The sequence below is a fragment of the Lactobacillus amylolyticus genome (assembly GCF_003999355.1).
GTDB classification, from domain to species: Bacteria; Bacillota; Bacilli; order Lactobacillales; family Lactobacillaceae; genus Lactobacillus; species Lactobacillus amylolyticus.
On the sequence record NZ_CP031835.1, the window covers coordinates 57,672 to 173,014 of the forward strand.

At 40.0% G+C, this 115,343-nt stretch carries 97 protein-coding genes, 8 tRNA genes, 6 rRNA genes, 6 pseudogenes and 1 riboswitch (2 of these 118 cut by a window edge); of the genes and pseudogenes, 78 read left to right on the forward strand and 39 right to left on the reverse strand.

Features of this window, described 5'->3' with window-relative positions:
- Positions 1-132 carry the 3' end of a histidine phosphatase family protein gene (locus tag D0Z64_RS00300; protein ID WP_013436895.1) on the forward strand. Its footprint begins 474 nt before the window's first position, so the window shows 132 of its 606 coding nt (coding positions 475-606); the start codon falls outside the window, past its left edge; the stop codon is at positions 130-132.
- Between the two features lie 59 nt (positions 133-191).
- Here D0Z64_RS00300 and D0Z64_RS00305 read toward each other — a convergent pair whose 3' ends face one another.
- On the reverse strand, positions 192-1,205 hold the full coding sequence (locus D0Z64_RS00305; protein ID WP_080880998.1) for a D-2-hydroxyacid dehydrogenase: 1,014 nt from the start codon (positions 1,203-1,205) through the stop codon (positions 192-194).
- Positions 1,206-1,313: 108 nt separating this feature from the next.
- On the opposite strand from D0Z64_RS00305, the gene D0Z64_RS00310 reads away from it, so the two are divergent.
- The 4 genes from D0Z64_RS00310 to D0Z64_RS00325 all read left to right on the forward strand — a co-directional run bounded on the left by D0Z64_RS00310 (position 1,314) and on the right by D0Z64_RS00325 (position 7,777).
- A complete protein-coding gene (locus tag D0Z64_RS00310) occupies positions 1,314-2,156 on the forward strand; it encodes a fructosamine kinase family protein (RefSeq protein ID WP_080880999.1) in 843 nt (280 codons plus the stop codon).
- Between the two features lie 359 nt (positions 2,157-2,515).
- Entirely contained in the window at positions 2,516-3,343 is an 828-nt protein-coding gene (locus D0Z64_RS00315) for an exodeoxyribonuclease III (RefSeq protein WP_080881000.1), read from the forward strand.
- A gap of 97 nt (positions 3,344-3,440) precedes the next feature.
- Complete coding sequence (locus D0Z64_RS00320; RefSeq protein ID WP_080881001.1) at positions 3,441-4,874, forward strand: amino acid permease; 1,434 nt, start codon at positions 3,441-3,443, stop codon at positions 4,872-4,874.
- A gap of 68 nt (positions 4,875-4,942) precedes the next feature.
- A complete protein-coding gene (locus tag D0Z64_RS00325; protein ID WP_080881002.1) occupies positions 4,943-7,777 on the forward strand; it encodes a DUF3427 domain-containing protein in 2,835 nt (944 codons plus the stop codon).
- A gap of 26 nt (positions 7,778-7,803) precedes the next feature.
- Here D0Z64_RS00325 and D0Z64_RS00330 read toward each other — a convergent pair whose 3' ends face one another.
- Positions 7,804-8,940: a serine hydrolase domain-containing protein gene (locus D0Z64_RS00330; protein ID WP_080881003.1), complete on the reverse strand. Its 1,137-nt coding sequence runs from the start codon at positions 8,938-8,940 to the stop codon at positions 7,804-7,806.
- Between the two features lie 137 nt (positions 8,941-9,077).
- Positions 9,078-10,245 (reverse strand): annotated as a pseudogene (locus D0Z64_RS08705) (DUF2075 domain-containing protein).
- A 106-nt stretch (positions 10,246-10,351) separates the two neighbouring features.
- Here D0Z64_RS08705 and D0Z64_RS00340 point away from each other — a divergent pair.
- From D0Z64_RS00340 to D0Z64_RS08665, 14 genes and pseudogenes are all read left to right on the forward strand, one after another.
- Positions 10,352-10,765 (forward strand): peptide deformylase, encoded by a 414-nt coding sequence (locus D0Z64_RS00340; RefSeq protein WP_080881004.1) that lies wholly within the window; start codon positions 10,352-10,354, stop codon positions 10,763-10,765.
- A 273-nt stretch (positions 10,766-11,038) separates the two neighbouring features.
- Positions 11,039-12,602, forward strand: a 16S ribosomal RNA gene (locus D0Z64_RS00345).
- Between the two features lie 132 nt (positions 12,603-12,734).
- Positions 12,735-12,809 (forward strand) — tRNA-Ile (locus tag D0Z64_RS00350).
- Between the two features lie 56 nt (positions 12,810-12,865).
- A tRNA-Ala gene (locus tag D0Z64_RS00355) sits at positions 12,866-12,938 on the forward strand.
- A gap of 113 nt (positions 12,939-13,051) precedes the next feature.
- Positions 13,052-15,950 (forward strand): 23S ribosomal RNA (locus D0Z64_RS00360).
- A 59-nt stretch (positions 15,951-16,009) separates the two neighbouring features.
- A 5S ribosomal RNA gene (gene rrf, locus D0Z64_RS00365) occupies positions 16,010-16,126 on the forward strand.
- 13 nt (positions 16,127-16,139) lie between these two features.
- Positions 16,140-16,212: transfer RNA gene (locus D0Z64_RS00370), tRNA-Asn, on the forward strand.
- A gap of 1,128 nt (positions 16,213-17,340) precedes the next feature.
- Positions 17,341-18,904 (forward strand): 16S ribosomal RNA (locus D0Z64_RS00375).
- 132 nt (positions 18,905-19,036) lie between these two features.
- Positions 19,037-19,111: transfer RNA gene (locus tag D0Z64_RS00380), tRNA-Ile, on the forward strand.
- Between the two features lie 56 nt (positions 19,112-19,167).
- A tRNA-Ala gene (locus tag D0Z64_RS00385) sits at positions 19,168-19,240 on the forward strand.
- A 113-nt stretch (positions 19,241-19,353) separates the two neighbouring features.
- Positions 19,354-22,252, forward strand: a 23S ribosomal RNA gene (locus tag D0Z64_RS00390).
- 59 nt (positions 22,253-22,311) lie between these two features.
- Positions 22,312-22,428: ribosomal RNA gene (gene rrf, locus D0Z64_RS00395) — 5S ribosomal RNA — on the forward strand.
- Together the 16S, 23S and 5S rRNA genes with 6 tRNA genes alongside form the textbook arrangement of a ribosomal RNA operon.
- Before the next feature lie 13 nt (positions 22,429-22,441).
- Positions 22,442-22,514 (forward strand) — tRNA-Asn (locus tag D0Z64_RS00400).
- 124 nt (positions 22,515-22,638) lie between these two features.
- Positions 22,639-23,894, forward strand: a pseudogene (locus tag D0Z64_RS08665) (branched-chain amino acid transport system II carrier protein).
- A 12-nt stretch (positions 23,895-23,906) separates the two neighbouring features.
- On the opposite strand, the gene D0Z64_RS00410 reads toward D0Z64_RS08665, so the two are convergent.
- The 8 genes and pseudogenes from D0Z64_RS00410 to D0Z64_RS00445 all read right to left on the reverse strand — a co-directional run bounded on the left by D0Z64_RS00410 (position 23,907) and on the right by D0Z64_RS00445 (position 29,066).
- On the reverse strand, positions 23,907-24,791 hold the full coding sequence (locus D0Z64_RS00410) for a LysR family transcriptional regulator (RefSeq protein ID WP_080881005.1): 885 nt from the start codon (positions 24,789-24,791) through the stop codon (positions 23,907-23,909).
- 109 nt (positions 24,792-24,900) lie between these two features.
- Positions 24,901-25,767 (reverse strand): lysophospholipid acyltransferase family protein, encoded by an 867-nt coding sequence (locus D0Z64_RS00415; RefSeq protein ID WP_080881006.1) that lies wholly within the window; start codon positions 25,765-25,767, stop codon positions 24,901-24,903.
- Positions 25,764-26,711, reverse strand: coding sequence for a glycosyltransferase family 8 protein (locus D0Z64_RS00420; RefSeq protein ID WP_080881007.1), 948 nt, complete (start codon positions 26,709-26,711; stop codon positions 25,764-25,766). Before D0Z64_RS00420 ends, D0Z64_RS00415 begins: the two co-directional genes overlap by 4 nt.
- A 14-nt stretch (positions 26,712-26,725) precedes the next feature.
- A pseudogene (locus D0Z64_RS00425) lies at positions 26,726-27,551 on the reverse strand (glycosyltransferase).
- 11 nt (positions 27,552-27,562) lie between these two features.
- The gene (locus tag D0Z64_RS00430; RefSeq protein WP_080881009.1) at positions 27,563-28,321 is read right to left on the reverse strand and encodes a lysophospholipid acyltransferase family protein; all 759 of its coding nucleotides are present in this window, start codon (positions 28,319-28,321) and stop codon (positions 27,563-27,565) included.
- Between the two features lie 128 nt (positions 28,322-28,449).
- Positions 28,450-28,525, reverse strand: a tRNA-Lys gene (locus D0Z64_RS00435).
- Positions 28,526-28,631: 106 nt separating this feature from the next.
- The gene (locus D0Z64_RS00440; RefSeq protein WP_080881010.1) at positions 28,632-28,856 is read right to left on the reverse strand and encodes a hypothetical protein; all 225 of its coding nucleotides are present in this window, start codon (positions 28,854-28,856) and stop codon (positions 28,632-28,634) included.
- Between the two features lie 137 nt (positions 28,857-28,993).
- A tRNA-Lys gene (locus D0Z64_RS00445) sits at positions 28,994-29,066 on the reverse strand.
- Between the two features lie 131 nt (positions 29,067-29,197).
- Between D0Z64_RS00445 and yycF the strand changes: the two genes are divergently transcribed.
- The 10 genes and pseudogenes from yycF to D0Z64_RS08765 all read left to right on the forward strand — a co-directional run bounded on the left by yycF (position 29,198) and on the right by D0Z64_RS08765 (position 38,297).
- Positions 29,198-29,914 (forward strand): response regulator YycF, encoded by a 717-nt coding sequence (gene yycF, locus D0Z64_RS00450; RefSeq protein ID WP_080881011.1) that lies wholly within the window; start codon positions 29,198-29,200, stop codon positions 29,912-29,914.
- Positions 29,915-29,979: 65 nt separating this feature from the next.
- Entirely contained in the window at positions 29,980-31,836 is a 1,857-nt protein-coding gene (gene walK, locus D0Z64_RS00455; RefSeq protein ID WP_080881012.1) for a cell wall metabolism sensor histidine kinase WalK, read from the forward strand.
- Positions 31,826-33,169 carry a YycH family regulatory protein gene (locus tag D0Z64_RS00460; RefSeq protein WP_080881013.1) on the forward strand — a complete coding sequence of 448 codons (1,344 nt, stop codon included), beginning with the start codon at positions 31,826-31,828 and terminating at the stop codon, positions 33,167-33,169. Before walK ends, D0Z64_RS00460 begins: the two co-directional genes overlap by 11 nt.
- Before the next feature lie 2 nt (positions 33,170-33,171).
- Complete coding sequence (locus D0Z64_RS00465; RefSeq protein WP_080881014.1) at positions 33,172-33,987, forward strand: two-component system regulatory protein YycI; 816 nt, start codon at positions 33,172-33,174, stop codon at positions 33,985-33,987.
- Positions 33,988-34,049: 62 nt separating this feature from the next.
- Positions 34,050-34,521 (forward strand): annotated as a pseudogene (locus tag D0Z64_RS00470) (MBL fold metallo-hydrolase).
- An 85-nt stretch (positions 34,522-34,606) separates the two neighbouring features.
- Entirely contained in the window at positions 34,607-35,872 is a 1,266-nt protein-coding gene (locus D0Z64_RS00475) for a S1C family serine protease (RefSeq protein WP_080881015.1), read from the forward strand.
- A gap of 489 nt (positions 35,873-36,361) precedes the next feature.
- Positions 36,362-36,841 (forward strand): 23S rRNA (pseudouridine(1915)-N(3))-methyltransferase RlmH, encoded by a 480-nt coding sequence (rlmH, locus tag D0Z64_RS00480; RefSeq protein ID WP_080881016.1) that lies wholly within the window; start codon positions 36,362-36,364, stop codon positions 36,839-36,841.
- 33 nt (positions 36,842-36,874) lie between these two features.
- Positions 36,875-37,297, forward strand: a complete 423-nt coding sequence (locus tag D0Z64_RS00485; protein ID WP_080881017.1) for an Rgg family transcriptional regulator — start codon at positions 36,875-36,877, stop codon at positions 37,295-37,297.
- Positions 37,298-37,420: 123 nt separating this feature from the next.
- On the forward strand, positions 37,421-37,684 hold the full coding sequence (locus D0Z64_RS00490; protein ID WP_080881018.1) for a hypothetical protein: 264 nt from the start codon (positions 37,421-37,423) through the stop codon (positions 37,682-37,684).
- A 58-nt stretch (positions 37,685-37,742) separates the two neighbouring features.
- Positions 37,743-38,297, forward strand: a complete 555-nt coding sequence (locus tag D0Z64_RS08765; RefSeq protein WP_406565676.1) for an SLAP domain-containing protein — start codon at positions 37,743-37,745, stop codon at positions 38,295-38,297.
- A 54-nt stretch (positions 38,298-38,351) separates the two neighbouring features.
- Here the strand turns inward: D0Z64_RS08765 and pepI are convergent, their stop codons facing one another.
- From pepI to D0Z64_RS00510, 3 genes are read right to left on the reverse strand one after another with little or no spacing between them, the layout of a single operon-like run.
- Positions 38,352-39,236, reverse strand: coding sequence for a proline iminopeptidase (gene pepI, locus D0Z64_RS00500; RefSeq protein ID WP_320051446.1), 885 nt, complete (start codon positions 39,234-39,236; stop codon positions 38,352-38,354).
- A gap of 2 nt (positions 39,237-39,238) precedes the next feature.
- On the reverse strand, positions 39,239-39,892 hold the full coding sequence (locus D0Z64_RS00505) for an energy-coupling factor transporter transmembrane component T family protein (RefSeq protein ID WP_080881019.1): 654 nt from the start codon (positions 39,890-39,892) through the stop codon (positions 39,239-39,241).
- Positions 39,889-41,253 carry an ATP-binding cassette domain-containing protein gene (locus tag D0Z64_RS00510; protein WP_127345499.1) on the reverse strand — a complete coding sequence of 455 codons (1,365 nt, stop codon included), beginning with the start codon at positions 41,251-41,253 and terminating at the stop codon, positions 39,889-39,891. Before D0Z64_RS00510 ends, D0Z64_RS00505 begins: the two co-directional genes overlap by 4 nt.
- Before the next feature lie 114 nt (positions 41,254-41,367).
- Between D0Z64_RS00510 and D0Z64_RS00515 the strand changes: the two genes are divergently transcribed.
- Positions 41,368-42,309, forward strand: coding sequence for a helix-turn-helix domain-containing protein (locus D0Z64_RS00515; RefSeq protein ID WP_080881020.1), 942 nt, complete (start codon positions 41,368-41,370; stop codon positions 42,307-42,309).
- Between the two features lie 36 nt (positions 42,310-42,345).
- On the opposite strand, the gene htpX is transcribed toward D0Z64_RS00515, so the two are convergent.
- From htpX to D0Z64_RS00530, 3 genes are all read right to left on the reverse strand, one after another.
- Positions 42,346-43,233, reverse strand: coding sequence for a zinc metalloprotease HtpX (gene htpX, locus D0Z64_RS00520; protein ID WP_127345500.1), 888 nt, complete (start codon positions 43,231-43,233; stop codon positions 42,346-42,348).
- Positions 43,234-43,243: 10 nt separating this feature from the next.
- On the reverse strand, positions 43,244-43,804 hold the full coding sequence (locus tag D0Z64_RS00525; RefSeq protein WP_080881022.1) for a LemA family protein: 561 nt from the start codon (positions 43,802-43,804) through the stop codon (positions 43,244-43,246).
- A gap of 107 nt (positions 43,805-43,911) precedes the next feature.
- On the reverse strand, positions 43,912-45,018 hold the full coding sequence (locus tag D0Z64_RS00530; RefSeq protein ID WP_080881023.1) for an SLC13 family permease: 1,107 nt from the start codon (positions 45,016-45,018) through the stop codon (positions 43,912-43,914).
- 195 nt (positions 45,019-45,213) lie between these two features.
- Here D0Z64_RS00530 and D0Z64_RS00535 point away from each other — a divergent pair, with 195 nt between their 5' ends.
- The 5 genes from D0Z64_RS00535 to D0Z64_RS00555 all read left to right on the forward strand — a co-directional run bounded on the left by D0Z64_RS00535 (position 45,214) and on the right by D0Z64_RS00555 (position 49,400).
- The gene (locus D0Z64_RS00535) at positions 45,214-45,609 is read left to right on the forward strand and encodes an iron-sulfur cluster biosynthesis family protein (RefSeq protein WP_040457397.1); all 396 of its coding nucleotides are present in this window, start codon (positions 45,214-45,216) and stop codon (positions 45,607-45,609) included.
- Between the two features lie 77 nt (positions 45,610-45,686).
- The gene (locus D0Z64_RS00540) at positions 45,687-47,477 is read left to right on the forward strand and encodes a glycerophosphoryl diester phosphodiesterase membrane domain-containing protein (RefSeq protein ID WP_080881024.1); all 1,791 of its coding nucleotides are present in this window, start codon (positions 45,687-45,689) and stop codon (positions 47,475-47,477) included.
- 79 nt (positions 47,478-47,556) lie between these two features.
- Entirely contained in the window at positions 47,557-47,697 is a 141-nt protein-coding gene (locus D0Z64_RS00545) for a hypothetical protein (protein ID WP_006352615.1), read from the forward strand.
- Between the two features lie 140 nt (positions 47,698-47,837).
- Positions 47,838-48,479, forward strand: coding sequence for a YfbR-like 5'-deoxynucleotidase (locus D0Z64_RS00550; RefSeq protein ID WP_080881025.1), 642 nt, complete (start codon positions 47,838-47,840; stop codon positions 48,477-48,479).
- A gap of 3 nt (positions 48,480-48,482) precedes the next feature.
- Positions 48,483-49,400, forward strand: coding sequence for an HNH endonuclease (locus D0Z64_RS00555; protein ID WP_040457340.1), 918 nt, complete (start codon positions 48,483-48,485; stop codon positions 49,398-49,400).
- Positions 49,401-49,440: 40 nt separating this feature from the next.
- Here D0Z64_RS00555 and D0Z64_RS00560 read toward each other — a convergent pair whose 3' ends face one another.
- The 3 genes from D0Z64_RS00560 to D0Z64_RS00570 form a co-directional block, all read right to left on the reverse strand.
- Positions 49,441-50,379, reverse strand: a complete 939-nt coding sequence (locus D0Z64_RS00560) for a DUF805 domain-containing protein (protein ID WP_080881026.1) — start codon at positions 50,377-50,379, stop codon at positions 49,441-49,443.
- Between the two features lie 82 nt (positions 50,380-50,461).
- Positions 50,462-51,217 carry an amino acid ABC transporter ATP-binding protein gene (locus D0Z64_RS00565; protein ID WP_006352507.1) on the reverse strand — a complete coding sequence of 252 codons (756 nt, stop codon included), beginning with the start codon at positions 51,215-51,217 and terminating at the stop codon, positions 50,462-50,464.
- The gene (locus tag D0Z64_RS00570; protein WP_080881027.1) at positions 51,217-52,827 is read right to left on the reverse strand and encodes an ABC transporter substrate-binding protein/permease; all 1,611 of its coding nucleotides are present in this window, start codon (positions 52,825-52,827) and stop codon (positions 51,217-51,219) included. The genes D0Z64_RS00565 and D0Z64_RS00570 overlap by 1 nt, the downstream gene beginning before the upstream one ends.
- A gap of 108 nt (positions 52,828-52,935) precedes the next feature.
- A riboswitch (Lysine riboswitch) is annotated at positions 52,936-53,110 on the reverse strand.
- A gap of 121 nt (positions 53,111-53,231) precedes the next feature.
- On the opposite strand from D0Z64_RS00570, the gene D0Z64_RS00575 reads away from it, so the two are divergent.
- Together D0Z64_RS00575 and D0Z64_RS00580 are read left to right on the forward strand one after the other, a co-directional pair.
- On the forward strand, positions 53,232-53,870 hold the full coding sequence (locus tag D0Z64_RS00575; protein WP_080881028.1) for a DNA-3-methyladenine glycosylase: 639 nt from the start codon (positions 53,232-53,234) through the stop codon (positions 53,868-53,870).
- Between the two features lie 2 nt (positions 53,871-53,872).
- Positions 53,873-54,232 carry a DUF488 domain-containing protein gene (locus D0Z64_RS00580; RefSeq protein WP_006352504.1) on the forward strand — a complete coding sequence of 120 codons (360 nt, stop codon included), beginning with the start codon at positions 53,873-53,875 and terminating at the stop codon, positions 54,230-54,232.
- Here the strand turns inward: D0Z64_RS00580 and D0Z64_RS00585 are convergent.
- From D0Z64_RS00585 to D0Z64_RS00595, 3 genes are all read right to left on the reverse strand, one after another.
- Positions 54,227-55,024, reverse strand: coding sequence for a TerC family protein (locus tag D0Z64_RS00585; RefSeq protein WP_080881029.1), 798 nt, complete (start codon positions 55,022-55,024; stop codon positions 54,227-54,229). The genes D0Z64_RS00580 and D0Z64_RS00585 overlap by 6 nt on opposite strands.
- Positions 55,011-55,526, reverse strand: a complete 516-nt coding sequence (locus D0Z64_RS00590) for a methylated-DNA--[protein]-cysteine S-methyltransferase (protein ID WP_080881030.1) — start codon at positions 55,524-55,526, stop codon at positions 55,011-55,013. Before D0Z64_RS00590 ends, D0Z64_RS00585 begins: the two co-directional genes overlap by 14 nt.
- Before the next feature lie 76 nt (positions 55,527-55,602).
- Entirely contained in the window at positions 55,603-56,307 is a 705-nt protein-coding gene (locus D0Z64_RS00595; RefSeq protein WP_080881031.1) for an NAD-dependent protein deacylase, read from the reverse strand.
- A gap of 96 nt (positions 56,308-56,403) precedes the next feature.
- On the opposite strand from D0Z64_RS00595, the gene D0Z64_RS00600 reads away from it, so the two are divergent.
- Positions 56,404-56,889, forward strand: coding sequence for a hypothetical protein (locus D0Z64_RS00600; protein WP_164742114.1), 486 nt, complete (start codon positions 56,404-56,406; stop codon positions 56,887-56,889).
- Between the two features lie 43 nt (positions 56,890-56,932).
- Here D0Z64_RS00600 and cls read toward each other — a convergent pair whose 3' ends face one another.
- Both cls and D0Z64_RS00610 read right to left on the reverse strand, forming a co-directional pair.
- The gene (gene cls / locus D0Z64_RS00605; RefSeq protein ID WP_080881033.1) at positions 56,933-58,390 is read right to left on the reverse strand and encodes a cardiolipin synthase; all 1,458 of its coding nucleotides are present in this window, start codon (positions 58,388-58,390) and stop codon (positions 56,933-56,935) included.
- Positions 58,391-58,411: 21 nt separating this feature from the next.
- Positions 58,412-59,344, reverse strand: a complete 933-nt coding sequence (locus D0Z64_RS00610; protein ID WP_080881034.1) for an alpha/beta hydrolase — start codon at positions 59,342-59,344, stop codon at positions 58,412-58,414.
- Between the two features lie 78 nt (positions 59,345-59,422).
- Here D0Z64_RS00610 and D0Z64_RS00615 point away from each other — a divergent pair, with 78 nt between their 5' ends.
- A complete protein-coding gene (locus D0Z64_RS00615; protein WP_080881035.1) occupies positions 59,423-60,181 on the forward strand; it encodes a ribonuclease H family protein in 759 nt (252 codons plus the stop codon).
- Between the two features lie 47 nt (positions 60,182-60,228).
- Here the strand turns inward: D0Z64_RS00615 and D0Z64_RS00620 are convergent, their stop codons facing one another.
- Positions 60,229-61,191, reverse strand: a complete 963-nt coding sequence (locus tag D0Z64_RS00620; protein ID WP_080881036.1) for a DUF1002 domain-containing protein — start codon at positions 61,189-61,191, stop codon at positions 60,229-60,231.
- A 149-nt stretch (positions 61,192-61,340) separates the two neighbouring features.
- On the opposite strand from D0Z64_RS00620, the gene D0Z64_RS00625 reads away from it, so the two are divergent.
- The 9 genes and pseudogenes from D0Z64_RS00625 (at position 61,341) to D0Z64_RS00665 (ending at position 68,496) form a co-directional block, all read left to right on the forward strand.
- A complete protein-coding gene (locus D0Z64_RS00625) occupies positions 61,341-62,165 on the forward strand; it encodes a glycosyltransferase family 2 protein (RefSeq protein WP_080881037.1) in 825 nt (274 codons plus the stop codon).
- Positions 62,162-62,818 (forward strand): alpha/beta fold hydrolase, encoded by a 657-nt coding sequence (locus D0Z64_RS00630; RefSeq protein WP_080881038.1) that lies wholly within the window; start codon positions 62,162-62,164, stop codon positions 62,816-62,818. Before D0Z64_RS00625 ends, D0Z64_RS00630 begins: the two co-directional genes overlap by 4 nt.
- 75 nt (positions 62,819-62,893) lie before the next feature.
- The gene (locus tag D0Z64_RS00635) at positions 62,894-63,532 is read left to right on the forward strand and encodes an NAD(P)H-binding protein (protein ID WP_080881039.1); all 639 of its coding nucleotides are present in this window, start codon (positions 62,894-62,896) and stop codon (positions 63,530-63,532) included.
- A gap of 129 nt (positions 63,533-63,661) precedes the next feature.
- Complete coding sequence (locus tag D0Z64_RS00640; RefSeq protein WP_080881040.1) at positions 63,662-64,648, forward strand: ribose-phosphate diphosphokinase; 987 nt, start codon at positions 63,662-63,664, stop codon at positions 64,646-64,648.
- Between the two features lie 144 nt (positions 64,649-64,792).
- The gene (locus D0Z64_RS00645) at positions 64,793-65,476 is read left to right on the forward strand and encodes a TetR/AcrR family transcriptional regulator (RefSeq protein ID WP_080881041.1); all 684 of its coding nucleotides are present in this window, start codon (positions 64,793-64,795) and stop codon (positions 65,474-65,476) included.
- Positions 65,477-65,487: 11 nt separating this feature from the next.
- Positions 65,488-66,321 carry a hypothetical protein gene (locus D0Z64_RS00650; RefSeq protein WP_006352489.1) on the forward strand — a complete coding sequence of 278 codons (834 nt, stop codon included), beginning with the start codon at positions 65,488-65,490 and terminating at the stop codon, positions 66,319-66,321.
- A gap of 143 nt (positions 66,322-66,464) precedes the next feature.
- Positions 66,465-66,849 (forward strand): annotated as a pseudogene (locus D0Z64_RS00655) (ABC transporter permease); the annotation flags it as partial.
- A pseudogene (gene glnQ, locus D0Z64_RS08450) lies at positions 66,842-66,949 on the forward strand (glutamine ABC transporter ATP-binding protein GlnQ); the annotation flags it as partial. The pseudogenes D0Z64_RS00655 and glnQ, both read left to right, overlap by 8 nt.
- Before the next feature lie 185 nt (positions 66,950-67,134).
- Positions 67,135-68,496, forward strand: a complete 1,362-nt coding sequence (locus D0Z64_RS00665) for an IS4 family transposase (RefSeq protein WP_080881954.1) — start codon at positions 67,135-67,137, stop codon at positions 68,494-68,496.
- 153 nt (positions 68,497-68,649) lie between these two features.
- Here the strand turns inward: D0Z64_RS00665 and D0Z64_RS00670 are convergent, their stop codons facing one another.
- Positions 68,650-69,867, reverse strand: coding sequence for a CAP domain-containing protein (locus D0Z64_RS00670; RefSeq protein ID WP_080881043.1), 1,218 nt, complete (start codon positions 69,865-69,867; stop codon positions 68,650-68,652).
- A 149-nt stretch (positions 69,868-70,016) separates the two neighbouring features.
- Between D0Z64_RS00670 and D0Z64_RS00675 the strand changes: the two genes are divergently transcribed.
- From D0Z64_RS00675 to D0Z64_RS00695, 5 genes are all read left to right on the forward strand, one after another.
- Positions 70,017-71,099, forward strand: a complete 1,083-nt coding sequence (locus D0Z64_RS00675; protein ID WP_006352485.1) for a D-alanine--D-alanine ligase family protein — start codon at positions 70,017-70,019, stop codon at positions 71,097-71,099.
- Between the two features lie 30 nt (positions 71,100-71,129).
- The gene (locus D0Z64_RS00680) at positions 71,130-71,885 is read left to right on the forward strand and encodes a MerR family transcriptional regulator (RefSeq protein ID WP_080881044.1); all 756 of its coding nucleotides are present in this window, start codon (positions 71,130-71,132) and stop codon (positions 71,883-71,885) included.
- A gap of 73 nt (positions 71,886-71,958) precedes the next feature.
- Positions 71,959-73,056, forward strand: coding sequence for a YibE/F family protein (locus tag D0Z64_RS00685; RefSeq protein ID WP_080881045.1), 1,098 nt, complete (start codon positions 71,959-71,961; stop codon positions 73,054-73,056).
- The gene (locus tag D0Z64_RS00690; protein WP_080881046.1) at positions 73,053-73,838 is read left to right on the forward strand and encodes a YibE/F family protein; all 786 of its coding nucleotides are present in this window, start codon (positions 73,053-73,055) and stop codon (positions 73,836-73,838) included. Before D0Z64_RS00685 ends, D0Z64_RS00690 begins: the two co-directional genes overlap by 4 nt.
- Positions 73,810-74,628 (forward strand): alpha/beta hydrolase, encoded by an 819-nt coding sequence (locus tag D0Z64_RS00695; RefSeq protein ID WP_127345501.1) that lies wholly within the window; start codon positions 73,810-73,812, stop codon positions 74,626-74,628. Before D0Z64_RS00690 ends, D0Z64_RS00695 begins: the two co-directional genes overlap by 29 nt.
- A 73-nt stretch (positions 74,629-74,701) precedes the next feature.
- Here D0Z64_RS00695 and D0Z64_RS00700 read toward each other — a convergent pair whose 3' ends face one another.
- Positions 74,702-77,719: a TIM-barrel domain-containing protein gene (locus tag D0Z64_RS00700; protein WP_127345502.1), complete on the reverse strand. Its 3,018-nt coding sequence runs from the start codon at positions 77,717-77,719 to the stop codon at positions 74,702-74,704.
- A 174-nt stretch (positions 77,720-77,893) separates the two neighbouring features.
- Between D0Z64_RS00700 and nagA the strand changes: the two genes are divergently transcribed.
- Positions 77,894-79,048, forward strand: coding sequence for an N-acetylglucosamine-6-phosphate deacetylase (gene nagA / locus D0Z64_RS00705; protein WP_127345503.1), 1,155 nt, complete (start codon positions 77,894-77,896; stop codon positions 79,046-79,048).
- A 368-nt stretch (positions 79,049-79,416) separates the two neighbouring features.
- Here the strand turns inward: nagA and D0Z64_RS00710 are convergent, their stop codons facing one another.
- Positions 79,417-79,893, reverse strand: a complete 477-nt coding sequence (locus tag D0Z64_RS00710; RefSeq protein ID WP_080881050.1) for a nucleoside 2-deoxyribosyltransferase — start codon at positions 79,891-79,893, stop codon at positions 79,417-79,419.
- Positions 79,894-80,014: 121 nt separating this feature from the next.
- Here D0Z64_RS00710 and D0Z64_RS00715 point away from each other — a divergent pair, with 121 nt between their 5' ends.
- Positions 80,015-80,494 carry a PTS sugar transporter subunit IIA gene (locus D0Z64_RS00715; RefSeq protein WP_127345504.1) on the forward strand — a complete coding sequence of 160 codons (480 nt, stop codon included), beginning with the start codon at positions 80,015-80,017 and terminating at the stop codon, positions 80,492-80,494.
- A gap of 35 nt (positions 80,495-80,529) precedes the next feature.
- Here D0Z64_RS00715 and D0Z64_RS00720 read toward each other — a convergent pair whose 3' ends face one another.
- Positions 80,530-81,327 carry a tyrosine-protein phosphatase gene (locus D0Z64_RS00720; protein ID WP_127345505.1) on the reverse strand — a complete coding sequence of 266 codons (798 nt, stop codon included), beginning with the start codon at positions 81,325-81,327 and terminating at the stop codon, positions 80,530-80,532.
- 164 nt (positions 81,328-81,491) lie between these two features.
- Between D0Z64_RS00720 and D0Z64_RS00725 the strand changes: the two genes are divergently transcribed.
- The 6 genes from D0Z64_RS00725 (at position 81,492) to phnE (D0Z64_RS00745) (ending at position 85,654) form a co-directional block, all read left to right on the forward strand.
- Entirely contained in the window at positions 81,492-81,974 is a 483-nt protein-coding gene (locus D0Z64_RS00725) for a universal stress protein (protein ID WP_127345506.1), read from the forward strand.
- A 141-nt stretch (positions 81,975-82,115) separates the two neighbouring features.
- Positions 82,116-82,277, forward strand: coding sequence for a hypothetical protein (locus tag D0Z64_RS08280; protein WP_164742115.1), 162 nt, complete (start codon positions 82,116-82,118; stop codon positions 82,275-82,277).
- A gap of 32 nt (positions 82,278-82,309) precedes the next feature.
- Entirely contained in the window at positions 82,310-83,236 is a 927-nt protein-coding gene (locus tag D0Z64_RS00730) for a phosphate/phosphite/phosphonate ABC transporter substrate-binding protein (RefSeq protein WP_127345507.1), read from the forward strand.
- Between the two features lie 27 nt (positions 83,237-83,263).
- Complete coding sequence (gene phnC, locus D0Z64_RS00735; RefSeq protein WP_127345508.1) at positions 83,264-84,040, forward strand: phosphonate ABC transporter ATP-binding protein; 777 nt, start codon at positions 83,264-83,266, stop codon at positions 84,038-84,040.
- Between the two features lies 1 nt (position 84,041).
- Positions 84,042-84,842, forward strand: a complete 801-nt coding sequence (gene phnE, locus D0Z64_RS00740) for a phosphonate ABC transporter, permease protein PhnE (protein ID WP_127345509.1) — start codon at positions 84,042-84,044, stop codon at positions 84,840-84,842.
- On the forward strand, positions 84,842-85,654 hold the full coding sequence (gene phnE, locus D0Z64_RS00745; RefSeq protein ID WP_127345510.1) for a phosphonate ABC transporter, permease protein PhnE: 813 nt from the start codon (positions 84,842-84,844) through the stop codon (positions 85,652-85,654). The genes phnE (D0Z64_RS00740) and phnE (D0Z64_RS00745) overlap by 1 nt, the downstream gene beginning before the upstream one ends.
- Positions 85,655-85,701: 47 nt before the next feature.
- Here the strand turns inward: phnE (D0Z64_RS00745) and D0Z64_RS00750 are convergent, their stop codons facing one another.
- Entirely contained in the window at positions 85,702-86,280 is a 579-nt protein-coding gene (locus tag D0Z64_RS00750) for a DNA-3-methyladenine glycosylase I (protein ID WP_127345511.1), read from the reverse strand.
- A gap of 169 nt (positions 86,281-86,449) precedes the next feature.
- Between D0Z64_RS00750 and D0Z64_RS00755 the strand changes: the two genes are divergently transcribed.
- The 6 genes from D0Z64_RS00755 to D0Z64_RS00780 all read left to right on the forward strand — a co-directional run bounded on the left by D0Z64_RS00755 (position 86,450) and on the right by D0Z64_RS00780 (position 95,207).
- A complete protein-coding gene (locus D0Z64_RS00755) occupies positions 86,450-86,935 on the forward strand; it encodes a hypothetical protein (protein WP_127345512.1) in 486 nt (161 codons plus the stop codon).
- Positions 86,936-86,993: 58 nt separating this feature from the next.
- Entirely contained in the window at positions 86,994-88,391 is a 1,398-nt protein-coding gene (locus tag D0Z64_RS00760) for a metallophosphoesterase family protein (protein ID WP_127345513.1), read from the forward strand.
- 109 nt (positions 88,392-88,500) lie between these two features.
- Complete coding sequence (gene asnB / locus D0Z64_RS00765) at positions 88,501-90,450, forward strand: asparagine synthase (glutamine-hydrolyzing) (RefSeq protein ID WP_127345514.1); 1,950 nt, start codon at positions 88,501-88,503, stop codon at positions 90,448-90,450.
- 19 nt (positions 90,451-90,469) lie between these two features.
- Positions 90,470-91,762 carry a carboxylate--amine ligase gene (locus D0Z64_RS00770; protein WP_127345515.1) on the forward strand — a complete coding sequence of 431 codons (1,293 nt, stop codon included), beginning with the start codon at positions 90,470-90,472 and terminating at the stop codon, positions 91,760-91,762.
- A gap of 193 nt (positions 91,763-91,955) precedes the next feature.
- Positions 91,956-93,173, forward strand: a complete 1,218-nt coding sequence (locus D0Z64_RS00775; RefSeq protein WP_127345516.1) for an MDR family MFS transporter — start codon at positions 91,956-91,958, stop codon at positions 93,171-93,173.
- A gap of 84 nt (positions 93,174-93,257) precedes the next feature.
- On the forward strand, positions 93,258-95,207 hold the full coding sequence (locus tag D0Z64_RS00780; protein WP_127345517.1) for a M13 family metallopeptidase: 1,950 nt from the start codon (positions 93,258-93,260) through the stop codon (positions 95,205-95,207).
- Positions 95,208-95,443: 236 nt separating this feature from the next.
- On the opposite strand, the gene D0Z64_RS00785 is transcribed toward D0Z64_RS00780, so the two are convergent.
- Positions 95,444-96,805, reverse strand: coding sequence for an IS4 family transposase (locus D0Z64_RS00785; protein WP_127345518.1), 1,362 nt, complete (start codon positions 96,803-96,805; stop codon positions 95,444-95,446).
- Between the two features lie 351 nt (positions 96,806-97,156).
- Between D0Z64_RS00785 and tnpA the strand changes: the two genes are divergently transcribed.
- Entirely contained in the window at positions 97,157-97,567 is a 411-nt protein-coding gene (gene tnpA / locus D0Z64_RS00790) for an IS200/IS605 family transposase (protein WP_006352589.1), read from the forward strand.
- A gap of 23 nt (positions 97,568-97,590) precedes the next feature.
- Positions 97,591-98,877: an RNA-guided endonuclease InsQ/TnpB family protein gene (locus D0Z64_RS00795; protein WP_127345519.1), complete on the forward strand. Its 1,287-nt coding sequence runs from the start codon at positions 97,591-97,593 to the stop codon at positions 98,875-98,877.
- Positions 98,878-99,061: 184 nt separating this feature from the next.
- On the opposite strand, the gene D0Z64_RS00800 is transcribed toward D0Z64_RS00795, so the two are convergent.
- From D0Z64_RS00800 to D0Z64_RS00810, 3 genes are all read right to left on the reverse strand, one after another.
- Positions 99,062-101,077: a KUP/HAK/KT family potassium transporter gene (locus D0Z64_RS00800; RefSeq protein WP_127345520.1), complete on the reverse strand. Its 2,016-nt coding sequence runs from the start codon at positions 101,075-101,077 to the stop codon at positions 99,062-99,064.
- A gap of 160 nt (positions 101,078-101,237) precedes the next feature.
- A complete protein-coding gene (locus D0Z64_RS00805; protein ID WP_127345521.1) occupies positions 101,238-101,678 on the reverse strand; it encodes a hypothetical protein in 441 nt (146 codons plus the stop codon).
- Between the two features lie 95 nt (positions 101,679-101,773).
- Positions 101,774-102,235 carry a hypothetical protein gene (locus tag D0Z64_RS00810; RefSeq protein WP_127345522.1) on the reverse strand — a complete coding sequence of 154 codons (462 nt, stop codon included), beginning with the start codon at positions 102,233-102,235 and terminating at the stop codon, positions 101,774-101,776.
- Between the two features lie 204 nt (positions 102,236-102,439).
- On the opposite strand from D0Z64_RS00810, the gene D0Z64_RS00815 reads away from it, so the two are divergent.
- From D0Z64_RS00815 to D0Z64_RS00825, 3 genes are all read left to right on the forward strand, one after another.
- Positions 102,440-102,697, forward strand: a complete 258-nt coding sequence (locus D0Z64_RS00815) for a DUF2922 domain-containing protein (RefSeq protein WP_127345523.1) — start codon at positions 102,440-102,442, stop codon at positions 102,695-102,697.
- Positions 102,698-103,187: 490 nt separating this feature from the next.
- Complete coding sequence (locus D0Z64_RS00820) at positions 103,188-104,552, forward strand: SLAP domain-containing protein (RefSeq protein WP_127345524.1); 1,365 nt, start codon at positions 103,188-103,190, stop codon at positions 104,550-104,552.
- 329 nt (positions 104,553-104,881) lie between these two features.
- A complete protein-coding gene (locus D0Z64_RS00825) occupies positions 104,882-106,084 on the forward strand; it encodes an IS110 family transposase (protein ID WP_080881115.1) in 1,203 nt (400 codons plus the stop codon).
- Positions 106,085-106,224: 140 nt separating this feature from the next.
- Here D0Z64_RS00825 and D0Z64_RS00830 read toward each other — a convergent pair whose 3' ends face one another.
- The gene (locus D0Z64_RS00830; protein ID WP_127345525.1) at positions 106,225-107,502 is read right to left on the reverse strand and encodes an ISL3 family transposase; all 1,278 of its coding nucleotides are present in this window, start codon (positions 107,500-107,502) and stop codon (positions 106,225-106,227) included.
- A gap of 237 nt (positions 107,503-107,739) precedes the next feature.
- Here D0Z64_RS00830 and D0Z64_RS00835 point away from each other — a divergent pair, with 237 nt between their 5' ends.
- Positions 107,740-108,033, forward strand: a complete 294-nt coding sequence (locus D0Z64_RS00835; protein WP_127345526.1) for a hypothetical protein — start codon at positions 107,740-107,742, stop codon at positions 108,031-108,033.
- Positions 108,034-108,036: 3 nt separating this feature from the next.
- On the opposite strand, the gene D0Z64_RS00840 is transcribed toward D0Z64_RS00835, so the two are convergent.
- Positions 108,037-108,255 (reverse strand): hypothetical protein, encoded by a 219-nt coding sequence (locus D0Z64_RS00840; RefSeq protein WP_127345527.1) that lies wholly within the window; start codon positions 108,253-108,255, stop codon positions 108,037-108,039.
- Between the two features lie 240 nt (positions 108,256-108,495).
- Here D0Z64_RS00840 and D0Z64_RS00845 point away from each other — a divergent pair, with 240 nt between their 5' ends.
- The 4 genes from D0Z64_RS00845 to D0Z64_RS00855 all read left to right on the forward strand — a co-directional run bounded on the left by D0Z64_RS00845 (position 108,496) and on the right by D0Z64_RS00855 (position 112,846).
- Positions 108,496-109,713: an SLAP domain-containing protein gene (locus tag D0Z64_RS00845; RefSeq protein WP_127345528.1), complete on the forward strand. Its 1,218-nt coding sequence runs from the start codon at positions 108,496-108,498 to the stop codon at positions 109,711-109,713.
- Positions 109,714-109,757: 44 nt separating this feature from the next.
- Complete coding sequence (locus D0Z64_RS00850; RefSeq protein ID WP_406565677.1) at positions 109,758-110,696, forward strand: N-acetylmuramoyl-L-alanine amidase; 939 nt, start codon at positions 109,758-109,760, stop codon at positions 110,694-110,696.
- Positions 110,647-110,934, forward strand: a complete 288-nt coding sequence (locus tag D0Z64_RS08770; protein WP_406565678.1) for an SLAP domain-containing protein — start codon at positions 110,647-110,649, stop codon at positions 110,932-110,934. The genes D0Z64_RS00850 and D0Z64_RS08770 overlap by 50 nt, the downstream gene beginning before the upstream one ends.
- A 79-nt stretch (positions 110,935-111,013) precedes the next feature.
- Positions 111,014-112,846, forward strand: a complete 1,833-nt coding sequence (locus D0Z64_RS00855; RefSeq protein WP_127345828.1) for a monovalent cation:proton antiporter family protein — start codon at positions 111,014-111,016, stop codon at positions 112,844-112,846.
- Positions 112,847-112,895: 49 nt separating this feature from the next.
- On the opposite strand, the gene D0Z64_RS00860 is transcribed toward D0Z64_RS00855, so the two are convergent.
- Positions 112,896-113,708 (reverse strand): DUF6612 family protein, encoded by an 813-nt coding sequence (locus D0Z64_RS00860; RefSeq protein WP_127345529.1) that lies wholly within the window; start codon positions 113,706-113,708, stop codon positions 112,896-112,898.
- 48 nt (positions 113,709-113,756) lie between these two features.
- The gene (locus D0Z64_RS00865) at positions 113,757-114,521 is read right to left on the reverse strand and encodes a hypothetical protein (protein ID WP_127345530.1); all 765 of its coding nucleotides are present in this window, start codon (positions 114,519-114,521) and stop codon (positions 113,757-113,759) included.
- 177 nt (positions 114,522-114,698) lie between these two features.
- Between D0Z64_RS00865 and D0Z64_RS00870 the strand changes: the two genes are divergently transcribed.
- Positions 114,699-115,343 carry the 5' portion of a 2,3-diphosphoglycerate-dependent phosphoglycerate mutase gene (locus D0Z64_RS00870; protein WP_006352000.1) on the forward strand. 48 nt of this gene lie beyond the right edge of the window, so 645 of the gene's 693 nt are visible here — the first part of the coding sequence; it begins with the start codon at positions 114,699-114,701; the stop codon falls past the right edge of the window.

Genomic DNA, 115,343 nt, shown 5'->3' on the forward strand with positions numbered 1-115,343 from the left:
CATCCCCTAGGAAAACTGCATTATCACAATTGTGGCATCGTTGTTTTAAACTATGATGGTAAGAATTTCACTTTAAAGTCAGTAGCCAATCCTGCGGACGACGTGTCTGATAGCTATAACGATAATTTATAAACCAAACAAAAAATCTCAGCCCAATTGAGCTGAGATTTTTTATTAATTCTAATTTATTTTTAGAACTTGTTCTTGTCCAATGCAACTGGAGAATCTGGCTTTTCACCATTGATCATCTTCAAGTTGTTGTCAAATGCCTTAACAACCATGTTACGTACAGCGTGAGTGGTGTAGAAGGCGGTGTGTGGAGTTACCAAAACGTTTGGACGGTCAATTAAGTCAGCCAAACGGTCATCTGGGAACTTCTTACCTTCCCAATTCTTGTTGAAGATACCAACTTCGTTTTCGTAGGTATCCATAACGAAGCCGAAGATCTTGCCTGAGTCCAAACCACGGATTACAGCATCAGTGTCAACAAGTGGACCACGTGAGCAGTTTACAATTACAACGTCGTCTTTCATTTTCTTGATCGAATCGTCGTTGATCATGTGAACGTTAGCTGGAACATCTGGAACGTGAAGTGAAATTACATCAGCTTGCTTGTACAAGTCATCAAGTGAGTCAACGTAGTAACCCTTCTTTTCAAGTTCTGGGTTCTTGAAGATATCGTAAGCAATAACCTTTGCGCCGAAACCTTCCATAATACGCATAAATACTTGACCAATGTGACCAGTACCTACAACACCAACAACTTGGTCACGAACTTCACGACCAATAGTTGGAGCCCAGCGTAAGTCACGTTTAGCCATCTTTTCGTCCATGCGCTTGTCTTGACGTAATACACGTGCAGCTTGAATAGCAGCATGTTCAGCAATAGCATTTGGTGAGTAAACAGGAACGTTGGTAATTTCGAAGCCTAATTCCTTAGCCTTGTCCATATCAATGTTATCAACACCAACGTTACGTAATGACATCTTAGTTACGCCAGCATCTGCTAAAGCTTGAAGAGTATCAGCGGTGTAATCTAATTGTTGGTAAACAACAACACCATCGGCACCCTTAGCTAACTTAGCAGTTTCAGGAGTCAAAAGTTGATCAGTGAAATCAACGTCGATATCCTTGTGAGCTTCTTTCCATTCGTTCAAGAATGGTTCTTCGTCTTTACGAATAGCGTAAGCAAAAATCTTTGTCATAAAATTCTACCTCCGTAAAAATTAATAGTATGACCGTTTTCTATTATACACTTGAGTTTGTGTGACAAAACACAAAAGCGTTTCTTTTTTTAGAAAGGAAAAATAATTATGCAAATTAACCAAAATTGGCTGAAACAATTGCCGATAAAAAACATAATTTCCTGTCAATCTGTTCGTGGTGGTGACATCAATTTAGCTTATAAAATAGTGACACCACAGCAACAATATTTTATGAAAGTTCAGCCTAAACATTCGGCTAAGTATTTCGATCATGAAAAAAGAGGGCTAAAAGAAATTGCACAAGCTGGTGTTAATATATTAACGCCAATTCATAGTGGCCAAATTGAAGGTGATGCCTACTTGCTTTTAAATTGGTTAGATGCTGATGTGGGCAGCCAAAGAGATTTGGGATATGAAGTGGCGAAGCTTCACATGAAACATAATGATCAATTTGGTTTTGGCGATAAATATGAAACTAAGATTTTAAAAAAAGACAATCAATGGAATAGCAGCTGGGCAGATTTTTATCTTAATCAACGTGTGATGCCTGAGGTCAATTATGCTAAGAAAGTTGGTCGTTGGAATGATTTTAGAGAACATCATTTTCAAAATATGATGGAAAATTTTCTAGATTGTTACAGCAAAAATCAGGTCTTGCCGAGTCTGTGTCATGGTGATCTATGGTTTGGCAATGTCATGTTTGCAAATGGAAAACCATATTTGATTGATCCGGACGCTGTTTATGCCGATCGTGAATTTGATTTAGCCATGACCACTGTTTTTGGTGGTTTCAACCAAGACTTTTATCAGGCTTATAGTGAAATCTGTCCATTCAATCCAGGAATAGAAAAGCGGCTTCCATGGTATCGCTTCTACTATCTTTGCATGCATCTTGACCTGTTTGGTGAAAGTTATGGCGATGAGGTTGATGCAATTTTAGCGCAATTCTAAATTTTTTATTAAGGGATAAATTAGCTAGTGACGCAGTGTCACTTTGTTGATATTATATCGAAATAGCAGAAATTGTTAAGCCTGAAAACAAGAGAGGTGGTTCTATAGCTTAAAAAACTAAGAGTAAGAAATCTTAAATTCTTATACTTACATCTCAAATACGCAAGCTGTGTGATACAAACTAAATCATCCTAATCTCTACAGTATTACATGCATAAGCTTGCATCATTTATAGAGAAGACTTAACTTTCTCGTTATTCTCATTCAATATAACTCCCTTTAAAAATCTCAGTTTAGAAAAAATCTATGCTGAGCTTTTTTCGTTATAATAAATTTATAAAAGTAAGGGAGAATACACAATGAAATTAATTTCATGGAATATCGATTCACTTAATGCAGCATTAACAGGGCAGTCTACTCGTGCTCTAGAAACGCGTAAAATTCTAGAAAAACTTCATGATGAGGCACCTGATGTATTAGCTATTCAAGAAACAAAGTTGCCTGCTACAGGCCCTACGAAAAAGCATCAGACTATTTTGAAAGAAATGTTTCCTGAATATAAATATGTTTGGCGTTCATCGGAAGAACCTGCCCGAAAGGGTTATGCCGGTACAATGTATTTATATAAAAAAGGCCTAGAGTTAAAAGCTTCTTATCCTAAGATTGGAGCTCCAGAACCAATGGATTCAGAGGGCAGAATAATTACGTTAGAATTTCCAACATTTTTTGTGACTCAAGTTTATACTCCGAATTCTGGAAATGGCTTAAAGAGATTAGCCGATAGACAGGTCTGGGATCAAAGATATATTGAGTATTTGCAGCAATTGGATAAGCAAAAGCCAGTATTGGCCAGTGGTGATTTTAATTGTGCGCATACACCGATTGATTTAAAGCATCCAGAAAACAATCATCATTCAGCTGGATTTACTGATGAAGAAAGAAAAGATTTTACACAGCTTCTTGATGCCGGCTTTACTGATTCATTTAGAAAAATAAATGGCAACGTTGAAGGTGTTTATTCCTGGTGGGCACAGCGAGTAAGAACGGCAAAGGCAAATAACTCAGGCTGGAGAATTGATTATTGGCTAACTAGCAATCGAATCGCTGATAAAATAAGGCGGTCTGAAATGATAGACACGGGAAAAAGAGCAGATCATTGCCCGATTTTGCTTGATATAGACTTATAGCTAAAAATCTGAAAAGCATTCACAATGAATGCTTTTTATTATTGGTCTGATAGAGTAAAATAAATCTCCGCAAAGTTTGTTTAAGGAGGAGCAACCCGTGGGGGAAGAAAAAGAAAACTGGGCATTAGAGCAGGATCTTAAATACAATCGATTAACTGCGTTTAAGCTCTTCGCAATGACTAGTTCAATGGTTATTTCTGTTATTGAGTTGGCACCATTTGGGAAAACAGGCGCAACAGCATTATTTTATTTATTAATTGCTGGTGTTTGCTGGTTTATACCAATTACACAGATGGCCGGAGAAATGGCCTCGATTGATGGCTGGGAAAAAGGTGGTATTTTTACTTGGGTAAAAGGCAACTTAGGCGATCGTACCGGTTGGACAGCCATGTTTTTACAATGGATTAACATCACAGTAGCTATGGACACGATGATGTATGTCATTATCGGTGCGCTGTCAATTACGTTTAATACGCCTTGGTTTAATACGACACCGCCTGCTCGGTTTATCTTAATGATGATTATCCTTTGGGGTGCGACTGCGATTCAGGTAATTGGAGTTAGAAAAATTGGTCGTATCGCTGAATGGCTGTTTATTATAGGAATTGCAATTCCAGTAATTTGTATTATCATTGCCTTCTTTGTTTATCTTGCACAAGGGCATCCACTTCATATGCAAATTAATTGGCAAACAGTTGTGCCACATCATTTAAATAGCAGCACTTTGGTTGCATTTGTACCGTTCATGTTGGCATTCTGTGGTGGTGAAGCATCCGCACCACATGTTAAGAATTTGGAACATCCACGTTACTATTCACGTGTAATGCTGGGCTTAGCTTTAACTGCAATTTTATTTGATTTGCTTGGTTCGATGGCAATCGGAATGACAGTGCCTAAGAGTGAAATTCAAAATAGTACTGGCTTTGTTTATACTTACGGTGTATTGCTTAATTCAATTGGCTTGCCAGGTGATGTCTTAAACAAAATTGTGGGCGTTATGCTGGCTTGCGGAATTATCGGTGAGCTAGGTAATTGGCTTGCCGGACCAAATCAAGGAATGTATGAAGCTGCTAAAGAAGGTTATTTGCCAAAGTTTTTTGCAAAGGCAACCAAACACGGCGTTCCTTTACGCTTGATGGTTACGCAATCGTTAATTGTTACTATAACTGCAGTACTAATTACTTTTAGCAGTGGTAGCAATGCCGACTTTGCATTTAATGTTTCCTTAGCAGCTACTACCGCCCAGTATTTGATGGTTTACCTAATAATGCTGATTGCCTATATTGTTTTGAAATATAAGCATGAGGACTGGCATAGAGCTTATTACATGAATAAAAATGCAAAGATTAGTATTGCAATTTCATGCTTAGCGTTTTTAATTACAGTAGTTGCATTCTTTGTAACCTTTACACCGGCCGTAGGCACACTAGCCAAGATGCAGGGAATATACGTTACGAGTTTAATCGGCATGTGTGCAATTAGTGTGATTATTCCTTTAATTTTGTATCATTTTAAAGATCATTGGCAATAAGAAAAGAAGAGATCCAATTAGTTGGATCCCTTTTTTTAGTTGAGTAAAATTACAATTGAGGTGTTTTAATGAATAAAGCTTTGAAAGATGCAATTTTGAACGGTTTATATGATAGTCATTTCCCGGGACATGAATTATACGGCCCACGATTGCTCGAAAACGATAAAAACGATAATATTTGGCTCACCCTTAGACGTGAATTGCTGACTTGTCAAAGCTTTACTTGGGCTGTTGCTTTTATTACTCAGGACATGTTGGTCCCATTGAAAGTTGTTTTAGCAGATTTAGCTAAAAAGCATGTAACAGGTACCTTAATTACGGGTGATTATTTAGGCTTTAATGAACCAAATGTATTTGCAGAATTAACAAAAATACCAAATTTAAAGGTAAAAATAGCTGACCAAACGAATTTTCATGTAAAAGGATATCTGTTTAAACATGAAAATTATGAAACAGTTGTAATTGGAAGTGTAAATTTTACACGCTCGGCTTTGCTGGCAAACTGCGAATGGGCTTTAAAAGTTAGTTCTACCGAGAACGCAGCTTTAACTAAACAAATATGTCGGCAACTGCAAAAATTAGATCAAAAAAGTGCGCCTTTGACTTCAACTTGGATAATGAATTACCAGCGACAGTGGAAAAGACCTAATTTTCAAAAAATTACTGCGAAAAATATTACCCAGGAAATATCTCCAAATAAAATGCAAAAGCAAGCTCTGCAAAATTTGAATGAATTGGTTGCAGCGGGGCAGAAAAGAGGTTTAGTTGTTTCTGCTACTGGTACTGGAAAGACCTATCTTGGAGCGTTTGCTGTGAAGGATTTTGCACCTAAAAAATTTTTATATATTGTTCACCGCAGACAAATTGCACAAAAATCATTATCCAGTTTTCGAAAGGTTATTGCTGGCAAAAAGGCAGATTACGGGCTTTTATCAGGAAATGTGCACGAATCAAATTGTAAATATGTTTTTGCAACTGTCCAAACTTTGACTCAAAAAAACGTTTTGAATCAATTTGATCCTGCAGAATTCGATTATATTTTAATCGATGAGGCTCATCGCTCAGCTTCACCGAGCTATCAACGAATTTTACATTATTTTAAACCAAAGTTTTGGCTAGGTATGACTGCGACTCCTGAACGAATGGATAAGCAAAATGTATATCAGATTTTTGATTATAATTTAGCCTATGAAATTCGTTTGCAAGATGCTCTTGAAGAAAAAATGCTGACTCCATTTCATTATGTTGGCGTTCAGGACTATGAACAGGATGGTCAGGTAATTGATGAGACCACGAATTTACGCTATTTAATTGCAGATGAACGGGTGAAGTATATTCTCAAACAGATGAATTATTATGGCTATTGTGGTGCAAAAGCTTGTGGTTTGATTTTTTGCAGTCGTCAAATTGAAGCTAAAAAGCTTGCAGTCAAATTTATCCAAAAAGGTCATCCAGCCGTTGCATTGACTAACGAAGACAGTGAAGCAGATAGACAGAAAACAGTAAAACAGCTAAAAGAAGGTTCTTTAGAATATATTGTTACGGTTGACTTGTTTAATGAAGGTGTAGATATTCCAGAACTTAATCAAATTATCATGCTTCGTAATACTCAATCAAGTATTGTCTTTATTCAACAGCTTGGCCGTGGTTTGCGAAAATATCCGGGAAAAGAATTTGTAACTGTTTTAGATTTTATTGGTAATTATCGAAACAACTACTTAATTCCGATTGCGTTAAATGGCGATACGAGTCGTAGCCGCGATTTGGCACGCAGAGAAACAAAATTGCCTACTTTTGTTGGACTATCAACTATTAACTTTAGTCAGATTGCTGCTGCTAGGATTTTACAATCCTTGGATAAAGTAAAGCTTGATGGTTTGCGAGAATTGCGTCAGGCATATACTGAATTAAAGCAGAAAATAGGACGACCGCCACTGTTATTGGACTTCGCACATTACGGTTCAGTTTCACCGCTTGTTTTTGCAGAAAATCGTTCATTAAAACATTATGGCAACTTTTTGCAAAAAATGGGTGAGAAGCTTGTATTAACAAAGTATGAGTCTCAAGTATTGGCTTTTATCACCAAAGAATTAGTGAATGGAAAACGACCGCATGAACTCTTATTGCTGAAGTTGCTACTAACGAAAACTAGCATTTCTAACGAAGAATATTGTACAGAATTAGATCGGAATGGAGCTTATCATACTTCAGAACTATTACATTCAGTTGATGATATTTTGACTCTATCATTTTTTGATGTAAAATCCGGGAAAAGTACAAAAAAGGCAGAATACGGTAATTATCCACTAATTGAACACGATCTTTTAAATTATCGTCTTTCTTTAAAACTCACGGACGCTTTACAGGATAAAGACTTCCGAATGCTATTTTTAGATGCGATTAAGACAGGTTTGCTTTTGAGTAAAAAGTATCGATCTGATAAACAGTTTACTTTATATAAGCAATATGATCGGGAAGATGTCTGTCGTCTTTTGAATTGGCCTCAAGATGTGTCAGCTCCTATGTATGGCTATCGAGTGGAAAATAAAGAAACGCCGATTTTTATTACCTATAAGAAGGATTCAGATAAAAAGCGTAATGCCATTTATAATAATTCATTAGCAGACGGCTGCAGTTTACGTTGGTATACACGTAGTCCACGCCATATCGCTTCTCCAGAAGTACAAAAATTACTGCACAATAGTCAGATGAAAATTCATTTGTTTGTTAAGCAAAATGATGCAACGGGCAAAGAATTCTTTTATTTGGGACAGGCAAAAATTCAAAAAGATACTGTAAAAGAAGAAAAAATTGGGCCAAAAAAGAAGGCCGCGGTTGGCATGAACTTGCTTCTATCCACGCCATTATCGGCCTCAATGTATGATTTGTTGTTTACAGAATAAAAGCACTGCGTAACTGCAGCGCTTTTTTATTTACTAGTGAAAGTATTGGCTTTAATATGATTCAAAATTTGATATCCGACTGCTTTTACAGATGCTTCATTGTCATTGGTTTGATTTAGAAACATAATTAAACCATTTTGATTATCAGTAGTCATCTGGAACCAGTTGCCAAAGTGATTGCCAGCAATATTTCCATATGCCATTTTCAAATTATCATTGTTTTTAAGATAGATTCCACCAGAATAGTTGGAAGTTGCATTTTTACTGGTTAAATGAGTTAAATAATGAAAATCCGAACTGCTTAAAATTTGACCATTAGTTAAACCAACTTGAATTTTATAGTAGTCCATTGGAGTTGAAAACATGTCTCCCGATCCTGGCATTTGAGAAGCAAGCTGTTTTTTAACATAGGCAGCCTTCGTATAGTTCTTTCCACCATTTGAATAGTAAGAAATCGAATCAGTTTTGTTTGAAGGAATATCCTGATATAGGTAAGTATTCGTTAAACCAAGTTTTTTGACTATTCGTTGATTAAAATTAGCTTGATAAGATTTACCTGTGACTGCTCGGATGATACCAGCCAGTAAAATATAATTTATATTGTTGTAGTAATAAGTACCGACAGTACCCTCTGGGGAAGAATTAACGTTGTTTACTGCCCATTGAATCGCACTGGCTTCAGAATAAGTTTTGCCACGATAAATTTCAGTTCCCGTAGCTCTGATTCCAGAGGTATGAGTCAACAAATTTCCAACGGTAATTTTGTTAGCGTTAGTCATGTTAGGATACCAACGTGAAATTTTGGTGTTTTGAGTAAAACGTTGGCTTGTTTTCAAATTTTCATTAATTAATTGAACGATCATTGCAGCCGTTATGACTTTTTGCAATGAGCATACCGGATAGACTACTTTAGAATTTCCGTTGCCAATTCTTTTACCGTACCAGGCATATCCAAAACTAATTTGCTGAGGGACACCATTTTTTATAATTACCGCACTGCCACGAACATGATTTTGATTCATAGTATTGCGGACAAATTGCCGCATCTCAGCTTGATCTGATTGAGTAGTATTATTGCTTGCAGCTTTAATATAAGTAACAGGGGCTGCTATTGGACCGATTAATCCAATTGCAGTAGCTAAGGCTAAAAATTTTTTATTCAAATTGTTTTTCCTCCTCTTGCAGTAGCTAAGGCTAAAAAATTTTTATTCAAATTGTTTTTCGTCATCGAAAGGCCTGACTACATTATAGAACTTAAATAATACGAAAATATTTTATAATGATTAATTTTTAATGATACTTAATGATTGATTTGATCAAATAACGTGCAAAGGGTATGCCGAAGCAACGGATCATGAGCGTATAAATAGCAGCCATGAACGCCGCGCTTAAATAAAACATTTAATGAATTCATTACCATTTGCTTTTCTAATTGTTCAATTTCTACTGGATCTGTTAAATCAGTTCTCTTTTTAAACATTTCAGTATCTGTCATTTTATCAAGGTTAACCTGTAGACGATTTTGTCCTTGAACTTGGTTAATCGGTGGCCCGATTATGATACCGGCGTAGTTAAGATCGAATCCCTGACATGTATAGATCGAGCCAACCTCGTTGATCGTAGCAGGGATTTCTGCCCAAGGTGTTGCTGTGTAGTTGTATTGATCCCAAGGCATTTTAAAACTTCCTTCTTTTATATAGTGTTATATAGTGTTTGCCACCATCTAAAATGGAGGGATAGCCAGAGGTAGATAAAATACGAAATAATCCAACTTCTGCATTTCGCTTAACTATTTCTTGACGCATTTTTTCTGCATCATCATAAATACGAAAGTCATAATTTCTTCTCGCATCAGTAGGTAATTTAGTTAGCTTGCCAGTTGTAAAATCATTAAACCATTTGATTAGATCATCTGAAGCAGTCATTCTAAATTGATGCCGTAAAAAGTAATCTTGATGAGGATAGTGATGAGTAATTTTTTCTAAGCGTTGCAGAGTCCATAGACTTTTCATTCGCAAAACTTGATATTGATCAAAAACAAGTATAACTACACGGGCACGATTAATTATTTCCTGCAGATGATTTTGAAAATAAAAATTATTATAGTGATCCGGCTTGGATAACAAAAGATGAGCCTCATCAATAACTACAATATCTGCATGTTCTTTTTTCTTATCCATTTGATTAATGAAAGAAGTGGGACACATGTAGTCTTTTTTATAAAGTTCTTTAATTGAACCTGCGATTTGTTTGTAAACTTTTAAGATCTCTGGATGATTGACTAAAAAGTAATTCTTTGTGTTTGCTAATTTGCCAGATTGAATACGGCTCTCTTTTTGAATTTGATAGAATAATGAAGAGAGAACAACACTTTTGCCTGTGCCAGCATCACCATAAATAGTAAAAACTGCGGTTCTTTCATCATCTATGTGATTATTGATAAAATGTATTATTTTTTCGATGAGAATTTTTTGTTCATTAGTAAGTGCATTAAAAGAAAATAATTTTTTATAGCTTCATTAATCATCAAGATGCCTCAATTTTTATGAAAATAATTTATAGAAAGGAAAAACTATGGCAGCCCAAAATATTATTCATGATCAAATGTTTTTACAAAGAAAATCTCAGCCGGCCACCAAGGCAGATCTTAACATAGCAATCGATTTGCGTGACACATTAATTGCAAAAAGAAATTTGGCTTTAGGCTTGGCTGCAAATATGATTGGTAAAGATAAGAGAATTATTGCCTTTTATGCTGGACCATTGGCGATAGTAATGATCAATCCCAGAATAATTGATAAAGAAGAAAGGTATATCACAAAAGAGGGATGTTTATCTTTAAGCGGAGAAAGAAGTACGAAAAGGTACAAGAAAATCCGCGTAAGTTTTCAGACCATGAACTTTGAAAATCGAACTCAAGAGTTTGACGGGTTAACCTCAGAAGTAATTCAGCATGAGATAGATCACTGCGATGGAATATTGATTTAAAAAAGTTAATAAAATGATTGACTAAGACAGATAAAGAGGGTAATATATCTAACTGTCGTCAGGAGATAACGACAAAAACAAAATAAAAAAACGCTTGACAAAAAATCAAGTAGCGAGTATTATTAAATGCGTTGTCATGAAGGCAACGAGGTAGTACTTTGAAAACTGAACAAAGTTTCGCTAAAAGTGTGCGGGTGTAAAAACCCAAACAAAAAGCGAAGTCAATTCGCAAGCAATAAATTTTGAGACAAAGATCTTAAAAACGATTATTTAAAAAATGAGAGTTTGATCCTGGCTCAGGACGAACGCTGGCGGCGTGCCTAATACATGCAAGTCGAGCGAGCAGAACTAACAGATCTACTTCGGTAGTGACGTTTCGGAAGCGAGCGGCGGATGGGTGAGTAACACGTGGGTAACCTGCCCTTAAGTCTGGGATACCACTTGGAAACAGGTGCTAATACCGGATAACAACAAGTGCTGCATGGCACTTGCTTGAAAGGCGGCGCAAGCTGTCGCTAAAGGATGGACCCGCGGTGCATTAGCTAGTTGGTAAGGTAACGGCTTACCAAGGCAACGATGCATAGCCGAGTTGAGAGACTGATCGGCCACATTGGGACTGAGACACGGCCCAAACTCCTACGGGAGGCAGCAGTAGGGAATCTTCCACAATGGGCGAAAGCCTGATGGAGCAACGCCGCGTGAGTGAAGAAGGTTTTCGGATCGTAAAGCTCTGTTGTTGGTGAAGAAGGATAGAGGTAGTAACTGGCCTTTATTTGACGGTAATCAACCAGAAAGTCACGGCTAACTACGTGCCAGCAGCCGCGGTAATACGTAGGTGGCAAGCGTTGTCCGGATTTATTGGGCGTAAAGCGAGCGCAGGCGGAGAAATAAGTCTGATGTGAAAGCCCTCGGCTTAACCGGGGAATTGCATCGGAAACTGTTTTTCTTGAGTGCAGAAGAGGAGAGTGGAACTCCATGTGTAGCGGTGGAATGCGTAGATATATGGAGGAACACCAGTGGCGAAGGCGGCTCTCTGGTCTGTAACTGACGCTGAGGCTCGAAAGCATGGGTAGCGAACAGGATTAGATACCCTGGTAGTCCATGCCGTAAACGATGAGTGCTAAGTGTTGGGAGGTTTCCGCCTCTCAGTGCTGCAGCTAACGCATTAAGCACTCCGCCTGGGGAGTACGACCGCAAGGTTGAAACTCAAAGGAATTGACGGGGGCCCGCACAAGCGGTGGAGCATGTGGTTTAATTCGAAGCAACGCGAAGAACCTTACCAGGTCTTGACATCTAGCGCAATCCGTAGAGATACGGAGTTCCCTTCGGGGACGCTAAGACAGGTGGTGCATGGCTGTCGTCAGCTCGTGTCGTGAGATGTTGGGTTAAGTCCCGCAACGAGCGCAACCCTTGTCATTAGTTGCCAGCATTAAGTTGGGCACTCTAATGAGACTGCCGGTGACAAACCGGAGGAAGGTGGGGACGACGTCAAGTCATCATGCCCCTTATGACCTGGGCTACACACGTGCTACAATGGGCAGTACAACGAGAAGCAAGCCTGCGAAGGCAAGCGAATCTCTGAAAGCTGTTCTCAGTTCGGACTGCAGTCTGCAACTCGACTGCACGAAGCTGGAATCGCTAGTAATCGCGGATCAGCACGCCGCGGTGAATACGTTCCCGGGCCTTGTACACACCGCCCGTCACACCATGGGAGTCTGCAATGCCCGAAGCCGGTGGCCTAACCTTCGGGAAGGAGCCGTCTAAGGCAGGGCAGATGACTGGGGTGAAGTCGTAACAAGGTAGCCGTAGGAGAACCTGCGGCTGGATCACCTCCTTTCTAAGGAAGCAGCGGATATGGAGAGTAGAAATACTAAGAGAAGTATCCAAAGCAAGCGGAAGCACACTGAGAAACTTTGTTTAGTTTTGAGGGTATTACCTCAAAGATTTGAATAAACGCCAAGCGTTAGTCGGGCCTATAGCTCAGCTGGTTTAGAGCGCACGCCTGATAAGCGTGAGGTCGATGGTTCAAGTCCATTTAGGCCCATTGACATAACGAAAAATAAGAGTTATTGTTATGTCTGCCTATAAAAAATAATACTTGGGGGCTTAGCTCAGTTGGGAGAGCACCTGCTTTGCACGCAGGAGGTCATCGGTTCGAACCCGTTAGCCTCCATTGGACCGAGAGGTCCAGAGTTAGCACATTGAAAACTGAATACAATCCAAGCAAAAACCGAGACAATCAAAGAAGAGATTGAAGAGCGACCGAGAAGAGAGATTCTTGAGTAAGGTCAAGTAGAAAAGGGCGCACGGTGAATGCCTAGGCACTAGAAGCCGATGAAGGACGTAACGAACTGCGAAAAGCTTCGGGGAGCTGTAAGTAAGCTAAGATCCGGAGATGTCCGAATGGGGGAACCCGGTGCAGGAGATGCATCATTGCATGCTGTTAAGGCATGTAAGGGAAGACGCAGCGAACTGAAACATCTAAGTAGCTGCAGGAAGAGAAAGAAAAATCGATTTCCTTAGTAGCGGCGAGCGAAGAGGAAAGAGCCTAAACCCGTTGATTTATCAGCGGGGGTTGTAGGACTGCGCAAGGCAGCTCAAAGGATAGCAGAACTACCTGGGAAGGTAGGCCAGAGAGGGTGAGAGCCCCGTAAGCGAAATCCAGCGAGCGCCGGCAGGATCCTGAGTAGGGCGGAACACGAGGAATTCCGTTTGAATCCGCGAGGACCATCTCGCAAGGCTAAATACTAGCTAGTGACCGATAGTGAACCAGTACCGTGAGGGAAAGGTGAAAAGAACCCCGGAAGGGGAGTGAAAGAGAACCTGAAACCGTGTGCCTACAAGTAGTCAGAGCACATTAAAGTGTAATGGCGTGCCTTTTGTAGAATGAACCGGCGAGTTATGCTGTGCAGCGAGGTTAAGTCAGAAAAGACGGAGCCGGAGCGAAAGCGAGTCTGAAGAGGGCGAGAAGTTGTGCGGTGTAGACCCGAAACCAAGTGACCTACCCATGACCAGGTTGAAGGTGCGGTAAAACGCACTGGAGGACCGAACCCACGTAAGTTAAAAATTGCGGGGATGAGTTGTGGGTAGCGGTGAAATTCCAAACGAACTTGGAGATAGCTGGTTCTCTCCGAAATAGCTTTAGGGCTAGCCTCGTGGAGAGGATAATGGAGGTAGAGCTCTGTTTGGACAAGGGGCCCGTCAGGGGTTACTAAATCCAGATAAACTGCGAATTCCAGATATCCATACACGGGAGTCAGACTGCGAGTGATAAGATCCGTAGTCGAAAGGGAAACAGCCCAGATCACCAGTTAAGGTCCCCAAATCTATGCTAAGTGGAAAAGGATGTGGAGTTGCGTAGACAACTAGGACGTTGGCTCAGAAGCAGCCATCATTCAAAGAGTGCGTAATAGCTCACTAGTCGAGTGGCTCTGCGCCGAAAATTTACCGGGGCTAAGCATAGTACCGAAACTGTGGACGTGTTTTAAAGAGCACGTGGTAGGAGAGCGTTCTAAGAGCGGAGAAGTCTGATCGAGAGGACAGATGGAGCGCTTAGAAGTGAGAATGCCGGTATGAGTAGCGAAAGATAGGTAAGAATCCTATCCGCCGGAAGACTAAGGTTTCCTGGGGCAGGCTCGTCCGCCCAGGGTAAGTCGGGACCTAAGGCAAGGCCGAGAGGCGTAACCGATGGATAACAGGTAGAGATTCCTGTACTGCGTTTAATCGTTAAGAGCGAAGGAGGGACGCAGGAGGCGAAGCACGCATGGCGCTGGAATGCCATGTTCAAGCGATAAGCCTGGGAGCGAGTAAAATGCTTGCTTCTAAGGGCAAGTCGTGAGGAGGAGCGAAGTTAAAGTAGCGAAGGTGCAAGAGTCACACTGCCAAGAAAAGCTTCTAGCCAGAGAGAACGTACCCGTACCGCAAACCGACACAGGTAGTCAAGTGGAGAACACTAAGGTGAGCGAGAGAACTCTCGTTAAGGAACTCGGCAAAATGACCCCGTAACTTCGGGAGAAGGGGTGCTGATCGAGAGATCAGCCGCAGAGAATAGGCCCAAACAACTGTTTATCAAAAACACAGGTCTCTGCAAAGTCGTAAGACGACGTATAGGGGCTGACACCTGCCCGGTGCTGGAAGGTTAAGAGGAGTGCTTAGCTTCGGCGAAGGTACGAATTTAAGCCCCAGTAAACGGCGGCCGTAACTATAACGGTCCTAAGGTAGCGAAATTCCTTGTCGGGTAAGTTCCGACCTGCACGAAAGGTGTAATGATTTGGGCACTGTCTCAACGAGAGACTCGGTGAAATTATAATACCCGTGAAGATGCGGGTTACCCGCGACAGGACGGAAAGACCCCATGGAGCTTCACTGTAGCTTGATATTGAGTATCTGTTAAACATGTACAGGATAGGTAGGAGCCAGAGAAGGTAGGACGCTAGTCTTACTGGAGGCGATGTTGGGATACTACCCTTGTTTGATGGATGCTCTAACCTAGGCCCGTAAGCCGGGCCAGGGACAGTGTCAGGTAGGCAGTTTGACTGGGGCGGTCGCCTCCTAAAGTGTAACGGAGGCGCTCAAAGGTTCCCTCAGAATGGTTGGAAATCATTCGCAGAGTGTAAAGGTATAAGGGAGCTTGACTGCGAGAGAGACAGCTCGAGCAGGGACGAAAGTCGGACTTAGTGATCTGGTGGTACCGTATGGAAGGGCCATCACTCAACGGATAAAAGCTACCCTGGGGATAACAGGCTTATCTCCCCCAAGAGTTCACATCGACGGGGAGGTTTGGCACCTCGATGTCGGCTCGTCGCATCCTGGGGCTGAAGTTGGTCCCAAGGGTTGGGCTGTTCGCCCATTAAAGCGGCACGCGAGCTGGGTTCAGAACGTCGTGAGACAGTTCGGTCCCTATCCGTCGTGGGCGCAGGAAATTTGAGAGGAGCTGTCCTTAGTACGAGAGGACCGGGATGGACGCACCGCTGGTGTACCAGTTGTCTTGCCAAAGGCATCGCTGGGTAGCTATGTGCGGAAGGGATAAGCGCTGAAAGCATCTAAGTGCGAAGCCCCCCTCAAGATGAGATTTCCAATGCGAAAGCAGTAAGACACCTCAGAGACGATGAGGTAGATAGGCTGGGAGTGGAAGTTCTGCGAAGAATGGAGCGGACCAGTACTAATCAGTCGAGAACTTGACCAAAGCTCAGAGGTCGGAGCTTGGAATGTATTTAGTTTTGAGCGTGGAAGCTCAAGAAAGAGTACGGTGGCGATAGCAAGAAGGATACACCTGTTCCCATGCCGAACACAGAAGTTAAGCTTCTTAACGCCGAGAGTAGTTGGTGGGAAACTGCCTGCGAGGGTAGGCAGCTGCCGTGCTCTTTTTTAATATTCCGGCTTAGCTCAGTTGGTAGAGCGCTTGACTGTTAATCAAGATGTCGTCAGTTCGAGTCTGACAGCCGGAGCTAAGCGGAATAAGAAGGGAAGAGGGACGCGAGAGCGTCTCTTTTTTGTGCTCTTTTTTTACTAGGTAAAGCTAAGTCATATTAATGGTTTAGTCTATTTATTTTCTTTAATGTTGGTGCGAATTAACTCGTGTATCAATGTGTAGATTGAAACAATAATTGGTTTTAACTTTTTAATTCGATCATAACATCAAAGACATCAATGAATGGCTACTAACATTAACGCCATTATTATTTTTCTGGTACCTATAGACTATGAAGAGATTTAAAATGATCAACTCCGTTTTACTTATGATCTAAAACGTTTGGAAGAGAGAGGTTTTTGCTTTTAATTTAAATAAAAGCGCAAGATTAAATCCGTCGATTGATTCATAATGCAAAATTAGATTGGTATGTTTTTGTTTTTTACAGTAAATAAATCATTGAAAAGCTTATTTATAAAATGATAAAAGCATCTTTAACCTAAATAAAAAAGTTTTTTATGATAATTTAAAACAAAATAAGAACTGCATAAAGATGCTGAACAAATTATCGCGAAATATAAATTTCAAAAGAAAGTCATTTAGCATTCTACCTATCATGACGTACCCAAAATATTATTAAACGAAAGAATTTTAGTTTAGATCTTTTGCTTTTGATAATTAAGTAAATGAATAAGCATTATAGGAGAAATATAAATAATTGGATTTATTTGAAAATATTTTTTTGAAATTATTTTTTGAAATTATTTGATAAAAAAGGATAAAATGCGAACATTATAGTGAATATATATTAATTAATATGTGAAGCAAAAGAAAATAGCAATAAAAATATTTTTTGAAAATAACAACTTAACCGTGTGTATCATGTCTTAAGCGAACAAATAAGGAAATTTGACTAAGACAGATAAAGAGGGTAATATATCTAACTGTCGTCAGGAGATAACGACAAAAACAAAATAAAAAAACGCTTGACAAAAAATCAAGTAGCGAGTATTATTAAATGCGTTGTCATGAAGGCAACGAGGTAGTACTTTGAAAACTGAACAAAGTTTCGCTAAAAGTGTGCGGGTGTAAAAACCCAAACAAAAAGCGAAGTCAATTCGCAAGCAATAAATTTTGAGACAAAGATCTTAAAAACGATTATTTAAAAAATGAGAGTTTGATCCTGGCTCAGGACGAACGCTGGCGGCGTGCCTAATACATGCAAGTCGAGCGAGCAGAACTAACAGATCTACTTCGGTAGTGACGTTTCGGAAGCGAGCGGCGGATGGGTGAGTAACACGTGGGTAACCTGCCCTTAAGTCTGGGATACCACTTGGAAACAGGTGCTAATACCGGATAACAACAAGTGCTGCATGGCACTTGCTTGAAAGGCGGCGCAAGCTGTCGCTAAAGGATGGACCCGCGGTGCATTAGCTAGTTGGTAAGGTAACGGCTTACCAAGGCAACGATGCATAGCCGAGTTGAGAGACTGATCGGCCACATTGGGACTGAGACACGGCCCAAACTCCTACGGGAGGCAGCAGTAGGGAATCTTCCACAATGGGCGAAAGCCTGATGGAGCAACGCCGCGTGAGTGAAGAAGGTTTTCGGATCGTAAAGCTCTGTTGTTGGTGAAGAAGGATAGAGGTAGTAACTGGCCTTTATTTGACGGTAATCAACCAGAAAGTCACGGCTAACTACGTGCCAGCAGCCGCGGTAATACGTAGGTGGCAAGCGTTGTCCGGATTTATTGGGCGTAAAGCGAGCGCAGGCGGAGAAATAAGTCTGATGTGAAAGCCCTCGGCTTAACCGGGGAATTGCATCGGAAACTGTTTTTCTTGAGTGCAGAAGAGGAGAGTGGAACTCCATGTGTAGCGGTGGAATGCGTAGATATATGGAGGAACACCAGTGGCGAAGGCGGCTCTCTGGTCTGTAACTGACGCTGAGGCTCGAAAGCATGGGTAGCGAACAGGATTAGATACCCTGGTAGTCCATGCCGTAAACGATGAGTGCTAAGTGTTGGGAGGTTTCCGCCTCTCAGTGCTGCAGCTAACGCATTAAGCACTCCGCCTGGGGAGTACGACCGCAAGGTTGAAACTCAAAGGAATTGACGGGGGCCCGCACAAGCGGTGGAGCATGTGGTTTAATTCGAAGCAACGCGAAGAACCTTACCAGGTCTTGACATCTAGCGCAATCCGTAGAGATACGGAGTTCCCTTCGGGGACGCTAAGACAGGTGGTGCATGGCTGTCGTCAGCTCGTGTCGTGAGATGTTGGGTTAAGTCCCGCAACGAGCGCAACCCTTGTCATTAGTTGCCAGCATTAAGTTGGGCACTCTAATGAGACTGCCGGTGACAAACCGGAGGAAGGTGGGGACGACGTCAAGTCATCATGCCCCTTATGACCTGGGCTACACACGTGCTACAATGGGCAGTACAACGAGAAGCAAGCCTGCGAAGGCAAGCGAATCTCTGAAAGCTGTTCTCAGTTCGGACTGCAGTCTGCAACTCGACTGCACGAAGCTGGAATCGCTAGTAATCGCGGATCAGCACGCCGCGGTGAATACGTTCCCGGGCCTTGTACACACCGCCCGTCACACCATGGGAGTCTGCAATGCCCGAAGCCGGTGGCCTAACCTTCGGGAAGGAGCCGTCTAAGGCAGGGCAGATGACTGGGGTGAAGTCGTAACAAGGTAGCCGTAGGAGAACCTGCGGCTGGATCACCTCCTTTCTAAGGAAGCAGCGGATATGGAGAGTAGAAATACTAAGAGAAGTATCCAAAGCAAGCGGAAGCACACTGAGAAACTTTGTTTAGTTTTGAGGGTATTACCTCAAAGATTTGAATAAACGCCAAGCGTTAGTCGGGCCTATAGCTCAGCTGGTTTAGAGCGCACGCCTGATAAGCGTGAGGTCGATGGTTCAAGTCCATTTAGGCCCATTGACATAACGAAAAATAAGAGTTATTGTTATGTCTGCCTATAAAAAATAATACTTGGGGGCTTAGCTCAGTTGGGAGAGCACCTGCTTTGCACGCAGGAGGTCATCGGTTCGAACCCGTTAGCCTCCATTGGACCGAGAGGTCCAGAGTTAGCACATTGAAAACTGAATACAATCCAAGCAAAAACCGAGACAATCAAAGAAGAGATTGAAGAGCGACCGAGAAGAGAGATTCTTGAGTAAGGTCAAGTAGAAAAGGGCGCACGGTGAATGCCTAGGCACTAGAAGCCGATGAAGGACGTAACGAACTGCGAAAAGCTTCGGGGAGCTGTAAGTAAGCTAAGATCCGGAGATGTCCGAATGGGGGAACCCGGTGCAGGAGATGCATCATTGCATGCTGTTAAGGCATGTAAGGGAAGACGCAGCGAACTGAAACATCTAAGTAGCTGCAGGAAGAGAAAGAAAAATCGATTTCCTTAGTAGCGGCGAGCGAAGAGGAAAGAGCCTAAACCCGTTGATTTATCAGCGGGGGTTGTAGGACTGCGCAAGGCAGCTCAAAGGATAGCAGAACTACCTGGGAAGGTAGGCCAGAGAGGGTGAGAGCCCCGTAAGCGAAATCCAGCGAGCGCCGGCAGGATCCTGAGTAGGGCGGAACACGAGGAATTCCGTTTGAATCCGCGAGGACCATCTCGCAAGGCTAAATACTAGCTAGTGACCGATAGTGAACCAGTACCGTGAGGGAAAGGTGAAAAGAACCCCGGAAGGGGAGTGAAAGAGAACCTGAAACCGTGTGCCTACAAGTAGTCAGAGCACATTAAAGTGTAATGGCGTGCCTTTTGTAGAATGAACCGGCGAGTTATGCTGTGCAGCGAGGTTAAGTCAGAAAAGACGGAGCCGGAGCGAAAGCGAGTCTGAAGAGGGCGAGAAGTTGTGCGGTGTAGACCCGAAACCAAGTGACCTACCCATGACCAGGTTGAAGGTGCGGTAAAACGCACTGGAGGACCGAACCCACGTAAGTTAAAAATTGCGGGGATGAGTTGTGGGTAGCGGTGAAATTCCAAACGAACTTGGAGATAGCTGGTTCTCTCCGAAATAGCTTTAGGGCTAGCCTCGTGGAGAGGATAATGGAGGTAGAGCTCTGTTTGGACAAGGGGCCCGTCAGGGGTTACTAAATCCAGATAAACTGCGAATTCCAGATATCCATACACGGGAGTCAGACTGCGAGTGATAAGATCCGTAGTCGAAAGGGAAACAGCCCAGATCACCAGTTAAGGTCCCCAAATCTATGCTAAGTGGAAAAGGATGTGGAGTTGCGTAGACAACTAGGACGTTGGCTCAGAAGCAGCCATCATTCAAAGAGTGCGTAATAGCTCACTAGTCGAGTGGCTCTGCGCCGAAAATTTACCGGGGCTAAGCATAGTACCGAAACTGTGGACGTGTTTTAAAGAGCACGTGGTAGGAGAGCGTTCTAAGAGCGGAGAAGTCTGATCGAGAGGACAGATGGAGCGCTTAGAAGTGAGAATGCCGGTATGAGTAGCGAAAGATAGGTAAGAATCCTATCCGCCGGAAGACTAAGGTTTCCTGGGGCAGGCTCGTCCGCCCAGGGTAAGTCGGGACCTAAGGCAAGGCCGAGAGGCGTAACCGATGGATAACAGGTAGAGATTCCTGTACTGCGTTTAATCGTTAAGAGCGAAGGAGGGACGCAGGAGGCGAAGCACGCATGGCGCTGGAATGCCATGTTCAAGCGATAAGCCTGGGAGCGAGTAAAATGCTTGCTTCTAAGGGCAAGTCGTGAGGAGGAGCGAAGTTAAAGTAGCGAAGGTGCAAGAGTCACACTGCCAAGAAAAGCTTCTAGCCAGAGAGAACGTACCCGTACCGCAAACCGACACAGGTAGTCAAGTGGAGAACACTAAGGTGAGCGAGAGAACTCTCGTTAAGGAACTCGGCAAAATGACCCCGTAACTTCGGGAGAAGGGGTGCTGATCGAGAGATCAGCCGCAGAGAATAGGCCCAAACAACTGTTTATCAAAAACACAGGTCTCTGCAAAGTCGTAAGACGACGTATAGGGGCTGACACCTGCCCGGTGCTGGAAGGTTAAGAGGAGTGCTTAGCTTCGGCGAAGGTACGAATTTAAGCCCCAGTAAACGGCGGCCGTAACTATAACGGTCCTAAGGTAGCGAAATTCCTTGTCGGGTAAGTTCCGACCTGCACGAAAGGTGTAATGATTTGGGCACTGTCTCAACGAGAGACTCGGTGAAATTATAATACCCGTGAAGATGCGGGTTACCCGCGACAGGACGGAAAGACCCCATGGAGCTTCACTGTAGCTTGATATTGAGTATCTGTTAAACATGTACAGGATAGGTAGGAGCCAGAGAAGGTAGGACGCTAGTCTTACTGGAGGCGATGTTGGGATACTACCCTTGTTTGATGGATGCTCTAACCTAGGCCCGTAAGCCGGGCCAGGGACAGTGTCAGGTAGGCAGTTTGACTGGGGCGGTCGCCTCCTAAAGTGTAACGGAGGCGCTCAAAGGTTCCCTCAGAATGGTTGGAAATCATTCGCAGAGTGTAAAGGTATAAGGGAGCTTGACTGCGAGAGAGACAGCTCGAGCAGGGACGAAAGTCGGACTTAGTGATCTGGTGGTACCGTATGGAAGGGCCATCACTCAACGGATAAAAGCTACCCTGGGGATAACAGGCTTATCTCCCCCAAGAGTTCACATCGACGGGGAGGTTTGGCACCTCGATGTCGGCTCGTCGCATCCTGGGGCTGAAGTTGGTCCCAAGGGTTGGGCTGTTCGCCCATTAAAGCGGCACGCGAGCTGGGTTCAGAACGTCGTGAGACAGTTCGGTCCCTATCCGTCGTGGGCGCAGGAAATTTGAGAGGAGCTGTCCTTAGTACGAGAGGACCGGGATGGACGCACCGCTGGTGTACCAGTTGTCTTGCCAAAGGCATCGCTGGGTAGCTATGTGCGGAAGGGATAAGCGCTGAAAGCATCTAAGTGCGAAGCCCCCCTCAAGATGAGATTTCCAATGCGAAAGCAGTAAGACACCTCAGAGACGATGAGGTAGATAGGCTGGGAGTGGAAGTTCTGCGAAGAATGGAGCGGACCAGTACTAATCAGTCGAGAACTTGACCAAAGCTCAGAGGTCGGAGCTTGGAATGTATTTAGTTTTGAGCGTGGAAGCTCAAGAAAGAGTACGGTGGCGATAGCAAGAAGGATACACCTGTTCCCATGCCGAACACAGAAGTTAAGCTTCTTAACGCCGAGAGTAGTTGGTGGGAAACTGCCTGCGAGGGTAGGCAGCTGCCGTGCTCTTTTTTAATATTCCGGCTTAGCTCAGTTGGTAGAGCGCTTGACTGTTAATCAAGATGTCGTCAGTTCGAGTCTGACAGCCGGAGCTAAGCGGAATAAGAAGGGAAGAGGGACGCGAGAGCGTCTCTTTTTTGTGCTCTTTTTTAGGTTTTTGTAGATTTGCTGAGAAAAATATGGCAAAATTAATAACTAATTAAAGGAGTTGAAATAATGGAAGATTTAAAAACTTTAGAACGAGAACTAAAAAAAGATTACTTTGTAATCAGCTCGATGATTTTTGCTCTATTTTTTGGTGCTGAGAACTTGATTTTCCCACTTCATTTAGGATAAATTGCAGGACATAATTGGTTTTTAGCCGCACTTGGTTTTTTAATTACGGCCGTGCTGTTGCCTTTATTATCAATTTTGGCAATTGCCTTGATTCATGCAAATGGAGTATATGAAATTGGATTACCTTTTGGATCTACATTGCATTGATTTTTATGACCTTAATTCACTTAACTATTGGTCCATTATTTGGAACTCCGAGAACTGCGACTGTTTTTTATACAGTTGGAATAGCGCCGTTTATCCCTAGTAATTACCAAAAATTAGGGTTGTTGATATTTTCAACCTTATTTTTTATATTTACTTACCTTATTTCTTATAATCAAAGCAATATTTTGGATAATTTAGGAAAAATTCTCAATTCGATTTTTCTTGTGTTGCTATTCTTGGTATTCATAGTTGCTTTCCTTTTTCCAATGGAGAATCCTAATACTGTTAAAAGCACCACAGACTATTTAACATCGTCTGGAGCCGTTATGAATGGCTTTTTACAAGGCTATAACACAATGGATGCTCTAGCCGGGTTAGCGTTCGGTGTAACGATTATCACGGCCATTCGTCAAATGGGTAAAAGGGAAGATAAAAGCATTGCGATTGGTGCAATGTCTCTTGGCAGAGTTGCCTGGTTCAGCTGACGGAGGAACCGCATTTTCTCAAATTGTTCAAAGCTATGCCGGTAAAATTGGTCAAGCAATTCTCTAGTTGCTGCTTTTGCGCAAGACTTTCATAAACATTTTTCTAAAATTAGTTATCATGGTTGGTTGGCTATTACTAGCATCAGTGCCTTCTTATTCGCCAATGTTGGCCTTGAGACGATCATTTCCTGGTCACAGCCTGCATTTTAATGCTGCTGTATCCAATTTCCATCATTTTAATTATTTTGGTCGTATTTACTCATTTCTTTAAAAAGAATCGAACGGTTTATGGTAATCAGTGTTCTATTTACTTTGGTTCCGGCAATTATGGATATGATTGTTAATATGCCAGCCGTTGTAAGTAAAAGCAGTTTTGGGCTTGCGATCGCGCATGTTAGAAATATGCTGCCGCTAGCTAACGAAGGATTATCGTGGTTCATTCCAATGATTGTTGGTTTAATCACCGGTACGATCGTTTTCAAAATTCAAGAAAAAGCAAAGTAGTAAAAAAGGGATCTATTTAGATCCCTTTTTGTTTTTCAGATAATTAATTAGATTTTTAACTTCCTGGTTCTTTATATTTTGCTTATTATAAGCTAAGTAAACTTGTCTTGTATTACGTGGCAGATCCACTTGAATTTGTTTAAGATCAAAATGATCTAAGAAGACGCTTTTAACAATTAAAGCCTTAAGGTCATTTGCAATTACTGAACTGGCCAAGCTTAGCTCATCCTTAGCAAAATTATGAATTTTTATATTTTTGTTTTTAGCGGTAATTGCCGTAGTAATGTTCTTACCTAAAGTCGATTTAGTCGAATATGTGTAAATATCTTCATTATCTAAATCTTTCAAACTGACTTTGTCTTTTTGAGCTAATTCATTATTTTTCTTAGTGATTAAAACAAGCTCCTCATTGTAAAGCGGTAGAAAAGTTAAATCGGAATAATTTTCATCTTTTGAACAAATACCCAAGTCGTATTTACCTGAGCGAAGACCTTCGCAAATTTCAGGTGAAAGAGCATCATCAAAGAAAAATTTAGCTTGCGTACTGCTTTCTTTTTGATATTCCTTGATGGTGGACAGTAAAAAAGTATTAAAGGATGTTGGGATACTTGCAATTGCTACAATATTATTTTCGCGCAACTTTTGGCGTTCGATTTCGAGCTTAGCATCTTCAATAGAAGAAATAGATTCAATTGCGGTTTTATAAAAAATCTTGCCGTATTCTGTTAAAAATACCTTACCACCGCTACGGTTGACCAATTGGCAACCTAACTCCGTTTCTAGCGATTTTAAGGAATTAGATAAACTAGGCTGTGATATGTTTAAATTTCTTGCAGCTTTAAGGAATTGTTTTTGTTCGACTAATTCTTTAAAGTAGTACAATTGACGCAAATTCATGGTGGACACCCCCTCACAATATATTCATTCCAGCTCCATGTTAATTATAAAAGAAAATATATCTACTGCAAATAAAAAAAGATTGAATATATAATAAATTCAATCTTTTTTAAAGTTTACCGCGCCAACCCGCGATATCCCAGGCTGTGAAGTCATAGTCTAATTTTTTACCATATATTTTTTCATAGGCCGCAACTTTTTGCTGATAGTCTTGTTGCTTCATCTTTTCTGAACGAGCTTGTAAACTCAATTTTACGTCCGGATAAATTACTGGCAAAACGTGCACGATATATTTAGTTTGATAAAAATTAGGATCTTTCTTTTCCAATTTAGATAAAGGTTGAATTTCAACGAAAGTAGAGATAACTGGGACATTTTGCTTAGCTGCAAAATAATAGGCCCCTCGCTGGAGTTTTCTCGGCTTGCGGTAATTCCACCACATCTCTTGTTCAGGGTAAATAAGGACCCAATTATCTTGATCTAGGGCATGATGCAAATGCTTGATGAAGTCTTTGCCAATATAATTAGGACTGTTAACTAAAGGAATCGTTCCAACATAATTCATCAAATATCTGAGAATCCCAGGAAGCATCAAATTAGTATCTTCAATTACGATGGAAAGCTTATGATGTTCCTTACTAGCCAAAGTTTTAATAGTTAATGTATCGAGCTGATTGAAGTGATTAGAAGTGATGATTGCACCGCCACGAGGCAAGTCACGCAAATTTTCAGTTCCAACGACTTTGGTAGTGCTGGTAATGGTTTTGGCCAAAACATTGAGCATTAAATGTCCAATTCCGTTGTTTAGCTTGCTGTAAATAGTATTCTGATGTTGCCAAAAGTTATTAACTAGCTTCAAGCGTTCGTCCAAGCTCATTACCGGATCACCGATTTCAACCTTGGCTGTGAAATCTCGCTTATTAGCAGCGGTCTGAATATTCTTAATTACTTGTTCGCGATTATCTCCAATAATCATAATGCCACCGAACCTTGTTTCTTAATCTGAGCCCAATTGTGGGGATCACGGGCAGTTACATCGGCTTTTTCAAGCATATGGTTTAACTTATTGCGATCCTGCTCGCGCTCTTGGTCAGTATAATTATCTAATTCTTGCTTCAATTCAGAATAGAACTTTGTTTGTCGAGCGTTTTCCCAGAAATATTTCTCATATTGGACATTGGTAAAGTGCCAAGGCTTAAAGAATAAATTGTAGTGAATTAAACCTGGATCTTTTATTTCAGGTGTATTTTCATTCGGCATTGCGTCCCAACGAGGATCAAGGTGCAAAATACTGTTTTCGCCTAATTCATTTAAATAATCCTGGTCAGGTGCAATGCAGTCGAAATGGTACTTGGTCAATAAGTCCATGAAGTGATCGATGAAGTGCTTGTCGCGGAAGGACTTACAGTTCATTACCAACATGCCGGAATTAATGTATTTCTTAGGATCAAGATCCAAAACATATTTAATATAGAAAAGCATTTTTTCGACAAACTGAATTGATGAATCCGTGCAGGCACCGAATAAATTATTGCCTAAATCGGTTTGATAAAGCGTGGCAATATCATCATTTAGTACTGTATCGCTGTCAATATAGATCGCCTTGTCATATTGCGGGAATAATTCCGGAATAAAGAGACGGTAGAAGATGGACGGTGTGAAAAAGTCGGCCCGCAAAAAATTTTCTTTTCGGTTTTTAATTGGGGCAACGAGTTCATCATTGATGTGGAAAAACTTAACGTGCACATTTTCAGTTGCCATCGCCATTAGATCGCTTTTATGCTTATCAGACAAATCTTGGTTTAAAAAATAAACGGTATAGTCAGTGTTTGGATTTGCTTTTTTAATTAAGGAATAAAGTGAAACAGCGGCATATTTCGTAAAATCATCGCTGATGCTGTAAAAGACAGGAATTGTCATTAGAATCTCCTTTACTATGATAGCTTGTTTTTTAAATTTAAATATTGTTCTAACAGATCATCGTATTCGTGCAAATGTAATACGCTATGAACGCGTTCTACGTCCCAGGGCTTAACTGTTAACGTGTGGAAGTATGGTTTAAAGCGAAAACTGGTCGTAAAATGCTGAATCATGGTATCTGGCCGCAAATGGTACTGCTCATTATATTTGCGCGGTGCGATGCGTTTTCTGGACAGCCAGCTTATTGATTGCTGATTGGTCAGGCAGGAACATCTTTTTCACTTGCATCATGTGCCGAACTTTTGCAAATAGCTTCGTTTGCTTAATTTCAGGCATATTGAATAAAAGAACGCCGGAATTCATATAGTCAAAGACGCGCTTGCTTTTCCAATTGTGGAAAAAGAAGCGACCCCAATAATCTAGTATGCCAACTATTTCCATGTGTCCTAAATCTTGATGGTAAAAAGCAGAAATATCCTTGCGAATAATAATGTCATCATCCAAATATAAGACACGGTCCGGAATTTGAGGCAATTGGTCAGCGAACAATCTGAGCATTGCGTAAGGAGTAAAACGGGTTCCCATATTAGCTGTTGGGGGCTGTTTAACAAAAAGCCGAGAACAGTCGATTAGTTCTAACGTGTTGTTTTTATTTTTTTCGACCAATAAAGAGCGAATAAAATCAGCCGCATGCTTAGAAAAAGGTTGATATTGCTTGCCAGGCAGCTCCATTGTAAGAACATAGAGGTGCAGCTCTTCGTTTGTGTTTTTCAATAAAGAAAGAGTAGAGATGAGGACACCATCTTCGGCATGCTGATCTCCGCAAAAAAGAATGTTCATTGTTCTCCCATTTATTTTTTCTGATAGTGATAGTAGTTATAATTGCTTAGTTTAGCACGACTAACTAAGCTCTTCCAAATCTGCTCGTGAAGTTTAGCCTGGGCCTGTTTCTTGTTTAGATTCTTATCTGGGTAAAAGGGTCCGTCAATATAGACGGTAATTTTTGGTCGCTTAAAGAATTTAGATCGGGTATAAGTGCTTGTCCACGTAAAGCTAGGAGCATTTAAAGCAACTGGAAAATACATGCTGGTATCAGTGAAAGGGCGAATCCGAGTGTAATAAGGCCAAACGTGAGCTTCAGGATAAATGAGTACAACGCCATTCTTTTGCCTGATCACTTTTTTAACAGCCTTAAGCAGCTTAATCGATTGCTTGATATCCTTACCAACAGGCAGACCACCATAGCGAACCAAATATTTGCCGATGAAGGGGATGCCCCAGTTAGCTTGGTCAGCGATTGCGTACATTTTTTGACAAGAAACAACCGTCAAAGGCGTAAAAACATCACCCATTGGCTGCGTGTGATTGCCATAAACGAAATATCCCTGATCAGCAGCTTTTTTTAGCTTATCTTTGCCCACAATATGAGTATGCAAAAACAAGCGCGAATAAATAAAACCAAAGCCGCAGGCTAGCGCACGAACTATTTTATTCCAGATGCGACCAGATAAGGAAGTGGGAAAAATCGCATAATCATCTGGCAAAGAAAAATCTTGCTGAGCAGAATTAACTACATCATCAGTTGTTTTCTCATAATAGTAAGTTTTCATGCTCAAGCCTCCTTAAAAAATTATTTATCATAAAAACAGATAGAAAGAAAAAGGACAGAACACATTGTGTCCTGTCCTTAATTTAGGTATAAAAAAGCACCTACTACTTGCAGTGACATTTCCATATTTGGTGGGTGGTGAGGGGATCGAACCCTCGACCCACGGATTAAGAGTCCGTTGCTCTGCCAGCTGAGCTAACCACCCATGTCATTGCTGACAGTTAATAATATTAACAATGATTAATTCTTTTGGCAAGTCTTTTTTTTAGAAAAAAGCAAAAAAATAAAAGCCGCCGTTAAGCGACTATTATTTAAAGTTTGTCAGTAATTTTGTATGGCTCACCATGTTTTTCATCGCGGGCATTTTCGGCAAGGTAAATTGCGTAGGTACCGTTCTTGGCATTCTTAGCAATAATAATTTGTCCAGCGGTTGGTTTATCTGCCTTAATAATTTGAGCGCTGCGGCGAGCTTCCTTGTAATCGTGTGATGAAGAAATTGCATCGCCAGGGTTAAAAAATACGTTTTCGTTGTTCATAAGAACGCCTCCCTATTTAAATCTTAGCTATATTTTACCAAGATTCGGTTACTAAAAGCTATCAAAAAGACGAAAACTAAGAAAATTTAAAAAATAAACAACAAAAAAAGCACCGCCGAAGCGATGCTTTAAAATAGTGGGTGGTGAGGGGATCGAACCCTCGACCCACGGATTAAGAGTCCGTTGCTCTGCCAGCTGAGCTAACCACCCATGCCATAACTGACAACAATTATTATGCAATTTATTGTGAGCAAAATCAAGTGATTTTCAGAATTTTTTGTATATTTTTGGCTAAAAAAGCAAAAACCAGTATAATATATGAAGCAAAGGAGGCATTCTCGATGCCAAAGAAAATTCTCGTCGTCGATGATGAGAAGCCTATCTCTGATATTATCAAATTCAATTTAACCAAAGAAGGCTTCGACGTCGACACTGCCTATGATGGTGAAGAGGCTGTTCAAAAAGTTGAGGAATATGATCCAGATCTGATGATCTTGGACTTAATGTTACCTAAAAAAGATGGACTTGAAGTTGCACGTGAAGTACGGCAAACTCACGATATGCCCATAATCATGGTAACAGCTAAAGATACTGAAATTGATAAAGTTTTAGGACTTGAAATAGGTGCTGATGACTACGTAACCAAGCCTTTTTCTAACCGTGAATTAGTTGCACGGGTAAAGGCAAACTTGCGCCGTCGTGATATTGTTAAAAAAGCAGAAGCTGCAACCCAAGAGGAAGCCGATAAAAACATTAAGATCGGTAACTTGGTCATTATGCCAGATGCCTATATTGTTGAGAAGAATGGCAAAAAGATCGAACTTACTCACCGTGAGTTTGAACTGCTATATTATTTAGCTCAACATATGGGACAAGTTATGACTCGTGAGCATTTATTGCAAACAGTTTGGGGTTATGACTACTTTGGGGATGTTAGGACCGTTGACGTAACTGTTCACCGGTTGAGAGAAAAGATTGAAGACAATCCAATTCAACCACAAATTTTGATTACTCGTCGTGGTGTTGGATACTACGTAAAGCAGCCAACCGAAGAATAATTTAGAAAGCCACAGGACTGCGAAAGTGTGTGGCTTTCTTTTTATATTGTGAATTTTGGAAGAGAATGAAAAAAATAAGAAAAGTACTAAAGCATACTTTCAATTCGATCAATACCAAGCTGGCAGTAGTGTTTATGCTAATGCTGCTAGCTACAATTGAAGTAATTGGAGCGTACTTTACTAGACAACTTGAACAAAGCAGTATTAAAAGTTTTCAAGAGACAATTCAAATTCCACCGATCGTCACCAATCAATTGGCCAGCCAATTGGCACATTATGGCAAAAATACTGACGATCGTCTGAATCGAATTATCAATGATTACGACACCAATTCTGATATTAGTGAAATTATTGTTGTAGATAATAAGGATATTATTCGGGCTGTTTCCAACTTGAATGATAAAAGTCGGATTGGACAAAGAATCACCAATAATGATGTTAAGCAAGTTACTTCTACTGGTCGCCAGGTCACTAAAGTAATTGACGATAAGGGAAACTATATGGTGCAAATTTCACCATTGACCAGTGGCACTAGTTCAACCAACAGTGTTGGTGCGATTTATGTGCGGGCCAGCATGCAAGGAGTATTCGATGATTTGCGCAACACCTCATTGGCCTTCTTGGCTGCATCATTGATTGCGGCCCTTTTGGGAGCGATTTTATCACTGGTTATTTCGCGTGCGATTACGCGGCCGATTGAAGAAATGCAGCAGCAAGCATTGAATATTGCCAATGGTGATTATTCAAACCAGGTAAAGATCTATTCTGATGATGAATTGGGGCAATTAGGCAAGGCTTTTAACACTTTATCAATCAGAGTTGAACGATCACAGGAAGAGTCCGACAGTGAACGAAGACGGCTGGATAGCGTTCTGTCGCACATGACCGACGGAGTGCTTGCGGCTGACCGGCATGGCAATGTTAATGTTGTTAACCAAATGGCGTTGAGCTTTTTAAATGTTAAAGAAAAAGACGTCATTGGCGAACCGATTAACAAGGTATTGGGGTTGAATGAATCAGCCCAAGACCTGATTGCTAACCAAAAAGAAATTGTTGTCACTGTCAATAGTGGTACGCGGGATGAAATGATTTTGCACGCTAGCTTCTCGCTGATTAAGCGGGTAACCGGCTTTGTTTCAGGTAGCGTTTGCGTTTTGCACGATGTTACTGAGCAGCAAAAGAATGAAAACTCGCAAAAGCAGTTTGTTTCCAACGTTTCTCATGAGTTAAGAACGCCTTTGACTAGTTTGCGGGCCTATATTGAAGCCTTAAACGAAGGTGCATGGAAAGATCCAACGATTGCACCGCAATTCCTTCAGGTTACTCAAGAAGAAACTGAACGAATGATCCGTATGATTAATGACCTGTTGAGCTTGTCCAGAATGGATCGTGGCGTTTCTAAGATGGATCTAGAGTGGGTCAACTTGAACGATTTTGTATCGCATATTCTTAACCGTTTCGATATGATTGTTAAGACCGATAAGAATACTGATAAAAAGAAGAAATACACTATTAGGCGTGAACTTGGCAATCAAGCCTTATGGGTTGAAATTGACACTGATAAGATGATGCAAGTAATCGATAATATTATGAATAACGCGATTAAATATTCACCTGATGGTGGCGTAATTACCGTTCGCTTAGTTCAAAACCAAAACCACGTTATTTTGAGCATTTCCGACCAAGGCTTGGGTATTCCAAGAAAAGATCTGGGCAAAATCTTCGACCGTTTTTACCGTGTCGACAAGGCAAGATCACGGGCTCAAGGTGGTACCGGTTTAGGCTTGGCTATTGCTAAAGAAATTGTGGAAGCCCACCATGGTAAGATTTGGGCCGACAGTAGTGAAGGCAACGGCTCAACCTTCTATATTTCCTTACCATACGAACCAATGAGTGAGGAGGATGACTGGGATGAAGTTTAAATCAAAATTTACTGACTGGCTGCTATTGCTGGTAACAGCGGGAGCTATTATTCTGTCAATCGTACTTTGGATTTTTATCATGACTAACGATCAGCGTTTTAGTCAGATCAATCAAGCAGACAGTTCATCTAAGCAACAGCTCAAGACGCGCAGTACCAAGTCGCTGTATGATTTGTGCATTCCTACTAATTCTTATGGCTATCGGAATGGTCAATTATATCGGCTGTACGATTCTAAGAACAACCTTTCCTTTGAATTTTCAAAGGATTTGCAAAAACTCAAGGTGACAAGCATTAAGCTGATTTCTTCTTCTCAAAGTCAATATGAAAAAATGCTGGCTAACCAAGATTATTTGCAATTGACATACCCTGATAAGATTACTTTCAGTGTTTTTGCAACAGGAACTTCTAAAAAGGACAATCGGCAGTTAAATCGAATTTTTATTTCTACCACCGGCAACAATCGTGAAATCTATGTCGGCAATGATAAGAATTATCGAATTTACCGTGTAAAAATCAAGAAGGGCGATTTTACGCGTTTACGTAAATATGCTCAAAACGCGCAATACAAAACTCCGATTAAATTCGTTAAAACCAAGCTGGGCTATACCGCCTACTACACTAAAACTGAAAAGTGGCGGGTATACAGCTATCTGATTAATAAGCAAGCAGACTCATACTTTGTAGCTCGTTTGCTAGGAACTTCCGGAGTTTCAACGCGGACAAGCAAAAAGGGCTGGACAGCTTATTCATTGAATTATTCAACAAGATTGCGCGTGCCAAAAAGCAAGTCAAACAGCGACGATTATTTGTACACGCACTATGAAAAGAATCAGTATGTTACTAATACCAGCCGGTTATTAGATAGTATTTACTATGTTCACCTGATCGGGTTAACTGAACAGGACTTGCGTTTCTTTGACGCTGATGCAAGCAGTATTCGCTATACCAACTATGTTGAGGGTACGCCAGTCTTTTTAAACAAACATGAGGTGCAAGTTACCACGACATTTTCAACGGATTCAATTTCTGTTGCCTTTAACAGCATCAACCTGCAGATTCCAATTCCATTTGATGGGCAAACAACAACGCTTGCACCAACAAGTGAAGTGGTTGCTAAGTTGAAAGCACATGGCTTAGACGAATCAGAAATCGATGATATTGTCGTCGGTTCACAAGTTCAAAAAGACAGTACGCGCGATAATTTGGTAAATCTTGTCCCGACCTATTATGTGAAAGCCTATGGCGAATGGAAGTCGGTTGATGAATGGATGAAGCAGGATTTGACGGCATATCGCAGAACAATCAATCCCCAAAAAAGCGAGGTTAATTAAAAATGGATCATAAACGAATCGAATGGTTGTTTTTAATTGTTTTCTTGTTGATCGATATATATTTAGGCGTTGAAATTCTGCGGTCACCTGTTAGTTTGTCAGATTCTACTACTAGTTCAACTAATAATAGTATCCGTTCTGAGATGCGGGCAGATGGAATCGATTTGCCATCTAAGCTTTCGACAAGTCAGGCTTCAGGCTATTATTTGGCAGTTAAAAAGTCAGATTATTTGAGTAGCAAATTGACCTCTTTGACTCAGGTAAACGCCAGCTATTCAAAAACTGATAACAAATTAACGGCCACGCCTAAGAATATCGTCAGAATCAGCGGCAGCAAAAAGCAGATTTTGGCGGAACTGAATAAGTTTAAAAATGATTCGCGCAATGTTCCTTATGGCAAGCAATATCGCTATGAAGCAATCATGTCCGGCAGCAACAACTATACTTTCGTTCAAACGTCAGAATATGGTGACATTTATGATAGTGGGGCACAGCTAACGATCAATATTAAGTCCAAGACGATTGAAAACTATACTTTAAGCTACTTGGGTCCAGTAGTTGCAGTACGTGAACAGCAGTCTACTATTTCACCATGGCATGCGGTTCGTGCAATGTATACTGACCGTGAATTGGCAAATAACTCACGAGTTATGAAAGTTAGCCTGGGTTATTCTAAGTTAACCGAGGTGCGTGGCAGCACTATTTTGCTTCCAACTTGGCTGGTCTGGGTTGAAAACAAGGCGACCAAGAATGTAACTTTGAAGCGGGTAAACGCATTTACGGCACAAATGATTCAAACTAATACAACATATAACTAATGGAGACTGAGGGATAAGTGTAAGTTTCTGTTTTAGCCAGCGGCTCAACTGGTAATGTCAGCTTGCTGACGACCAGGCAGCATAAAATTTTGATGGATGCAGGTTTATTCTGGAAAAAAGATAAAGAATTTGCTGGTTGAAGTTGGCGTGGATATCAATGAAATCGACATGGCCTTTTTGAGTCACGATCATAGTGATCATAGCAGTGGATTAGGCGGCTTGATGCGGCGCTATCCTAAGATCGATGCTTTTGCCAATATCGGCACCTGGAATTATTTGCTGGATACCAATAAAATTGGCAAATTGCCGGTCGAACAGATCAATACTATTGAACCAGGGCAGGCACTGCTAGATGTGGTCACGCCGAAGACCAAGCATATCTTTTTAGCGCATCGCAGCCAGCATAATAATACTGAATATTTGGCGCATGATACTGCGGAAGAGATGCTGGTGCAGGGGGATGCCAGTTTGGATTCAGATGTAAAAATCATCGATACTGATCCGCAGAAGCCAACTAGTTTAGTAAAAATTTAGCCTTTTTGAAAGCAATATTCATATATTTTTCAAATTTGAGCAGTATATTTATATTAAAAGAAAAACAAGAAAGAGAGTAATGTGTATGGAAAATCAACAAAATAATAATCAAAACCCAAACCTAAACACTAACAGACCAAAAAAGAAAAACAATGTCTTAGTCAAAACAGCCATTGTTGGTGTCGTAGCCGGTTTAATCGGTGGTGGTGTTTCTTATACAGCACTTGATGCTATTAATAATGCACAAGTTGGCAACAGCAATACTGCTCAAACCAGCATTTCTTCAAGCAGTTCCAAGGTCTCTAAGACTAGTGCAAAAACTAGCGGAACAATGACCAGTGCTTACAATAAAGTTAAGGGCGCTGTTGTTTCAGTAATTAACTTAAAGCGGGAACCTTCATCTTCATCAAGCAGTTCCATCATTGAAAGCATTTTTGGTGGCAGCAGTGATAGCGACAGCTCTTCATCTGGCAGCGGCAAGCTTGAAACTTACAGTGAAGGTTCCGGTGTTGTTTATATGAAATCAAACGGTAAAGGCTACATCGTAACCAACAACCACGTTGTTTCTGGCGCTGATGCTGTTCAAGTAATGCTTGCTAATGGTAAAACCGTTAATGCCAAGATTGTTGGTAAAGATTCAACAACTGACTTGGCCGTTCTTTCAATCGACTCTAAGTATGTAACGCAAACTGCTTCATTTGGCGATTCTAAGAGCTTGCAAGCTTGTCAAACAGTAATTGCGATTGGTTCACCACTTGGTAGTGAATATGCTTCTACGGTAACGCAAGGGATTATTTCAGCTCCAAGCAGAACGATTACTACTTCTTCAGATTACCAACAAACTGTAATTCAAACCGATGCAGCCATTAACCCAGGTAACTCTGGTGGTCCATTGGTCAACTCTGCTGGTCAAGTAATCGGGATCAACTCAATGAAGCTGGCAGAATCAAGTGATGGTACTTCTGTTGAAGGGATGGGCTTCGCTATTCCATCTAATGAGGTTGTAACGATTGTTAACCAATTAGTGAAGAATGGTAAGATTACCCGTCCACAACTTGGAGTTAAGGTTATAGCTTTGAGTGGTATTCCTGAAAGTTACAGAAGCCGTTTGGGCATTCAATCAACTTTGAAGAGTGGTATCTATGTTGCATCTGTAACTAAGAATAGTTCAGCTTCAAAGGCTGGTATGAAGGCTAAGGATGTTATTACCAAAGTTGACGGTAAGACAGTAACTGATGTCGCATCGTTACACACCATTTTGTATAATCACAAAGTCGGTGATACTGTGACCGTAACCGTTAATAGAAATGGTAAGACACAAAACTTAAAAGTTACTCTTGAAAGTAATTAACAAGTAGAATATTCCATAATCAAAAATAAAAAAGGCGATGTAATGCGTGTTTCACGATTATATCGCCTTTTTTCTTAACTTTAAATTTGTGTAACAAGATAAAGTTCGGAAAATAAACTTGTCAAGTTTTCGAAAATTTTATAAGTTGTTGATAACTGTGGATAAAACTGTGAATTGTGGATAAGTAGGGTATAATGACTTGTTAATAACTGTGGATAAGTTGTGAATTGTGTGTAAGCATTAGTGAACAAAATATTGTTAAAACATCCGTTCATAGCATAATAATAGGCTTTTCACGCATAAAGTTTGTGAAAGAAGTTTTTCGCAGGGGCTGATGTGGGAAATTATTTTAAAAAAATTGAAGAAAGTTTTGAAACACAAGTTGTTGGAAAAAATAGATTAGGGACTACAAAATGTAGGTTATGCTTTTACACAGGTGTGGAAAACTACGGTGGAAACATTGTAGATTAGGGGATAAAATAAGATATTATGAATATCAAGATAGTTTGTGTTGGAAAATTAAAAGAAAAATACTTTAAAGATGCGATTGCTGAGTATGAAAAGCGCCTTAGCCATTTTGCCAAGGTGAAGATTGTGCAGGTGCCGGATGAAAAGGCTCCGGAGAAGCTTAGTGATGCACAAGATGAGCAAGTTAAGAAAATTGAAGGTCAGCGAATTCTTAGCAAGATTAAGGATAAGGAGTATGTTTATGTGACTGCGATTAAGGGAAAGCAGCGCAGCAGCGAGGAATTTGCGAAGGAGATTGCGGATTTAGGCACGTATGGTCATTCGGATATTACGTTTGTGATCGGCGGCAGTTTAGGTACGAGTGAAGCTGTGAATAAGCGTGGGGATGATTTGATTAGTTTTGGCAAGTTGACCATGCCGCATCAGCTTATGCGCATTGTGCTGATTGAGCAGATTTATCGGGCTTTTATGATTAATAGTGGCAGTCCGTATCATAAGTGAAAAAACCCCAGCATTCTCATTTCAGAACAATTTGTGGGTATTAAGCATTGGTTTAAGAAGGAAATAATTCTATTTGCTAATATACAATTATTACTTAATTCAGAAGAAGTTTATAAACTGTCCAGATCATTGATTAGTGAGGTACATAACCAGTATTTAGTTTCGGTTGTTACAAGTAATACTTTATTAAATGCTGCATTTGTTTTAGTAAAAGATAAGCAACCTGATAAAGCTAAAGTAATTTTGAATACAACAAGTAAGTTGAATTATTCTAAAAATGATCTTTTGACTAATGTAAGAATCAAATTTATGAATGCTTTATTAGCATATATTGATATTCATAAAGAGTATGTCATTAGTCAATTTTTAGATTCTTTAGAAGATAAAAATTTAAAAGAGAGCTATACATTTGCATTTCTTCAAATAAAACATATTTATAATTTTGGTAATAATTAATTACCGACATAAATTCGAACGTATCATTTCGTTTTGTTGTTAAAAAATCCCTAATTAGGGATTTTTTAACAATTTATTTTCAGGAATCATATATGATATAGGTGCTTTGGTAATAAGGCAAAATTGAGGTTTCTAATCAGCATAATTTCGACAATCGTTAGTGCTGCTGGTACCGCGCAAACAACAGACACAACCAATATTACTTTGACAAACGGGGACACAGTAAAAATTTCGGGTAAGGTATCAATCGTCTCAAATCCCGTTGATACTTCAAAGGCCGGTGAAAACTTCACCGTTCAATTATCTGGAGAAAATAATACAACCATTTCTTATCAAGTATACGTAAAACCTGCTACTTCAATTCAATTGTATCTTCCTGATAACTAAAACTATGTCAAAGGTTTAGGAGATACAGATACTTTCTATCAAGGCCGTACTTACTACGTTGGTAACCTTATTAGATACGAAAATGGAATTCTACACTGGTGTTTCAACAGTATCTGAAGCTTCCGCAAATGCAAATAATAATGCAACACTCTGGAATCAAACTAAATATTTAGCAACTAGCAAGGCCTCTACACCAAGCCTGGTTCAAAAGACTGTGACGCATGCAGCCCAAGGATATACAGCAGCTGGAACTAAGACTAAAAAGGTATTTTCAGCCTTTAGTACAGTCTATGTAAAAGCTAATCCAATTCATATCGATGGTGGTCAATATTATACAAGTGGTGATTTCTATCAAGTTTACAATGCTGATGGAACCTACACTAATTACTACATCAGTGTCTCCAACATCGATGGCACTAAGCGTACATTGACCAAAAATGCCTACATCTGCGCAACGAGCACTCGCCGCGCTACCAAGACAGTCCTCAAGAAGGGCACAACAATCACTAAATATGGTGGTTCTTACAAGTTTAAGAACGGTAAACTTTACTACAGAATTCAAGGTGCAACCGCCACAAACAAGCGCTACGTAAAGGTTGCAAACTTTAAATAATCTAGGCTCACATAAAAAAGTCACCATTCTATTTCACTTAGAATGGTGACTTTTTTAATCATTTTTATCTAACCATCTGCACAACAAATCAATATGTTCATCAGTCTTCTGCACAAATGGCATATGGCCGCAATATTCAAATAGTTGCCATTCACTGCCCTTAATTCTGTCATGCATCGACTTCGCAACATATGGCGTGCATAAATCGTCAGTCCCGCTAGTAATCAAAGTCGAGACCTTTATTCTATCTAATTTGTCTGTGTATTCATAATCGTGTAAATTGCCTTCCGGCGTGTATTCATTTGGTCCCCACGCAGTTTCATAAGCCAAGGTTCCGCTCTTTTTCTTCTGGCGCACGCATTCAGGCAAATCAGCACTCATCTTGATAACATGCTGACTCATGAAGTGGTCGTTAGCCTTCAAATAAGCAGAGCCAGTAAAACTTTTCTTGTCTTCAGCTGCTTTAATTGCTGCCTGTTCGTCATCCGGCAAATATTTGATCATCCGGTGGAGCTCTCTTGACCACAAACTAGCTGAAGCCAAAGTCGAGGAGAGGATCACACTTTTAATTCCTTCAGGTTGATAATCGCATAAATAAATGATTGCGAGTATGCCGCCCCAAGACTGACCCAACAGATGGATTTTCTTCAATCCCAGCTGCTCACGCAAATTCATCAATTCTTTTACCCAAGTTTCCTTAGTGTAAAGTTCTGGGTGATCGTCAGGGATGCTTGAATTGCCGCAGCCCAACTGGTCATACATGATAATTTGACGCTGATTCTTGGCAGCCAATTCATCCAAAACCTCAAAATAATTGTGGCTTGATCCAGGACCGCCATGAAGCAAAAACAACGGTGCCTTCGAACTTTTAGTACCTACAATTCGATAATAAGTTTCATAACCCATGAATGGGATTTTTCCTTCAGTAATTTGCATCATTTTCACCTAAAAATAAATAAACAAATATTGAACAAAAACAGAATCAATACAAAAATACACCAATCATTGCTGGTCAACGGGATCTTAATGATTGCCGACCGCTCTTTTCCTTCAACGTAGCCATGAGATTCCATTCCCTGAGCTAAATTCTCAGAGGAGGATAAAGCCACCAAAATTGCCTTGAAATACAAAATCGGTGACCAGAAGCTCAAATATACGCTCCGCATCATTGCCACTGTTCTGATTCGTTTCACCGCCATCTGCATGCGCGGAATAATATTCAAGGCTGCCAATACTCCATATGCGAATTTGCTCGGCAAATGCAGATTTTGTTCAAAAGAACGGGCCAACTGAGCAGCTATTGTTGTTTTAACGACACAGGCAATGCTCAAAACATAAGCATAAACACGGCTGGCCAATACCCATGCATAATAATGATCCGGCTTGGTTGAAAACCAGTACAAGGTCGCAAAAATAGTAAATGCCGCAATCAACGGAACTGTCAGCAATAAGCCCAAATCCTTAAGCGAGATCTTGTGCCACAGCAAATAAAGCAGTGCACAAACAATGACGATGCTATTCGTAGTCAAAGATGCCTTCAATGATATTTCCAGGGAAATAATAAAAACTAAAATGAATTTTAGACTGGGATTCATGCTTGCACCTCACTTACATATTTTAGCTTCTGTGCCTCAAAAACGAGGTGGTAGTCGCATAAATCTGCGAGCTCGTCTACTTGGTGGCTGATGATTAAAAAGCTCTTATGGAGTTTTTTTTGGCTCTCTTGCATTAAAGCAATTACCTGTTTGATCGATTCGTGATCTAATCCAGACAAAGGCTCGTCAATCAGCAAAACCTCATGCTGACCAAGCAGCATAAGCAGAATTTGCAGCTTCTTTTTCTGCCCACCAGATAAAGAATAAACGATTTGATCCAAATGAGAGTCCAACTGGAGTTTCTTAAGTGCGGCCGCAATTCGCTCATCAGTAAAAAATGAATTGCGCGTTTTCTTGCTTAATTCGATCTCTTCACGCACGGTCACTTTTAAAAATTGATCATCAGCTGCCTGAAAGATTTGTGCCACTTGGCGCAGATACTTCCGTGGCTTCAATTTGCTGATCTCATTTTGGTGAAAACAGAGGCTGCCGGAATAAGGAATCATTTGCGTTAATGCCTTAAAAAAAGAAGTTTTGCCGACACCATTAGGACCGGTAATCAAAACGTTTTTGCTACTTTCAAGCTGCAATTGCTCCTGAATCAGTAAAGTACGCCCTTGCTTTATTTCTGTTTTGTTCAATGAAAACAAAGACTGAGCTATCTTATTAGGCAATGCAAAGGAAACCTTTTTTAGCGGTTTAGCTGCAAATAGTGCATCTTTTTCCTCATCGTCCAGCAGCGTGATTGTTTTATTTTTCATTTCGTATACTCGGTCGCAAACAGCGGTATAATCCGTGAAAACATGATCGCTAATGACGATCGTCTTGCCTTGATCGCGCAACTGTCCTAATTTTTCGATTAAAAATTTCCGTGCTTCTGGATCACAACTGGCAAAAGGCTCATCTAACAAGAAAAGATCTACGTCCATTGCTACCAGCACCGCTAATGCTACCCGTTGCTTTTCGCCACCAGATAAAGTGCTGATCTTTTGATCGAGCATTCTGCTAATCTGTGTGAAGGTCACAGCCTTTTTCAGTCGGCCTTCATATTCAACCTGATTGAGTTGCAAATTTTCTAACGCAAAAATAATTTCATCGCGCGGGGTAGCCATTGTAAACTGTTCATCAGCGTTTTGAAACATCATCGCATGACTTAAAGAGGTAATGACTCGGCCCTTTGTATGACCAGCATATTTAGGATATAAGCCGGCCGTCAATTTTAATAAAGTCGACTTGCCACAGCCGGTAGGCCCGATTAATAATGAAAATCCATTAGGTATTGTTAGATTTAAATTTTTGACAATATAATCATCTTTTTTGTAACTAAAATACAGATGATCAAATTTAATTGATGCCATCATAAAATTTTTCCGTTAAATAAAACTAATATACTGTCTCTATTTTAACGAATGTCACCGCTTTTGGGATATAATGTTTCTATAGATGTATTGTTATACAAAAGGGAAGGTGGACCAATGGCAGCTGTTGCTATAGATCAATATCTGGCTAGTATTTTGCGTTCTAACAACGAAGATACCAATGAAATCAAGTTGAAAAACGGCAATCCGGATTTTGATCTTTTTTCAATCTACCTTGAAAATCATAATAAGGGTCTGCATTATTATTCTAACGATGTAGCGACCATTCTATATGTAGTTAGCGGCGAAGCAATTGTAAAAAGTGGCGAAAAGAGTTTAGCAATGAAGGCAGGAAATGTTCTTTTGCTAACTGAAAACGCCAAATATGGAGTTGAAAGTCAAACTCAAGATACGGTATTAGCGAAAATAAAATTCCAGCCCGGCTTCAACTATCGTAATTTCTTTAAAGATTTTGCTTATCAAGACAGCAGAGAAGAAAAAATTATTAAACAAATAGTCTCTAGCCTGACAAATGAACATGTTTTGTGGCTCAAGAATAATCAGATTACGCGTGCATCACAAGTGATGCAGCACATCATTAATGGCTATTTGAATAACGAATTGTTTGCCAGAGCTCTAATTGGGGCTGAATTGACAGTTATGATTATTTTATCGATTAGAACTCAGCGTTTGGTAACGCCAGCTAGTCTTGATAAGACGAAATTCGAAGGCAGCGTGCTCGATAATTACATTGATAATCACTTTACTGATATTACGTTAACTCAAGCAGCAAAGTACTTCGGCTTTAATCCAAACTACTTCTCAAATATGGTTAAGCAAAAGACAGGCAAAAGCTTTGTCAGTCATGTTGATGAACGCAGAATGCAGGAAGCACGAACCTTGCTAGCCCAACCAGATGTTTCGCTTAAAGAAATCATTGGCCGGGTTGGTTATTCAAGCAAGTCCTTCTTCTATAAGAAGTTCAATCAATATTATGGCGAAACGCCGGCAGTGATGCGTGAACGATTATTCCGGCAAGCAAATATTAATTTGAAATAAAAAACAGATCTCAAAAGAGATCTGTTTTTGTTTTGTCTACATTTTTTCTAGCCGAGCAATGCGGTCAGCTGTTGGCGGGTGAGTGTCGAATAGACTGCCACCGCGATGTCTAAATGGGTTTTCGATATACAGGCCGCTGCTTGAACGATCGGCTTGCTTCATTGGCTGGCTGCTCTCGATTTTTTGCAAAGCGGAAATTAAGCCATGCGGGTTACGGGTGAGCTCAACTGAGCTGGCATCAGCCAAATATTCACGATTGCGGGATAATGCCATTTGCGCTAGGGTTGCCGATAATGGTCCCAAAAATAGGACAAAGACAATCGCAACCACTTTAAAAATCATTTCAATAGCGTTACTGTCACGATCATCATCACGATCGCCGCTGCCAAACCATATAACGCGGCTTGCCACGCCAGAGAGAAATGAAATGACGCCGACTAATACAACTGCAATTGTCGATAAGCGGATATCATAATTGCGAATGTGTGATATTTCATGGCCCAATACGCCTTCAAGTTCTTCGCGATTCATCATGTCGAGCAACCCCTGAGTAACTGCGACGGCACTATGATCAGGATCACGACCTGTCGCAAAAGCATTGGGGCTTGGATCGTTAATAATGAAAACTCTTGGCATTGGAACTTGGCCGACCATCGCCATATCCTGAACGATGTGCCACAATTGTGGGTTGTCCTGCTCATGAATTTCTTGGGCATGATTAAGGCTCATGACCATATTTTCGGGATTGCGCATTACCAAGAAAAGATAGAGCAGACTAGCAACCAGAGCAATAATAATTCCGCTCCACGGCGAATTGCTGAAGAGATAGCCAAAGCCAGCACCAACTAAAGTTAAGATCACCACAAAAACAGTCATAACGACCACAGTTTTGTGCTTGTTACGGGCAATTTGCTGGTATAACATTTTTTAACCTCTAAAACTTAACCTTTGGAACTTCTTTTTCTGCAGCATCAGTCTGCAAGTAATCCACTTTAGTGAAGTGATGGATTTTCGCAATAATGTTGGATGGGAAAGTTAACAGCTTTTGATCATATTGAGCAGCAGTTGAATTGTAAAGCTGACGGGAATAAGCAATTTTGTTTTCAGTGTTAGTCAATTCTTCTTGCAGACTTAAGAAATTTTGGTTGGCCTTTAAATCAGGGTAGTTCTCTGATAAGGCAAAAATTGTCTTCAAGGAATCAGTTAATTGGTTAGAAACCTTTTGAATTTCCTCACGGTTGTCAGCAGGAATCTGCGTCAATTGGTTGCGCAATTGAACTACTTTTTCAAAAGTTTCGCTTTCGTGCTTAGCATAGCCTTTAACCGTTTCAACCAAGTTAGGAATTAAATCATTGCGCCGCTTAAGTTGAACGTCAATTTGACTCCAAGCCTCATCAGTATAAACCTTTGACTTTTGTAAGCCGTTATAAATAGCAATGTAGATTGCAATAAGCAAAACAATAATGATTAAAATAATCCACATTAATGGTGACATTGTAATTCCTCCATCTGTTAAATATTTAATATCTATTTTACCGAAAAAGCTTTTTTTTGGATACTAAAAAGACACCTTAATTGGCGTCTAAACTGAATTATTTAATTTTAAATTCTAAATATTAATAGCAAATAACCCACAATGGTTAGAATGATCAAACCAATGAATTGCATAATCGACCATTGCTTAAAGAACTTGCTCTTGCTGACGGTGGCGTGTTGGTTGAAAGTCTTCATAACCAGCATGTTGGCCATTGAACCAATTGCAGAACCAAAACCACCAATGTTGGAACCCAAGAAAAGGGCTTGAGCATAAGTAGTAAACTTACCAACTAAGATAGTTGAAGGAACGTTGCTCATTACCTGACTTGAGATAATTGAGGTCAAGTAGGTTGAAGTCTCTGAGTAAACCATCATGTGAATAACGTTGACGCTTGCCGGAATTTGCTGAATATCACTGATGAAAATAAAGAAGCCAGTGAAGGTTAACAGCAGAGCATAGTCGATCTTGAGCATGATTCGCGGGTTGATCATCAAAGCCAAAATAATTGAAGCAATCATTGGAATGATAATTGGCACTATCCGGAATACGCCGAAGAAGAAGAAAATGAAAACGGCAGTAGTAATTAAAGTCAGACGCCAGTTGATTTCAATGCTTTCAGTCTTTTGAACAGGAATCTTTTCTTTGGGGATAAAGAAAAAGACAATTCCTAAAATAACTAATGAAATTAACAAGTAGGGTACAGACCAGGAGAAGAACTGGAGTGCACTTACGTTGTAGCGACTAACTAAAAAGATATTATGCGGGTTGCCCCACGGAGTAAAGGCAGCTCCGATATTGGCGCCCATTCCGATCAAGGTAACTGGTAAAATCTGTGGTAATTTGTATTTTTTAGTAATATTTAAATATAGTGGGATTAACGTTAAAGCTGTAATATCGTTCCCTAAAAACATACCTGCAATTACAGACAACAGGGTAAATAGGATATTTAGCTTTCGCGTATTGTCAGCGATGCTTGTTAGCTTGTACGCTAAAACGTCCAGAACGTGTAAGTAAGCATAAATCTGGATCAGCGTTAACATTGCGGCAACAGAAAATAAAGTGTGTGTATTGATATCCTCTAAACGTGGCCTAGCAAAAAAAAGGCTGACTACCGTGACGAAGACGGTAATTTGCAAAATTCTATCTTTAGCAATATTCTTTAAGACGGTCATAAAAGGTCCCCCCTCATATTATAATCGTCTAAAAACCCTAGCTACCATTTTGAGCCTTTTTGTTCAGGTTCGCAATATTTAATTCTTAAAAAATAAAGATAGTGTACCATTTTCTAGGCAAATAATTTGAGAGAAAGGACTGTTTCTTGCTATACTTTAGCAAGTAAAGCAAAAAGAAAGGCAGAGTGGTTTAAGATGAAGATCTCAATGAAGATAAAGCCTGAAGCACTGGCAATTATTAAAAAGAAGATGGATGATGACCATCAAATCGTTCTTCTATCATTAAATGACGGTTCAAATAAATATTCTAAAAAAGGCGGAACATGTACGATTGGTGATAGTTTCCAATTCGTCATTTTAGATAAGCGCGATCCGGAATATGATATTAAAATCGCCAATGATGCTGGACTAGACCTTTATACAGCTAAGCCTGAAACTACTTTTTTAGAAAACGGCTTAGTTGTTAACGCGCGCAATTCAACTTTGAGCTTATCATCTGATAGCGGAATTATTGATGGTGGCGTGACTGTCACTAAATTTGAAGGTAATAAAATCAGTAAAGATGATTTGCTTAACGGCGGTCAATGTTAATCAAAATCAAGAGTCTGGAGAATTCCAGACTCTTTTTAGTTTAGAGTAGAAATCAGGTGGAGGAGACAGAGAGACAAATGAAAATATACAATGATTTGACAGGCTATTTTCGTGAATTTAAGCAGCATTGGCTAGGATATTTGATGTTGCTGTTAGGTCTGGACTTGTTTAATCAAATAATTGTCATTCCGTTATTTCGCTATGTGACGACATTTATTTTGCAGGCTAGTGCCATTCCATTTGTTTCTTATCAAAATATTGTCACGATTATTACGACTAATACCTTTGTCTTTATCATTCTGATCATAGAATTGTTGCTGCTGCTGATTGTCATTTATAGTCAGTTCGCGTTCATGTTGCTAGGAATAAGGGCGATTGCCAATAATGATTTTACTTTGAAAACTGTCTTTAAAAAGAGCTGGCAGTGCATCTTACGGATCAGACCTGGCTCACTCTTAGTCTTGCTGCTTTATTTCTTATTAGTTGTGCCTTTTGCTGACATTGTGTTCAGAACTCCGCTGCTTGCAAAAATTCAAATCCCTGAATTTATTATTGATTACATGACCAGAACTCCGCTTTTATTGACTATTCTGCTTGTTTTTTATGCGGTAGTTCTTGTTCTAGGAGTTCGACTATTATTAACGCTGCCATTGATGATTTTTAAGCAGAAGAAAACAATTCAAGCAATGAAAAGCAGCTGGCAGTTGACCAAACACAAAAAATGGTGGCCACTGATTCTGCGTCTGCTTGTTTTGGCAGTGGTTACAACACTTGCCATCGGCATTGCCTATGCTGCAATTTATGGCTTGCAGCTGCTGTGGGATCTATTGCCTGGGAAATATGCACCATTGACTTTTGCAATTATCAACCTTTCGCTGATTCAAATTATTAGTGAACTTGCCTTTGTTGCTTCAACGGTTATTGGTTTATCGATTATTTTTACACCATTAAAATTAGAAAAAAATGCTGCTGAAAAACAGAAAGGGTCATTTTCTAAACTGCTGATTAGCGCAACTTCTGTAGCAGCATTAATAATTATTGCCAGTGCCGGCGTTACTAATGCTATTTATTTAACCGGCGTGAATAGTAAAGCACCACTAATCATTTCTCACCGCGGCGTGAGTGATAAAAATGGCGTTCAAAATACAATTGCAGCTTTGAAAAAGACCGCTAAAGAAAAGCCGGATTTTGTAGAAATCGACCTGCATGAAACAAAAGACAAGGAATTCGTAGTTCTGCATGACGAAACCTTAGCCACTCTAACCGATGTTAATAAGATGCCAAGTCAATTAACCTTAAAGCAGATGACGAAGCTGACAGCTAAAGAAGACGGGCATACAGCTAAAATTGCCAGCTTTGACCAATATTTGAAAGAAGCACAAAAACTGCATCAAAAATTGCTGATTGAAGTTAAAACGACGCCGAAGGACTCAAAAAAGATTTTGCAGTGGTTTAATCGTAAATATGGTGCAACGATTCTAAAAAATGGTTATCAAGTTCAGTCGCTGGATTATCGGGTCATTGAAGGTCTGCATCAAATAAACCCTAAGTTGGAAGTGCTATATATCCAGCCTTACAACTTTACTTATCCCCACAGTGTTGCTGACGGGTATTCGATGGAATATTCAACTTTGAATTCTGACTTTATCTGGCAGACCCATCTGCAGCATCATCCTGTTTATGCTTGGACTATCAATGATAAAGACCTGATGAAAAAGATGATGTATGACCAGGTTGATGGAATTATTACCGATAATGTGAAGATGGCAAAGCAGGCAATTAAAGAGTTCCAGCATACTTCCAGCTATGCTAATCGCATTTTGAATTATATAATTGTTGTTCACATGCCAAATGATCTTGAGGTCTAATTATAAAGAAAACTTGATCTAATGCTGGTTGCATGTTAAACTAAACTAGATTTTCGAAAATCTGAAAGGAAGTATAGCTATGCGTAAAGGTGAAAATTACAACACTGGTTGTGAACCAAACCAAAGACCTAAGAACAAGAGAAACGCTAAGAAGCGTGTTGCTCACGTAGCAGCCGTAGTTTCATTCTTGAACAAGGCCGCAAAAGACGAAAACAAGTAGTCTTTTTATAAATATTGAAATTAAGGGCAATGAACTCAGTTCACTGCCCTTTTTCTCTTTCAAAAGAAAATTTGCATCATGTTTGATTCTTTGGTAACATAGTAAAAATTTTTAAGCAGTTGTACTAAGGAGGATAAAACATGGGATTAAATGCATATATTCAAGGTTTTAATAGTTTAGAGTCAATTGATCGTGCACCAGGCTACTTTAAGTACCATCACCACTCAGTTGCTGATCACTGTTTCAGAACAGCTGAATTAGCGCAAATGATGGGTGATATCGAAGAAGTAAAAGGCAAGCAAAAAATTAATTGGAAAGCTCTATATGAAAAGAGCCTGAACCATGATTATACTGAGCGTTTTATTGGTGATATCAAGACACCGGTTAAATACGCTACTCCACAATTGCGTAAAATGATTGGCGATGTTGAAGAAACCATGACGCATAAGTTTATCAAAGATGAGATTCCAAAAGAATTTCAAGAAATTTATAAAAAGCGGCTTGCTGAAGGCAAAGATGATACTTTGGAAGGCAAGATTTTATCAATTTGTGATAAGCTTGACTTGCTTTACGAAGCTTATGGCGAAATAGAATTGGGCAACCCTAATCCGGTTTATATGCAAATGTTTAAAGAAAGTTTGGAAACGATCAAACAATTTGATGATTTGGCTTGTGTTAAATACTTTATTAAGCATATTTTGCCTGATTTGTTTAAAGGAGATTTCGCCGGCAAGGATAAGATGCAAAGAATAGCTTTTAGCATCTTGCTAATGGGGGACTAAGACGTGAAATTTCAATGCAGCTCATGTGGACTTCGGATGGACTCGCTTCATTTTAAGCAGTCCGGTTTAATCAATCCGAAGTTGACTAGTATTTGCGATATTTGTTTGCAACGGGGAGAAAAGGCAGAGAATTTTGGCAATTCTACGATTGAGACCTTTGCTAAGACTTTGCTTTACTCCTTTGTTGGTAAAAAAACTAATGAAGAGCAAGAAAGTTTCTTTGTTAAAACCAAGCAAGATCGCAAAAGCTATGAAGCTTTTTTGCAGGATTATGATGGCAATGAGATCGCTGAGCAGCAGGTATCTAGAAAGAAATTTAATCAGGCAATAATTGATAGCGAAACAGGCAAAATTGATTACCTTCCTGATCAAGGCCGGGATTTTCAATATAATCTGGAACATCTAGGCTTGAAAGTTGATTTTCAGCTGAATGAGGTCGACTTTATCGATCGGGAGCGCATCAGAGCGAAGTACCATTATCGCTGCCAGTATTGTGGCCGCCGTGGTCACAGTGTTGATCATAAAGATCCAGTTTCCTTATCGCATAATAACGATATGGATAACTTGATTCTGTCTTGCAGCGAATGCAACCGCATCAAGTCGAATATGCCGTTTAAGCTGTTTAAAAAATTGAATGATCAAATTCCTGAAATCAACCAGAAATTAGTCAAATATGAAAATGCGCTGGGCACCTTGCAGGAAGAATTTGAACACCGGCGCAGAAAGTTAGCGGGTCAGGTTCACTTAAAAGGCGTGATCAATGATCCGGAACTAAACGCGATGAGAAAGCAAAATAAGAAATTGCAGGATGCAATTGACAGTCTGCAATCAGATTATGATGCTTTACGTAAAATTCGCGAAAATCACTTTAATACAGGTTGGAAGATTGCTCAAGAAAATAAGCAATCGGATATAATTTAAAAAAGGCATCCTCATTGAGGATGCCTTTTAGATTGACTAGTTAATTGATTTTTTCTTCTTTTTCAAATAAGTACTTATTCCATTTAATATCTTTTTGAGTGGTTGGGTGGAAAAGCAAAAATGCCAAAAGCAAATTGCCAACGTAAGGGATAGCGCAGATCCACCACCACCAGCCAATGAAGCCGGCATCGTGCAAACGACGTACCGTATGGCCTAATTCAGCCAAGAATGACCAAACAGCAATAGCTATTGAGAAAAGCGCTAAGACGAGCAATAAAACAAGTGCTTCGGTTGGAATATTAACATTAGCATTTTCACCTTTAATATAATATGGGATGAAAATGAGGAACATTATTAAATAAGCCAGCAGTAATGTGATTGTGCTAATTAAGCAGCTAACGGCAGTTCCAAGCCAGAATGAAGTTCTAGTTGAACGAGCATTCCATTTGAAACAGTCAAAGAAGTGTTCCTTTAAAATTTGACCAATCGTTGGTACAGGTACTTTTTCTTCTTCAATTGCTGGATAAGCTTCACCTTTGTGGTATAAATAAGCCCCCCACTTAACTGATCTTTGAACTGAAGGCTGCAAAGTTAAATAGAAAGTAAACATTGCACCATAACCAGTAAAGTTAGCCCAATACCAATAGCCGGAATAACCAGTATCATGCAAGCGGCGAATAAGTTGGCCCAAATTTGCCAAAAAGACGTAGACAAAAATGACAACTGAAATTACGCCATCGATCCATTTAAGTCCAAGATCAATGTTGCTGCTGAAAACATAGCTCATAATCATTGTGGCGAGCAAGATCAAAATTGCATTGACCAAAGCGCTCAACCAGTAGGATTTACGAGTGGTTCTAGCCTTCCAATTGAAGGGATGCAAGAAGGTCTCGTTTAAAATTTGTCCGAAGCTTTCTGCAGGTGGTTTAGGTAAATTTTCATCATAAGGTTTGATGAAATAGTAATCTCTGTTATTCATGTTTTTTCCTCATAAGTAGAATACTTTTTTATTTTAAGCAAAAAGAGCCGAAAGCACAATCTGCTTCCAGCTCTTTTTAGTTTTAAAAGTCCATCTTTCTGAAATTGCTCAAGAACTTTTGCGTCTTTTCATTCTTAGGATGATCAAATAATTCCTCAGGCTTGCCTTGTTCTGTGATTACGCCATCGTTGATAAACAATACGTTGTCAGAGATTTGCTTGGCAAAACCCATTTCGTGAGTAACGATCACCATCGTTAAACCGGTCGTAGCCAATTTCTGCATAACGTCCAATACTTCGCCGACCATTTCTGGGTCCAAAGCACTAGTTGGTTCATCGAATAGCAGAACTTCTGGGTTCATTGAAATTGCTCGTGCGATTGCTACCCGCTGCTGCTGACCACCGGACAATTGGTTAGGTTTAGCGTTGATGAAGGGTTCCATGCCGACCTTTTTCAAGTTGGTCATGGCGATCTTCTTAGCTTCTTCTTTAGAACGTTTAAGCACTAATTCTTGACCAATCATGCAGTTTTGCAAAACATTTTTATTTTCAAAGAGGTCAAATTGCTGGAAAACCATGCCTACCTTAGCTCTGAACTTGTTGCGATCGTAGCCTGGTGCCAAAATGTTTTCACCGTGGAAATCAATTTCGCCACCGGTAGGTTCTTCAAGCAGGTTAATGCAGCGAAGGGTAGTAGATTTACCGCCGCCTGAAGGACCGATGATTGTGACGATTTCACCTTTATTGACATCAAAAGAAATATCACGTAAAACCTTATGATCGCCAAAGGATTTTTGCATATGCTTTAAACTTAAAATCTTTTCGTTACTTTCAGTCATTAGTTGTTAGCCCCCACATCCTTAGGTGAACCAACTTGTACTTGGTTGGCCATTAAATTGTAGTTCTTATTGCCTTCAAGCCGTTTTTCGATGAAGTTGAAGATTCGAGTAATCGTGAAGGTCAATACTAAGTAGATTGCTGAAATCGTTAAGTATGTTGGGAAGAATTGAAAAGTTTGACTGGCAATTGTTGTACCAACAAAGAACAATTCAGAAACTGAAATGATACTCAATACTGAAGTATCCTTGATGTTGACGATAAATTCGTTGGTAATTGATGGCAAGCAGTTCTTGATCGCTTGTGGCAAAATAATATGCCACATTCTCTGGTTGTGTGTCATTCCCAATGCGCTTGCGGCCTCAAACTGACCTTCAGGCGTTGAAATGATCCCACCACGGATGACTTCTGCCAAGTAGGCACCGGTGTTGATTGAAACGATAATCAAAGCGGCAACCGTTCTGTTTAAATTCAAGTGCCAGAATTGCGCAATTCCGTAATAGATAACTGCGGCCTGAACCATCATTGGCGTACCACGGAAGACTTCAACATAGACTGATAAGAGCCATTTAGCAATGTTTAAGCCCCAGCGCTTGCCGCGCGTAGTTGGGGTTGGGATTGTCCGGACGATTCCGACCAACAAACCGATGAAGAAACCAACAACAGTACCGACTAAAGCAAGCAAAAGCGTCATGCCGACACCGCTAAGAATCATATTGCCGTATTGCTTCCAAGTAGAAATAAGCCAGTTTTCTTTCTTAGCGCTGCTGCCAGCTTTAGGCTGCTGCTTAATTGCAGTTGCCATTAACTGGTTGCGTTTCTTAGTAGGGATGGTTTTTAAAATAGCGTTAACTTGCTTTAATAATTTGGTATTGCTCTTCTTAACCCCGATACTGACAACTGAATCATCATGGTCGACATGGAAACCAGGAATATTGTTCAAGTTAACAGCAATGATGTTAGGGTTAACGTTGCGGTAGCTTTGATATTCGATATCTTCAGCAACATAGCCATCAATTGTGCCGGAAGCTAAGCTTTGACGCATTGATGGAAAGTCCCGCATTGCAGGTTCTCTTTTAGCACCTTTTAATTGCTTAATCAAAGTGTAGTGCAAAGTACCTTGCTGAGCAGTTAACTTGGCACCTTTGAAATCAGACAGCTTCTTAGCATTTGAGTACTTGCTTGCCTTGTTCACGATGACAACAAATGTACTCTTTCTGTAAGGTACAGTAAAGTTGATCGCCTTGCGTCTTTCAGCTGTTGGACTCATTCCGGCAATAATTAAGTCAATCTTGCCAGAAGTCAATGCTGGAAGAAGACCGTCCCATTCAGTCTTTTCAACAATAACTTTTTTATGCAATTTTTTACCGATAATTTTGGCAATTTGCACATCATAGCCGTTGGCGTATGAATGTGAGCCATCAATTGGAACAGCACCATTAGCACTGGTAGTTTGAGTCCAATTGTAAGGTGGATAATTAGCTTCCATTCCGATCTTTAATACGCCGGAATTTTTAGCAGCTTCAGTCCGATGACTGTTGAAGCTAAGTCCCATAAATAAACTGAGGAGTACTGCCAACATTGCAGCAATCCAATTAAATCTTGACTTCAATGAAAAAACCTCCAAATGTTTTCTACATAAAGCCAATACAATAAAAGCATAAATAAAAACCTCGCTGTTTTCAAGAACAACGAGGTGTAAATCATCAGTATTAAAACCAAATCATATAGCGCTCCCTGGGACGAACCAGGACAGTCTACAGGATATGTTCCTGCAGCCCAACAAAAATGTTTCACGAAAAACAATTCTGTTTCGGCGATAAACCTAAAATTAAGGATCAAAACCTTCGTGAGTTCACATTAATTTTGTGATTACCGCAACCTCTATTGCATTGGGAAAATTATTTAACTGCTGAAAAGATTAAATGATTCTTAATATTTTGTCAAGTTAGAATTGATTATTTTTTAGTAAAAAGGTATATAACAAGGGCAAGGATGAAAATAAATGAGGACAAAATGAACTATTCAGAATATTTTACCAACCGTTCAACTGATGAAATTACTAAAGACTTAATCGGCCGTCCTTTAATTTTTATCAGTCATGGCAAAAAGCTTGGCGGCTACATTGTCGAAGCTGAGGCCTATATGGGCAAAAAAGATAGGGCGGCGCATTCATACGGCGGACGCAGGAGCCCGGCAAATGAAGGTCTTTATCGCAAAGGCGGCACAATTTACATCTATTCGCAGCGGCAATACTTCTTTTTTGATGTTGCCTGCCAAGAGGAAAATGAGCCGCAAGGGATTTTGATTAGAGCGATTGAACCTGTTTGGGGAATTGATGAAATGACCCAAAACCGCAACGGCAAAAATGGCGTTTTATTAACCAATGGTCCTGCAAAAATGATGCAAGCTTTCGGCATTCACAGCCGCAACTGGGATCTGCATTTTCTTTCAGATTCGCCATTTGCAATTGATCTGAATGATGAAAATAAAAAAGTAGCCCAAAAGATTATTGCTTCGGCAAGAATAGGGATCAATCAATCTGATCCTATTTGGGCGAAGAGAAAGCTGCGCTATTATGTAGCTGGAAATCCGTATGTTTCTAATATGAAAAAACGTGAGATGCGAGAAGATCACGGCTGGCAAAGGAGATAAAAATGGGTGAAATTAAATTAGTCAGAATTTATGAACATGAGCAACCTAATGGCTACCGCATTTTAGTCGATCGGATGTGGCCACGCGGCATTAGCAAGGTTAAGGCTACACTGGATGAATGGGATAAGGAAATTGGCCCCACTACTGAACTGAGAAAATGGTTTAATCATGAAGATGAAAAGTTCCCAGAATTCAAGAAAAAATACCTTAGCGAACTAGAGCAGAATGACTTTACGCCAACTTTTCTGCAAACAGTTAAAACCAAATTGGCTAGTGGCGATGTATTGTTTCTTTATGGTGCGAAAAATAAAGAGCACAACCAAGCGGTCGTGCTCAAAGAATATGTTGAGAAACATTTATAATTTTTTATGTCCATGTCTTTTAACGCGGACGAAGTGGGAAATAATCGTTAAGCCTAAAATCGTGAAGACGATTATTGCAAAAGCAGTGTTCGGCATTTCCCATCTTAATGGTGGCAAAGCTAGCAGCATCTTTAAAGCAATGATTCCGATTAGAACATAGGCCATCGGCTGCAATTTAGGGATAATTTCCATCAACTTGATAATGATTTCGGCAACTCCTCTCATGCAGAGAATACCGATCATACCACCGATTAAAACAACAACGGGATTATCTGAAACTGCCAAGGCAGCTAAAACTGAGTCGATTGAAAAGACGATGTCCATTGATTCAATTGAAATAACTGTCCGCCAGAAAAGGGAAAGCACGTGCTTTCTCTTTTTCTTTTTGCCCTTAGCAGCGGCACGTTCTTCTTGACGTTCCTTCTTTTCTTTTTCATGTTCAGCAGCTTGTTTAGGGTGACGCTGATCATAGAAAAATTTAAAGCAAAGGTAAAAAAGATAAATACTGCCGGCTAATTTTATTTCCCAGAAGTTGATTAGATATGTTCCGATACCAATTACGATAAAGCGAAAGAGGTAGGCACCCCATAAACCATAGAAAAGGGATTTTTCCTTTTCGCTTTTGGTCGGCAAAACCTGCGTCTGCGCTGCTAAAACAACTGCGTTATCAACTGAAAGCAGGCATTCCATCAAAATCAGCGTGAGGATGATCATCCAATCTTTGCCGCTGGTTAAGACATGCGCCCAATTGCTTAAATCAAAAAATGGCGCATACAGTTTAAGAATTGTCATGCAAATAGCTCTTTTCTAAATTAAGTAAACGTGCTTTTTCCTTTGATCCTAAACGATAGCCACCAATCATTCCGTTAGCCATAATTATGCGGTGGCAGGGAATAAAGATTAAAACGGGATTTAAAGCGATGGCATGTGCCACAGCCCGCACGCTTCTCGCACTATCAAGCGAGGAAGTAATATCGCCATAACTAACCGTTGAGCCATAAGGAACTTTAGCCACAATTTGCAAAACGCTGCGCTTAAAGGGCGTTCCAAACTCAGAAATGTCAATGGGCACATCGAAATAATGGCGCTTGCCGGCAAAATATTCCTTTAATTGTTGAGTATAAGGCGCTAGCCGCTTAGGATCATGCAGCAGCATCCGGTTAGGGTAATAACTGAAGATGGGAGATGCTTCGTCTTCTTTAAGGCCAACGTAGGAAAGGCCTTTGTCCGTAATTGCTAGAAAGTAGGTCCATGGTTTAATCGTTACGTAATCATAATAAAAAACGTCAGCCATTTTTCCTCACTACTTTCTAGCAAAAATAACAGTTTGCATTAAACTTAAGGATAACAAGCATAGTTTTTAAATTCAATTATAATTTTTGGAAAACATCAAGTGCATCACCGATGATCGCCTTCACGCCATTGGCTGGAATAGCTGTTTTGTTAACTACCCAAACCTTAGCGCTTGGCATGCGATAAGCCAATAATTGGGCAAAAGGATAGACAACAAAACTGGTTCCCACAATTATAACGAGATCGGAATTTTGCATTGCATTAACGGATTTTGAAAGATTTTCCGGGTTAATGGTCTCACCGTATAAGACGATCCCTGGCCGAATAATGCCACCACAATCTTTATGCAGATAGCTCTGAGCATATTCAGAATAGGCAACAGGCTGATGACATTTGGTGCAATAAATCTGATACAGATTGCCATGAAATTCTATGACGTGGTTGTTGCCGGCCTTAGTGTCTAGACGATCAATATTTTGCGTAATCAATGTGCCTTTTTGGTTGCATAATTGTGCGATCCTTTGGTGAATTAAGTTTGGCTCTGCGTCTGGGAAATACATGTTGTTCATGACAAAGTCATAAAAGAATTGGGGCCGGTTAAATAGAGTATCATCGCTAAGAATGGTCTCTGGACTTTCTGAAACGCCATTATAAATACCGCTTTTTGAACGATAGTCAGGAATGCCAGAATGAGTTGAAACACCGGCACCAGTTAAAAAGACGATGTGCTTAGCTTGGTCAATATCATTTTTAAGGTCAGAAATTTGCTTCGCATCAATCATTATATTTGTCCTTTCTGTAAAAGTTCTCACATTAATTATACGGCAGGATTTTGTTATAATATTATTTAAGACAATTTTTTGAAGGGGTGAAATGTTTTGCAAACAATGTCTGGATTTTATATTTTAGTGAATATTGTTATGTTTATTTACGCTTGCTATAGCTGGTATTGGCAGGCAAAACTTGAATTGAGAGGCAAGTTTCGCATTTATATTTTGCTCTGGACGCTTTTAGTAATTTGGCTTGGCTTTACTTGGAATTATATTGAAAAAGGCGAGCCAGGCATCAATCTCTTTTTAGCTTTGTTGCTGCTTGTCAGCATTGTGGATGGCTTCACTGGTTTTGCTCCTAAAAAGGCTGTGGTTTCAGGATATTTCAAACGAACATTGTCATATTCGGAGATTGACAATGTCATTTTGATTAACGTGCCTATAGGGAAAAAGCCAGCAGTTATTTGCATTTTGGGAACAAATAAAGGCCGGCAGTACAACCTGCAATTTTCTAGCGATGTTAAGTCAATTATTGCAGCGTTGCAAAGATACGCTGATCACCGTATCAGAATTGAAGTTAGAAATACATTGTAAAAAAGTAAGAAAAAACGGGTACATGACGTATCCGTTTTTTTTACTATAAAATTGGTGACAACATGCGAGAAAAACTTTGCAGCGTCTTTAATGGCCGACTTTGCTTAGCAATCATTTCTTTGGTCAATAGGGTTGAATCTTCCATGTCTTTTTCAAAAGTATCCGTCATTTTCTTGTTAAACTTTTTGTCGTAAAAAATGACGTTGTCTTCAAAGTTTAAATCATATGAACGGTAGTCCTGATTCATTGAACCTACCGATGAATAAAGGTCATCGATCACCGTTGTTTTTGCATGGATAAAACCATGATTGTAAATATAAACTTTAATGCCGTAGCGGGTCAGTTCATTGGCATACCACTGAGTAGCGCGGTAAATAAACGGGTGATCCGGCTTGCATGGAATCATAATGCGGACGTCAATGCCAGAGCTGGCGATCGTCTGCCAAGCCGCAAACATGGCGTCATCGGGAATCAAATATGGCGTTTGAATCCATAAGCGTTTGCGCGCCATTAGCATTAGGCGCATCATGCCGTTGCGCATATATTGTTCGTAGCGGTCAGGGCCATCGAAGACAACCTGTGTTGCAACATCGCCGTTTTCGATGTCGTTTTCGTCAAAGTCCGGGAAATAAAGATCGCTGTAGGTAATAACCTGGGTGTTTTTGTAAATTGAGGCATTCCAGTCCATGACGAACCGTTCTTGCAATAATAGGGATGCGGAACCGACGATTCGAACCTGACTGTCGCGCCAATAGCCCAATTTTTTCTTTTTGCCTAAATATTGATCACCGATGTTAAAACCACCGGTCCATGAAATTTTGCCGTCAATGACGACGATCTTCCGGTGCAAGTGGTAGTTGATCCGGTAACGCGTAATCATATTGCGTGAAGTAATAAATGGCAGCACTTCGCCGCCTGCCTTGCGCAATTGGTTGAACCAGGCTTTAGGTGCGCCCATTGAGCCCCAGGCATCATAGAGCAAGTTGACCTTTACACCGCTTTTGGCTTTTTTTATTAGCAAGTTAAGCATGCGGTTGCCGATTTCATCATTATAAAAAGTGTAAAATTCGACGTTGACGGTCTTTTTAGCCTTTTCAATATCACGGATCATATCTTTAAACATTGCATGACCATCGTTGTATAAATCAACGTGGTTGTTTTTAGTTAAAGGAGAATTGTGGTCTTTGTTAAAATATTTAATCGCAATTTTTCCCTTAGTTGAAGTATCATCCGGACTGACCTTTTTGGGAGCCTTAGTAATTGTTTCTTGCACGTTGCGCAGACCTAAGTGCTTCTGGCGATTGATTGCAAAAATATTTTCCTGAGAAATTCCCCGGCCGAAGAAACCATAGAGAATTAAACCGATAATTGGCAGCACCAACAAAATGATCAGCCACGCCCAAGTAGTTGAAACAGACCTTCGTCTATGAAAGACAATGTAGAAGGCAAGAATGGTGTTGGTAATGACGATGATGCGCCATAAGTCATGTAGCCAAATCACAAAATTCCTCCATTAAACTTTTTATTTCTTAACTCCAATAAATTTGTCGACAATTTCAATTACAAACGGATTGTCATGCATCCAGCTGTGTTCGGCGTCGTTGCGTCCGCGAACTTCGACTTCTTGGTAAGAATGGGCTTGCGGCGCGAGAATATAACGAATGCTTTTGGCAGAAACCACAGAGATAAAACGATCGGTGTTAGTGTTATCAAGCACATTGCCGTAAATGTTCAAAACCGAAATATTCGAATTGAAGCGTCGTCTTCTGAAAAGCAGGTACAAATAGTGCGGGTTCATCATTGTGGGCCGGCCATTTTCATTTAAAACATTGACGTTGGGAATATCGCCTAGATAAGTGACCCCATCAAACGGGCCGGCAATAAAAGCACATTTATTCAAATGGGGAAAATTCTTTTGCCATGAATGCTTTATTTCGGTGCGGATGACGCAGGGGCAGGCCAATGAGTGAGCTACTGCCGTGTAAGTCTTGAAGTGGTAGCGTTTGGACAAAAATGGCAAAACAAAGCTTAAATAATAGTCAATGCCATAGATGCCGACGATTCGCTGCCGGAAAGCTACTTGAATGATAGGCTGTCGATCACCGCTCCAAGTGCCTTCTAATTTAAAATTGCCTAAAAGATCAACTGTTACTTTGAGGAACTTATCGCTTTTTTTATCAGCCAAAGCTTGTTTGACCATTACGCGTGTAGTGTAGTCTCCGCCGCGAAAGCCATGAAAATAGATAATCGGGACTTGTTCGAAATCGCCGCTTTTTTCTTCAACAGTAACGTGGTCTTCAATATGCTTTTTATGCATCCGCAAAAATGGACGGGTAGGTGCAAATGTTGCTATGAGTCCTAATGCAATCATGCTGAACATGCTGGGTTCCTGTTTTAGGTTCTTTTTATGATCTTTTTCAGCTTCTTGAGCATATTTTTTGCTGTTAAAAAACATCCTGCACATCCCTCAAAAATATTTGTTAATATATATTCTAACATTGACCGATGATTTTACGTGAGGTGAGCTTATATAATGAAATTTTATGCTGTAAAAAAAGGGCGCAAGCCAGGGATTTACCGTAATTGGGATGAAGCAAAGGCGCAAGTTGATGGCTTTTCAGGCGCAGAATATAAGTCTTTTGCGCAAATTACGGATGCGACTGATTATTTGAATTGGAATAAGGAAACGCAGGGCCAAGAAATCCGCAAAGATGAAGACAATCTCCAGAATGCGATTAAGAAGATTGTTAATACCAGTAAAAAACTGCCGGTTCAAACTAAAACTGTCAAAGCCCGAAACAGTAATCCAAATGATTATTTTGCCACGATTTATACCGACGGCGGAACGCGTAACACCGGTGTTTATAAAGGCGGACATGTTAAAAAGACGGATAAGGCTGCCTGGGCCTATCGCATCGAATGGGGCGACCAGGAAGTTCACGGTGCTGGCGGTGAATATGGCGCAACTAACAATAAGATGGAGCAAACGGGTTTTATCAATGCCTTGAAGAAACTCGTTGAATTGGGCTTCAACGATAAAAAACTGCTTTTCGTTCTTGATTCACAGTACGTTTTGAATGCGATTAATAAGGGCTGGCTCAAGAGTTGGAAAAAGCGCGGCTGGAAAAAATCATCAGGTCCGCTTGCTAATAAAGAAGAGTGGCAAGAGATTGATCGCTTATTGACTAAATTCCCGAATGCCAAGTTTGAATGGACGAAGGGTCATGCCAATAATGCCGGCAATGAGTTCGTTGATCACTTTTTGAACAAATATATGGATGAAAAAATGTAGAAAAAAGCAGGAGATTAATCCTGCCTTTTTTTGTAGATATTTAATTTTTATCCTAAAACAATTGCACCGCCAAACAAGCCGTTAAACCAGTTGACGATATTTTGCCAAATTTGCTGCAGCCAGTTGCGATTTTCTTGCGTATTCAATTTATCGAAAATTCTTTTGGAACTGTTTTGAATATTTTTGGACAAAGCAGAGGCTTGTTGTTTGAAGCTTCTGCTCTTCAAAGCACCTGAATCTCTGATTTCGATCAACAAGTTAACAATTTGTGTCTTTTGATTGTTGGTAATAGTGTTACCCAAATGGTTGATCTTGATTTGGTTGTTAACAATATCGCGAATTTGACTATCAGAAATGTTGTTGCCGATCTTAGCCATATCGCTTTTGGCACCAGCAACAGCATTGTTCAATTGGGAATCACTGTAGCCGTCCTTGTTTTTATTTGCCTGAGTGATTCCACTCAAAGTGCTCATTTCATCTTGAGCTGCATTAATCTGCTTTTGGTTTAAAGCATTGCCGCTTTTAGCATAAGCTGCATAGACACCAGCTAAAGCACCAGAACCGTCGATTGGAACGGCACTGGTTACGTAAATGTTGGCATCAGTGATTCCGGCTGTTACGGCTGCATTTTTATATTGGTTGGCCGTAATGGTTGTGATATTGTTTTTACCATTGTAGTCAAGAATCTTAACATTGATCCCTGATCCAGAGCTGGTTTTTTGAATCATTGCACTGGACCATACTCTGGATGAAGTTATGAAATTATCACCGGAAGGGTTTAAATATTTGACCAAATCGCTGCCAGTAACGGTAATCGTTTGGTAATTGCCGCCGTTGAGCGATGCGGTTAAAGTCTTAATCGTGCCTTGTTTTTGGTTCTCAGTTAAAGATGTACCTAGAGTTACTACTGGCGTTTCGTCGTCAGCATAAACAGGGGTAGATTTAAATGAGAAAAACGCAATTGAACTAATCATTACAAGAACAGTTAGTAATGTAAAAGTTTTTTTCATGTATTTTATTCTCCTTATATGCGATATTATACTCGCAAGTGTAAAAATAAACAGATTTCAAATTTTTCCTTGATAAAATTTTAATCAGAAAAGATCAAAGAATAGTTTCCGCCAAGATGATATAATGTAGGTTACGAAAGGATGACTATATGTTACAAGTGCCTAAGCTAACCATTATTATGCCAGTTTATAACACAGCAGAATACTTGCCGCGAGCTTTTGATGCACTATTAGCACAAAAGAACAAAGCCTTTAAATTGGTCATAGTAGATGATGGCTCAACCGATAATTCTGTCGAGGTCGCAGAAAAATATCGATCTCTTTTTCCTTATTTTAAAATTATCAAAAAGAAAAATGGCGGTCCATCTGACGCAAGAAATGTTGGTATTAAGGAATTAGACACCCCATACGTTACTTTCCATGACGGAGATGACTGGGTGGATCCTTCCTACACTGCATTTTTTATTGATGCCTTTGAAAAGCATCCTGATGTCAATATAGTTTCCTGTGGTTACTGGCTAAGCTATCCAGACAAAAAAGAGCGTGTCGTTGGCCACACTGAAGGCGGATTTTTGACTAAAAGTCAAACTTATTTGAAACTAACCAATGTGTTCAATTCGCCAATGAAAGGCTATTGCTGGAACAAGGCCTACCGCACTTCTGTAATCAAGAAGTTTAATTTGAAGTTCGATAAAGACATTTCTTTGTTGGAAGATCAAATTTTTAACGTTAAATATATTTCAGTTGCCCCTGGCGTGTACTATACGCAAACGCCGTATTATCACTATTGTCAAAGAAAAGGGAGCATTATTCACCAGCCTAATATTAAAAAGGTAGTTGACAACTTTCGCGGCAATTACCGGGTATGGCGGATAATTATCAAGAGTCTAATGAAAGATCGCGAAGAAGAAAAAAGAATTAAAAAGTTTAATCGAGTATTGCAAGAACAGTCAACAAGTAAGGAAAGCATATGAAAATAAAAGTCAATGGAGTTGAACTTTATTACCATAAATTAGGCAAAGGTGCGCCATTATTGCTTCTTCATGGTCACCATTTGGATGGCGGAATGTTCGATAAAATCGTTCCTCCGCTTTCTTTGTATTACACCGTTTATGTCATTGACATGCGTGGACACGGCTTAAGCGAAGGTGATAGCGCAGAACACTACCATGTTGAAACCGAAGACGTCCACCAGTTTATTGAAAAACTGGGCATTGAAGGCTGCTATTGCTTTGGCTTCGATGCCGGCGGTTTGATCGCTTTAATGCTGGCCAGCGAGTATCCAACGATTTTTAAAAAATTAATTGTTGCCGGCGTCTTCGTCAACGGTGCCGGAATTCGTCCATACCATTATTTAACAGAAGGTTTTTCACGTTTCTTCAGATTAGATCGTGACAGCCGAGTTGAACTGACTGAAAACTTCATGTCAGAAGACAGCTTGAAAAAAATCCAGATACCAACCTTATGCGTGGTTGGAGAAAAGGACTGGGTAAAAGTTGAACATGTTCGTTGGTATAGTCAAATTATTCCTCATGGCCGTTTGATTTTAATGCCACGTCAAACCCATAATAGTTATGCTGTTAAGAGCTTGAAGATGCTGGATCTTATTAAAGATTTTTGTAAATAAGTGGAATTGGTATATCTTTTCAATATCTTGCGCTAGAATGAAAGTGAGATATGTTTTTTGAAAAGGAGAAAATCGATGGTTAAAGTTGTTGTTCTTGGTGCACATGGACAAGTTGCACAAATCGCGGAAAGATTTTTATTTGCTGACAAAGATGTTGATACTACATTGTTCTTACGTAATGCTGAACGCATGGCTGATAAAAAAAGTCAAGCAACAATTATCGAAGGCAGCGCAACCGATGCAGCTCAACTTGAAAAAGCAATGAAAGGTCAAGACATTGTTTATGCTAACTTGGGCGGTCAAAATGACATTGACCTTGAAGCCGAAGCAGTTATTGAAGCAATGAAGAATGCCAATGTTAAACGTCTGATTTGGATTTCAACTTTAGGTATTTATGATGAAGTTCCAGGAAAATTTGGTGAATGGAACAAGAAGACTTTGGGCGATTATATTACTGAGTATGCTAAAGCAGCTAAGAGAATTGAAGATTCAGGCCTTAACTATACGATCATTCGTCCAACTTGGATGACCAACAAGGATGAAGTTGACTACGAAAAGTCAAAGAAGGGTGAGCCAATCACTGATACTGAAGTTTCAAGAAAATCAGTTGCTGCTTATGTCTATCATTTAATTAAGAACCCTAAAGAAGACGTTAAGGAATCAATCGGTTTGGGCAAGCCTGGTACTGAAGGCGACAAGCCAAGCTGGTATTAATTTGTTGAAAAATAATTAAGAATCCGTTTCTCATAGATTGAGAAGCGGTTTTTTGTCCTTTTGCAAGCTTTTAAACAGCTTTTTGTATATAATAGATCTGTATATAATTTTTAGTTAGAAGAGGTAGCTATGAACAAGGAAGAACTTCACGAATTACTACACCCAATGAAGTTAATTGGGTTAAGCGGTAACCCAGCATTAAATGAAAAGATTGCATCAATTTTGGGTCAACCATTAATTGAAACTGCTGTTCACCACTTCAGTGATGGTGAAATCCAAGTTAACATCGGTGAATCTGTCAGAGGTTGTGACGTCTTCGTTATTCAATCAATTCAAGATCCAGTTAATGAAAACTTTATGGAGCTTGAAATTGTGTTGGATGCTTTGCACCGTGCTTCAGCCCACAACGTTAACGTTGTTATCCCATACTTGGCATATTCACGTTCAGATACTAAGACTCGTTCACGTGAACCAATTACTGCTAAATTGGTTGCCAACTTATTGCAAATCACAGGCATGGACCGCTTAATTGCACTTGATTTGCACGCTTCACAAATTCAAGGTTTCTACAATGTGCCAGTTGACCATTTGCACGCAATGCCACTGCTTGCCCAATACTTCTTGGACAATGGTATTGCAGTTAAGGGTGACGACGATATTGTTGTTGTTTCACCAGACCACTCCGGTGCTAAGTTAGCTCGTAATTTTGGTCAATACTTTGATGCTCCAATCGCAATCGTTGACCAACGTGGTGCACGTTATGATACCGAAGTTCACGATATGATCGGGGACGTGAAGGATAAGAAATGTATTATTGTCGATGACTTGATTGATACTGGTTCAAGAATTGCATCTTCAACTAAGTCAGTTTTGGCAGCAGGAGCTACTAAGGTTTACGTAGCAGCTACCCATGCTCTTCTTTCTAAGGATGCAACTGAAGTGCTTAATGGATTGCCAGTTGAACAAATTGTTGTAACTGATACGATCAAGCACAAGCGCTACCCAGACAGAATGGTTAGAATTTCTGTTGATCAATTATTGGCACGCGGAATTGATTATGTTTATAACGATCGTTCAATTCACCAAATCTTTGATGAACAAAATCGCTTGAAGTAATTATTTAATGATAATATTTAAAAATAATCCTCCGATTTGGTTGGGGATTATTTTTTATCAAAAATTTGCTTTTTCCTATTCAGATAAACATTTGGGTTGATATAATAAAATTTAATTGTATAGAAGAAAAACGGGAGAAGATTCATGGCAAGACGTAAAAATATGAAAAGAAGAAGAGTAATTCTTGGGAATACTTTTCGTCTAATTAGAGAAAATGGAATGGATAACGTTTCGCTGCAGATGATTGCGGAAAAATCCGATATTTCTAAGTCCTTGCTCCAATCCTACTATCCTCATAAATCAAAGTTAATTAGTGATATTGTACGCAACTTATTCAATACTTTAGATAAACAAGTTAATAACTACGAACAGATAGAACATTATTCTTCATATGCTCATATGAAAGCATTTATTTACACAATTGTTGTTTTAGGGATGCACGATGAGGGGCTTGATCGTATTATTTCACAGGCCTTTACCAATAATGAAACGCTTGATAATTGGGGATCAATGCTTTTAGACTGGGTACATGACGAACATCTTTTTGATGACATTAATGCCACTAAGGCTGAACTTGAGAGCGGAATTGCTTTTGTCACAATTGGTGTTGGAAGACTATACTATGATCGTAAAAAATACCATCTGACTGCAGAAGATTTATCAAATTATGCTACTAGCTCATTGATGTACAGCTTCTGTCATTGCAGTCCAGATGAAATTGATCAAGCTTTGAAGGATGGTCATGAAATTATTGAGACAGCTGATATGGAAAGCGTTCACCAAGCAATCTATACAATGTTTGATGGTGAAAAAGAAATCATCAGCTAAAGGAGTAGTCTATGGTTGAAAGCTCACGAGCCGATTTGCGACGGATGGATCACGAGCAGAGCAACAAGTATAAGCGAACACTGGCTTGGGTTATCTTTTTAATTGCCTCGTTAACGATGATCACGGTTACCTTTTTAAATCCGATCTTTATGAAGGGGCAAATTAAAACCAGCAACAATCAAGCTGTTATTGTACGTCAAGTCAATAGTCACTTTGATACTTTAGCGGATTTGATTGGTGCCAAGCGCGAATCTGATTCAAATTTGCTGACAGTTGATCAGACGCAGCCGATTGCTAATCACATTATTGATTATTCATTGGGCGTGCACTGGATCAAAGTAAGCAATACCGATTTGGCCAAACAGATTCTGGCAGATATTAATAAAAATATCGATAAAGGTGCTTCCAGCGATGCGCAAACGGTGCGAAAGAAGCTAAAGAGTCAAAGTAGCAACGCGCTTTACTTCATTATTCAAGCTTTTAATTTAAATATCGTTACCTTGGGGGCTAACATTGCAGTTTTACTGTTGGTAGTCAACATTATTATTATTTTGATTACCATGGTCGCATTTGTTTCGTTAATCAGCGATATGCATTCGCGCAGTTCAATTAAGGAGCTAATTCATGATATTACGGCTGCTGGGATGTGGGCAGGCTTTTGGCTGATTTTGATTTCTGGTTTAATGGCGCTTGTTCCCGTCATTATCAATGTTGAAAGTTTGCCGATTGGCGGATTAAGCTATTTGCTAGAGATCAGCAGCAGCGTCTTTTTGGACTTCGTCATTGCTGGCGTAGTCATTTACGTCTTGTGTGCTATTCCATGGCAAGCAACTACTGATAAATAATTTTATAAGTGCTTAGAATATAAGTTCTAGGCACTTTTTTATTTCATGGTATACCTTATTCAACCTATTTAATAATTTTTTAATCTGACTGATGGTGAGACTATGAAACGAAAAAAATAGCGGCTTTGTTCGCTGCATTGTTAATGTTATTCTCAATTTTTATAACGCCAATTGCCGCAACGCATGCTAATGCTGCCGAAAAAAAGACGGTGGCGCAGGGAACGGCTTTAAAGCGGATCAAGAAGACCAAGCAATTAGTAGTTGGTACTTCTGCAGATTATCCACCGCTCGAATTTACAGCGAGTGAGAATGGGAAGACCAAGGAGCGTGGATTTTTCACAGATCTACTACCGTCCAAGCGGTGAATATTTCTTAATTAACAAGCGTGATAAAAATAAATACAAGAATATCAAGAGCTTTAAAGGCCAAACCGTTGGTGCGCAAACAGGCAGTATTCAATATGAATTAGTGCAAAAGCAAATGAAGGGCAGCACGGTTAAAGGTCTGGGCAAGATCAATAATCTGGTTCATGGCCGACGGCTACTTGCAAGAAAAAGGCGATCCTGAACAAGTCTTTGATCACCCGAAGAGTGAGCGGGCAAAAGATTTCTTAGCAAAAATTTTATAGAATAAAAAATGAGGACGATGTCCAATGTCATTAAGTTAAGGCATTGACGAAAGTTTAGCTTTATGAACCGAATCATTTTGATTCGGTTCTTTTTCTTTTTAAAATAAAAAGTGAGCAGAGTTTATTCGCCCTTCTGCTCACTCTTTATCTCTTATTCGGTCTTTCATAGAAAGGTTGCGTCTCTCATGAAATCCCTTCACTCAAATATTTTAAAACTGATGGATAGTATTATCAATAAGATCGCTGCCAACATTCATGATTTTTCTGTTTCAGATCAGGCTTTTACCCGCTGTCGCAAGCTTAATCCGACTGATTTGATTAAGCTGATTCTCAACATGGGAGCGGGCAGCTTAAACTCGGAAATTTTTCATGCTTTTCCCGATGTGAATTCTAGAATGACAGTCTCAGCTTTCGAACAACAAAAGGCTAAATTAAAGCCCGAGTGTTTTAAAGAAATTATGGCTAAGCTTAGTCAGGCAAGCGATGCATTGCAATTACTGGATGACAAATACTTAGTTGTAGCGCTTGATGGTTCTGATTTTGATCAGCCCTTTAATCCTAAATCGGAAAATATTTTTCAAGGCAAAGATGGTCGAAGATATTGTCAGATTCACGTAAATGCTCTCTATGATGTTCTAAACAAGTTATATTTGGATTTAGTTTTTCAGCCGCGACAAAAAATGAATGAACGTGACGCGGCTCTTGCAATGTTAAAAAACTTAGCGCAACGAGAAAAAGATTTTATAGTTCTAATGGATCGTGGCTACAGCAGCTTTAATCTAATTGAAAACTGCAATCGGCTAAAGCATTGTCACTATGTGATCAGAACTAAAGCTGGATATGGCGCTATTAAAGAAATTGCTGGTATGTCAGAACAAGAATATGATATTGACCTGTCTTGCAGAGTAACCTCGTCACATCATTATTACGTTACTCATAAAGACAGGGAAAAATTTCTGCACCTGATTCTACACAAAAAACATCACTATAAAGCTATCCGTTCAAAAAATACCAAAGACTGGCGCTGGGATTTCGAAGGCCTATGCAATGTCAAGTTTCGGGTTTGCAAGTTTAGAATTAATCCGCCAGGTTCAGCTGATGAGTGGGAAGTTCTTATCACTAACTTGGACCGTGACGAATTTCCTTTAGCCAGAATGAAAGAGATCTATCATCTTCGCTGGGGAATAGAAACGTCTTTTAGAGAGCTTAAATATGATTTAAGCGGAGTGCAGTTTCATTCTAAAAAAGATCAGTTTGTTTACATGGAAATATACGCTCACTTTGCAATGTATAACGCCGTGAGTTTATCAGCTGCTTCTAGCTCAAAACCTTATTCTCAGGGAAAATATCAATATCGAATAGACTTTAAAATGGCCTGCTGTGTTTGGCGGCGGTATTTTGGTATAAGCGATAATTCAGATAAAGCCTTCACGCAATTATTGCTGGATATGGCATTTTATTTAACTCCGATCAGACCGGGAAGAAAGGATAAGCGAAATTTAAGAGCTAAATTAGTGATTGGCTTCCCTTATCGTTTAGCAGCTTAAACTAATTCGAAATGGCTATCTTGTGATGGCTTATTTGTGCTATCAAAAAAGACATTTACCGAATAAAACAATTCGATAAATGTCTTAAAAAGTATCATCAGCTTTGTCAATGTCTTAACTTAATGACATTGGGACGATGTCCTCATTTTTTTATTATTTACTTATGACTTGCAAGACGCGTTTTAGGAAAAAATTCTGATGCCATTGTCCCTTCTTCAATGCATCGAAGAAGTAATGCTCAGTTTTGCTGTTTTTTACATTGATATTGAAACTAGCCCATAACTTGGCATTTGTCTTTGAGAAGGGTGATTTCAAATGGCTGTCCTGTTGAACTGCTCCTTTTTGATAAGTGGAACCAGTCGTAGTCGTTACTTCCTTGGTAGTAGAGGTATCTTCTTTAAACAGTTTAAAAGTGTAGCTGTATAAGTTACCTATAACTATCTTATATTGGTGTCCAGAAATAATAGGCGTCTTGCCGGGCATATAAGTAATGACTGTCTTGAAGTTGCCATAACCGTTTCGGCTGTAATTCTTAACTTTGGTTGCCTGATAAGTCTTCTTAGTGTCCATATCCGTAATTTTGACTTTAGGCGTGCCAGAGTAGACCTTGTTGGATAAATAAAGCGACCAGGCAACGTTCTTGCCCTTGGCTAATTCAACTGGGAAAACGCCCGCACTTGGATAAGCCACGCTTGCTTGACTGGCAACGCGGAAAATATCATCAACATTTAGAACCTTTTGTACTGAGTAGCGATAACCGTTCGAGCCATAAGCTGCTCCAATACCAGTTGATGAAAGCCGAGTCGATAAAATCCAGGCTCTGTGTCCGGTATCGGTTCCAGTTAAATTGTAACGATCAGTAATTAGGTCAGTAATTACATCACCAGCTGATTGGTTAGCAACATTGAAGTTCAAATTGGAAGTCTCAGAAGTATCCTGAGCCAACTTCCAGAGTGAATCGCTGACATAGTTAGGTTGCGTATCAGTTGGCAACCCATGTTGATTGACAAAGGGATCAGCATTAATAGCAGCCATTACAGCAGCAGTTTTTTGTGCGTTGCTATTCGCTATAGCATTTGTCTTAATTGCAGGCAAACCAAAGAGACTACGGTAATAGTTGATGTAGGCTAATTGAGTTGTAATGTATTGCTGTTTGATTTTACCCGCACTAAAGTTAGCGCCTAATTGAGGTTTAACTTCATAAAGGTTATTGATATCGTAACTAGTTTTATCAAGATCAGCGTATTCTTTTTGGAAATGCTGAACCTGACTTATTTCTCCCTCACTAAAAGTGGCAGCGTTGACGCTGATGCTAGGTACAAATAGTAGCACGCTGCAAGCAGCAGCGATTGTGAATTTGCGTAAAAACATCGCACCGCTCCTTTCTGTCCCTACTAGAATATTATACCCCGAATAAATTCTAATTCTTTAGTAAAAAATCTTGCCGAAACTTAGTTTTTTTAGACGGTATTGCGTATAATTAAAAGATGGTAACAATTATTAAGAGGTAAAAATAAATTATGGTTAAAAAAACACAAGTCGGATTGATTTTTGGTGGAAATTCATCTGAATATGAAGTTTCAATTGTTTCAGGTCACAACATTTATAATGCAATTGATAAAGATAAGTTTGATGTACATCCAATTTGGATTACTAACGATGGCTACTTTGCTGATGAAAAGGAATCTTTCAAAGTATTAAAGGATCCTAAGTACCAAGTAAAGAACCCACATAAAGTAACTAACATTTCTAACTTGATTGAATTAGCCAACTTGCCAGAAATTGACATCTTCTTCCCAATTGTTCACGGCAACTTAGGTGAAGATGGTAGTTTGCAAGGTTTATTCAGAATTTTGGATAAGCCATTTGTTGGTGACGATATATTAGCAGCAGCCGTTACAATGGACAAGGAATTTACCAAGATTTTGGCTCAACGCGTTGGTGTTCCTGTTGCTGACTGGATTGCTGTTAAGCGCAGAGATTATGACGACAAGAATAGTGACAAGCTTAACTACGACAAGGTTGCTGAAAAGTTGGGCAAAGATATGTTTGTTAAACCTTCTAACCAAGGTTCTTCAGTTGGCGTCAGCCACGTTACTAATGCTGATGAATACAAAAAGGCTTTGGATGAAGCTTTCAAGTACGACGACAAAGTTTTGGTTGAAGAAACTGTTCCTGGTACCGAAGTTGAAACTGCCGTATTGGGCAATGACAATCCAATCGTTTCAGGTGTTGGTCAAATTATTAATGCGGCTGGTTCATGGTACTCATACGAAAACAAGTACGATGATAACTCAACTTCTAAGTTGCAAATTCCAGCCGAATTGCCAAACAGAATCGTTGAAAAGGTTCGTTCAAACGCTTTGAAGGTTTACCAAGCAACTGAATGTTCAGGCATGGCAAGAATTGACTCAATGCTTACTCCAGATGGCAAAGTTGTCTTAACTGAAGTTAATGCATTGCCAGGTTTCACCAACATCAGTATGTATCCAAAGCTTTTTGAAGCTGCTGGCATTCCTTATACTGAATTAATTACGCGCTTAATTGAAGCGGGTCAAGCTCGTTACGATCATAAGAAGACTTTACTTCACAAGCACGATTAATTTAATTGCAAAAAGTAGGGGCAGACAGTGATGACGAGTGAGAAGCACGATTTTGAAGAATTAGATGTACCAAGTACGGCTGCAAAAAAGTTGGGAATCAGTGTTGCAACGCTGAGAAGATATTCTTTAATTGTCGAAAAAGTAACCGGCAATGAGCATTATTTTCAACGCAGCAAACAAAAAGAACGGCTGTACCATCAAAAAGATATTGAGGATCTTGATGCTTTTCATAAATTGGCTAAGGAAAAAGGCTTAACTTTAAAGGAAGCTGCTAGACGGATTTATGCAGTCAGTGAGCAAAAGCAAGCTAAAGAAAAAGATGCTTCCACTGACCAAAAGCAATTATTGGATCCTCATCAGATGGCCAAATTGTTAGGTGCTCTGCAGCAGACGATTGCTAATCAAAACAATGCTATTAACAATTTGCAGAAACAACTTGATCGCATTGAAAAACAAAATCAAGCCTTGCTGAAAAAGCAAAATGAATTGGCAGCTCCAAAGGATAAGGAAGTTGATCCTAAAATTGCGGCCTTGCCTGATATTTCGGGAATTGTCAGTTCTAATTCCACGCATGAGGAGCATCACACGATGACGCGTGAAGAAAAACGCAAGGAAGTTGAACGTGATGCTCATAAGAGCGAAAAAGAACTGCATGATGAAATTTTAAGAAAAGCAAGAGAAAATGCCCAAAAGAAGAAGGCAAGTGCTAATGTTCATCGTACCCTTGAAGATATGCAGCTGCCACGTAAGAAAGCACATTGGTGGCAAAGATTTTTAAATTATTAAGATTACAGAAACGGCTTTATTCAAAGTCGTTTTTTGTTTTAAAGTAGAAACAGATCTTTTTAAGGAGTTTGCAATGAAAAAACGTTATTGGATTGCGCTGATCGTTTTCGTAATAGGGCTGCTTTTATCAGCGGGAACCTACTTTTTAAGCGATGTCTATCAAAAAGATGACGTTGCTGTAATTACGGATACGAAGATTAAAGATCGGCTGATTGAAAAAGATAAAGATGTCTACAACAATGTGGATCAAACTAGGGAACAGACATTGCATATCAAGATTTTGTCCGGTAAATACAAGGGCAAAACTTTTACTGAGGAAAATGTCTACTATCCTTCACAATTAACTACGCAAAAATATCGTCCGCGACAACGTATTTTTGTCAGCATCCAAAAGGGCAAAGTCGCTTTAGGCAATCCTAAACGTGACTGGGTTCTGGTGCTGGTATTAACGCTGACGATTGCATTAATGATCGCGATGGCCGGCAAGCATACAATCGCGCTTTTAATTTCAATGCTGCTGAGCTGGATTATCTTTTACGGCGTTATCGTGCTTGACGTCAAATTAAATGGCTCTTATATCATCCTGCTCTTCGGTCTGGCTGATGTTGTCTTCTCTTTCATCAGTTTGCTGATTGTTCAAGGCCTGAATAAGAAAATGCTGGCGACTTGGCTGGCAACCCTACTGGGTGTTTTCGTTTCATTTGGCTTATGCTACGTGATTATGAAATTAACGGGTGAATCTGAAATGAAATATGAGACAGGCGACTATGCGACTCAAGATCCGCGCGGAATATTTTTAGCACAAAGCTTGTTAGGGGTTCTTGGAGCGGTTATGGATGAAGCAACTGATATTATTTCCAGTCTTTATGAAGTGGTTCAAGTTAAAAAAAATATTACGGCTAAGCAATTGATTCAAAGTGGCCGGACAATGGGACAGGAAATTATGGGACCACTGATCAACGTATTGGTGTTGATTTTCATCGCAGGTGCATTGCCAATGACGATTCTTTACTTGCGTGACAACAACAGTCTGAGCTCTACCTTTGGCTTTACTTTGTCATTAGGTGCTACTCAAAGTGTTATTTCCGCCATTTCAATCGTGTTAACCGTAATCTTTGCAACAGGCTGCAGCTTGCTGTTTTTAAAAGAAAAGCGAGGCCAGAATAAATGAGTACTTTAGGCGCTTTAATCGCAGTTTTAGCGATTTTGATGATTATTGTTGGCGGTGAAACAGGAATCCGCAGTTTCTTTAGTGTTTTGATCAATACATTGCTGCTGATTCTGGTCGCAATTTTAATTTCCTGGGGAATTAGCATTCCAATACTGACTTTGATTTTTATTCCCTTGAAACTGGCAACGATTATTTTCCTGGGCACTCATGACTATACTGTCGCTAAAAACTCCTTTTATTCAGCTTTTACGGTTTGTTTGTTAGTGAGTGTGTTAATCTTAATATGTCAATGGTTGGCGCAAGCTGCTGGCTTAGGTCCTGAATCTGGTGAAGTTTTGGTTGGTCTATCACAGATGCCTGGCTTAAGTTATCCGATGATCGCCGTGACCGTGGCAATATTTTCTGCATTGGGTGCGATTGCGGAAGCTGCGGTAGCCATGAGTTCAGGTTTGTTAGAACTTAAAAAACATCATGTCCAGATTACCCGTAAGGAGCTAGAAGGTAGCGGAACGGCAATTGGCAATGATGTATTGGGAACCGCGATGAATACCATCTTATTTGGGATGTTCGGCAGTTTTTTGTCACTATTCTTATGGTATTTCCGCTTGGGATATTCCTTTGGCGAAATCGTCAATGAAAAATTATTCGTTAATGAAGCACTGATTATCTTGTATTCTTTGATCGGCGTATTGTTAACAGTCCCATTCTCTACTTTTTTGTTAGCTAGAGGAATGAGTAAAGATGAGGTGAAACATGGAGACCAAAAGTCTAACACTAACTAATTTTAATGGACGTGAATTTAAGGTTCATACTTATTTTTTAGAGAAAAATCCAAAATTGGCTGTTCAAACTCGGCCATTAATAATTGTTATACCCGGTGGCAGTTTTAATCACTTGTCCGCTAGGGAAAGCGAACCGGTAGCCTTGGCTTATAATGCGCGCGGGTTCAATAGTGTTGTGATGGAATATAATTTAGTGCAGGATCCGGGCAAGACTTATCCAGATGCTGGTTTGGATGTTTTAACAACAGTAAAACATTGTCGTGATCATGCCGAAGAATATGGAATTGATCCAAATAAAATTGTTACTTTGGGCTTTTCAGCCGGTGGACATGTAGCTAGTGTTGCAAACTTTATGGCTAATAGTGAAAAGTTTGCAAAGAAATATGATTATCAAGCTGAAGAGGTGCGGCCAAATAAAACAATTTTAGGCTACCCATTGATCAATATTGATCAAATCGGCTTTGAAATTCCTGATGGTCAGGAGAAGGACTTGCCAGATGAGCCGGAATTAAGAGACAGCGCCCTGGGTGTTACACGTGAAACACCGGCAACGTTTATCTTTCAAGCTTGGGATGATCCAGTCGTGCTGATTTCAAATTCAATTGAATACATTCGAGCCTTATATGCAAATCAGGTTGAATGTGAAGCACATCTCTTTAACAAGGGCTACCATGGCTTTTCTTTGGCCAGACCTGAAACGACCGAGAGCGGCAAGGAATGGCAAAACAATCCGCATGCAGCCCGGTGGTTTGAAATGAGTATCGAATGGCTTAAGCAAGAATTAGGCTAAAAATATAAAAGCATAAAAATAAAGGTTGAGATGATTCTCAACCTTTATTTTTTTCTATTTAGATTTTCTATAGTTAATCTTTATCCTTGGCTCTAAAGAATAAGACTTCTTTCCCAGCAACTAATGGACCAGATGACTTATAAACTGTCATTCTGATTGCCTTAGCGCTGACATCGCGCAGACCGATAACCTTATTCTTGGCATCGGCTTTCCAATTAATATGCTCGCCGTATGGCTTAAAGTTTTGTCCATCAGTTGATATTTCAATTCCAACTTCAACTGGTGTTCCTTGGCGATCAATATTGCGCGGAATGAAGGCCATCCGACTAAGTTTTTCAACATCTTCAAAAGCAAAGGTCAAAGTTAATGGTTTGTTTTCATCAAATTGATCTTTAGTTTCCCATTCACTAGCCAACTTCAAGTCAGTTAAATATTTAATTGGGTGAGCAGGATTTTCGGCATAGTTACAAGTGGTCTGCACATTGCGGATCGCATAATCAATTGCGGCATGCTTCGTAATTGCGCCAAAAGGTTCAGACCATTCAGAAACTTTATTGCCGGCTACATAGCGCATGCGCATGACATAGCGTTTATTTGGCTCTAATTCATGGAAAGTAAATTTGTCGCCATCAATGCCGTCATATAAGATGCCGTTAATTTCGAATTGAACTTGGTCAGTCATCTTAGTCCATGAAACCGACAATGAATGTGCAGTGATCTTTGCAGGATCAAGGCTAATGCCTTTAGGTGAACGCAACACGGAGTCAGTAATTGAGTGAACCAAAGTCTGACTGCCATAATTGAAGTTTTGAATGATAATTTCAAATTTAGTATCAGTTACGTCGCGACTGCCCAACTTGATTTGCAAAGCTGTTTGCTTAGCTTCGCGATATTGATCGAATTCAGGCATCCAGCTGTAATTGGTATTGTAGAAGAAACCTTCTTTGGCATGAGCAAAAGCATCGCTTGTGCCATATTCCTGCAAGTTGATCAATTGGTCGTTAATCTTAACAGTGACCCGGTCAGGATATGCATCACACATAATGTTCAAATTAGTTGTGCTGTTTGTTTCCATTCCGCTGTAGTCGCCTTTAACAGGATCAATTGTGATGGTCAATTTGCTGGAATTCAAATCGCTGGTAACGCGTGTTTCGGTATGGTTGTGAGTAAAATCAGTGTAGCCATTATCATCGTAGAAACTAATGCTGCTCTTAGCTTGTGGGTACAAAACAAAGTTCCGGTTGCCCAAATCAAAGATAGCGCCGCCGCGCACGAAGACTGGCAAATGCCAAGTTGGGTAAGATAACTTGTTGTAGACGCGACCACCGATATACTTTTCACCAGTGAAGAGATCAATCCACATTGTACGATGACCTGGCAAGTAAAGATTATCCTTGCGTGAGTTGCCATTGCTGTCTTCGCGGCCATTGGTAATTGGGGCAACCAAAATGCTGGAGCCTAACATGAATTCGTGGCCAACTTGTTCAGTGTAGTTGACCTGTTCGTGTGGGAAGTCCATGAATAATGGTTGAACGAAGGGATGACCTTTTTGTGTGCCATAGATCAAAGTGTAAAGGTATGGCTTTAATTGTTGACGTAAAGCAAAATAAGCATGATTGATGTTGCTCATCTTGCTGTTATAAGCAAATGGTGTCTTGCTGAATTTGCTTTGATCGTTAATGTTGAAGAGCAGTGGCGTGAAGGCTTTCCATTCAAAATCACGAATAGCGATTTGGGCGTTGCCACCACCAGTCGTACCGTCAACGCTGCCGCCAACTAGAGTTTCGCCAGAAAGTCCGGCTCCCAGCAAACTGGCTACCTGAGTTCCAATATTGTCCCAGTTGCCGCCAGCTGTACCAAAGGCCAAAGCAGAATAAGCCTGACTGCCGACGCTGCCACTATTACTAATAATAAATGGACGTTTGCGGTTTAAGTTAACCTTCAAGCTGTCAGTATCTTTTTGCAATTGAGCGATATTATCGGTTGCAGTTGCAATAAAGGAAATACTCTTTGGCAAGCTGCTCAAATTATTTTTGACCCAAATTCCGACTTCAACGCCATGAGTGTTGGCATAGTCATTGAAGTTGGTCAGAGCTTCTTCTTCTAAATCGCTGATGCCATAGTTTGGTACCAGCCAACCAAGTGGAAAGTGGAATTTTTGATAGCGGTCAATTGCGCCGCGAGCTGAGAATTGATATTCTTCTTCGCCGTTCAATGATGCTTTGCCACTGGATTCATTTGGATCCTTAGTTCGAGCATAGTAATTGCCATCTTCAAACATGGTGGCATTACGTTCTTTAGCTTCGCTTGGCTTCCATAATGTTGTTAAAAAGTTGCCCATGTGGCCCAAATCCAAAGCGTATTTGGGTGGCATCAATGGCAAGCCAGTCAATAAGTAGTATTTATAAATTAAATCGCTAGGAGAATTGCCAATCAAGTAGAAATTATCGAAGATTCGATCTTCATGCTTAATCAGGGCAGCATTCTCGTTAATCTTGCCAAAATCATATTCACCAGCTTGGTTAGTGTTTCTGAATTCACCGAAACCAGCATTAGACCAGAAGAACGGAATTTGGCTTAAAACGCCGCCAGCTCCTGTAATACCGTCGCGCTTAATGTAGATTCGCTTGCCTTTGTGGCTGAATGAGCCGTTTTGAATTCCGCCGCCAAAGTAAAATTCGTTCTTGTTCTGCTTGAGGCTTTCAATCGTTTGATTGCTGCCTAGTTCGATAGGACTAAGCTGACTAAAGCGGGTGCGATGCAAGCTTTCATCAAAAATGCTCATCGTGGCGGTTTTTTGTTCAAAAATCAGTTGGAAACTGCCAGATTGAATGATGAAAGACTCGCTGGTTGCACGCGGACTAGATTTTTCAAAGAAATGATTATTAAATTTGCTTAAATTAACTAGGCCGGAATGATTTTCGTCAAATTTTTTATCAGGATCAATAAATAGACGAAAAATGCCGTCGGCTAAAATGTAGAGCCGAGCAATTTCACCGGTAGCATAGTGCAGCTCATAGAAATGATCGCATTTGCTTGCACCGATAAGTCGACCTAATTGGTGTCTATTAATTTGCGTATCTTGTGTCATAGTACATCTTCCTATATAGTCTTTATTCTATTATAACTAAAAAAGCAATATTTTTTACCTTTTACTGTTTGCTTTAAAACTGGTAAAGACCAATTCTTTTGTGTAAAATAGAAACAGAGATTAAAATAAAGAAAAACATTGCAAGCAAGTAGTTAATTAAAGAGGAAATTGACAATGACATATTACATTCATGCAGATAAGTTCTTCCTTGAAAACAGAACCGAAAAGGGTGGCTATCTTGAAATTCAAGATAATGGCAAATTTGGTTTTTACTATCCAGAAACTGAAAAGCCTGCAGACAAGATCGTTGATTATCCGGGCAAATGGGTTGCTCCTGGCTATGTTGATACTCATATTCACGGTTCTTTGCGTGAAGACGTTATGAAGAGCGACTGGGACGGTATTAACAAGATTTCTAAAGGTTTGTTGAGTGCAGGGGTAACGTCATGGCTGCCAACCACAATCACTGCTGCTAGTGCTACTTTAACCAGAATCTGCAAGATGTTCGCAGCTCACAAGGGTGAAGAAGAAGGGGCTAAAATTCAGGGAATCCACTTTGAAGGGCCATTCTTTACAGAGGAACATGCAGGTGCTGAAAATCCTAAATATATGATGGACCCAAGCATCGATGAATTTAACAAGTGGCTTGAAGCTTCAGATGGCATGCTGAAGAAAATTTCAATGGCTCCTGAAAGAAAAGGATCAAAGGAATTTATTTGTGAAGCTGTTAAAGAAGGAATCGTTGTTTCATTAGGGCACTCAAGCGCAACTTTTGACGAAGCAGTTAGCGGCATTGAAGCTGGTGCCAGCATGTTTACTCATACTTTTAATGGGATGCCTGATCCTATGCACCATACCCCTTCAATTTCTAATGCTGCCATGGCAATGCATAACGTGACTGACGAACTTATTTGCGATGGCCACCATGTGCAAGAACCAATGGCTAGAGCTTTAATCAACGCAGTTGGTCCAGAGCATATTGCGCTGATTACTGATTGTATGGAAGCCGGCATGATGCCAGATGGCGATTACATGTTAGGCGAATTGCCAGTTTACGTTAAAGACGGCATGGCTCGCTTAAAGGATGGCGACAATTTAGCCGGCAGTATTTTGCAATTAAAAGACGGTGTTAAGAATGTGGTTGATTGGAATATTGTTGATCCAGAAAAAGCCATTATGATGGGTTCCTATGTCCCAGCTAGGAGTGCACATATTTTGGATAGATGTGGTTCAATCAAGCCTGACAAGGACGCCGATTTCTTGATTTTGAATCCTGACATGACTTTGAGTGAAACTTACTTGAATGGTGAATCCAAGTACAAAGCTTAATCATATAAAGAGAAGAGCAAGTAGAATTTCTGCTTGTTCTTCTTTTTTTACATTTTTAGATGTAAGCGCTTTACAAAAATAAAAAGATAAGGTATATTATGAGTGTAAAGAAAAGAAGAACTAAAAAACAAGAAAAAGGTGAGTTCCGATGGGCTTTACAAATGAAAAAAGTAAAGAGTGACAATAATTTACATAAGTGGCTTTAAACCCTCGCGGCAAGCATTGAATAATGATTTAGAAGTTAAGTCGCTCGCAAGATAACTTTTAGCATATCGTAGAAAGATTAATGTATATGTTCGAAGATATGAAGAAATGACCCTGCACTAATTATTTAGTGCAGGGTTATTTAATTTGCTCTTTTTTATTTTTTAGTAAACAGCACCATCGTAAAAGGCATAACGTGGCTTGTTAAAGTCGAAGTCTTTTAATTCGCTCATCTTAATGGCATTGTCGCATACGCCCCAACTCATCAAGTTGATCTTCTTGCCATAATCTTCATCAGGGATTACGAGCAAGATGTATTTTCCCTGGCTTAAAGCATAGCCCAGCTCCACTCCCAAGCCAACGTCTTCTTCTTCAGGAATGTAGACACCGAGCATGACATCGCTTGATTTGATGCCGACTAAATCACCATGGTAGGTAGCGTCAGCCCATTCGATGTCGTGTAAATATTCAGGATGAAGATCGACCCGGATGTCTTTGTATTGATTTTGCAGTGGGACGTAGCAATGATCAAAATCAATCGTGGGATTTTCTTTCAAGGCAGCCATTGCATCTTTGTAAGCCTTGTTTTGTTTATCAGTGAACCAGCCAGCACCAAAATAAACGGTCTTTGTTTTTGTCATTTTTATCTCCTTGTAACAAAATACAAAATAAATTTCTTTTTTTAACTTTACCATGATTTTGGTTGAAAAAAACCTCTTGATAATTTAAGGTCATGGATGTAGATAGTGAGGAAGGTAAAATATGGAAAAAAAGCAAGTTTTTGCGGCAGATGCAGTTTTTGTCAGCAATGAAAGCGATCAGGATGAATTGCTTAAAAATATTTATGATCATTTGCTCGATAGTGGCTATGTAAAAGGCAATTTTTTGGCCCATATTATTGAACGCGAGCATAATTTTCCCACCGGTTTGTCAACCAAAACTCTAGGTGCCGATTTGCCCAACATTGCAATTCCGCATACTGAGGGTGAGTTCGTCAATAAGCGCTTGATCGTACCGGTTGCTTTAAAAAATCCGGTCACTTTTGGCAATATGATCAAACCAGACGAAAAGTTGCAGGTTAAATTTTTATTTATGCTGCTGGAAACAAATCCAGATGGTCAGGCTAAATTGTTAAGTCAAGTTATGAATTTCTTAGCACGGACACCGGAAAAAGAATTGAAGAACTTTTTGAACTTCACAGATCCAGAGGCAATTTATCAATATTTGTTGCAAAAATTCTAAAAAACTGCTAGTTCGTTTGCAAACTAGCAGCTTTTTTAATCGAGATAAATTCTTCTTAAGTCCATGATGTCAGCACTTGAAAGCTGCATCACTTCACGCAAATAATCATTGATGCTGCCGTAATCATCAGTCATGACTTTGATTGCATGATCGATGTATTCGGGATGCACGCTTTGAATATCGCGGATTGATTGCAAGGTGTTCTCGTTCTTGCCTTTTTCTTTTTCACGTTCAACCATGCCATCAACGAAGTCCTTGGTGGTAATGTTGGTCAGCAAATAATCTTGCTTGATCGTTCTTAGTGGCACGCCCAAAGCAGTTAATACCAGCAGTGCTCCAAAACCAGTCCGGTCTTTACCAGCAGTACAGTGAAAAATCAAGCTTTGTGAAGGCTGATCATTTTCCATTAATTTTGCAAAAAACTTGCGGTAGGCGTTTTGAGCAGATTCGCTGCGAATCATGTCTTCGTAAGCAAAAAGCATGTGGTTGAAACCGAAGTCAGCGTCATCTTTGGACTGATTGTCCAAATCGTTAATGCTTCTGGAAGAGTTGGTTAAATCTTCACTGAAGACAGGATCAAAATCATATTCTGCGCCTTCTGGAACTCGATCTGGCTGGTGATCAACTTCTTCTTGGCTGCGGAAGTCGACGACATATTTAACACCGTAATCTTTGAGATAATCTAAGTCAAAAGGCGATAAATCAGCTAGGTTGCCGGTTCTCAGCAGCTTGTGCATCTTGATGGTTTTCCCTGATAAAGTTTGGTAGCCGCCCAATTCTCTGAAGTTGCGACCACTGGTAATTCCAATCAGCTGGTTGGTTAGTTTTTTCATCGTTAAATCCTCCTCCCAGAGAAAAATAGCATTGCATTTAATTCTACCAACAAATATTAAAAGAAACAATTAAAGCATGGATAAAGTAGCAAACAAAAAAGAAGCATTTTTTTAAATTATGCTAAAATAAAACTAGCACTAAATAATTCATAGGAGATGAGAAGATGGCTAAACAAAAAGAAAGTATTTTGGTACCAGTCGACGGCTCAGAAACAGCTGAACGTGCTTTTGACAAAGCTGTCAAGATTGCAATGACCGATCATGCGCATGTCGATGTCTTGAACGTTATTGATACTCGTCAATTCATGGGCGAAATGCAAGATACCTTGATTTCTGGCGACACTATTTATCAAATGACACAAGATGCTGAAGAATATTTAAAGAGCTTAAAGAAATGGGCTCATGATAACTTCCAGTTTGATGATATTAACTACCATATTCGATATGGCAGTCCTAAGAGAATTATTTCTTACGACTTCATTAAAGATCACAAGAACACTTTGATTGTGATGGGAGCTACTGGTTTGAACGCCGTTGAAAGAATGTTGATTGGTTCAGTTACTGAATACGTAAACCAGCATGCTTTAGCTGATGTTTTGATTATTAGAACTGATATTGACAACAATCCAATTAAACCTAAGGCATAAAGCCTAATGAAAAAGATCTCGTTAGAGGTCTTTTTTGTTTTCAAAAAGTTATTCTTTTTTTAAAATATCCCTTGATAAAACACGAACACTTCTGGTATAATTTTCACAAATGAACGAGTAACAAACAGAGAGACGTACACTATGCAAATTTTAAATACTAATAAATTAACCGTTTTAGCTTGTACAGGTGTAACAGACTCTCTTTGGGCTCAGTTTGTTATTGTTCGTTTTTTAAAAAATACAGATGCCATTAAAAGACTTAATATGAATCGTGTTGCCACGTTTTATATTAAGTCTTTTTAATAGCAGGAGTTTTTATCGGTCTAGGAGGACATATGAAAAAGTTTAAAAAAGTGTTAGTCGCTGTCGTTGCGCTGCTGGTTGCCGTTGTTGCAACAGCTTGTTCAAGCAGCAGTTCAAGCAAAAAAGGCTATACCCCAAAAAGCTTGACGATTGAATTTGTTCCAAGTCAATCTGCTACAACTCTTGAAGCTCGCGCTAAGCCTCTTGAAAAGATGCTTTCAAAGAGATTAGGAATTCCGGTTCACGTTACCATGTCAACTGATTACAACACTGTTGTTGAAGCTATGAAGTCAAAGAAAGTCGATGTTGGTTTCCTTCCACCAGATGCCTATGTTTTAGCTCACAAGGAAGGTGCAGCTGATCTGTTGCTTCAAGCTGAACGCTATGGCATTAAGCAGCCAGGCGGCAAGACTACTAACAAGCTGGTTAGAAGCTACCGTGCCGAAATCCTGGTTAAGAAGGGTTCAAAGATCAAGTCATGGAAAGATCTTAAGGGCAAGAGCATTTCTGTCCAAGACCCAACTTCATCAGCTGGTTACGTGTTCCCAATTGCTGAATTAAAGGAAAAAGGCCTTGATGTTCTGAAGAGCTGCAAGCTTGTTACTGTAACTGGTCACGACCAAGGAGTATTAAATGTTCTAAACGGTGATACCGATGCTGCCTTTGTTTTTGAAGACGCTCGTAACTTAGTTGTCAAAGATAACCCAAAGATCATGAGTCAAGTTGTTCCGATTTACTTTACTAAGCCAATTCCAAACGACACGATTTCTGTTCGTCCAGACATGAACAAGAAGTTTAAGGCAAAGCTTGCTAAAGCATTTATCGCTATTAGCAAGACTAAGGCAGGTAAGAAGGTTATCGAAAGCGTATATAGTCATGAAGGCTACACTTACGCAAAAGATTCTGATTTCAATATTGTTCGTAAATACGACAAGATCATCGAATCATCCAAAAAATAAAAATCAAATTTAAGGAGTTAATAATTAATGGCAAATTCCGAAAAGCCAATGATTGAGCTAAAAAACGTTACTAAGATCTACGATAATGGCACAGTCGGTTTAAAAGACATCAACTTAACTATCAACAAAGGCGAATTCGTCATGGTTGTGGGCTTATCTGGTGCTGGTAAGTCAACCTTGCTTCGTTCAATCAATCGTCTTCATGATATCAGCAAGGGCGATATCGAAATTGATGGCGAATCGATTACTAAGGCAAAGGGTAAAAATTTGCGCCTTCTGCGTCGCAGCATTGGCATGATTTTCCAAAGTTTCAATTTAGTTAAACGTTCCAGCGTTTTGCGCAATGTTTTAACTGGACGAGTAGCATATTATCCAACCTGGAAAACAACGCTCGATCTCTTTTCTAAAGAGGATAAGCAGAAAGCCTATGAAGCTTTGCAACAAGTCGATTTAGCTGATAAAGTCTACGCTCGTGCCGACGAATTGTCAGGTGGTCAACAGCAGCGTGTCGCAATCGCGCGTGTATTGATGCAAAATCCGAAGATCATTTTGGCCGACGAACCAACAGCTTCACTTGATCCTCAGACTTCTCTCAAGGTAATGAATGACTTGAAGATGCTGAACGAAAAGTACGGAATGACGGTTTTGGCCAACATGCACAGCGTGGATCTTGCTCGTCAATTTGGTAAAAGAGTAATCGGAATTCGTCAGGGACAAGTTGTTTATGATGGACAAATGAAAGATACCCCTGAGGCAGTCTTTACCGATATTTACAATGGCGGCGATGGAAGCGAGGAGAAGTAAAATGAGTCAAACTGATCAAGATTTAATGAACTTACCTAAAAAGAAGTTCAAAATTATGAATCTGATCTGGGTCATTTTGATTATCGTTGGCTTATTTGTTTCCATTAATGTCACTGATACCCATATTAGCGTCTTATTTGAAAACTTTAGTCAATTCACCGATATTTTTGTTCAAATGGCTCATCCAGATTGGAGCTACTCTAGCACGGTATTTCCGCTTCTGTTTCAAACCCTGAAAATGGCTGTGCTCGGAACGGTCATTGGTTCAATAGTAGCCTTTATTTATTCGCTATTGATTGCCCGCAATATTGTTAAAAACAAGGTATTAACCGGCATCTTGCGGATCATTATGAACATCATCAGAACAATCCCAGATCTGCTTTTAGGTGCGATCTTCGTCGCCGTGGTCGGAATTGGTCCAGTAGCTGGTATTTTTGCCTTGGCTGTCTTTACTTTTGGCGTGGTAGTTAAATTGTTTTATGAAGCAATTGAAACGATTGATCCAGGTCCAATTGAGGCCTTGACTGCTGTTGGTGCCAATAAGCTGCAAATCATTTGGTTTGCGGTTTTGCCACAAATTATGACTTACTTCATTTCATACGTTTTATATGCATTTGAAATCAACGTCAGATCATCAACCATCCTAGGTTATATCGGTGCCGGTGGTATCGGTCTTTATCTGCAGGAAACTTTGCAGACTTTTGATTATGCAAAAACAGGAACGATTATCATCGTTATCATCGTCGTGGTTGTCATCATCGACTACATTTCATCTAAGTCACGGGAGGCGTTAATGAAATAATGGATACAACATATAAACAATTGCCGCCTAGGCCTATAAATAAAAAGAAGCAGCTTTCTCATTGGTTGATTACGATTGTGACAGTAGCGATCATCATTTGGTCTTGCACTGGAATCAACTTCGGTGGGATTAAATCAACTGCTGCCCAAATTGCCGGTGCGATTTTTAACGGAATTTTTCACCCAGATTGGAGCTATGTCTATGATGGCAGTGGTGAAGACTTGGTATCGCAATTATGGATAACGTTCTGTATTGCCTTCTTAGGTACGTTTATTTCTGCTATTATTTCACTGCCATTTGCCTTTTGGGCAGCCAATACAAGGCACAAGAAATGGTATGTTTCGCGTTCCGGCAAAATTGTGCTAGCAGTTATCCGGTCATTTCCTGAAATTATTTTAGCCTTGATGTTTATTAAAGCTGTGGGACCCGGCTCGGCTGCCGGTGTTTTGGCCTTAGGTTTTCACTCGGTAGGGATGCTGGCAAAATTGTTCTCAGAAGCAATTGAAAACCTGGAAGATGGACCAAATAAGGCTGTTACCGCAGTTGGTGGTTCCAAGTTCAATGTCATCATGTTTTCAACTTTGCCAAACCTAATGCCAGCTTTGATTTCAAATACGCTTTACCGTTTTGATGTTTCAATTCGTTCCGCATCAATCCTTGGTTTGGTTGGTGCCGGTGGTATCGGCTATCCATTGATCATTGCTTTGGAATATCGTCAGTGGAACCGGGTCGGTATTATCCTGATTGGAATTGTCATAATGGTTGTTACTATTGATTGGATTTCAGGTTTAATTCGGAAGAAACTTGTTTAATTGAATTATTAATTTCCTTGAAAAAAGACCTCGTTAGAGGCCTTTTTTTATCCGTGATACTTGGCAGGACAGCATTCCAAATGATCATTAATTAGACCGATGCTTTGCAAATAAGAATAAATAATCACCGGTCCTACGAAAAAGAAGCCGTCTTCTTTCATTTTGGCTGCCAGTTTTTTCGCTAAATCATTAGAAACATCAATATCTTCAAAAATTTCCGGGTGATGGACGATCTGTGTAGGAATGATGCTTTGCAGATATTTGGCAAAACTGCCGTATTTTGCTTGAACGATCAGAACCGCCTTGGCATTTTTAATCGTGGCATTAATCTTAATGTGGTTGCGAATAATTGATGAATCAAGCATCAGATCGCCGACTTCTTGCTCAGTTAGAGCCGCCACACCGACAGGATCAAAGTTCTTGAATGCTTTTCTAAAATTTTCGCGTTTATGCAAAATTACGCGCCAATTCAGACCTGACTGAAACAGTTGCAGAATCAACATTTCGAATAAGTAGTCATCATCCAAATTGAGCTTGCCCCATTCATGATCATGAAAATCGCGCAGCAGCTGATCGCGTGTTTGACTCCATGGACAACGTAAGTTTTCAGAATTAGTTTTTTTCATCTCTTTTTCTCCTTTACTGTGAATAATGAAAAGATTCCTCTATAATTTAGTTACGTGAAAAAATCGTTTTTTACCAAAAAAGTTTGAAAAATTTACCTAAAACGAGCAATGTAATAAGAAAGCTGGACGATTTTTGCTATAATATAGAGTGAAATTTGAGGAGGACAAGATGGAAAAGCTAGATACCATGATGTTGGCTGACGATTTGGCCTTGTCACAAGATAAAATCTTAAGTGGCGAACAAAACTTTGATGCAGAAAAGGTTTATCAAATAATTGATCATTTAGGCGTGCTCAATAATCCAATCAAAGATTATTTCGACATGACTGAAGAACAATACTATGAAGCTGAAAGTGATCACAAGCTTACTTTACTTAATCTTTCAGATAAATTAGCTAACTTGCATGATCGAATTTTGACTAATCACGTGGATGGCTTTGTCGATAAAGATGAAATCAACTTAACATACAACCATGAAGATCCATATGAAGATGATCTTTACAATCCAGAAGTTGATTATCATGTTTTGACATATAGTCTTAAGATTATTGGCGCAGTTGAATCAATTGCTGCTAAGGATTTGCAAGAAGTATTATCAAAAGATGCTGTCTTGTCATTAGGACTTGCTACATACGCTTTAGCAAAAAACGCATAGTTTTTTCGAGTCGGCATATTTTAAGGCCGACTTTTTCTTTTGTCTTTGAGGCGATTTTATGGGTTTATTTAGATACAGTCGGGAATTGATCGATAAGGTAATGGGAGCTCGTAAGCGGTCTTCAATTATGAAAAAGGGCGAATTAATCGACCCGATGCAAAAATTTACAACGATTGGCGAATACCATGTTGGTGAAGCTGATGGCACGCCAGGTGGCCATGACTATGTTTTAACCGTTTATAAAGATGAAAAAGGCACATTGCATCAGGCATTGAGCCCCGAAAGCACGCAAAAATTAGCGCCAGAATATGTTCGAAAGTTTAATGATGAATTAGGACGCTACCGTGCTTTTAAGAGCAAGAAGACCGGTCGCCGCTATTTAGTTGAAGATTATTTGGATGATTTCGTCAAAAATGTCGAGGGCCATGTTCGCAAGGGCGAGAACTCAGTTAATATCGGAGTGATCACTGACACGCACTTCAAAGATAAAGATAGTATTGATTTTTACGGCTGGAACGGATTGACTCATGTCCGCGAATTCTCATATCTTGATCAAACGGGCATTCTTAATTTAAAGGCGCACTTAGGCGATTGGATCGACGGTTCTGACGCTGGTCTGGTTAGCGAAAGCGAACTGATCAAGCTGCGTGACTCATTTAAATCTGATGACGTGCCTTATATGATGATCAAAGGCAATCATGATGAAAACGATAAGTTTGACGAGCATCATGATTTGCGGGCTTCATTCCCTGAAAATGAGTTTGAAAGCATCATGTGGCCGACCATGTACAAGCAGGCACGGATTCAGTATGTTTCCAAGCAGCATGGCGTTTCCTTCTTTGACCTTGATAATGTGCGCGTGATTTCTGTAAATACGTCGGACGTTCCATACGTTTTAAACAATAAGGAACAAAAGAAATATGATGAGAAGATCACTTTGGCAATTCGCGAAGACCAGATCGAGGAAATTATTGAAATCTTGTCCCACTCATCTGGCAAGCAAATTATTTTTATGAGTCATGCCAATCCAATTAACCGCAAAGGATCAAACGCACTCAAATATAATGGTCGTTCGCTGCACGAATTATTGGTTGCATTTAACCAGCGCGAACGCGGCCGCATGCACAGTAGTTCAGACGTGCCGCCGGAATTCCGCTTGTCAAACGACTTTGACTTTACTAAGATCAAAGATGCGCGCATCGTGGCCTACTTCTGCGGTCACCGTCACCGTGAGGATCAATACCGCATCAATGGGATTCAATACATCTTGTTTAACTGCTCAGCTTTAATGGGCAAGAACCATTCTTTGACTACCAAATACAATAAGAATTGGGATCGTAAGATCGACTTTGACAATGAATTTGCGGGTTATGTTGTCAATGTAGATTTGAAGAAGCACCGGATTCAAGTTTTTGGCTACGGAGCAGCCTCAACTCGCAGAATGTTTTTTATTTAGTAAAGATTTGACCACCAATTTGGCTATTACAAGTCTTTAGCTTATAATAAAAAAGTTCATATATTAGGAAAGTTTATACTATAGAGCAAAGATAAAGGGAGGTTTAATTATGTGCGGAATTGTCGCATTTTATGATCCAAAAATAAATGACAAACAAGCTGTCATTGGAAAAATGATGGCAACGATCAAGCACCGTGGACCTAGTTCCGACGGTTACTACACAAACGATGAAGTTGCACTTGGTTTTAGACGTCTTTCAATTATTGACTTGCGTGGAGGAAGTCAGCCAATTTACAACGAAGACAAGACCAGAGCAATTATTTTTAATGGTGAAATTTATAACTTTAAGCCTCTTAGAAAAGAATTAATTGATAAGGGACATACTTTTACAACCAAAGCTGATACTGAAGTCCTTCTCCACGGTTATGAAGAATGGGGCATGGATGGCTTGCTTAAGCGAGTACGCGGGATGTTTGCCTTCCTTATTTGGGATGACAACAACAAGACTCTTTATGGTGCCCGTGACTTTTTCGGTATCAAGCCAATGTATTATTCAACCCGTGATGGCCATTTACTGGTGGGTTCAGAACTTAAGAGTTTCCTTGAATTTCCTAACTTCAAGAAGGAATTGAACGTTGAAGCAGTTAAGCCATATTTGATGAACCAATACAATGACCTTGATGAAACTTTCTTCAAGGGTGTTTACCGTTTTCCAGCTGGTCACTGGTTTGAATACAAAGATGGCGAAATGCAAACCCACAAGTACTGGGATGCTGAATACAAAGAGAATAATTTGAGCTTTGAAGAAACGCTCAAGAAGATCAATGATGATTTGAAAGAAACTGTTGATTTGTACCGCAACGCTGACGTGCCAGTTGGTGCATTCTTGTCAGAAGGTGTCGACTCAAGCTACTTGACTACTTTGCTTGATCCAGATGATGTCTTCTCAGTTTCATTTGATGATTCAACCTATGATGAAGCTTCTAAGGCTAAGGCATTATCCGATATTAACGGTTGGCACTTCTTCAGCACTAAGGTTGATGCTGATGAAGCCATGCGTGATTTCCCAGAAATGCAGTACCACATGGATGAACCTGATGCCAATCCATCAATCATTCCGCTCTGGTACTTATGTAAGTTAGCGCGTAAGCACGTCACGGTTGCCCTTTCTGGTGAAGGTGCCGATGAATTGTTTGCCGGCTACGTAAACTATGGGATGCACACGCATAATGATGTAATCAAAGTCTTTACCAGCGAATTGCAAAAATTGCCAAAAAAGAAGCAATGGAAGCTTGCTAAAAAGATCAAGAAGATGCCAAACTTTCCAGGTCGAGTTCATATGTACACGAATTTGGCTAAGCCAAGCGAATTTTATGTTGGTCAATCTGTTATCTACGATATCAACTACCCAACAATTTTCACTTCTAAGGATGCTAACAGCGTCTTGCAGCCAGCTTACCGCAACAATTTGACAGTTAACGGCATTTACCAAAAAGACTTCAAGAAGGTTGAAAATGTTGACCGTGTAAAGCAAATGCAATACATCGATTTGCACCACTTCATGCTTAACGATATTGAGCAAAAAGCCGACAAGATTTCAATGGCACACTCGCTTGAACTGCGTGTTCCTTATCTTGATAAGAAGATTGCGGAGCTTGCTAACTCTATCCCAACTAAGTACCTGGTTAATCGTCATGATACTAAATATGCTTTGCGTAAGGCTTCAGAAAAAGTTTTGCCTGATGAATGGGCTAAACGGCCAAAGCTTGGTTTCCCAACGCCAATCAAGCAATGGTTGAAAGAGCCACGTTTTTACAAGCAGGTTCGTGAATTATTTGAAGCAGATTTCGTCAACGATATTTTTGATCAAAAGAAGATCCTTAAGCTGCTTGATGACAACTACAAGGGTGATGGTTCACACCGTCGTCAAATTTGGACTATTTATACTTTCCTTGTTTGGTACAAGTTGTTCTTTGTTGATTACAAGGGAACAGTTGAAAAGTATCAACACGTTCAACCGGAAGTTGCTAGTTTGATTGAACAAGGTAAGTTAGTTTAAGAGGGAGTTTTAGTACAGAATGAGTAAGAAATTTACGCCAATATTGCTTGGTAGTGATATCAATGTTTATGGAATGGCACGTTCATTTAATGAAGCATATGGTATCAAGGTTAAGGCTTTAGCCGATATTCAGCTTGCAGCAACCCGTTATTCAAAGATTGTTGATGTTGAACTTCACCATGGTTTTTCAGCTGATCCAACTTTCATGGATGTAATGCGCAAGAAGATGGAAATTTACAAGGATCATGAAGAACCAGTTATCTTGATTGCTTGTGGTGACGGCTACGCAGAACTTTTAGCCAAACACAAGGAAGAACTGAGCAAAGTCTTCGTTGTTCCATACATTGATTATGACTTGCTTGAAGTTTTGATCTCAAAGGAAGGCTTCTACAAGACTGCTGAAAAGTACGGTTTGCCATATCCTAAGACGCAAATCATTACCATGGATGATTACAAGGCTGAGAACTACTTAACCATTCCATTTGATTACCCAGTTGAATTAAAGCCTGAAGATCCTGTATCTTGGCTTAACTGCCAATTTGAAGGCCGTAAGAAGACTTTTACCATTCATGATGAAGCTGAACTTGCTGATATCGTGGGCAAGATTTACACTCACGGCTACAAGGCCGACCTTATTTTGCAGGACTTTATTCCTGGGGATGACTCTAACATGCGGACTTTGAACGCTTATGTTGACAAGAACCACCAAGTGAAGATGATGTGCTTAGGTCACCCGCTTTTGGAAGACCCAACGCCACAATCAATTGGTAACTATATGACCATTTTGCCTGCATATGATGAAAAATTGTATGAACAGGTTCAAAGCTTCCTTGAAAAATTAAACTACACAGGGATGGCCAACTTTGATATTAAGTATGATGTACGTGATGGCCAATACAAGTTCTTTGAAATCAACTTGCGTCAAGGTCGTTCAAGCTTCTACGTTACTTTGAACGGCTACAACTTGGCTAAGTGGTACATTGATGACTATGTTGAAGATAGCTTGAAAGATAAGAAGACTGTTTACGGCAATAAGCTTAAGTCAGAGCATAAGCTATGGTTAGGCGTACCAGTCAAGATCTTTGAGGAATACACATACGATAATGATGCCAAGCGTACTGCTGAAGAATTGATCCGCGAAGGCCGTTATGGCACAACTGTCTTTTATGACAAGGACCGCAACTTCAAGCGTTGGCTTCTTATGAAGTATATGTTCCATAACTACTACGCAAGATACAAGAAGTACTACGAAGTAAACAAGGGTCAATACTTTGAAGAAGCTAAGAAGTTAGGCCAACAAAAAGAAAAATAATTTTATTTATAAGAAAAAAAGTATGGAGAATGAAGTTAACCCCCAGAGTTGGACGAAAATCCAACCTGGGGGTTAACTTCAAGATGCTGTTCTTTTTTGTTTATTTCGTTATACTTAACGGTTTGCAGATATTGCTTTTCATGGCTAATTCTTGATATGCTAGAAGTTAGTGGAGGAGAAGGGAGTATTTTTTATGAAAAAAGAACACGGAATCGTCCCAAAAGATGAGATCAAACTAGTTTGGTTAATCGTCGGTGAGCTCGCCATGTGGATCGGCGCCAGCTTCATCTGGCCGCTGACCTCAGTTTACTTGAATAAACAGCTGCACATCAGTCTTTCAATGATTGGTGTGGTTTTATTTTGCAACTGCGTGGGCAATATTATCGGTTCAATTTTCGCCGGTCGTGCCTATGACCGCTACAATCCGTATCCCCTGATTCTTTGGGGCTTTGGGCTGGATGTCCTTGTTCTTTTTGCGATGGCTGCCTTCCACGGCTGGCCGGAATACTGGATCTTGCTGACTACGACTGGACTGCTCAGTGGCTGGAACAGTACGCTGATCAACTCCATCGCCACTAGTCTGAAGCGTTATTCAGGCCGCTACGTCTTCAGCGTTTTGTACTTTTCACAAAACCTGGGTGTGGTAACAGGAACCTTGATCGTCGGTTATCTTTACGATTATTCCATAACGCTCTTGTTCGTCATTGCTGCGCTTTTGTTCGCAGTTGCCTTCTTCAACGCGCTCTTCAATTACCGGCCAATTATTGCTTTTCATAAAGAACGGGTGGCTAAAGGTCACAGCGGCAAGCAGCAGAAGGCCGAACCAATGCCAAAACGCAATTTCATTATGGCAATGGCTTTCTTTACTACTTTAGGCGTTACTTGGCTGATGTACATGAATTGGGAATCCAACCTTTCTGTTTACATGGTTTCATTGGGAATACCATTCCACATGTATAGTTTGCTCTGGACTCTTAATGCCAGCGTAATCGTCATTATGCAGGGAATTTTGGCTCGTTTTCCTCGTTTGTTTAAAAACATTTTCCACCAGATCATCTTCGGTATTATCATGTTCTCAATTTCCTTTGTCACCTTGGTCTTTGCCAAAGATTTCCTTCACTTCGCCTTGTCGATGTTCATTCTGACTCTTGGTGAATCAACGGCCTTTCCAGCAATCCCAGCCTTCGTCAATGACCTGTCGCCACTGACTAGTAAAGGCAAGTATCAGGGGGCAACGATGGTAGCTTCAGGAATTGGCCGTGCTTTTGGTCCATTATTCGGTGGTTTGATTATTGATAAGGCCGGCTATTTGCCATTCTTCTGGGTGGCCGCAATCGTCATCGCCTTGATGATCGTCATGATGATCCCACTATATTTGAAGCTGCATGACAAGTTGACAATATATAAGTAGCTCTTTTAACCCTAAATTAGAATAAAATGATATAATTAAGTTGATTTAATTTTTTATTTTGGAAAAAAAGGAGGAATTTCCTTAATGAATAAAACCATGGCTGTGCGTGGCGGTAGTGGCAATATCTTACAACCTAAGGTAGGCACCCGCCCACAAGATAACTTGTATTTGGCTGTTAACTCAGAATGGCTTGAAAAAACAAAAATCCCATCTGACCGTTCCAGAATTACTTCTTTTGATTGCATCGACTTAGCAATTGAAAAGAACTTGATGAAGGACTTTGCGGATTTTGCAGACGGCAAGAAGGATTTGCCAGCTGTTCCTAATTTTGAAAAAGCAGTTGAATTCTACAAATTAGCACGTGATTTTGATAAGCGTAATCGTGAAGGTGCCGAACCAATTAAGGAAGATTTGGCAACAATTAATAATTTGCGCGACTTCGACGACTTTGTTTTAAAGGCCGCAGATCTTGAAAAGATTGCTGACTTGCCATTTTCATACTACGTTGATGCAGATATGAAGAATACCAAGGTGAATGTGCTTCATTTTGCCGGTCCTAGCACCTTTTTGCCAGATACGACTACTTATAAGACAGAATCTGCATCAAAGCTCCTGGACGTTCTTAAGAAGCAAAGCGTCAAATTATTGACGATGGCCGGCTTTGACGAAGCTGATGCTGAAGAGAAGGCCGACTTGGCTATCAAGTACGATGGCAAGATTGCGAAGATCGTTAAGTCCAGCGAAGAGTGGGCCGACTATCCTGCAATGTACAACCCAATGAAGATGGCTGACTTTGAAGCTAAGTTCACTGACTTCAAGATTGACTACTTCTTGAAGAACATCCTCGGCAAGGTTCCTGACAGAATCATCAACACTGAACCACGCTTCCTTGATCACGTCAACGAACTCATCAACAAGGACAACTTTGAAGAAATTAAGGCATGGATGCTGGTTGGCTTCATCAATGGCAACGCTAGTTACTTGTCACAAGAATTCCGTGAAGCTGCTTTCCCATTCAGTCAAGCTTTATCTGGTCAACCAGAATTGTCTAACGGTGAAAAGCAGGCATATCACCTGGCAAATGGTGCCTTCAGTGAAGTTGTCGGTGTTTACTATGGTCAAAAGTACTTCGGCGAAGAAGCCAAGAAGGACGTTTTGGACATGATTCACCGGATGCTTGATGTTTACGAAAAGCGGATCAATGAAAACAACTGGCTTTCTGATGCAACCAAGAAGAAGGTAATTGTGAAGCTTCGTGCTTTGATCTTGAAGGTCGGCTACCCAGACAAGATTGAAGAAATCTACAACAGATTGCAAGTAACGCCAGCTAGTCAGGGCGGCAGCTTGTATTCTAACGAACGGGCAGTTGCAATTGAACGTGAAAAGTACATGATTGAAAAATTGCAAAAGCCGGTTGACCGTACCGTATGGCTTATGCCAGGCAACTTGGTTAACGCCTGTTACGATCCTCAAAGAAACGATTTGACTTTCCCAGCAGCTATTTTGCAGGCTCCATTCTATGATTTGAAGCAAACTAGAGCGCAAAACTTCGGTGGTATCGGAACTGTTATCGCTCACGAAGTTTCTCACGCTTTTGACAACAATGGTGCGCAATTCGATGAGTTGGGCAACATGGTTAACTGGTGGACAGATGCTGACTACGCTGAATTTAAGAAGCGGACGCAAGCTGAAATCGACTTGTTCAACGGTATTCAATATGGTCCAGTTAAGCTGAATGGTAAGCAAATTGTTAGTGAAAACATTGCTGACCAAGGTGGTTTGACTGCTGCTGTTGAAGCTGCTAAGGATGAGGGCGATGACATGAAAGAATTGTTTGAAAACTTCGCTCGCATCTGGGCGAACAAGCAATTAGAGGCTTCAATTAAGACGCAAGTTTCAGTTGATGTACACGCACCTGGTCCTGAACGTGCCAATGTTCAATCACAATGTCAAGACGAATTCTACAAGGCCTTTGATGTTAAGGAAGGCGACGGTATGTGGCTTGCTCCTGAGAAGCGGGTACATATTTGGTAGAAAAAAGAGACACTCCGAGATGGAGTGTTTTTTTATAAAAAGTAAAATTAACTTTAGAAAATTAATGACTGTTTTTTACAAAAAAAGGGACACCCCGTGAGGACAATGTCATTAAGTTAAGACATTGACAAATCTGACAATATTTTTTGAGACATTTATCGAATTACTTTTCTCGGTAAATGTCTTTTTTTGATAGCACAAATAAGCCATCCTAGGATAGCCACTTTTTAATTAATCTAAGCTGCCAAACGATAAGGAAAACTGATAACTAATTTTGGTTTTAAATTACGTTTATCTTTTCTTCCCGGTCGAATTGGAGTTATATAAGATGCCATATCAAGCACTAATTGTGCAAAGCTTATATCTGAATTATCGCTTATTCGAAAGTATCGTCGCCAAATACAGCAGGCCATTTTAAAATCTATTTGATATTGATATTTGCTTTTAACATATGGCTTTGAGCTGGCGGCTACTGATAAGCTCACTGCATCATACATTGCAAAGTGAGCGTATATTTCCATGTAAACAAACTGATCTTTTTTAGAATGAAACTGCACTCCGCTTAGATCATATTTAAGCTCCCTAAAAGAAGTTTCTATTCCCCAGCGAAGATGATGGATCTCTTTCATTCTAGCTAGCGGGTATTTGTCCCGGTCTAAATTGGTGATCAGAACTTCCCACTCATCGTCTGAACCTGGTGGATTAATTCTAAACTTACAAATTCGAAATTTAACATTGCATATATCTTCATGGTCCCAGCGTGAATCTTTGGTATTTTTTGAGCGTACAGCCTTGTAATGATGTTTTTTATGAGAGACCAGGTGAAGAAACTTTTCCGTATCTTTGTGAGTTATATAGTAGCGATGCGATGCAGTTACTTTACAGGAAAGCTCGCTATCATATTCATGGCCTGACAATGTGGTAATTTCTTTAATAGCGCCATTCCCAGCTTTTGTTCGAATAACATAGTGACAATGCTTTAGCCGATTACAGGTTTCAATCAAATTAAAACTACTATAGCCACGATCCATTAAAACTAAAAAATCTTTTTCTTGTTTATCTAGATTCTTTAACATTGTTAGTGCCGCTTCACGCTCATCCATTTTTTGTCTGGGTTGAATGACCGTATCCAAATATAATTTATTCAAAACATCATAAAGAGCATTTACATGGATCTGACAATATGTTCGGCCATCTTTTGTTTGAACAACATTTTCTGATTTAGGATTAAATGGCTGATTAAAATCAGAGCCATCAATCGCAACCACTAAGTATTTGTCATCCAATAATTGTGGTGCATTGCTTGCCTGACTAAGCTCAGCCATGATTTCTTTAAAACATTCGGGTTTTAATTTAGCCTTTTGTTGTTCGAAAGCCGAAGCGGTCATTCTAGAATTTATGTTAGGAAAAGCATGAAAAATTTCCGAGTTCAAACTGCCGGCTCCCATGTTTAGAATCAGCCTAATCAAATCAACGACATTGAGCTTACGACAACGGGTAAAGGCCTGATCTGAAACAGAGAAAGCATGAATATTAGTGGCGATTTTATTGATAATATTATCCATCAGTTTTAAAATATTTGAGTGAAGGGATTTCATAAGAGTCACAGCTTTCTATGAAAGACCGGATAATATGACGAAAGTGAGCAGAAGAGTAAATTAGACTCTGCTCACTTTTTATTTTACGTAGAAAAAGAACCGAATCAAAATGATTCGGTTCATAAAGTCTGATTTTCGTCAATGTCTTAACTTAATGACATTGCCCGTGAGGATGTCTCTTTTCTTTTATGCAAAATGAACAAAAAGCGAGGAGAAAGAACGAACAATACCTCCCCATCTATTGATGAGGGGATGCATTCGGTCTTGCTCCTTCTTTTTTATTTCTTCAATTTAATGGTATAATAATTATGTCGATACAGACAAATATATCAACAGTTGGGACGATAATCAATGGTTAAAGAATATCATACTTCTTCCAGCGTTTCTATCTTGATCTATCACTTGGTTTGGGTAACCAAATACCGCAATAAAGCCTTAGATCACGAAACCAGACGAATGCTGGATCGGAAGATCAGAGAAATACTTGAAGAAAACTCCTGCAAGGCGGAAGCCTTAACGGTCATGCCAAATCACGTTCATTTGGAAGTGGCCATGCCACCGTGGATGTCGGTTACAGTTTTAATCAAAAAGCTGAAAGGAACGACCGCTCGCTGGCTGTTCAAGCAAAAGCCGGAGCTAAGAGAGCAGTTCTATCATCATCACCTATGGTCGCCATCCTATTTTGCACGCACCGTAGGCAACTGTTCGGAAGAAACAATCAAGCACTACGTAGAAACGCAATGGGAGCGTCCGTATAAGTAGCTAAGGCAAAGGAAGTGAAAGCAATGCGCCAGCAAAGCCAGCAGAAGGAAAATGAAGTCAAATTTGGCATTAACAGTGTCCGTGTTTATCCTACGGATGAGCAGAAGGTCTATTTTATCAATCTTTTTGGTGCTAACCGCTGGTTCTGGAATCAGATTAAAGACATGACGGATAAGCGCTATAAAAATAATCCCCAGCTTTCTTTTCCTTCCGTTTCTTCATTAAAGCGCCTCTTGCCCCGTCTAAAGCAGGAACAGGAATGGCTCAAAGAAATCGACTCGACTTCTTTGCAGGCTACGGCAGAATACTACTGCAATGCGCAGGAAGCCTTCTTTAAGCAGAAGCCTAAAGGCAGGAAACCGCCTAAATTCAAATCACGTCACTATTACATGCAAAGCGCTACGATTAAAAACGTGCATTACCGCTATAAGCTTAAGAAGGATAATACGTTGCACGAAGGCGATCAGATTCATGTAGTTGATCCGCACACTTTGCAGGTTGGCAAGAAGCTTTCGCTGCATACCAGCTCTTTGAAATGCTTAAAGGGCTGTACGATTAAGCGGATGATGATTAAGTATCGCCAAGACTTAGACCGTTTCTATTTAAGCTTTACCGTGGTTAAGGAGAAAAAAGACCTGCCTAAGTATGCGGAAAAGATAAAGAAAACCGGCAAGGCGGTCGGCATTGATGTGGGCTTAGGCAAGGAATGGCTGGTCACCAGCGATAAGCACCGTTGGAGCGTGCCCGATACTTTTGCTCTTGAGAGACAAAAGAACAAGGTACAGAGCCACTTTGACCGCAACCGCAGTGCGATTGAAAAACGAGTAGCACGTTTCAACCATGAGCATAAAGAAACCAAGATTGAAAAGTATGATTTTCAGAATTGGCAGAAGCTCCGCAAGACTAAGAGCAAGTATCAGCTAAAAATAGCCAATAAACGCTATGATTACCTGCAAAAAGTTACTACTTGGCTGGTTAAGCATTACGATGTCATTGCCATTGAGGATTTGAAAACCAAGAACCTCATGCGCAATCACAAGCTTGCTCACAACATAGCCAATGCAGGCTGGAGAATGTTCAGACAGATGCTTGAATACAAGTGTGAGTGGTACGGTAAAAAGCTGATTGTCGTAGCACCGCAGTATAGCAGCCGTATCTGCTGTGAATGCGGTAAAAAGAATCCAGCGTTCAATCATATTAAAACAAGGGACTGGCTGGCAGTGCGCCAGTGGGAGTGTCCGTTTTGTCACGCACAGCATGACAGAGACGTTAACGCTTCAAGAAACATTCTCAAACGTGCCCTAGCATAAAAATAAAATACAGGTATGGACCGTACCTTGCTAAAATAGGCAGACCGCTACTTTCGTGCAGGCATTGAAAAACTGTTGTCGTGCAACCAAGTTGCCCACGTTTTTAGAAACGGAGAAAGCAAGTCATAGCTGTTCGCAGAATCTCTTGTGTAAAGAGACCACCCATCTATTGATGGGTGGAAGGTCATTTCAAATTAGAATAATTTTTCGGTGCAACACGCTTGATATATGAAGGATTTGGTCGACCCAAAATCAACGGTACACGTTCAACAACCGTATCCGCATATTCCAAACCGAACCATGAAGCTGGGTTTGAAGATAAGTTCTGCAAGCCAACACGAGCTTCAACCGTCCACTTTTCAAAACCAGTCAATTGCGTTCGTGGTGAGATCACATCGTTAACGATGACGAAGGAGAAGTCACCTACATTACGGCCTGGAGTGGTGGTGTAATCTTGTGGTTGTGGTTCAATCGTACAGTCCGCAATTAAATCGTGGACAATTTGTCTAATATAAACGTTAACGCTGGTCTGCTTCTTGAATCCCAAGAAGAGCTGCACGTTGATCACGTTCTTCGTGCCGTAAGTATTAACAGCGTATTCAGCGGTAAATGGCTCGTTAGTAACGTTAACTGTTACGAACCAGTAAGCCTTGGCCCGCTTTGGTCGTTTATCTAAAATTGAATAAAGAATCTCACGTTTGATGAACTTGTTGTACTTAACTTTAGCCATGTAAACCAAGTTAGTAGCGTAAATTGGGTAGTCTTCGTCGTGACTTAATTTGGTAAGCATGTCAGTGTATTCGTCCAAACGCACGTAGGCATTTCTTGATTCACGCTTGTCACGAATCTTGTTGCCGTAGAACCAAATGTACATGATGCCCAGGATGAAGCCAGCGATTAAAACCGTTACGTAGCCACCGTGCATGAATTTAGTCATGCTGGAGATCAAGAACATGCCTTCAATAAAGGCGAAGGCGATCAGAAACAAGATCCGCAGTGCGAGCGGCTTTTGCTTTTTGCCCAAATATTCAAAGAGCAGGATGGTCGTCATCAGCATCGTAACCGTGATGGCCAAGCCATAGGCTGCTTCCATGTGGTGCGAAGTTCTGAAAAGAAAGACGATGGCACTCGTTACGACGCAAATCATCTTATTAATGGAAGGAATGTAAATTTGTCCTTTTTTATCGGAAGGATAAATAATGTTCATTCTTGGTAAAAACTTCAGCCCGCTGGCTTCGGCAACCAAGGTGAAGGAGCCGGTGATCAAGGCTTGAGAAGCGATGATGGCAGCGATGGTAGCGATAATAATTGCAAAAATCCGCAGATTTTCCGGTACCACTTCAAAAAAGGGGTTAAAGTTACCAGAAGTGTGGAAATTAGGGTTTTGCAAGATCCAGACGCCTTGGCCTAAGTAATTCAAAGCCAGGCAGATGAAAACGTAAGGCCAGGAACCGATAATGTTGGCTTTGCCGACGTGACCGACATCTGAATAGAGGGCCTCAGCACCAGTGGTTGCCAGGAAGACTGAACCCAGGATCAGGATGCCGACCTTATTGGCGGGGCTGAACAGAATTTTGATTGCGCAAACCGGGTTGATTGCTTCCAGGATCGACCAGTCGCTGCTCATGTTGACGAGGCCAACGACGCCCAGGAAGGTGAACCAGATCAGCATAATTGGACCAAAGGACTTGCCGATTATTCTGGTTCCCATGAACTGGATTGAAAAAAGGACCAGCAAAATGGCGATGGTAATGCCGATGACCATGTTTTGGCTGGAGACCGGGATGGCGGAGCCGAACTTCATGTTTTTGAGCCCTTCGATGGCGGTAGTAACCGTTACGGCTGGGGTCAAAGTACCATCAGCCAGCAGTGCTGCACCACCAACCAGGGCAGGGATAACCAGCCATTTGGCACGCTTTCTGACGAGGGCATAGAGCGAGAAGATGCCACCTTCGCCGTGGTTAGTGGCTTTCAGCGCGATCATCACGTATTTTACCGTAGTCAAAAGCGTTATGGTCCAGAGAACGAGGGATATTGAACCGACGATAAATTCGCGGTTGACGTTGGCGATCCCACCATTTTCAACGACGATTGATTTCATTACATAAAGCGGACTGGTACCGATATCGCCATAAACGATCCCAATCGCAATTAGCAGTCCAGCGAGGGACATTTTGCGTTTTTTATCAGATTTACTCATTAGTTAATCTCTATACATCTATACTTAATATATTAATTAAATTTAAATTTTAATTAATATAAAGAAAGAAAATAAAATAGCAACCACAAAAAGAATAAGTTTTAGTGAAATTCTCGTAAAAAAAGACTACCCCGTCTGGGATCGCCTTTTTGCTCTTGAATTAAGATAAAGAACCAGGAATCTTAGCACGACGCTTTTCGTACCAAGTGTTCCAATCTTCGTAAGTCTTCATTTGTTCTGGATCAATATCTTCGTCCTTGCTGATTTCGTCAAGTAAAGCCTTGAAGTTGTAATCGTGGTATTGAAGTACGTGCTTGATCAAAGTCTTGCGTGGGAAGTGGATATTGTTAAGCAAGTATTTGTTAATGTCGACCATGTTGTGGTTCTTGTCGTATAAGTTGATAATTTCCAAATCATCTAAGCCGAATTGAGCAATGTAGAAGTTAGCGAAAACCTTTAAGTAATCTGGTTGTTCCTTGAATTCTTCAGGTTCCATGGTTACGCGGTTAGCTTTTGGCATAACTACCTTAAAATCAGGATTTTCGTCTTCATCCTTTTCTTCTTCGGCCTTTTGATTGGTGTTCTTTTCTTCTTCAGTCAATTTAGGGCACTCCTTTTTATAAAAATCGGAAAATCAATACTAATTTTACAGAGTTTTTGCGATAAAGGCAACTATTCACGCGTATTTGCGTGGAATTACTGCCCATTATTTAAATAATCTTGGACATCTGAGCGGGTAATCTGGTCAGGATCGCTGTGACCATGGTTAACGCAGAAGCGGTACAAGTCGATGATATCTTGTGGACTCCAAGCATTAGGGTTGAAGCCGAGGACTTTGAGCTTGTTCTTAACACTGATGATCGTATCTTCGCTGACGGTCTTGCCGCTAACGGTATGATCTCCTGCTTTGCCTTCGCCTTGCTGACCGGCAGTACCAGTGTCAGATGAGGAAGATTGGGATTGGGAAGAACTGTCATCGCTGCTATCTTCGGATGAGTCTGAGCTAGTTTGCGAGGAAGACTTTTTGGATGAAGTCTTGGAACTGGCTGTTTGCGAACTAGGCGCGGCGTTCTGCTTGTTTTCTTCATAAATGATAAAACCGCCGCCACTGATCACAATGATGATGGCAATGATTCCCCAGAGAAATGATTTCTTCATATATATGTAAGTTCCTTTCCATATTATGTTTTCTTCTATTATATCTTGTTTGCTAAAAAATTTGAAAAAGGGTGTTACAAAATCGCGTTTCAGATTATTAGTAATAGTGTAAGATATCTGGCGCGCGGGTTGATTACGGACAACCATATCACAAACGTTACATCATGCCTATCACACAGTTTTTGAATAAGAGGAGAACAAATAATGACTAATACAACTAAGACTTGGAGATTAACTTTTGTAGGTGCTGATGCTAAGAAATACACTCTTGCTTTGACTGATGCCAAGGCTAACCTTAATGAAGAAGAAGTAAGAGTCGCAATGGAGAAGATTGCGACTAGCAACTTGTTTGAGAAGGAAGAAGTACAAATTTATGCTCGTGCTCATGCTGCTGCATACGTTGACCGTACTGTTACAGACATCTTCGATGATTCTGCAGCTACTGCAGGTGGGCAAAACTAGTTTAGAGATATATTTCGAGCTTGACGAATTGATCGACCGATTGAAAAAACGTCGGTGGTAGGGAAAAGTCATGTTACAGATTACCTATTTTCTGTCAAACGTTTGTAAAATTTGTGATTTTATAAAGAAACTATAAAGATAATATAAAGACAGGGGCGACCATGTCTTTCTTGTTATATCAACATTTTTTAGTTAATTGAATTAAAATTGGCGAAAAGATCGGAATTTTTTAGTTATTACAAAATAAAAACAATAGGTATTCTGCTTGCCTTTTAGGGCAGGGGTTAGTAAAATATGAATTGTGGTAAGTAATAGGACTTGTGCTTCAGGCGTGTCGCCTGTACGCATGCTGATCCTTCAGCAAGACTACTACCTCATAAGAGTTATAAACTTATGAATCTTGCTCGAAGAATTTTGTACATTACAGGCTTCGGTCATGCTAAAGCCTATGGCCTATTACAATTTTGTAATTTCAAGGAGGAAAGACCACATGAAGAAAAATTTAAGAATTGTTAGCGCTGCTGCTGCTTTATTAGCTGTTGCTCCAGTTGCTGCTGTTGCTATGCCAGTTAATGCTGCAACTGCTGCTACTACTGCTAGTGCAACTACTACTAACGAGCCAACTGTTGACTTAAGTAATACAGGTTCTGTTAGTGAATCTAAGGATACTCTTAATGTAACTCCATCATTTACCTTGACTAGGGGTCCTAAGAGTAATTCTACAAAGCTTCAAGGTACTCTTGAAGCTTCTCTTAACGGTACTTCAGTAACTGCTGATGTAGCTGACGTTGCTAAAGGTGTTACCTTGACGGCTCAAAACGCGGCCAAGACTACTCTTTACAGTTACGATACATCAACGAACCAGGTTGTTAATAACCTTAGTGATGTACACGTAGGTGGCGTATACACTATGACTCTTAGGGGTGTAGGCTTCAGCTTTGGTAAAGCTAATGCAGGCAAGACCTTAACTCTTAAGGTGCCTAACAATGTTACAGTTAGTGGTGCTAACTACAATTCGCAGGACCATACAGTAACTTTGGACCAATACGGTAATGTAACTGATTTGACATTTACCTTAGACGTTAAGGCATATAACTCAGAAGACACTAGCGCTGTAAGCTTTTACGATAAAAAGTCAGGCTTAGTTGCATCTCAAGGTTCATACATGAAGCTTGCTGATGAAAATGGTGACCTTAATGTAAATACTCTTTTGGATAAATTAAAGGGTAAGTATGAAGCAATGCAATTCGAAAACGGTAGTTTCGTCCCTGTTACTGTAACTACTACTGTTGACGATGTTAAGGCTGAACTTGAAAAGGCTGGTATCAAGGTAGACGCTGCTGGTAACTTTGAAGCACCAGACACATTCACTGTAACTTTAAATGCTAAGTCAGACTTTAACGGTAAGACTGCTTCATTACCTGTAGTTGTAACTGTTCCAAATGGTAAGTCAACTGTTGAACCTAGCGTATCTAAGACTGTTATGCACGCAGCTTACTACTACGACAAGAACGGCAAGCGTGTAGGTACTGACGTGGTTCCAACTTACAGCTCAGTAAACTTGGTATCTGACTCTTCAGCTTCAAACGGCTTGAAGACTTACACTATCAACGGCAAGAGCTACTACAAGGTTGCTAACGAAGACAAGTACCTTGCTGCAGGTAACGTTACTGGTACTTCACGTACTTTGAAGCACAACGCATACGTTTACAAGACTTCAAAGAAGCGTGCTAACAAGGTAACCTTGAAGAAGGGTTCATCAGTAACTACTTACGGTTCACCAGTTAAGTTAGCTAACGGCAAGCTTTACTACAGAGTTGGTCAAGCCAAATACGTAAAGGTTGCAAACTTCTAATAAGTAGTTAGCAAACGCTAATTAATAAAAAAGGTCGAAGCGAATGCTTCGGCTTTTTTGTATCTAATTTTTATGGCTCTTTGTCAAACACCCTAAAGTATAAAGGTAGATAGAAACATGACGATGTTTTTATCTACCTTTTTTCTTATACTTAGATTGAGGTTGAGGTCGACAACAGAATGGAATATTAAATTCGACTGTCAAACGGGCCCATAAATGTTTATTTTCAATCAAACTAGATTAAGGGTGTGGATCTCAGAGATCGTATAATCAAGAAATGGAGCTGAAAATAAATATTTGCCTCAATTGATTTAAAACGGGGTGATTAGGTGAATATTATTGGTATTGATGTTAGTCAAGGTGAAAGTCATGCCACTTTGATAACAAAAGAAGCGGAAGAAATAGCTTTTAAATTTAAGCATAATAAGAGCGGTTTCCAAATATTAAATTCTTATATTAAACCCGGTACAATAATAATATTTGAAACTACAGGTGTTTATTCGGCTCAGCTTACTACTTATTTAAAAAATAAAAAGGTCAAATTTTATGAGCTAAATCCCCTAGAAGCAAAATTAAGAATGGCTTCTTTGAGAAGAAATAAAACTGACAAGAATGATTCATTTAAATTAGCTTTATTGGGTAAAACTCAATTAGCGGAAATAAAGAATCACTGTAATAAACAATCTAATTCGTTGTATGAATCTTTACGGATTTTATCTTTGAGATATAAGCAGTTAATTAAATGTAGAACCAGAATACTTAATTTCCTTCGTTCTAGCTTAGAGCTTACTTTCCCAGAACTAAATCAGATTTTTAAAAATGCTTATGCAGTTTTAGCCCTTCAAGTATTTAGAATGTATTGTCATCCTGACTTTTTGGTAGGATTAACTCTTAAAGAAATGACCACTAGAGTTTACCAATCTGTTAGCAGGCGAATACATAAAGATGTAATTCAAAGTTATTGTGCTCAGGTTTGGTTAGCAGCTAAAGATTCTTATCCTGCTGTTCCAGCAAATTCTTTAGAAATTGAAATTATTTCAGAATATTGCGATGAGATAGAAAGCTACAATAAAGAAATAGCCTATATTCAAAACAAGTTAATCAAGACGGCTGTTGGCTTGGATGATTTCAAAGTTATTTCCAGTATTCCCGGAGCCGGTCAATTAAATAGCGCTCTATTATTAGGCTTTACTGGTGATATTGCTCGCTTTGATAATTATAAACAACTCAATGCTTTCCTAGGTTTGGATTTAAATAGATATCAGTCTGGTAAATACATTAAAGGCGATACAATTAATCGTAGAGGTAGTAGTCAAGGCAGAGCTGTTGAAACAGACATGATTCGAAGTATGTTAAGAAATCAAGGCAAAATTCAAAATCATTTAATTGATTACTATTACAAATTAAAAAAGCCGCCTTTCAATAAGCATGACAAGGTAGCTTTAATAGCATGCGCCAATCATTTGAATCGCACTATTATAAATTTGGTCCACACACATCAACTTTATAATTATTCTAAGGCGATTAATTAATAGATGTTTAGCACATAATAAGTGAAAAAACTGCCAAAAGATTAGTCTTTTGGGGCTATGTTTAGTATACTCTTTTTTTCTCTGTAGTAATGCTTGACATTCTATAAGAAATCCTGTTGATAGAGAGTAAATGAAGAGAATCAAGCAACCATTAAAAGGCTGTTTGGTTCTTTTTCTTTGTACAGATTTTCTTCCAAACGAATTCTGGTTAAGAGATTGGTAAAATTGGAATAGCCAAAGGCAGTTCGTTCAATTTGTTTAATTTTGCGGTTGAAGCCTTCAAGACAACCATTAGAATAAGGCAATTCTGCTCCATTGAGCACTGCTGTTAGATTGTGTTTAAAGGTTAAAAGCGTTTTATGCATTAGAGTTCCAATTTGATCTTTGCAGTTGATTAATGACTTAAGCTTTTGAGTATTACCCGTTTCAATGGCTTGAATAAAGTCCTGCATTAGGTTATATGAATTCTCTAAAGCGGTGCTGGCATTGATGCCTTCTGTGACTACTTGGGCTTGAGTTAAGCAGTCTTTATAATGCCAATTGTAGCGAGGATGAACCTTTTCGAGCTCATCAAACTTCTTTAAATATAATTTCCAAGGAGATTTGAGCAACTGATACTGTCTGGATCTTTTATCAAAGGTCTTCATGACTTGGACTCTCAACGAATTGAATGATCGGGTAAGCATTTGGATCATATGAAAACGATCGATGACAATCTGAGCATTAGGAAAACAGGCTCTGACGATATCTTGATAGTAAAAATTAAGATCCATCGTGACCGTTTTAACGTTAGCTCTAGCTTGAGGTGAGAAACGTCCAAAATACTTAAGCAAAGTCTTCTTGTAGCGAGTTCTAAGAATCTGAACGACCTGATGATTGTCACCATCCAAGCAGATAAAGTGCAGCTGGCGGTCGACTCCCTTGAATTCATCAAAAGCCAAGTGTGCTGGCAGATATTCGTAAGTATCAATAAATCGGTGTGAACAGCTGCCTAGTACTCTTTGAACGGTATTGATCGAAACATTGTTTTCTCTGGCAATGCTGGTCATAGATCGATCTTCAGTTAAAGCTGATAATACTTTGAGCTTAGAAGCGTTAGAAATAGAACAGTATTTGTTTACTAGTTCAGATTGAGCCATGGACCAGCGCTCACAATCACGACATTTAACTCGCTGCTTAGCCAATCTGATAATGACAGGCAAACTGGCATTAGCTGTCGGATAGTGAATATTGGTAATCAAGTGGCCATTGTGCAAGAGATCCAAAGAACCACAGAAAGGACAAGCAGGTTGAATTAGCTCGGCTTCATAAATTTTATGCTTTTGCAGTTTGATTGACTTGTAAAAATAATCTTTAAAAACAATATTTTCGTCTTTAACATCAAGCTCGAATTTAATACAATGATTAAGAGAGGACATAGAAATCACCTTTATTTATAAAATGTTTAGTGGAATAGATTTTTTATTGAAGAGGACTATGTCCTCCTTTTTTGATGCAATAAAAAACCTGTTAACAGCTTATCATACAGATAAGTCATCAACAGGAAAAATTATAGAGCCATTTTTATTTAAAAAACTATAGACATCCCCACCACTATCTGATATTCTGAAATACTCGGTAATTTTACCGAGAATACATTTTAATGAGTTATATGAATGAACGGTAAAATACATAAATACCGCGATTTAAGTGTGGAAAATATCAAAAAAATGTACAAGAATGACGCGGGGTTCAGAAGACTGTTCGCCGTCAAAAACGAGTATATAGTTAGAATTCGTTCGACTATCACTATCTTCGATTTTAGTGCCGAACCAATCGCTTCTAAATATCAGACCGTCATCCTTGATAATGTAACGTTACTGTTTGATGAAGCAATAATAACTTCCTTGTTAGCTTTAGCACCGCTAATAATTACATCACTGTTTGCGCCTTTTAAGTTAGCAGTGTAGGTGTTACCCACCAAAGCTTGCTGAAATAGTACCCTTAAGGCTACCGTTAACCTTACCGTTCTTAGCAGTTAAAGTAAGGCTTGGAGTAACATCTACTGGGTTCTCAGCAACATCAGTAGTAGTAGAACCTAAGTTAATTTCAGTATAGTTACTACCAGTAGTGGCGTCAGCTGAAACAGTAGAAACAGCAGCAGCGCTAACAATTCTTAAATTTTTCTTCATGTGGTCTTTTTCTCCTTGAAATTACAAAAATGTAATAGGCCATAGGCTTTAGCATGACCGGAGCCTATAATGTACAAAACGAATTTTTCGCCCGCGTAAATCGCGTACCCGATACAAAAGGGCATTTTTGTTACAAATAAATAGAGAATTATTATATTTTGATTGCAAAGAAACGTTTAGAGTTGTTAAGCTTTCCTTAAGCAGATACAATAGAATTGTTATCTTAAGGAGGAAACCCACTTGAAAAAGAAATTAATCACTGGTTTCGCTGTCGCAGCAGTTCTCTCAGGAACCGCTATTCCAGCAATTAATAACCTATCGAATTTTAAGACAGTACAAAGTCACACAGTAAAAGCCGCAACCCTGACTGCCACAGAATCGGCTTTTCTTACTAAAGCTGCTACTCAAGCACAAAAGGTTGCGAAAAAATACGGAGTATATCCATCTGTTATGATTGCCCAAGCAATCGTTGAATCAGATTGGGGTAAGTCAACCCTTGCTACCGAAGCCAACAATTTATTCGGGATGAAGGCTGGGGATGATTGGACTGGTGCTACCTATAGTGCCACGACTCGTGAAGAAGATAGCAGCGGTAAGAGTTACTATATTACTGCTTCTTTTAGAAAGTACACTTCTTACGAAGGTTCATTTGATGATAATGGTAAGAAGCTGCGTCTTGGTGTAAGTTGGCAGCCAACTCGTTATTCAGGTGCTTGGATCGAAAATGCTTCAAGCTATGCCGCCGCTACTAAGGCCTTAACTGGTACCTACGCAACTGATCAAAATTACAACACTAATTTGGATCAACGAATTACGCAATATAATTTGACTAAGTATGATCCAACTATTTCTAAGACCGCCAAGTCCTACAAAGTTGCAACTACTGCTGCAACCTATACTTGGCCAACTGACCACAGCGTTTCAACTAAATCTGGTTCCATCAAGAAGGGTGAAACAGTAACTGTTGATAAGACGATTACCTATTATAATGGTTCTAAACGGATGCACATTGCCGGTAAGGGCTGGGTTAACTCAACTGTTCTTGAATCCAAGTCCGCTCTTCCTGCAACTCAGGCACCAACCAACGCTACTGTAGTTAAAAAGAATTTGATGCACAATGCCTACGTTTATGACAGCAAAGGCAAGCGTCTCACTACAGTTAAGGCACTCAAAGAAGACAGCGTCATCACCACTTATGGCACCAAGACCATCAATGGTCGCAAATATTACCAAATCGGCAAAGATTCCTATGTTGCTGCCGGTAATATCGATGGTACAATGCGCCTGCTCAAACATAATTCCTATGTTTACAATGGTAGTGGCAACCGCGACAATGATTTAGTCTACAAGAAGAATCGTTCTCTTGCTACCTATGGTAGTGCCGTAAATATTATGGGCAAGAAATACTACAAGATTGGTATCGGCCAATATGTCAAGAAAAGCAACTTTGCTAAATAGTGACTGCTCTCAAGTTTGGTAGGGGAAACGAGGGAAGACTGTGAATGAATTTTAAAAAAATGGTCACTAGCTTAACATTGCTTGCGGCTTCTTTACTAGGCATGCTCAATGTCACCCAGGCAAAGGCAGCTGATACCACGTCAGTAATGATTAACAGTATTGCAAAACAAAACAGTTATGTCGGCGTTACTTATCTATATAAGATGCTGGCAACAGAAAATATTACTTATAATAAGTTTTATACCAAAAATAAAATCGTTTATCGCAACAACGGTAAGCCAGAAGGGATCGTCATTCACGAAACTGGCGATCCAGGTGCCACCGCTTACGATGAAGCGATCTATTTCAACCGTGAATGGAATACGATGTATGCTTACGTGCATGCCTTCGTTGATCACTCACAAGTAATTCAAATGATGACTCCTAACTATGGGGTTTGGGGCGCTGGTCCAATGGCTAACGACCGTTTCGTTCAAATCGAGCTTTGTGAAGAAACAACGCGTGATTATTTCGCCAAAAGCGTCAACAATGATGCCATTTGGTGTGCTAAAATTTTGCACCGGTATAATTTAAAGCCAATTAATGCCTGCAGCACAGGCGAAGGTACGATTTGGTCCCATGCTGCTGTTTCTAAATTCTTAGGCGGTACCAACCATGGTGATCCAGATGGTTACTTCGCTAAATGGGGTTACAGTATGGATCAGTTTTTTGAATTGATTAAATATTACTATGATTTGCAGGCGGCCAAGACCAATACTGCCGGCACATCAAATAAGGTAACGGTGAAAGCAACTTCAACTGCATCTGTAGCTTCTAATATTGTCAAGATCCCAACTGCTAAAACTGGCCAAAAAGAAATTATTCATAACGCTGCGATTTATAATTCTAAAGGCCAAAAGGTAAAGGGCAAAGCAAGCAAAAAGGCCGGAACAGTTGTCACTGTCATTAAGTCTACTACTATTAATAAAAAGAAATACTACTAATAAAAAGAAATACTACCAAATTGCGACGAATGAGTACATTGCCGTTGGCAATGTCGATGGTACGACGCGGACATTGAAGCATAATTCGTATATTTACGATACGGTTGGCGTTTCCGATGGCAAGACCAAGCTGATGAAGAACAGCCAAATTAAAACCTACGGAAGCAAAGTAACAATTGCCGGAATTAAGTATTACACCATCAGTCCAACGCAATTTGTCAAAGCACAAAATTTTTAAAATAAACGATTAAAGTCGCCGGCTGGCGGCTTTTTTGTATAATTGATTTTGTTTTTTTAGGGAAGAGAGAATGAATGAGATGTCACAACTATCACTTTTTCTCGTTGTCTTGCTCGCGCTGGTTATCCCAATTTTTATGGCGCGGTTCAAAGTCAACAACGTACCAACTGCCGTTGCCGAAATTATCGTTGGCATAATTATGGGCAGCAGCGGTTTCAACCTCATCAGCAATACCGCAAGTCTGAGTTTTTTATCAAATCTGGGCGTGATTCTTCTGATGTTTTTGTCAGGGATGGAAATCGACTTTGATTTGTTGAGTCGCAAAAACAATCAAAAAAGACGCAGCCAGAGCGGAAAAATGGTTGATCCATTGAAAACTGCTTTCGCGGCCTTCATTGGGGTTGCCGTGATGTCCTTGATTTTAGCATTTCTGCTAAAACTGTTTGGCCTCTTTAGCGAAGTATCACTAGCAACGATTATCTTTATGACTGTTGCCCTTGGCGTGGTTATCGCGACGCTAAAGGAAAAGGATATTTTAAGTCGACCGATTGGGCAAACAATTTTGCTGACGGCAGTCATGGGCGAAGTTATTCCATTATTGTTGTTAACAGTCTATGCCTCACTCCATGGTGGCAACGCTGAACAATTGTGGCTGATTATTCTGCTGTTTGCGGCCGCAATTTTCTTATTATGGCGGTTCCAGCAGCCCTACAACTGGTTCGTCAAAGTAACTAAGGCTACCACGCAGCTAGATATTCGTTTAGCCTTTTTCTTAATCTTCGCTTTAGTAACAGTGGCCGAAACCGTGGGTGCCGAAAATATTTTAGGTGCCTTTTTGGCAGGGATGGTCATGAAGCTGCTTGAGCCTAGCGAAGCTACCAAAGATAAATTGACCTCAATCGGCTATGGCTTCTTTATTCCCATCTTCTTCATTATGACGGGAGTAAAACTGAATCTGCGAACCTTATTTGCTCATCCAACTTCACTCATGCTCTTGCCAGTTTTGATTATCTTTTTGATTTTGGCAAAAATGCCGGTGGTCGCCGTTTACATGCGTAAATTTGACCATGGCAATGCCTTTGCCGGCGGCTTTTTGACAGCAACAACGATTACGATCGTTTTGCCAACGCTGCAGGTTGCTCGGCGCTTGAAAGTGATCACCAGCACGCAGTCCGATGCCTTTATTTTGGCAGCGGTTGTCGTCTGCATTGTTTGTCCGATCGTCTTTAACTCCAGCTTCAAATTAATGCCGGAAGATCGAATCAAGCAGCGGGTAGTCATGATTGGTGCCAATACTTTCACCATGCCGGTGGTTCACGATTTGCATGACAAGTGGTATGCCATTAAGATGTTCACCAACCAGCAGGACAACTATGATACCTTCAAAAGTCGGTCAAACTTAACCTTTATTCCTGACTTGAATCAAGAGGCTCTTTTAAAGGAAGGTGGTTTTGACTGCGATATTTTCGTCGCTGCTTTGCATAACGATAAAAAGAATATCGAACTGAGTCGCATGGCTAAGAAGATGGACGTTAAACGCGTGATCGTTCGTCTGCAGCAGCCGGAAGCTAAAACAATTAATGATTTGCGCGCAGCGGGCATTGAAATCTTTAACTTTACCAATGTTCGTTCAGCTCTGATGCGGGCCTTAATCGAATCGCCAGCGGTTTACCAGGTAATGACGGACACCAAGAACGTGCTCTATTCCGTTGTTGTACGCAATACCGCCTACACTGGCCGGCAATTAATGGATTGGGAGTTCGTTGACAAGATGACGGTCAGCCGAATTCGTCGTGGCAGCACTTGGCTTTCGCCGCACGGTTCAACAGTGATTGAACCAGGGGATGAAGTGATCTTCTCAGGTGAATTCGAAATTGCTGATCATATTCGCCAGATTTTAGGAAAAGAATAAAGAAAAAAGATCTCTTCTTCACGGAAGAGATCTTTTTGCGTAAGCCTATTTATTTTGAACTTTTCTTGCTGCTCTTGGTTGTTGGCAATGCCTTTGCATTAAGGACGCTGGTTGGCACCTTCAAGAAATCTTGACTGCCGAAGTTGCCGTAGCTTTGACCAAAGCGGGCGGTCATGTACTTGCCGAGCTTCAAGTTTACGAAGACAGTGAAGGTTGATAATTTATTGTTTTTAACAACCATCTTAACGGTCATGTTCTTCAATTTGCCGTATTTTAAGATTCGACGGAAAACAGATTCCTGAGCGGAAGTTTGGCCGACGGTCGCAATGATTGGCTCGATTGCGTTTTTCATCAAAGTTTTATCAGTTAAATTAGCAGTTAAAGTGTAGGTTTGGCCCTTGCGAGTCATCTTATAAGCCTTCACCAACTTAGAACTTGGGTCAAGAATCAACTTGTTGTCCATAATTGCATTGACCAATTCTGCGTAGCTGTGGCCACTCAAACTGTCTAATTTAGCCTTGTACCAAGTGCTGCTGCCGTTGATGAAGACATTGTTCATGTTGACCCATTCTTCAGTACTTTGGGTCTTGCCCTTGCTGGTAGTCTGGTTGGTGATGTGGAAAATCGTGCCGTTATTGCCACCGAAAATCGTATTGGCAGTAACCAACTGGGTTGAAGTATCGGTAGCCAAACGAACGGATTGAATTACTTGTCCGCTCTTAAAAGACTTCTTGGCTTTTTGGACAACTTGCGTTTTAGTCAAAGCAGTTGCTGATTTTTTGGTATTTGACTTGTTGCTGCAGCCGGCCAAAACCAGCCCTAAAAGCAAGATGGGCAATAGCCATAACTTTCTTATTTTCATTCTTAAATAACTTCTTTCCTATAATATTAGAAAATAACTATCTTAAGTTTAATTGGATAGGCTGCCAAGATCAACAGCAGACTTGGTAACTGAACTAGGAATCTGCATTTTGGAAACTTGGTTGATCTTGTCGATCACCATCTTGAGGTGCTTTTCAGAATTATTTTCTTTATAAGCAGCGTCAATAGTCAGGTCAGTTAAACTGTAATTCTTATCAGTTTCAATTTTAACATTGACTTTGCCTGGTTTAACTTTATTGGTATCGATTCCGATCACGGAAGTGATCATGCTGTTTTTAATAATTTCGCTCCATAAAGTCTTATTCTTGCCGCTGTAAGTCAAAGTGTAACCATTGGCGGCCTTTTTAACTTTAAATAATTTGGCAGAGTTGCTGCTGAAAGTCATCAAGGCTGACTGAGCCAAGTCATCGGTTAATTGGGCATAAGATGACGCCTTGCCCAGCTTGGTCTTGAACCAGCGTTTAGAAGAAGTGCCCTGCATTTGGACATAATTATGTTTACTGTTGATCCACATCTTGTAATGGTTGGAATTAGTGGTGAAATCAGCGTAGATAATCAAGGGCTTCTTTTGGTAGCTTGCCTCTGCCTTTTGCAGAGTTTGATTGTTCTTATCAGTTTGAAGCCAAGTAGCATGCAGGCTGCTGAACTTCGTCGTTTGTGTTTTAGCTAAAATGGTTTTGGCAGACGGCGTGCTGCTCTGAGTTGTAGTAGATTTTTTATTTGAGCAGGCAGTTAATGTCAGGATTGCCAGCAAGATCGTTGTAATTAGACTGAAAACTTTTGTTTTTTTCATCTTTAAATTTTCCTTCTATATATATTAATTTTTATTTTATTCGTATAAAACTATCTTTTATTCTACCACGAGAATATTTGCACCTTTCTTAAGCTTTTTTTGCTTTATTCCTATGAAATTTTAAATGAAGCGTGTAAAATAATAGTTGAAACATTGAATTTTCAAAGGAGATATTTCATGTCAAAATTAGTATTGATCCGTCACGGACAAAGTGAATGGAACCTTTCAAACCAATTTACTGGTTGGGTTGACGTTAACCTTTCAGACAAGGGTGTTGAAGAAGCTAAAAAAGCTGGTCGTTTAATCAAGGAACACGGCCTTGAATTTGACCAAGCTTACACTTCATTATTAACTCGTGCCATCAAGACTTTGCACTACGCATTGGAAGAAAGTGGCCAACTTTGGATTCCAGAAACTAAGACCTGGAGACTTAACGAACGTCACTACGGTGCTCTTCAAGGTTTGAACAAGAAGAAGACTGCTGAAAAGTACGGTGATGAACAAGTTCACATTTGGCGTCGTTCATACGATGTTTTGCCACCAGCTATTGATGATGACAGCGAATTCAGTCAAGCACATGACCGTCGTTACGCAAATTTGGACCCACACATCATTCCTAAATGCGAAAACTTACACGTTTGCTTAAACCGTGTAATGCCATTCTGGGAAGATCACATTGCTCCAGACTTACTTGACGGCAAGAACGTAATTATCGCAGCTCACGGTAACTCACTTCGTGCTTTGACTAAGTACATCGAAAACATTTCTGATGATGACATCATGAACCTTGAAATGAAGACTGGTGAACCAGTAGTTTACACC

Bases quoted from the DNA above. Each gene is read 5' to 3' on its own strand.
- D0Z64_RS00305 (WP_080880998.1), bottom strand. From the start codon at position 1,205: ATGACAAAGATTTTTGCTTACGCTATTCGTAAAGACGAAGAACCATTC.
- D0Z64_RS00310 (WP_080880999.1), top strand. From the start codon at position 1,314: ATGCAAATTAACCAAAATTGGCTGAAACAATTGCCGATAAAAAACATA.
- D0Z64_RS00315 (WP_080881000.1), top strand. From the start codon at position 2,516: ATGAAATTAATTTCATGGAATATCGATTCACTTAATGCAGCATTAACA.
- D0Z64_RS00325 (WP_080881002.1), top strand. From the start codon at position 4,943: ATGAATAAAGCTTTGAAAGATGCAATTTTGAACGGTTTATATGATAGT.
- D0Z64_RS00340 (WP_080881004.1), top strand. From the start codon at position 10,352: ATGGCAGCCCAAAATATTATTCATGATCAAATGTTTTTACAAAGAAAA.
- D0Z64_RS00410 (WP_080881005.1), bottom strand. From the start codon at position 24,791: ATGAATTTGCGTCAATTGTACTACTTTAAAGAATTAGTCGAACAAAAA.
- D0Z64_RS00415 (WP_080881006.1), bottom strand. From the start codon at position 25,767: ATGATTATTGGAGATAATCGCGAACAAGTAATTAAGAATATTCAGACC.
- D0Z64_RS00420 (WP_080881007.1), bottom strand. From the start codon at position 26,711: ATGACAATTCCTGTCTTTTACAGCATCAGCGATGATTTTACGAAATAT.
- D0Z64_RS00430 (WP_080881009.1), bottom strand. From the start codon at position 28,321: ATGAAAACTTACTATTATGAGAAAACAACTGATGATGTAGTTAATTCT.
- D0Z64_RS00440 (WP_080881010.1), bottom strand. From the start codon at position 28,856: ATGAACAACGAAAACGTATTTTTTAACCCTGGCGATGCAATTTCTTCA.
- yycF (WP_080881011.1), top strand. From the start codon at position 29,198: ATGCCAAAGAAAATTCTCGTCGTCGATGATGAGAAGCCTATCTCTGAT.
- walK (WP_080881012.1), top strand. From the start codon at position 29,980: ATGAAAAAAATAAGAAAAGTACTAAAGCATACTTTCAATTCGATCAAT.
- D0Z64_RS00460 (WP_080881013.1), top strand. From the start codon at position 31,826: ATGAAGTTTAAATCAAAATTTACTGACTGGCTGCTATTGCTGGTAACA.
- D0Z64_RS00465 (WP_080881014.1), top strand. From the start codon at position 33,172: ATGGATCATAAACGAATCGAATGGTTGTTTTTAATTGTTTTCTTGTTG.
- D0Z64_RS00475 (WP_080881015.1), top strand. From the start codon at position 34,607: ATGGAAAATCAACAAAATAATAATCAAAACCCAAACCTAAACACTAAC.
- rlmH (WP_080881016.1), top strand. From the start codon at position 36,362: ATGAATATCAAGATAGTTTGTGTTGGAAAATTAAAAGAAAAATACTTT.
- pepI (WP_320051446.1), bottom strand. From the start codon at position 39,236: ATGATGCAAATTACTGAAGGAAAAATCCCATTCATGGGTTATGAAACT.
- D0Z64_RS00505 (WP_080881019.1), bottom strand. From the start codon at position 39,892: ATGAATCCCAGTCTAAAATTCATTTTAGTTTTTATTATTTCCCTGGAA.
- D0Z64_RS00510 (WP_127345499.1), bottom strand. From the start codon at position 41,253: ATGATGGCATCAATTAAATTTGATCATCTGTATTTTAGTTACAAAAAA.
- D0Z64_RS00515 (WP_080881020.1), top strand. From the start codon at position 41,368: ATGGCAGCTGTTGCTATAGATCAATATCTGGCTAGTATTTTGCGTTCT.
- htpX (WP_127345500.1), bottom strand. From the start codon at position 43,233: ATGTTATACCAGCAAATTGCCCGTAACAAGCACAAAACTGTGGTCGTT.
- D0Z64_RS00525 (WP_080881022.1), bottom strand. From the start codon at position 43,804: ATGTCACCATTAATGTGGATTATTTTAATCATTATTGTTTTGCTTATT.
- D0Z64_RS00530 (WP_080881023.1), bottom strand. From the start codon at position 45,018: ATGACCGTCTTAAAGAATATTGCTAAAGATAGAATTTTGCAAATTACC.
- D0Z64_RS00535 (WP_040457397.1), top strand. From the start codon at position 45,214: ATGAAGATCTCAATGAAGATAAAGCCTGAAGCACTGGCAATTATTAAA.
- D0Z64_RS00540 (WP_080881024.1), top strand. From the start codon at position 45,687: ATGAAAATATACAATGATTTGACAGGCTATTTTCGTGAATTTAAGCAG.
- D0Z64_RS00545 (WP_006352615.1), top strand. From the start codon at position 47,557: ATGCGTAAAGGTGAAAATTACAACACTGGTTGTGAACCAAACCAAAGA.
- D0Z64_RS00550 (WP_080881025.1), top strand. From the start codon at position 47,838: ATGGGATTAAATGCATATATTCAAGGTTTTAATAGTTTAGAGTCAATT.
- D0Z64_RS00560 (WP_080881026.1), bottom strand. From the start codon at position 50,379: ATGAATAACAGAGATTACTATTTCATCAAACCTTATGATGAAAATTTA.
- D0Z64_RS00565 (WP_006352507.1), bottom strand. From the start codon at position 51,217: ATGACTGAAAGTAACGAAAAGATTTTAAGTTTAAAGCATATGCAAAAA.
- D0Z64_RS00575 (WP_080881028.1), top strand. From the start codon at position 53,232: ATGAACTATTCAGAATATTTTACCAACCGTTCAACTGATGAAATTACT.
- D0Z64_RS00580 (WP_006352504.1), top strand. From the start codon at position 53,873: ATGGGTGAAATTAAATTAGTCAGAATTTATGAACATGAGCAACCTAAT.
- D0Z64_RS00585 (WP_080881029.1), bottom strand. From the start codon at position 55,024: ATGACAATTCTTAAACTGTATGCGCCATTTTTTGATTTAAGCAATTGG.
- D0Z64_RS00590 (WP_080881030.1), bottom strand. From the start codon at position 55,526: ATGGCTGACGTTTTTTATTATGATTACGTAACGATTAAACCATGGACC.
- D0Z64_RS00595 (WP_080881031.1), bottom strand. From the start codon at position 56,307: ATGATTGATGCGAAGCAAATTTCTGACCTTAAAAATGATATTGACCAA.
- D0Z64_RS00610 (WP_080881034.1), bottom strand. From the start codon at position 59,344: ATGTTTTTTAACAGCAAAAAATATGCTCAAGAAGCTGAAAAAGATCAT.
- D0Z64_RS00615 (WP_080881035.1), top strand. From the start codon at position 59,423: ATGAAATTTTATGCTGTAAAAAAAGGGCGCAAGCCAGGGATTTACCGT.
- D0Z64_RS00620 (WP_080881036.1), bottom strand. From the start codon at position 61,191: ATGAAAAAAACTTTTACATTACTAACTGTTCTTGTAATGATTAGTTCA.
- D0Z64_RS00625 (WP_080881037.1), top strand. From the start codon at position 61,341: ATGTTACAAGTGCCTAAGCTAACCATTATTATGCCAGTTTATAACACA.
- D0Z64_RS00630 (WP_080881038.1), top strand. From the start codon at position 62,162: ATGAAAATAAAAGTCAATGGAGTTGAACTTTATTACCATAAATTAGGC.
- D0Z64_RS00635 (WP_080881039.1), top strand. From the start codon at position 62,894: ATGGTTAAAGTTGTTGTTCTTGGTGCACATGGACAAGTTGCACAAATC.
- D0Z64_RS00640 (WP_080881040.1), top strand. From the start codon at position 63,662: ATGAACAAGGAAGAACTTCACGAATTACTACACCCAATGAAGTTAATT.
- D0Z64_RS00645 (WP_080881041.1), top strand. From the start codon at position 64,793: ATGGCAAGACGTAAAAATATGAAAAGAAGAAGAGTAATTCTTGGGAAT.
- D0Z64_RS00650 (WP_006352489.1), top strand. From the start codon at position 65,488: ATGGTTGAAAGCTCACGAGCCGATTTGCGACGGATGGATCACGAGCAG.
- D0Z64_RS00665 (WP_080881954.1), top strand. From the start codon at position 67,135: ATGAAATCCCTTCACTCAAATATTTTAAAACTGATGGATAGTATTATC.
- D0Z64_RS00670 (WP_080881043.1), bottom strand. From the start codon at position 69,867: ATGTTTTTACGCAAATTCACAATCGCTGCTGCTTGCAGCGTGCTACTA.
- D0Z64_RS00675 (WP_006352485.1), top strand. From the start codon at position 70,017: ATGGTTAAAAAAACACAAGTCGGATTGATTTTTGGTGGAAATTCATCT.
- D0Z64_RS00680 (WP_080881044.1), top strand. From the start codon at position 71,130: ATGACGAGTGAGAAGCACGATTTTGAAGAATTAGATGTACCAAGTACG.
- D0Z64_RS00685 (WP_080881045.1), top strand. From the start codon at position 71,959: ATGAAAAAACGTTATTGGATTGCGCTGATCGTTTTCGTAATAGGGCTG.
- D0Z64_RS00690 (WP_080881046.1), top strand. From the start codon at position 73,053: ATGAGTACTTTAGGCGCTTTAATCGCAGTTTTAGCGATTTTGATGATT.
- D0Z64_RS00695 (WP_127345501.1), top strand. From the start codon at position 73,810: ATGGAGACCAAAAGTCTAACACTAACTAATTTTAATGGACGTGAATTT.
- D0Z64_RS00700 (WP_127345502.1), bottom strand. From the start codon at position 77,719: ATGACACAAGATACGCAAATTAATAGACACCAATTAGGTCGACTTATC.
- nagA (WP_127345503.1), top strand. From the start codon at position 77,894: ATGACATATTACATTCATGCAGATAAGTTCTTCCTTGAAAACAGAACC.
- D0Z64_RS00710 (WP_080881050.1), bottom strand. From the start codon at position 79,893: ATGACAAAAACAAAGACCGTTTATTTTGGTGCTGGCTGGTTCACTGAT.
- D0Z64_RS00715 (WP_127345504.1), top strand. From the start codon at position 80,015: ATGGAAAAAAAGCAAGTTTTTGCGGCAGATGCAGTTTTTGTCAGCAAT.
- D0Z64_RS00720 (WP_127345505.1), bottom strand. From the start codon at position 81,327: ATGAAAAAACTAACCAACCAGCTGATTGGAATTACCAGTGGTCGCAAC.
- D0Z64_RS00725 (WP_127345506.1), top strand. From the start codon at position 81,492: ATGGCTAAACAAAAAGAAAGTATTTTGGTACCAGTCGACGGCTCAGAA.
- D0Z64_RS08280 (WP_164742115.1), top strand. From the start codon at position 82,116: ATGCAAATTTTAAATACTAATAAATTAACCGTTTTAGCTTGTACAGGT.
- D0Z64_RS00730 (WP_127345507.1), top strand. From the start codon at position 82,310: ATGAAAAAGTTTAAAAAAGTGTTAGTCGCTGTCGTTGCGCTGCTGGTT.
- phnC (WP_127345508.1), top strand. From the start codon at position 83,264: ATGGCAAATTCCGAAAAGCCAATGATTGAGCTAAAAAACGTTACTAAG.
- phnE (WP_127345509.1), top strand. From the start codon at position 84,042: ATGAGTCAAACTGATCAAGATTTAATGAACTTACCTAAAAAGAAGTTC.
- phnE (WP_127345510.1), top strand. From the start codon at position 84,842: ATGGATACAACATATAAACAATTGCCGCCTAGGCCTATAAATAAAAAG.
- D0Z64_RS00750 (WP_127345511.1), bottom strand. From the start codon at position 86,280: ATGAAAAAAACTAATTCTGAAAACTTACGTTGTCCATGGAGTCAAACA.
- D0Z64_RS00755 (WP_127345512.1), top strand. From the start codon at position 86,450: ATGGAAAAGCTAGATACCATGATGTTGGCTGACGATTTGGCCTTGTCA.
- D0Z64_RS00760 (WP_127345513.1), top strand. From the start codon at position 86,994: ATGGGTTTATTTAGATACAGTCGGGAATTGATCGATAAGGTAATGGGA.
- asnB (WP_127345514.1), top strand. From the start codon at position 88,501: ATGTGCGGAATTGTCGCATTTTATGATCCAAAAATAAATGACAAACAA.
- D0Z64_RS00770 (WP_127345515.1), top strand. From the start codon at position 90,470: ATGAGTAAGAAATTTACGCCAATATTGCTTGGTAGTGATATCAATGTT.
- D0Z64_RS00775 (WP_127345516.1), top strand. From the start codon at position 91,956: ATGAAAAAAGAACACGGAATCGTCCCAAAAGATGAGATCAAACTAGTT.
- D0Z64_RS00780 (WP_127345517.1), top strand. From the start codon at position 93,258: ATGAATAAAACCATGGCTGTGCGTGGCGGTAGTGGCAATATCTTACAA.
- D0Z64_RS00785 (WP_127345518.1), bottom strand. From the start codon at position 96,805: ATGAAATCCCTTCACTCAAATATTTTAAAACTGATGGATAATATTATC.
- tnpA (WP_006352589.1), top strand. From the start codon at position 97,157: ATGGTTAAAGAATATCATACTTCTTCCAGCGTTTCTATCTTGATCTAT.
- D0Z64_RS00795 (WP_127345519.1), top strand. From the start codon at position 97,591: ATGCGCCAGCAAAGCCAGCAGAAGGAAAATGAAGTCAAATTTGGCATT.
- D0Z64_RS00800 (WP_127345520.1), bottom strand. From the start codon at position 101,077: ATGAGTAAATCTGATAAAAAACGCAAAATGTCCCTCGCTGGACTGCTA.
- D0Z64_RS00810 (WP_127345522.1), bottom strand. From the start codon at position 102,235: ATGAAGAAATCATTTCTCTGGGGAATCATTGCCATCATCATTGTGATC.
- D0Z64_RS00815 (WP_127345523.1), top strand. From the start codon at position 102,440: ATGACTAATACAACTAAGACTTGGAGATTAACTTTTGTAGGTGCTGAT.
- D0Z64_RS00820 (WP_127345524.1), top strand. From the start codon at position 103,188: ATGAAGAAAAATTTAAGAATTGTTAGCGCTGCTGCTGCTTTATTAGCT.
- D0Z64_RS00830 (WP_127345525.1), bottom strand. From the start codon at position 107,502: ATGTCCTCTCTTAATCATTGTATTAAATTCGAGCTTGATGTTAAAGAC.
- D0Z64_RS00835 (WP_127345526.1), top strand. From the start codon at position 107,740: ATGAACGGTAAAATACATAAATACCGCGATTTAAGTGTGGAAAATATC.
- D0Z64_RS00840 (WP_127345527.1), bottom strand. From the start codon at position 108,255: ATGAAGAAAAATTTAAGAATTGTTAGCGCTGCTGCTGTTTCTACTGTT.
- D0Z64_RS00850 (WP_406565677.1), top strand. From the start codon at position 109,758: ATGAATTTTAAAAAAATGGTCACTAGCTTAACATTGCTTGCGGCTTCT.
- D0Z64_RS00855 (WP_127345828.1), top strand. From the start codon at position 111,014: ATGTCACAACTATCACTTTTTCTCGTTGTCTTGCTCGCGCTGGTTATC.
- D0Z64_RS00860 (WP_127345529.1), bottom strand. From the start codon at position 113,708: ATGAAAATAAGAAAGTTATGGCTATTGCCCATCTTGCTTTTAGGGCTG.
- D0Z64_RS00865 (WP_127345530.1), bottom strand. From the start codon at position 114,521: ATGAAAAAAACAAAAGTTTTCAGTCTAATTACAACGATCTTGCTGGCA.